The sequence below is a fragment of the Saprospira grandis DSM 2844 genome (genome assembly GCF_000275825.1).
In the GTDB taxonomy this organism is placed as follows: domain Bacteria; phylum Bacteroidota; class Bacteroidia; order Chitinophagales; family Saprospiraceae; genus Saprospira; species Saprospira grandis_A.
The window spans coordinates 2,565,694-2,660,693 of the sequence record NZ_JH719942.1; the positions used below are offsets into that span (position 1 = coordinate 2,565,694).

The following is a 95,000-nucleotide window of genomic DNA, read 5'->3' on the forward strand; positions in this document are numbered from 1 at the left end:
GTTTATTTTTTGGCCATCTAAATTTATTACAGATGAAGCAGCGAGAACTTTTTTTGGCAAAGCAGCAGCAGTATCAAGAAGATACAGCCCTTTATGAAGAAACCTTGGCCCAATATCAAGAACTATGTTCACTTTATCAGGAGCTTCCTGCAGAGGATCCCGATCGCCCAAGCCTAAAGGCGGCTTTGCTCAAGACCAAAGCGGGCCTAAAGGCCTTTAAGCCGCAGCTCAAAATGGATAAGGCCAATTTGGAGCAGCTATTTTTGGCCCTTAAGGAAGAGGATATACCCAAAACTGATTTTTTGGTGAAATTTGCCCAAAACGCTCAAAAAGTTGCGTTAAAGGCACGAAAGCTGCAAGGCAACATTCAAAAGGACCAATGGGAGGAAATCTTATACCTAAATGATCTTTACATCAGCTTTTCTGAAGGTAAAAAGCTCAAAGTTTGCCGTCTAATTGCAGCAGATATTAAGGCTTTAGTAGAGCAGGCAGACAACAAGCCGCCCAGTATATTTTTAGAAGAATTGGCCCAAATTTTTGAGCGTTATGATGCGGTAGAAAAGATTAAGAAGTATAGAGCTAAATCGCGCTTTATTGAGTCTACCATTGCGCCTTATGTCCTTTCCCCAAACCAACTAGAAAGCATTCTGGACCAAGCCCTGGCCAAAGATGACTTTTTGACGGAGGAGGAGTTGGAGGAGAAGGAAAGAGAGAAAGAAATGGCCATAGAGAAATGGACTTCAAAAGTTGAAAACTGGAAAACCCAAAGCATAAAAACTATTTATGAGCTGATGGTCTTAGATACGCTAGAAAAATACCGCGATTTAAAAATTAACGCTATCTATGTATTAGAAGAAATAAAAGAATGGGATAAAGTTAATGATCCAAAAGTGGTTCAGCTAATTTTTGATTACAGCCGTAAATTCCTTCCTAAAGGTCAATTAAGTAATGAAGAGGTCTCCAGCACTATGATTACAGTTATTGGAGAAACGGCTGCCTTTCTAATTGCGCATCCTGAAGCATGGTATGAAAATCACAATAAAGTACTACTACCCAACCTTCACAGAATTATAGCTCTTCTTGCAGAAATAGATGGTGCAAGAGCAAAATTTAACTGCTATGATATTTACTTAGATTGGGTAAGGCAGTCTAATGTTTTTGCAACTGACAATAGCGTCTATAAGCTAGATTGTTTAACTGAAAAATTAATCGCCTATTTCAAAAAAGAAGCGGCAATGGCTGCTTTTGCTCCAGCCTTGGAGGCTGAGCTTAAGCAACTCAAAGCAAGCCTTAAGGGCAGAAATATAATTTTAGCCCGTCATCTTATACGGCCTTATAAAAAGGCTATAGGCAATACTTTTTTCCATAAAGAAAAAAATGGGCTAATCAGTTATATAGAAGCAAATAGGGCTAATGCAACATTGGCTGAAGACTTAGCACTAATTCTCGCTCATAATTTTCAGGAGTACAATATAAAAGAGGCCATAAAAAGCTGTCAACAAGCAGTAGTACAATGGGCCCCTAGCCATACCGAAGATAGCTTAACTCAAAATATTCTACTCTCTAATGATAGTACCCTCTCGCTTACTATCAAATTTCAGTTGAATAAAAACAACGGGCAGTATGCGGCAAAAGCCACAGCTCTAAGCATGAATGTTAGTCAAAAAAGGGGCCTGACTATGAAATCAAAGCCAGTTTTAATGCTCCGCTAGTTGTGGAAGCTGATGGTACTGCTTATCACGAATTTTCTGCAGAGATTAGCTACAAAATAGCTGCGGATCAAAGAACTGTAAATATAGCTGCAGAGGCTGGGGTTGAAATAGGAAGTAGTAAAACAAAAGGTTCCACACATAACATTGGGCGAACAGGCGCTGCAAATTTTGGCCTTGATGGCATACTTGGAGGCGACTATTCTCTTACAGATGAATATGCTACAGAAAAATCTACTACAAATTATAGTTCAGGAAATGTTAGTATAAATGCCTCTGTAGCTAATACAAAGACAGATGGAATACAAAAAGGGTTTTTCAAACTTGTTAAGGGGACTTTACAAACGGTAAAGAAAGGAAATAGCGTAGAAGTACAATGGTTACTGCTTGATCCTATTGGCAACTTTGTGTATCCAAATGGAGAAATATTTGTTAAACAGGTCTTATCCAATAACGCGGATCAGTTGATTAAAGAAATTCCACTCCATAAAAAATAAAAACTAGCTATTCAAAGCCCCAAACTCCCGTTTGGGGCTTTGCTCTTTCAATAAAAGATGGAGAAGCAATACCACTTCTAAACGGTTTTGCAGGCGGCGAAGCCGCCGCAGGCTGAGGGGCTGTAGCAGGGCCGCCGAAGGCGGCAGACCGAGGCGGCTTTGCCGCCGCAGGGCCGAGCAGACCTGCGAGCTGCGCAATGGCCCGACCCGCCCAAAGGGCGGGGCAGCCCCCAAAAAAAGCCCCCTTAGCACAGCAGGCAAGAGGGCAAAATAAGCGATTAGTGATGGGGCCTTAGACATTTTCGAGAATGAGGAAAATGAGCCAGATAATAATGAGGAGGGCACCAATAAAGCCAAAAATAGAGGCGAGTACACCGATATCGAGGAGGCTAAAGAGGGCGCCCAAAACGATAAGCAAGAGGCCAAGAAGGAGAAGGTTTTTCATGGGAATATTGAGCTGTGTTTGCTCGGGGGCCTGTTCGCTATTTAGTTTTTTGAGCAAAAAGGCCTTCTTTTGGGCTTTGCTAAGGCCTTTCATTTCTTTGCGGTACTTTTTGCGGAGTTTGCGGAGTTTTTGGCGTTTTTGTTTTTTAGTGAGTTTTTTGCCTTTTCCCTGGCCTTGGCCTAGTACGGTTTCCTGATGGAAATGGCCCATATCTATGGCTGAAGAGGCGGCTTGTAGTTGCTTGTTGGGGATAAAACTAAAGAGGGCAAAAAGCAGGGGGAGCATCCAGTAGTACTTCATAATCATAATTTAGCAGTGAAGAGATATAAAGAAATGTAAAATACAAGGAAGTTTGGAAAATGGAAATCGGGACCTTAAAAAGGTTGGCCCACGGCCAGCACCCAATTGAGGCGGCCCCAATTCCAGTAGACGGGTAGGCCATCTGAGCCATAACGTTGAATTTGGTCATTTTCGTCGGTAATATCAAAGCCGGCTGGATTTCGGACCTGCATGGCTAAATCTAGGCGGAGGATAAAAAAGCTCATATCTAGGCGGATACCGACGCCTGCGTCTAGGGCCAGTTCTTGCCAAAAGTCCCAACTGATGGCGCCGTTTTCTTCTGGGCTATAGGGGTAGCCAGCAAAATCTCTTTCGATGCCTTTCATCAGCCAGACATTTCCGGCATCGGCGAAGATAGCGCCGCCAATCCAGGAATTGAGCATAAAGCGGAACTCCGTATTCATTTCTAGGCGAATATCGCCGAGTTGGAACTCTGCGCCGGGTTCGGCTCGGATGCGGCCGGGGCCGAGGTAGCGCATATTCCAGCCGCGCATACTACTTGGGCCACCTAGGTAAAACTGTCGGCTAAAGGGGATGCGGCTAGAATTGGCATAGGGCAGGGCTGCGCCCAGCATAAGTCGGCTAGCTAGGCTATACTTTTTGGCGATGCGCCAATTGTGGCCGAGGTCCAGATCGACCTTACTATATTGGGTGTAGGGGATACCAAAAAACTGAATATTGTTATTGCCATTGATTTGGTCGAGCAGCCAGACGCTAGAGCCCGTTATTTCTAGCAGGGCCCTAAAGTAGCCCAATTGATTTTTGGCGATGCGGATATTGCTTCGGCTATATTGGAAATTGCTAGCGGGAATAAAATAGCGTTCTTGCAGGGAGAGCCAGAGGCCGAGGTTACTTTCGGCTAGGCGTTCGCTAAAGGTGGCATCTAGTTGGGGTTCTAGGGTGAGGTTGATTTGCAGGGGCGACCAGCTAAAGCTTTGGTGCTTGCCTTTTTGCCAATTGTAGGAAAAGCTGGCATCAAAAGAGCTGATGCGGAAATCGCTGGCTTGTTGGAGATAATTATAATTGAGGTTAATCTTGCTATTGGGCTTATCTACGCCTAGGGTCCAGTTTCTGAAGCCCAGCATACGGGGAAACTTCAGCTCGAAGCCCGTGTTAATATCGAGTAGATTGACCCAGCTCAGGAAGCCCTCCGTGGCATTGAGTACACTATCTCGGTTTCGAATTTGGAAATCGATACCACTTTCTACATTAAAGGAAAAAGATTCTCCACCTTTGAATATATTTCGGTTTCGGGCCGATAGATTGACTGCTGCGCCTAGGTTATTACTACCCGTATTAACCTCGGTATCTATACCCAATTGTAGTTTTGGGGCTTTTTGCATAAAAACATAGGCATCTAATTCGTTGGCTTGGCCAGATTTGGAGGGCACATATTCTAGGCGAGGAAAATTAAAGACATTGAGGTCAGAGATGCGGTCGATACTCTCCTTACCGGCGTCAAAATTATAGATGCTTCCGTTGGTCAATTGGACATTTCTGGAAATGGCCGCATCCTTAATAATAAAGTTTTGTTTTTTGCGCTTAGCAATTTCCTTGGCCGCCTTGGCGGTATCGGTTTGGATACTTTTGGCGGGTTTGCGCAAGATAGTATGGATATGAATATCGGTGGGGCTAATTTCTTGGACCTCCTGATAGGATTTGCGAATAAAGCGTTGGCGGTAGGGGTGGAGACTCAGCTTATAGATTTTGCCATTGAGGGGGTTTTCGGCATAAAACTGCTGTTTGATTCGGTTTTGGTAGAAAGATTTCTTGCTTTCTTTTTTGGGGAAGCTAATTTTGATTTCGCTCCTAGATACTTGGCTAATCTTGCCCCATGCTGCATTTTTGGGGGCTTTTTCTTTGAGGCTAAGGCGGAGCAGGTAGGGGAATTTACCGCCGGCTAGAACCAAAATGCTTCTATTCTTTTGCTTAGAAATACGAGCCAGCAGATTTTCCTCTCCCTGTCCAAAGAGCGTCCAATAATTTAGACTATCGCCCTCATGCAGTTCGCTGCGGTAGAGTTGGCGGTGGCCTTTATTGGGGGGGCGAAGCACCACATAACTACTATCCATTTGGTAGCGGCGGCTACTTTTATGGATTTCTAGCCGGGGTTCATCAAGGACAATAAAGACATTGTGGATACTATACTGTTGGTGCAGGCTACTATCGCTGGGGGGGAAGACATTGACATAAATATTGGCCCGAGGACTTTTAGAGGGGCGGCCCTTAAAATCAAGCGTATCGGCATTGACGGTATCGGCTTCAAAGGCGATATAGTTCCAGTTGAACTCCTGATAGCCTTGATTTCGGATTTCGTAGGTGAGTCGGGTTTTTTCCTCTAAAAAGGCCGATTTGGCTAGCGGGTTTCCGGCTTTGATTTTAGACTTATACTTAGTTTGTTGGAGGATTTTGTGGATTTGCGGATCTGGGGATTCAAAAATGACGGTATCAATAATAAGCGGGCGGCCAGTACTATAATAATAATTGACCTTTGCCTTATAGCGGTTATATTCTACCTGATAGCCCACCTTAGCATCTAGGTAACCTTTTTGGATGAGGTAATTTTGCATAGAGAGGGCGGCATATTTGGCCTCTGCGGAATCAAATATACTGGGGGCTTCGCCCACCTTATTGCGCAAAAACTTTCGCCAGCGATTATCTTTAAAATAGCTAGAGTCTGCGGTTTGGACAAAATTGAGGGAATCGGGGCGGATGCCCCCTTTTTTCCATTGGCCATTTTCGTCTAGATGCCGATAATTTCGGTCATAAACGTACTTGATGCGTTTTTCCTTGGCTCGGTTATGAATCCAGAGAAAGGGGTAGCTAAGAAGGATCTTCCGATTGGGTTTTTGGCGCAGGGTATAGAATAGATCGTAAGCAAAAAGCTCTTGCTGTTCGGCAGAAAGCTCATAGCTTTGTTGGGGGACCAGAATAGAGTCGGCACAGAGCAGCGCGCCATCGGCTCGTTCTTTATTCTTTTTTTTGTTTAGCTTGATGGTATTACTGACCAAGAGTTGCTCTTCATAGACTCTTCTTTTTTTGTGCTTGGGGTTAGAGTGGGCAGGGAGGTACTTGCGGTTTTGGCAGCTATGTTGGCCCAATGCAAGCAGCAAGAGCAGGGGGAAGAGCAGGCCGAGGGGCCAAGAGCGAAGAAAGGGAGCCATATTTTGGGTAGATTGCGGCGTTTTTTTTTGTAGATTGTGGCCTTTGCTTTGGGCGGGCTAAAGATACATCTTTTGTTGCACTCCTTTAGCTGTTTAGCGGCCCGAAGGGCCGAACGGCCTAGCGATGCGGCGGGGTGGCCCGCAGGGCCAGACCAAAGTTTTTGAGCGAAGCGAAAAAACTGCAGGGCCGAGCAAGCCTGCGAGCCCCAAAGCGTAGCGCCGCAGCTTTGCTGCGGAGGCCCCAAAAAAATAAAAATATATGAAACGAATCAGTAAAAATGAGCTGAAGGCGATTAAGAGCTTGCAGCAGAAAAAACAGCGCGATTTGCAAGGGCGTTTTGTGGTAGAAGGAGAAAAAATTGTGCGAGAATTGCTTTTGCAAGAGCACTTTGAGGTAGAGGCCTTGATGGGCATTGAGGAATATTGGGCTGAACTTCCCTTTGAGGATTGGGCGCAGGAACCCGAGCAATATGGATTGAGCGGCAAGGAACTGGAGCGGATGTCGGGCCTCAAGCAAGCCAATAAGGTGCTGGCCGTGGTGGCCAAAAGAGAAACGCCCCCAATTGAGGGCCTGGAACAAGGGCTGTCTTTGGTCTTGGACCGCCTGCAAAATCCAGGAAATTTGGGGACCATCATCCGTATGGCCGATTGGTTTGGGGTGAAAAATATTTTTTGTAGCCCCGATTGTGTAGACCTGTACAACCCCAAGGTGATTCAGGCGAGTATGGGAAGCTTTTTGCGGGTGAATGTACATGATGTAGATTTGAATCAATTATTTGAGGATTGGGCCGACTTGCCCCGCTATGGCGCACTTTTGTCAGGCGAAAATGTCTATGATACCCCCTTGAAAAAAGGCGCCTTCCTATTGATTGGAAATGAGAGCCAAGGTTTATCGGAGGAACTGCAGGCGCAATTGACTACCGCACTGAGTATCCCTAAATTTGGCGGGGCCGAATCCCTAAATGCCGCCGTAGCCACCGGAATCTTATTAGGAGAATTTGCTGTTCGCCAGCTTTAATGGAAAAGAAAAATGGAACCGATATTTACGAATGAGGCCGTTGTTTTGGGCCTGCTGATTGTCGTTTTAGGGGCAGTCTTTTTTACCGAAAAACTAGAAAGCAAGGGCTGGAAACGCTTTTATACTTTTGTGCCCTCTTTGTTGCTCTGCTATTTTATTCCAGCCCTTTTGCATTATCCGCTGGGCCTAATTGCTCCGCATTATTTTGAGCAGGAGCCCCTAGAGGCCGTACTAAAAGCAGCAGAAATTGCCCCTCCAGAGGGTTGGGGGAGCTGGACCTATGAGGCCGTGAAAACTTGGCTGGAGGAAAAAACCAATTTGGAAGAATCGGCCTATATGGCCACAGCTAAGCATTCCAATTTGTACTTTATGGCTTCCCGATATCTCTTGCCCGTTAGTTTGATTTTGCTTTGCCTGAGCATTGATATTAAGGGCCTGATCAACTTGGGTCCCAAGGCCTTAATTATGTTTTTTGCAGCTAGTGTAGGAATCATTTTGGGCGGACCAGCGGCCTTACTACTCACTAGTTATATTGCCCCGGGATTGGTCGATATGAGCCCCGATGAACTCTGGCGAGGATTGTCTACAGTGGCAGGGAGCTGGATTGGCGGCGGCGCCAACCAAACAGCGATGAAAGAGGTCTTTGAGGTGCCCGATAATATTTTTGCCGCCATGATTGTGGTCGATGTAATTGTGGCTAACATTTGGATGGGCTTTTTGCTCTATGGCGTCAAGATTTCAGATAAGGTAGACCGCTGGCTCAATGCCGATTCTTCGGCCATCAAAGAATTGGAAGAGCGGGTGAGCGATTACCGAATGAGTGTGGCCCAAATGCCCAGTACCTACAGCCTATTTATTATGGCAGCCGTGGGTTTTGGCGGCCTGGCCTTGGCGCATGCCGGAGCCGATTGGATCGTTCCGCTATTAACCCCTTTTGAGGAAACACTCAATGAAATTGGCCTGAGCTCTTTACTTTCGGCCTTCTTCTGGCTGATCGTTTTGGCCACCACTTACGGCCTCGTTCTCTCCTTTACGCCCGCCAGAAAACTAGAGGGCTTGGGCGCTAGCCGCTGGGGATCCTTGTTCATTTATATTTTGGTGGCCACCATCGGCATGAAAATGAACCTAGGCGAAGTGGTTAAAAATCTCGGCCTTTTTGCCATCGGCATTTGCTGGATGCTCGTGCATGTGGGCGTTTTGCTTTTGGTCGCCAAACTCATCCGAGCGCCCTTTTTCTTTGTGGCCGTGGGCAGCCAAGCCAATGTTGGGGGCGCCGCTTCTGCACCCGTTGTGGCCTCCGCTTTTAGTCCAGCCTTGGCGCCAGTAGGCGTACTAATGGCCGTTTTGGGCTATGCCTTAGGCACCTATGGAGCCATTATTTGTGCCCTGATGATGAAGGCCATTGCCAGCTGATAAGTTAAACGCTTAATGAATGAATCCCTCTTTAGTATAATGGCTAGAGAGGGATTTTTTTGGGGCCTCCGCTGCGGCCTGCGGCCTTGCGGCGCTACGTTTCGGGGCTCGCAGGTCTGCTCGGCCCTTCGGCAGCAAGCTGCTTCGGTCTGCGGCTTCGCCGCCCCCCTGCACATCGCTAGGCCATGGCAGAACAGCCCGCTCAGGGCATTTTTGCCTCCCCAAAATAGCAGTAAGAACATCAGTCGATTATAAAAGTAGAAAAGCCTAAACGTTAAAACTCGAGAAAAAGCAAGGGAAAAAGCGGATAAAAAATATACAAAATAGGCAAATGTTGCGTTCTGAAGTTAAGCCAAAGTCAAGCCAGTGCTATCAAAACCTTAAGGCTAAACCGCCTAAACTGTTAAGGTTTTTATAAGCCTAGATTGAATGTCCGCTGAAATTTTGGGCCTATGCCCAAATATCAACTACTTTTGGCCAGAATTACAAAAGAAAAGTACAGAATCAGCCTTGGAAAACTGATTTTATTTTAAAATCAAAAGCAACTTAAATGAGCTCCCCTTTACGATTAGTTTTTCGGTACTTTGCCGTTATGCTTCTCAGCCTGTTTTGCCTGCCTCAACTCTATGCCTCGCATGGAGTAGCGGTAGACTTAACCTATGAATGCGTTGACCCCGCCGTGGGCCAATATCAATTTACTTTGGTCTATTACCGAGATTGCGACGGAATTACCCCCTCGGCTACCTCTCTTTCTGTTACCGGAGGAAATGGCTGTGGCGTAACTACCAATATTACCCTCTCGCAGGTCTCCGTAACAGACCAATCACAACTCTGCGACCCTTCTACTTCTAGCTGTAATGGCGGTAGCCAACCCGGGGTAGAACAGTATGTCTATCAAGGGGTAGCCACAATCGGCACCGGTTGCTCTAACCTAGTAGTCAGCTTTAGCGAATGCTGCCGAACCTCAGCCATCACTAACCTGAGTAGTACCGGAACCACTTATGTAGAAACGGTCATTAACTCGAATCACCCTCAATGGGGCGCACCTTGTAATAGTAGCCCCCAGTTTGGTCGGATTCCCGTACTCTATACCTGTGCCGGACAGCCCGCTTTCTATAGCCATGACGCCCAAGATCCCGATGGAGACTCTTTGGTGTTTTCTATTTCTGAACCCCTAGATGGGGCCTCTAGTAGTATTACCTATAGCGCTGGATTTACCGCCACTGAGCCTTTTTGTACCAATAATACCTTTACCCTAGATCCTAGTACCGGGCAAATCGCCTTTACGCCCTGTGCCAACCAATCACAGTATGCTGTAGTTGGTTTCACCATTCAAGAGTACCGCAATGGCGTGCTCATCAATACTAGCCGAAGAGAGGTGGTTATTGTGGTCCTCAATAACTGTACAAATACTTCTTCTCAAGTAGATAGCTTTACCGTAAACCAAGGCGTTTTAGATACTACAGGACTAGTAACCGCCATCAATGTTTGTGGCGGTAACCAATTGGACCTCTGCCTCAATGTTTCGGACCCCGATATTATTGACTCTTTGTCTATTAGCTCTAATATTGGGAACATTATCCCCGGAGCTACTTATACCGTCACTTATCCTACCGCCAACTTTAATGAGGCTATTGTCTGCTTTACAATCCCTACGGATAGTGTAGCTACAGGATCCTATACCTTTGTCACCTTTATAGAAGATAATGCCTGCCCCATTTCAGCACAGCAGGCCATCTCTTATAGACTGGACCTAGAAAACCTTCAGCTAGAGTTAAGCAAAGAGTTTATTTGCCCCAATAGCATAGATACAATTCAACTAGAAGCGCTGGGCTTTGGTGGTGCCGCAGCTCCAGGAACCTACTCTTGGTCGCCAGCCGCCCTCTTCGATAACCCCAATGTGCATAATCCTACTGCCTATATATTAGATACTGTAGATTTAATTTGTACTTACACAGACGGCTCTTGTGTTCAACATGATACCGTAGATGTAAGCGCTCCTTTCCCCGCAGTAATCAACCCTATTCCAGATGTAACGATTTGTAACGGAAACTCGGCTCAGGTCTTTGCTTCTGTACAACCCGGCCCTGGACCACAAAGCTTTACACTTAGCGGAACGGCAACCATTCAGCCAGACTCTATTCTCGATATTCCAATTAACACTTCAGGAATCGCTCCGGTAGATATTCTCTCTACCTCTATTCAGTCTGTCTGCCTAGATATGACTTGCGGAAACGGTTTTGTCCGTGACCTCAACCTTTTTCTTATTTCTCCTACCGGCTGTATCTTACCCCTAATGAGTGGCCAAGGTGGAATTAACGATAGAGGATTAACTGGAGCTTGTTTTACCCCAGATGCCACACAGGCAATCACGGCTTATAACACGCCCTTTTCTGATATTCCTAATAATACAGACTTTATTCCTGTTGGTGCAAATGGCTTTGGCGGACTCAATGGCTGCGCAGCCAATGGACAATGGGTTTTGCGGATTCAACATAATCTTGCGCCTAGTTTGGGCGGTGTACCTTGTACCGTAACCAACTGGAGCATTACCTTCAATGACCAATCCGCAGCTAGCTTTTATTGGTCACCTAACTATAATATTAGCTGTACAAATTGTGATAGCAGCATCATCTCTCCAACTGTAGATACACAGTATCAGGTGATCGCTCAAAACACATTTGGCTGTAGCGATACAACAAACTTTAATGCCGTAATTGATACCGCTTATCCCGCTCCAATTATTGTTTGTGATTCGGTAACCGCTACAGATGTCTATTTCTCTTGGCAGCCTATTTTTGGCTCAGGAGGATATAGCATTAGCGTTAATGGTGGCCCCGCTTTCACTCAGGCCGTTACCAATACAACCTATTCTGTAGGAGGGCTCACCCCCGGCCAATGTGTAGACTTAACCATTTATGCCCTTTCTGGAGGAAGTTGCACAGATGGACCTTCTACTACGCATTCTTGCTGCGCCTCTGGCTGTATTAACCCCATTACTTCTAGTACCGCTACTAGCTGTAATGGAACTTCCGATGGTTCTGCAACAGTAGCACTCGCTTTTGCTACTCCCCCCATTGTCTATCAATGGGATGCCAATGCCGCATTGCAAACGACTGCAACCGCAACTAACCTAGCCGCAGGAACCTATGCTGTAACTATTTCTGAAGCCACTGGCTGTACCGCTACCGCAAGCGTAACGGTATCAGAACCTACGGTCTTGCAACTGAGCAATACAATCAGTTCAGACTATAATGGCCAAAATATTTCTTGTGTAGGCGCTGCCGATGGAGAATTGACTGCCGCCGCCACCGGAGGAACCTCGCCTTATAGCTATCTCTGGCCCGATGGCCAAACTACAGCTGTAGCTACAGGCTTGGCCGCAGGTACTTATTGTGTAACGGTAACCGATAATAATGGCTGTACCGCTACCGCTTGTGAAACACTTACAGATCCTAGCGCTATTACTGCTACTAGCACAACTACAGATGTGAATTGCTTTGCTGGTGCCGATGGTACGGCAACGGTGACCGCCACCGGAGGAACTGTAGCTGTTGATTATACCTATAGCTGGAGTACAACGCCAACTCAGACTACCGCTACGGCCACAGGCCTTAGCGCTGGAACTTATACTGTGACCATTACAGATGATAATAACTGTAGTATTACAGAAAGTAGTACGGTGATTGAGCCAACAGCAACTGTAACGGCTACGGCTGCAGTCACTTCTAACTATAATGGCCAAGATATTAGTTGCGCAGGCAACTGCGATGGCGAAGCAGAGGTCCTTCCTGTTGGAGGAACTCCCGCCGCAGCCGGTTATCTATATCTCTGGCCTGATGGCCAAACTACGGCCATTGCTACTAACCTCTGTGTAGGCACTTATGCCGTAACAGTTACCGATAGCTTGGGCTGCTCAGCCGTAGCCAGCGTAACGGTAAATGAACCACTGCCGCTTTTGTCTACTATGCAGGCGAGTACAGATGTAAGCTGTAATGCAGGATCTGATGGTGCAGCTACGGTTAGTGCAACAGATGGAACTGCTCCTTATAGCTATAGCTGGAACGATGCTGCAGCACAAACAACAGCAAATGCAACTAACCTAGCTGCAGGGCAATATTTTGTCACTGTTGAAGATGCCAATGGTTGCCAAACCCTAGATTCTGTAGTCATCAATGAACCCACCGCAGTAACAGTCTCTTTGGCCGTTAGCTCTAACTATAATGGTCAAGATGTAAGCTGTAACGGAAGTAGCGATGGAGAAGCTATTGCTACCGCAACTGGAGGCTCAGGCGGATATACCTACCTTTGGGATGCCAATACGGGCAACCAAACAAGCGCTAGCGCTACTTCACTAGCCGCCAATACCGCTTATTGTGTAACGGTCACTGATGTGAATGGCTGTACCGCTACCAATTGTATTACACTGACTGAGCCTACGGCGCTTTCTGCTACTAGCTCAACTACGGATGTAAATTGCTTTGGTGGAGCCGATGGTACTGCAACAGTTGTTGCCTCTGGCGGAACGGTAGCTGTTGATTATAGCTATAGCTGGAGTACAACGCCAACTCAGACTACCGCTACTGCCTCTGGCCTTAGTGCTGGAACTTATACAGTGAGCATTACAGATAATAATGGCTGTAATATTACAGAAACAGTCACTATAGTAGAACCCGCCGCTGCGCTAAGCTTAACCGCAGGAGTAATCTCTAACTATAATGGCCAAGATATTAGCTGTGCAGGCAACTGCGATGGCGAAGTAGAGGCCCTACCTACAGGTGGAACTCCTGCCGCAGCCGGTTATCTATATCTCTGGCCTGATGGCCAAACTACGGCCATCGCTACTAACCTCTGTGTAGGCACTTATGCCGTAACAGTTACCGATAGCTTGGGCTGCTCTGCCGTAGCTACCGTAACGGTAAATGAACCACTGCCGCTTTTGTCTACTATGCAGGCGAGTACAGATGTAAGCTGTAATGCAGGATCTGATGGTGCAGCTACGGTTAGTGCAACAGATGGTACTGCTCCTTATAGCTATAGCTGGAACGATGCTGCAGCACAAACAACAGCAAGCGCAACTAACCTAGCTGCAGGGCAATATTTTGTCACTGTTGAAGATGCCAATGGTTGCCAAACCCTAGACTCTGTAGTCATCAATGAACCCACTGCAGTAACAGTCTCTTTGGCCGTTAGCTCTAACTATAATGGTCAAGATGTAAGCTGTAACGGAAGTAGCGATGGAGAAGCTATTGCTACCGCAACTGGAGGCTCAGGCGGATATACCTACCTTTGGGATGCCAATACGGGCAACCAAACAAGCGCTAGCGCTACTTCACTAGCCGCCAATACCGCTTATTGTGTAACGGTCACTGATGTGAATGGCTGTACCGCTACCAATTGTATTACACTGACTGAGCCTACGGCGCTTTCTGCTACTAGCTCAACTACGGATGTAAATTGCTTTGCTGGTGCCGATGGTACCGTAATCGTTGTTGCCTCTGGCGGAACGGTAGCTGTTGATTATAGCTATAGCTGGAGTACAAGCCCCACGCAAACTACCGCTACCGCTACTGGCCTTAGCGCTGGAACTTACACGGTAACGATTACAGATGATAATGGCTGTAATATTATAGAAACAGCTACGGTAGGAGAACCTGCTACCGCTGTTAGTGCAACTACAAGTACAACCGATGCACTCTGCTTTGGTAGTGCAGATGGAACCGTAACGGTTCTTCCAACAGGGGGGACTGGACCTTATACTTATCTCTGGGATGCCGCTGCAGGAAGCCAAACTACGGCTACCGCAACAGGCTTAGTCACTGGAAATTATTGTGTGACAGTAACTGATGCACAAGGCTGTACCTTTAGTATCTGCGAAACTGTAGCAGATGGTATTGCCATTCAGCTAGCGGCAACAACTAACCCAGCTCTTTGCTTTGGTAGTGCTGACGGTAGCGCAACGATAACGGCAACTGGAGGCGCTGCAGGATATACTTACTTCTGGTCTGCCATGGGACAAACCACTGCTACGGCTACTGGCCTAGTTGCTGGCCAACATACCGTGACGGTAACTGATGCCAACGGCTGCGCTGTAGATACTACAGTAACCGTTAACCAACCAACTGCATTAACTACTCCTATCTTTAATAGCAGTACAATTAGCTGTAATGGGCTGACTGATGGAACAGCTACAGTAAGCACCTCTGGCGGAACCGCTCCTTATACTTACCTTTGGGAGAATGGCCAGACAACTGCAACGGCTACTGCCTTGGCAGCAGGGATGGAGTCCGTAACGATTACCGATGCCAATGGCTGCTTTATTATTGATAGTGTCAATATTGTAGAGCCAACAGCTGTAGTCTCTACACTAGTTACCGACTCTATTAGCTGTTACGGTCTTAATGATGGACAAATTACCGCAACAACAACAGGTGGACAGCCTCCTTATACCTATAACTGGTCTAATGGGCAGTCTGGCTTCCAAATTAGTAATTTGCTTACTGGTCCTTATGATGTGACCGTGACCGATGCCAATGGTTGTTCTGTTACTCTTAGCACTTTTGTTGGCGAACCTGCTTCGGCTGTAGTGGTCAATATCATTAACCCAGTTAATCCTATTTGTGCTGGAGATAGTGATGGTGAAATGACCGCCGACGCTTTGGGGGGCACACCCAACTATACCTTTATTTGGTCTGATGGACAAACTACAGCTACTGCTGATGGTCTAGCGCCAGGTACATATGCCGTAACGGCAACGGATGCTAGAGGATGTACTTCTTCGGCTTCTGCAAGCATTACAGCACCTTCAGCAATTGTGCTTAACGTGCAACAATACTCGAACTTTAATGGTGCAGCAATTAGCTGCCCTGGTGCAGCAGATGGAGCGGCTCAGGTCACCGCTAGTGGTGGAGTTGCGCCTTATACTTATGCCTGGTCTGGCGCCCAAGCCCAAAATGGCACAATTGCTAGCAACTTGGCGGCAGGGACTTATGCCGTAACGGTAACGGATGCTGCTGGCTGTACAGCTATTGATAGCATCAGCTTGGCGGATCCAGTACCTTTGGATGCGACGATCCAACAAGTGAATGTATTCTGTGCTAATGATTGCGATGGCCAAATTATCGCTACAGCGGTATCGGGAACCGGTACTTTGGGCGTAAATGGCTATGAATATCGCATTTTAGGTCCTGGTCAAACAGGCAATGTATTTAGCAGCAATAATAACTTTACGGGGCTCTGCGCAGGAACCTACACGGTAGAGGTCCGAGATGGAAACAACTGTGTATTGCCGATTTCAGTAACGATTACGGAGCCTACAGCCATTCAGTTGAGCCTAAGCGATACGGATGTATCTTGTGCAGGCGGAAGCGATGGAACGGCTAGCGTAAGCGCTAGTGGTGGAACGCCTCCTTATAGCTACAACTGGGGTAATGGCATGACAGGAACCACAATTACAGGCCTAATGGCGGGTACTTATGAGCTGACCGTCACCGATGCGAATGGTTGCGATATGGTGTCTACTACAGAAGTAGAAGAGCCCGCAGTCCTAACGGCTAGTATGAGCGCCAATGCGCCTAGCTGTAATGGAAGTACAGATGGTAATGCTACCGTAAGCGTACAAGGTGGAACAATGCCTTATACTTACTTCTGGTCAGATGGCCAAGGAACAGCAACAGCAGTAGGGCTATCGGCAGGAACGCATAGCGTGACGATCACCGATGCCAATGCCTGTGAGCTAGTAGAAAGTATTGTGATTGGCGAGCCAAGCTTGTTGAGCACAACAATTACCACCAATACAGCAGCCTGTGCTGGAGCAAATAGCGGTAGCGCTACGGCAGTTCCCACAGGTGGAACAGCCCCTTATACTTACCTTTGGTCTGATGGACAAACTACGGCCACGGCAATGAACCTAGCGCCAGGGGCTTACTCTGTGGTGGTAGTGGATAGCCAAGGTTGTTCTGTAACAGAACAAGTCTTGCTACAAAACCCCGATCCTGTCGTATTGAGTTTTGTGTCGAGCAGCAACCCTAGTTGTAATGGCGATCAAAATGGAACGGCTACGGTAGTAGCTAGTGGAGGGAATGCCCCTTACAGCTATCTCTGGCCCAATGGCGAGACTACAGCGACGGCAACTAGCCTAGGCGCTGGAGTAAATACAGTAACGGCGACAGATGCCAATGGCTGTAGCACGACATTGGATGTCAATATGGTAGAACCTGCGGCCCTAGTGGTCGATACGATTCGGATGACAGCGGTGAACTGTAAAGGGGGAGCCGATGGAACGGCCACGGTCTTCTTGAGTGGCGGAACCTTACCATACAGCTTTGCTTGGTCCAACGGAATGACTGGCCAAAGTATTAGCGGTTTGGCCGCAGGGACTTATGTGGTCAGCGTAACGGATGCGAATGGTTGTGTGACCAACAGTCAGATTATAGTGAGTGAACCCGCTAGTGAGCTAGTGGCGACCCTAAATACTGCAGATGCGCTTTGCTTTGGTGGAGCCTCTGGTCAAATTACCGCTATTGTGAGCGGTGGAACGCCAAATAGCAATGGCGATTACACTTATGCTTGGTCGAATGGAGCGAGCAGTGATGTGAACTCGAACTTGAGTGTTGGTAGCTATAGCGTGACGATTACAGATGCCAACGGCTGTTTTTTGGTCCGTACGGCAACAGTAAATGAAAGCTCAGGAATTAGTAGCCAAATTGTGAATGTAACAGATGCAAGCTGTACAGGCAGCGCAGATGGAAGCGCTCAGGTGACGGCTTCTGGCGGAACAGGAACCTTGAGTTATCAGTGGTCAGATCCTTTGGGTCAGACGACGAATGTAGCGACTGGCCTTTCTGCGGGCACTTATTATGTGAGTGTAACAGACCTGAATGGTTGTACGCAAGTAGATACGGCAGTAGTAGAAGAGGCTTTGGCCTTGAGTGTTACGGTAGCGATTGATGATGTAGATTGCTATGGGGCCTCTACGGGTGCGATTAGCATTACGAACTCGAATGAGCCTTTGCAGGCGAGTTACTGGAGCAATGGTGTTGTGGGCACGAGCATTACGGCCCTAGCTGCTGGCCAATATGGCGTGGTGGTCCAATCGATTAGTGGTTGTGTGGATAGCTTTAGCTATCTAGTGGGTCAGCCTGCGGAACTAGAGTTGAGTTTGAACCAAGTTCGAGCGGTAGATTGCTACAACAATAGTACAGGCGCTTTGGGCTCTACGGTAGCTGGTGGAACTTCGCCTTACAATTATCTATGGTCCAATGGTGCGCTAACGCCTAGTTTGGATAGCATAGCAGCAGGCAACTATACCCTTAATGTAGAAGATGCCAATGGATGTAAGGTAGATACGAGCATTAGCTTGGCGAATCCGACGGAAGTAGGTATTGGCAACCTCAGTATTACAGGCGCGGCCTGTGTGGGCGATGCGAACGGAAGCATTCAGTTGGATGGAACGGGCGGATCGACGCTATTGGGTAGCTATACTTATAGTCTAGATAGCTTGACGTTTCAGGGCGGTAACCTTTTTGTGGGCTTGGAAGCGGGGATTTATCCTTTGTATGTCCAAGATAACAATGGTTGTCTTTTTGATACTTTGGTGACGGTAGAAGCGGCAGATCCCTTCTTTATGACGAGCTTTGGTCCGGCTTTAGATTCGGGCGAAGTGGAGTATGTGCTAGAGTATGGCGATACTTTGACGCTTTTTGCGGATTTGAATGATACGACTGCGGCAAGCTGGTGGTGGACCGAGATTAACGCTGGGGCATTGGTGGATAGTAGTTTGGAGACTTCATTGACGCCTTATGAGTCGGGGATTTATCAGTTTACGGCCATGAATGCTTCTGGCTGTATGGAGGATAGCACGATTGTGGTGAAGATGGAGAAGCCTAGAAATGCAGCTGCACCTACGGCCTTTACGCCGAATAGTGACGGGAATAATGACCGTTTCTTTGTTCAGGGCGATGAGAAGGTGGAACAGGTGTTGGTGTTTAGAGTGTATGACCGCTGGGGCGAGTTGGTGTATGAAGGTTTGGACCTTGATCCTAATGATCCTCAACAGGGTTGGGATGGTAGCTTTAAGGGCAAGCCAATGAATTCTGGGGCTTATGCTTGGTATGCTGAAGTGCTCTATATTGATGGAGAGACGGCAGTGATTAACGGGGCGGTGAATTTGCTTCGTTAGTGCTGAGTTGATGATGTAGTGAAGGGCTGTCGGGTTTTCCCGACAGCCCTTTTTTTATGGGGATGCGCCCCGGAGGGGGGGATCGTAATGCTGGGCGCTTTGGCCGTAGGCCAAAGGAGCCCAGCCCCCAGGCGGGGGCGGGGCAGGGGAGGGCTAGGCCTGAAATGGAATATATTGAGGGTTAGATTAGCTCAAGTGCAGAGCATGTGGTGGCCGCCGCCAGCCGCCGGCCGGGCGCGCTTGGCGCGAGCCTGCGAAGCTTGAAGGCGCGAAGCGGCTTGTAGCTGAGCAGTGGGGGGGGGCCTAGGGGCCTGAAGGGGTGGCCGCAGGCCAGACCGAGCCGCTGAAAGCGGTGAAGGGCCGAGCAGGCTTGCGAGCCCCGAAAGGGCCCGGCCGCCGAAGGCGGCAGGCCCCAAAAAAAAGAGACCCTTAAAAAGAGTCTCTTAGCTAAAAAAAAAATAGTAGAATGAGCTGTTTAGAGCTGCCCTAAAAAGGTACGGAAAGGATCATCGCTGATGGGGGCAAAATCGCTATCCATAGGATCTTTGACCTTATCAACTTTAGCGCTGTTGGTCGCAATTTGGGCTAAAATCGGTTGTTTGGCTTTAACTTCAGCAACAACTTTGTCTAGCTCCTGAAGCTCAGCCTCGTCTTTAGCTTCGGCCAAAGCGGCTTGGGCATTGGCAATATAAGCGCTAAGATTGACGGAGTTGATGACCTTAAGTCCTGATTGTACAGACTGAATGAGGGCATCTGTCACGATTGTAGAACGAATATCGGCTAGTGGTTGCTCTAGCTCGGCAATCACAGGATCAATGCGTTTAATCAAAGCTTGGCCATTTTCGATGAGGGCCGCCAAACGCAAAGCCATGCTATTATCTTCTAAAACGGTATCTGAACTAGCTGAGGCTACTGCTTCAGCTCCTGCCGCGGCCTCTTCTAGGCTGTCGACAAAATAGGCCTGCAGCTTACATTTTTTAAGCAAACTCTTATTCAGTGCCTTAAGCACCGCAGGTTTTTGGCCCTTGCCCAGCTCTGCCAATAACTGAAGGTTGCCCTCCGCATCTAAACGGCATTGGCCCGCAACAAAAGAAGCCGACTTCTTTTGTTCCTTGATGTATTTTTTCCAAGCAGAAGGAACCCCCTCTCCAATATACATTAGGGGCGACTTCTCTTCTCCAAAGTCAAATTCTGTGTCATAGAAAAACTTGAGCGGGCTACTTAGGTCGCCCTTAACAGCTTGCTTGAGTAGCTTAATATTAAAATCTGTTCCTTTCTCTTTTAAGAAATCTGGACTTTTAAACTTCGCTTTCATAATCAGTTGATTTTAAGTGGGATGAGGCATTAAAATTTGGCGTACTCAGCCTTTAAGGTTTCTAGCTCCTGGGCCGTAAGCGGTTCCATATCAATGGTTTTGCTCGTTAGCTTTGAAAACTTATCACTGAAGAACTTTTGCATATCTTCAATGAAGGGGTATTCCACCAACCATTCGCCCTTGCTGATGTCAAACTCTTTGGCGGGAAAAGGAACGTCTTTTTTCTGAAATGGAATATGAGCATGCATGCTAGCCGCCCGCTCTACATTCAAAATAACGAGTTCATTGCCTTTTTCTGGATATTGTAGCTTGGCCTCGGCGGGGATGCCGATCGTATCCAAAATAGCCTTGATGATAGCTGTCGCGCCAATCGCAAATTCTAAGTAGCCCTTAAAGCTCAAGCCACCTTTTAATTCAGCATCAAAGGCAAAATTAGTCGCTGCAGCAATGTTGCCTTTATTCAAACTAACTGCCGCCTCTCCTCCAATTGCCGCCTCTGCAGCCAAAACCGCTCTAGCCGATGCCTTGACAATTTTTAAGATAGCCACATAGATGCCCAAAAAGGCTTTGGCCTCTGCCGTAGCCGAAGCCCCAATATTTCCACTAACAACTTTCTCTATTGCCGGATCAAAGAAGTTGTGTAGGGTCAATGCGCCTCCTACCTCAAAAGCTGCCTTGAAGGCCGCCCCCAACTCTAAGCCTGCATCTACAAAGCCCAGATCAAAGAGCGGAACATCTAAACTAACCTCATAGTCGGGAGTCGATATTTTATACTTTAATAGGTCTCCTGTAGAAATCGTAGGCTGCTGTCCCTCTTCTGTAGGCTCGCCATTGGCTTTCTTAATCAAGTATTTTCCGGCAGCAGCCCCAAAGTTTTCATAGGCCCAATTGGCCAAGCCAAAGGTCTTGCGAATCCAGTCAATCTGATCAGGTACTTCAGTGGCTTCTACACCCTTAATAACAGCTTGGGCCCCCTCCGGATCAGCTTCCTTAAAGGCATCTTTTAAGGGCTCTATATATAAAATGTCAAATTTCTCTAAGCTGGCCTTAACCGAATCATCCGCCTGCCCCTTATTGCGTAGGGCTTTCACTTTGTCATCCAACTTTTCCTGAAATTGGTCACACTTACTAAGGCTGCCATTAGGCTGATGCGCTTCCCCATACAAAAGAGCCAAACCAAAAGAATCCTTTAATGGCCCTAGGTTGTCTTTGGTTAGCTTCTTTAAAGAACCCTTGGTGGCCGAACGACTAAAAAATCCCTCGCTATGATGATAGTTCTCTGCCGCATCTTTAAACTGCGCAGTCAGTAGATCAATATCACTCTGTTGAAGGTATCTGTAGTCTATGGCTTTCAAACTGCTCAAAAATTGCTTGAGGTAGTTGGTCGCCATGATGAGCGCCTTCTTTTTATCCAAATTCTCCTCAACCGCTACCATTTTTTCAAGCGTCTTGAGTAGCTGTGTGGTATTGGCCGCAACAAAAACTTTATCTTCCTTGATTTCTCGCTCTACCATCTTACGATAAAGGCTGTACGTCATAAAGGGCGACTTTACCGTATTGAGCTTATCCCCTAGTTCTTCTTCTACATAAGACTGAATAAATGACTCCTTAGACCGAATGTCATTCTCTAACTCCTTGGCCTTTTGTAAGACTCTGGCAAATTCAGCCCCAGGATCAGGCGCCTGACTCAGCCTTTCTGCAGGGTTTCCTGCTAAGTAGCCCTCTAAGGTCTGTAGCTGTTGCTGGATGTTTTCTTTTTCTGCCTGGATTTTTTTATCCAAGTATTGCTGACAGTCATTTAAATAAGCTTGCAGCTTGTTCGCCGCAGTCTCAAACTCTTGCAGCTTGGCTTTAAATTCTTTTACTTCTTGGCTCATCTAATTAGTTTTTCTAATTATTAGATAATAATGAGGATAATGTATTTAGGTATTTATTTCGGCTATAGCGGCCTCAATGGCCGGCATGTAGTTTAAGGCCAAGGCCTTCTTCTTCAATTTCTCTAGCTGATCTGCCGAAGGCTGCTCTACAGGATAGTAGTACTTGGCCGCCGCATCTACTTCTAGCACCGGGTAGTGCAAGAGCAATTCTCCCTCAAAAAAAGAAATGCGCATACTGCTCGAACTTCCGCCCTTGACCGGCTGAACGCTTAATAAAATGGCATGCTCCGACTCTACTTCTACACGGTAATAAGCCTCTAAGGGAACTTCCGCCCCATTTTCAAAGAAAAGTAATCCCTCTGGGGTGATCAATAGCATTTCCTTAGACATTTTGTCCAATACTTGCTTGCTCAAAAAGGCAGGCAACTCTAGGAGCTCCTTTTCTGAGGCCGCTATGATTTTAGACATATTGGGTGTCCATAACTGACCAAAAGCTTGCTGCAAAATTGGCGATTGGGCATTGCGCGTAAATTCTGCCTCATATTTTGCCCGAATTTTATCGGCACTGTTGGCCCGCACTTTCTGCAGCTGCTCCGGATATTTTTCTTCTAAATAGGCGGTTGCCTTGGCAAAGCCCTGTTGGTCCGCCCTGATGAGCATCTTAACGGCATTGTTCCGATCCCCGTTTTTAGTATAGACTACCCCCAAATGATAGTAGAGCTCTGCAATTCCCATGCTGCCCGTTTCCTTAACCGCCGCAGTCAAATCCGCCGCAGCTCGATCATATTGCTTGGCCTTGGCAAACAATAAACCTCTGGCTTTAAGTAAGCGACTGGCGGCACCATCTAATTTTAAGGCCTGACTATAGTCCTGCAAAGCCCCCTTGAGGTCTTTCAATTGCTCTTTGGCCTCCGCCCGCATCTCAAAGTATAAAGGCTGCTCTTCTTGCGCAATCAAAGCATCATAATCCGCTACCGCTTTGGCCCATTCCTCGGCCTGTACCAAACGATAGGCCCGCTTTTTTAATATGGTCGTCTTCTCTTTTTCTGTCAATTCTAAAGCCATGGCTTTCTCATAAAGCGCAATGGCCGCCTGATGATCTGGCTCAATCGCCGCCAAATTCAAGATATAAATCACTTCTTCTGGCAAATGCTGATGCAAAAGCGCCAAACTCGCCTTGTAGTCCCCTTTGTAGGCCGAATCTGTTTGATACAACCTTAAGCGAAGCTTCTCGATATTGAGCTGAAACTTTTCTTTCGGAAAGTACTGCTCCAAAAAGGCCAAAGCTTCCGCTGTCGATCTAGATTTCTGATAGAGCTCTACCACCGATACCGCAATCTGCTCTTGCTCGTTTTGTGCCAAGCTCTTGTCCTGCATCGCTTGCTGATAATGCCCTAAGGCTTTTTCATAAGAGAGCTGCTCTAGCTTAAGATCGCCCAAATAAGCATGCGCCTTGGCATGGGCCGAATCTACTTCCAAAATGGCCTCTAAATGGTTTTCAGCCTTAAATTTACTGCCAAAGAGAATTTCATGCTCGGCCAAACTAAATAATACTTCTATGTTCGTAGGCTCTTTTTCCTTGGCCTTAAACAAAAAATACTCATATTTGCCGTTTTTCTGAGCGGCCTTGGCCGCTCTGGCCAAAAGCAAAAAGAAATCGACATCAGTCTCTTCTTCATACTCAAAAGTTAAAGGCGCTCCTTGTTTAACAATAGCCTCAAATTCTTGCTGCTCAAATAGTTGCTCTAAAGCAGCCCTTTTTTCTGCAAAACTCATAGAGTTGTCGTTTAAGGGGGTTATGAAATGGAGGGGAATCTACTAGTTCTAAATTATTCAATGCCGTTTGTGACAAGGCATTTAATTTATTCACTAATAGCCGATTATAAGATAAGCTTTTTTAAGAATCTATTGCCTTTTCTATTTAAGGAGTTTTCTTTGGGGCTGCCCCTCCCTACGGTCGGGTCGGGCTATGTCGCAGCTCGCTGTTCGCTCGGCCCTGCGGCAGCAAAGCTGCCTGGGGCTGGCCCCGAGGGCCACTGCTTTCTATCCCTCAGCCGCTCAGCCATTTTTTTTAGCCGGGCTTTTTTCTTCGGCGGCTTGGCTGCTCGCCCCGAAAATAAGGCAAACACAACATCCTGAAACAGGCCCAAAAAAAGGAGGGCCAAAACCATAGTTTTGACCCTCCTCTCTAGATCAGGGAAGCACTCAAGCCTTAAAATAATGGGCGTTCTCTCTGCCTTGTAGTATCTTAATTAAACGGTTTTGCAGGCCCGAAGGGCCGCAGGCAATAGCCAGATTTAAACGCACTCACTTTTATCCTTTGCAGCAATTTTCTGCTAGTCGGCCCTATTTTTCTCGGCCATAGCGAAGGCTATGCCCTTAAAAAATAGCTGGTCTAGCCAAAAATTCATAGCAAAGGATGGCCAAAGCAGCGCGATCAAATCTGGCTGAGGGATGGATAAGGGTGGCCGAAGGCCAGACCCAGGCGGCAAAGCCGCCGCAGGGCCGAGCAGACCTGCGAGCCCTGACACAGCCCGACCCGACCGTAGGGAGGGGCAGCCCCAAAACTCAATTAGTATTGAATAATGACCCCAATAGAAGGCACCGTTACCGAGCTGGTATTGTCTATGCTCCTGAGCAAATAAGCAGCATCGGGCTGTCCCTCATTGATGATACTAATGGGCTGATCGCCATCATCGCCCTGCTCTAAAATGAGGCGAGGCTGACTGGCCGCCTGAGCGGGGAAGTTCTGCAAATCAAAGTAGAGTTGTAGGCTCCATTTGGGAAAATACCATTTATAATCTACCCGAAAATCAACCCCATAAAATAAATTGGTCCGCTCGCTATTGAGTTGGCTATAATCTCTAAGTCCCTCATTAAAGCTGTTCCAGTTTTGGACCAAAGCAGAGAGGCTGTCATTATAAGGCGTATAGGGCAGGCCCGTTTGCATGCGGATATTTAAACCCAATTGTAACTCCTGATTAACCAGCGTCTTCGTAATGGCTGGTTTTCCCTTGGCTTCCCGCTTTTCATTGCGGGCCTTGCGGATCTTTTGGTTCATCATCGGAATCGTTTTGCCCAAGGCCGCATTCACAATATGACGGCTATCCCAAGAAGAAACCACATAATCTCCCGCCTGATTTTTAAACTCAGAGCGGCCCAAAGTATAGGCCAAAATGCCATAAAAGCCTTTGTAGAGACGTTGTTGAAACAAGAATTCTAGTCCATAACTACGGCCCTCTCCACGATCATCTAGGGGCGCAGCGCCCACTACACCAAAATCAGCCCCAAAGTTGGCCAAGGCAATCTGTTCATTGAGCAAAAAGGGGTAATTGTTATACTTCTTATAATAGGCCTCTACCGAAATCTTACTGGCCGTTTTGCTCAAATAACTAAAACCGGCCACCAACTGCTGATTGCGAATAAATTTTAGGCGATCCTGATTGGCCAAACTCCCATCATTGTTTCTAAAACCAAGAGCCGTATAGGCCGGCAGCTGATAGAAAATGCCCGCATTGGCATTAAAGCTAATCTGGGGCGTAATAGCATAAGAAAGGGCCAAACGAGGCGAAAACTGCTCTAGGGGATTGGCCATTAGCTCCGAATAACTATTGCCATCCAAGCGCATCCCCACCGAAAGGTTGAGGCGGTCTTGCAAAAACCGCTTGCTAATTTGGCCAAAAGCCGCATACTTATGAAAAAAGAGCTCCGTCTGATAACTCACGAGCTGAGGCGAGCCGCCCACCAAGGCTTGCAAATTGCTGCGGTTAAAATAACGAACATATTGGTAGCCCAAACCATAACTCAGTTTATAGTCGCCCTTCAAGCGCAGACTATGCTCTAAACGCAATTTGTTCTCACTCTCCTGAGAGTTGTAATCAAAGGTTCTGGGCAGACTCTCGTCATTATCTTCATGCTTGAAAATATCGTTGTTGAGCATATTTCTACTCAAAACAAAGGTATAATAGCCATTCTTCTGAAACTTCTTATAGACCGCGCCAATGGCATAGTTCCATTGGTTGTTCACCGGAATATTATCCAGTTGATAACGCTGCTCTGGGGTTTCATTAGCATCCAAATTGAGCTTAAAACGATCAATGGCGCCCAAGCCAGTCACATAAAATAGGTCCTTATTGGGCAGCTTATATTGCCATTTAAACTGAAAATCATTGTAGGTGGGCAAAAAAGAAAGCCCAATGGCATCAAATAAAAATTGGAGATAAGACTGACGAGCAGAAAGCAATAAGCTGTGGTTCTTGTTCTTGTCTAAAGGTCCCTCTAAGGCCAGGGAAACATCTGTGGCGCCCACGCTAGCGGTCAAACCCAAACGGTCGTCTCGGGCATTCTTTTGCCTAAAATTAAAGACCGAGCTCAAACTATTGCCTCGGTTGGCCGGAAAAGCCCCACTAAAAAAGTCCACCTCCGAAATTAAATCCACATTGAGCAAACCCTGTGGCCCACCCGAGGCCCCCTGCGTAGCATAATGGTTAATATTCGGCACCTCAATATCATCCAAAAAGAAGCGGTTCTCATTGGGCGCTCCCCCCCGAATAATCAGGTCGTTGCGAAAAGAGTTGGTGGTGGTCACCCCTGGCAAAATCCGAATCACCTTAGAAATATCTCGGTTTCCGCCCGGATTGCGCTGAATCTCCGCCGTTCCAATGGTCTGTAAGGAGGTCGGACTCTCCGCCTTCTGCTTAAAGGGAGAGGCCTTAACCACTACTTCTTCTACGGCTTCACTTTCTTCTTCTAAAAAAAAGTCGATATTAGCAGGCCGTGAGTTGGTCAGCTGAATTTCAGATTTGGTCTGGCTCTGATACCCCAAATAACTTACGGTAAGCGTATAAAAGCCAGGCTCCAAATTGGCAATTTCATACTCCCCGTCTATATTACTGATACCGCCAAGGCCCAAACTAGGGATACCCACACTAGCCCCCATAATGGGCTGGCTGTTTTTGGCATCTAAAATTCGGCCCTTAATCAAGCCATTTTGCCCCCAAATAGGCAGGTAGGATAGGATGAAAACCATCCAAATACCTCCTAATAATATATTTTTTAGTGCGTTCATGTTCTTTTTATACAGTTTTAGCGTTCAATATGCAGCGGAAACACAACATTTTTTAATTTGTTTAATTTTGTGGAATATTTACCGCTTGATTCTTCCACAAAAATATTTTTACAGTATGATGAAATACGATCAGTTGATCCGTTTACTGCCTTATTTGGCCGCATTCGAAGAGGAGGGACCCAAACCAGATTGGACCGCCAAGGATTTTGCCTACTGGATTCTAGAGCAGGATATTGAGGTAGATAATATAACCGAATTAGCGCCCGCTATGCCCCTACAAGGCGATTTAGCCGCCCAAATTACTCAGTTAGTTACCCTTAATTATAAATACCTTCGCTTTTACCTCAAGAAAAAGTTTAAAGATGAGCCCATCTCTACCATAGATGAGTTTGGTTTTCTGGCCGCTCTTTTAGTCAATGGAACCATGCAAAAAAAACAACTCATCGATAAAAATACCATGGAGTTTAGCTCGGGTATGGAAATTATCCGCCGCCTGAAAAGAGGACAGTTCATCAGCAGCCAGCCCGACCCCAGCGATGGCCGGGCAAAATTGGTTTCTCTAAGCCCCAAAGGAGAACACCTCATTATGCAGCTTTTGCCACAAATGGGACAGCTCGGAAAATTGGCCATTGCCCCCCTCAGCAAAAAAGAGCAACAGCAGCTGCACTACCTGCTCCAAAAACTAAATGTCTATCATAACCCCATCTTTTACCAAGCCCATCAAGAGGATATGCAAACTATTTTAGCCGAAAAATTAGGGGAGTAGTCTTTTTTGGGGCTGCCCCGCCCTGCGGGCGGGTCGGGCTGTGTCAGGGCTCGCAGGTCTGCTCGGCCCTTCGCTTTTTCGCTTTGCTCAAAAGCTCGGTCTGGCCTGCGGCCCCCCTTATCCATCCCTCAGCCAAGGCGCTGCGCGCCTTTCTAGACGCAAAAAAATAAAATTTCTTTAGGCTGAAAATGAGGGAGTTGCCGTTTTTGCTTCAAAAAATCTAGTTTTTTTTATAGAAAAGTTTGGACAAACCGAATACCCGCCCTATATTTGCAATCGCAAGGACGGAACGATATCGTTCTGATTACGCAGGAGGTTTGGCAGAGTGGTCGAATGCGTCGGTCTTGAAAACCGAAGACCCTTCACGGGGTCCGGGGGTTCGAATCCCTCAACCTCCGCTACAAAAGCCTGATGGTTAACCATCAGGCTTTATTTTTTTGGGCCAAAATTTCTTTCTTTCTCAAAAGAATATTATTTTTGCCCGCTGCCGAAAGGCAAGTACGAAATTTTATTAATTATTCATTTTTCACTCATCCAGGTAAGATGTACGCAATCGTAGAAATTAAAGGACAACAGTTTAAGGTGAGCGAGGGTCAAGAGATCTTTGTTCATCGTCTGGATGCTAAAGAGGGCGATCAAGTTACTTTTGACAAAGTACTCCTCCTAGCAAAAGACGACACTTACCAAGTTGGTCAGCCTACCCTAGAGGCTAAAGTTAACACCACAGTATTAGAGCACCTAAAAGGTGACAAGGTAATCGTTTTCAAAAAGAAGCGCCGTAAGGGCTACCGCAAGAAAAACGGTCACCGTCAGTCTTTCACAAAAATTAAGATTGACAGCATTGCATAGGCTTATAGCTATGCGAAGTTCATTATTTGTTAAATTAGTACGCTAAACATATAAAGTCATGGCACACAAGAAAGGTGTAGGTAGTACGGACAACGGACGGGATAGTAATAGTAAACGACTCGGTGTAAAGAAATACGGCGGTCAACTCGTTCGCTCTGGAAACATTATCATTCGTCAGCGTGGTACAAAATTCCACCCCGGCGAAAATATGGGTAAAGGTAGAGACTTTACTCTTTATGCGCTCTGCGACGGTATCGTAGAATTCAAGAAAGGCTATAAAAATCGCACTTTCGTGAATATCATTCCCGCAGAAGTAGAAGTGGTTTCTTAGGAAATTTCACATCAATGATATAAAAAAGCTTTCTCTTACCCTTGGGTTGGAGAAAGCTTTTTTTATTTTGAGGAGCGAAGCCCCTTTTTTGCCCTTTAGGCTGCAGTGCGACGACCAAAGGGAGTAACCGATAGGGCTGGTGCAATTGGCCTAGCGATGTGTAGGGGTGGCCGAAGGCCAGACCTAGGCGGCAAAGCCGCCGCAGGGCCGAGCGAACAGCGAGCCCCGAAACGACAACAAGCCCTTTAGGGCGCAGTTCGACGACCAAAGGGAGTAACCGCCTGCCGAAGGCAGGAGGCCCCAAAAAAAATAGTGAGGCCCCAAATTATCATTCATTCAAAAAATCCCCTTAAAATATGATAGCTCGACACACATTTAGTCAGGAAGATATAGCTGGCCGCCTAGCCAATATTCGGCGTTATGAGCCCGTACTAGATTATTATGGGCAGCAGCTCAAGGTAGAGGCCGCCTTGCTCAAAGCTATTGTGGCGGTAGAGTCTTCAGGCAATGCTCGAGCAGGAGCAGGCCGTTATAGTGGGGCCAAGGGCCTGATGCAAATTACTCGACAGACCTGGATAGCTACGATTAAGCAATATCCAGATTTGCGCTACAGAAATACCAAATTGAGCGAGTATTTGGACCGAGATAAAAATGATGTTTGGGCCGATGCTTCTTTAAATACCTTGATCGGCACCCTAGCCCTCATTCTAAAGGCTCGTAGCCTGAGCCGAATGACAGGCCTGGCCGTTTCAGCCAATGACCCCAAGGATGCCCCTATGTTGCTCACCGCCTACAATGCTGGCGAATATACCGTGATGAAGGCCTTTAAGCGCGCTCAAGCCGCTGCTAGCTCCAACCCACAAATGGACTTTTTGGAGCGAGCACATTTGCAGGGCGCTATTCAAGATGTGGTGACCCGCTTTAATCTGAGCTGGGATACCACCGCTAAGTATAAAGAAATTAGCCAGTATGCTAGCAAGGTCTTTAGCTTTTTAGACGTTTTTCGGGGAACAACTAGCCCAACTAACAACACAGGAGGCAACAACAATACAACAAGCCCTCAAGAAGAGGAGCCCACGCCCACGCCTACACCCACGCCTACACCACAAGCGAGCACTCAATATTATTCGGTGGTCTCCGGAGATACAGGTTATGGCATTGCTCGAAAACTAGGGATTCCCTTTAGCAAGTTATCAGCGGCCAACCCTGGCGTGAACTGGGCGCGTTTGTCTTTGGGCCAAAAGTTAAAAGTAGGAGAGGGGCAGCCCCCTAAAGAAACGCCCGTTCGTCCAGAACCACCCAAAACGCCCAAAATTTATAGGGTGCAAAGAGGCGATAGCCTAGGCGTTTTGGCCCGCAAATTTAATGTGAGCGTAGCGCAAATAAAGGCCTTAAATAAGGACCAACTACAACGTTGGGGCAAGGTAGAAGGCTTCTTTGTAGGGGCCAAAATTAAAATCCCCCAATAAATCAATTTAGCATAAAGAGCCCCCAATCTGAAAAGATTGGGGGCTCTTTTTTTAACTGAGTTCATTGGGCAAGGGACTTTCATAGAGTTCTATGACCCGACCTTTATCGTCTTTGCGGCGACTTTTCTTGACCCATTGCCGCTCTTTCTGCATCTTTTTCGCATAGGCCTTGGGCTGAATAATCACTCCTCTGTATTCACAAATAGCCTTGATAAACTCGGCTCCAATAAAAATCAATTGGGCCGAATAATAAACCCAAAGCAAAATGATAATGAGCGAGCCCGTGGCCCCATAGGCACTCACAATACTCGTGTGGCTGAGGTAGTAGCCCATCAGCAATTGACCCAACCAAAACAAAATAGCCGAAAAAATGGAGCCCCACCAGATGTAGCGCCAACGAAGACGGGCCGCAGGCAAAATTTTATACATCAACATAAAGAAAATCGCAATGATGAGAATAGATACCCCCAAATTGATAAAAACTAAAAAATTGGAGGTAAAATAGCTCACCGCCGGCGCCAATTGATCCGGCAAATGACTAGCCACCCAATCCTGATGCCCTTTGATATAGGTGCTGAGCCCCAAAATCAGTCCGTTGAGCAAGATGGAAAGGACCAACAAGCCCCCAATGCTGAGAATCATCCCAAAAGATAAAATCCGATTGATGATCATTTGCACAATCTGCATCTTTCGAGCCACTTCCCTTACCCCAAAAATAGTGTTTAGGGCCTCTTGTAAGGCATAGAATATATGAGTAGATAAAAAGATCAGAAAGCCCAAACCCAAAATGGTCGCTAACCAATTGGTGCTCGGACTGCCAATGTTTTTTACCGCATTCTGAATCTGCTCAGCCGCGGCCTCCCCCACAAACTCAACAATGGTGTCGTAAATACGCCCCTCTACCGCCGCTTCACCCAAAAAGAAACCCACCAAACCAATAATGATAATCAAAATGGCAGGCAAAGAAAAAATGGTATAATAGGCCAAGGCCGCCCCCATCCGCTGCACTCGGTCTTGTCCATAGCTATTTATAGTGGCCTGAATAACCAAATAAATCGGACGAAGATAGAGCCGGAAAATGTTTCTGAAAATGTGTAACATGCTTAGCTGATTTTCCTCAAAATAGGGAGATTAGTAGACATAAAAAAAGCAGATTGCCAATTAGACAATCTGCCTGCTGTAGGTATAAGTTCATCTTATCAAACGAGCGTAAGCCTTGGAAAATTTCACTCATATAGGGTAGTGTGTGGTCTACCTACAGCTTCAAAAGTATCAGTCAGAGATGATAAATTTTATTAGTAAATATAAAAGCTTAATTCATAAAAAAGGCATCTTGAACGAGGTTTTTAGTGCTGAAAACAGAAGATTTTTTATTAAACCGTATGATTTTAGTCTAAATAAACCTCCATTCATCTAAAAAAAATGCTAAAAACTGCATTTTATTCGGCCCAAGGGTCGGCCTGCAAAAATGGATCAGCCCATTCAGCTTTATTCACATAGCTCGTATCGGTCAAGGCATGCAAAAAGGTAATGATGTCCTGTTTCTCTTGGGCCGTCAAATGCGGCAACTCCGGCGCAGTGCTCAGCTCATTGGCCACATTTGGCCCCCTACTGCCCGAGGTATGATCAGTATAATGGTCCAAAACTTCTTCTAAGGTAGCAAAACGACCATCATGCATATAAGGAGCCGTAAGGCCCACATTCCGCAAACTCACTTCTCTAAATCGACCATTGTCCACGACCGAACCCGTAACATCTCCCAATCCATTATCACTAAATTCTATAAAGCTGCTCACCGAGTCAATGGCATTGTTAGAAAAACTATTGCGGGCAAAAATAGCCGCATCCCGAGTAAAACTATGACAATGCGCACATTCTGCATCCTTGGTGCTGGCACTGCCCAAAGCATCTCCCAAAAAGAGGAGCTTCCCCCTTTGGGCCGCTTCACTCATATACTCAAAGGGCACCCACTCGTCTCGGTCATATTCAGAATCTGCCGAGTTAAGCGTACGTAGAAATTGAGCAAGGGCCTTGGCCGCCAATTCTTTGCTCATCTCATCAATATGCTCAATCCCAAAGGCCTGACGAAACATCCGAGGATAATGCTCATGCCCTTTCAAACGCTGCATGACATCCTCCCAATTACTCATCATTTCTAAAGGATGCTCTACGGGCGAAAGCACCTGCTCCTCTAAGCTGGCAAATTTGCCGTCCCAGTTAAAGTTGTGCTGGCTGTTTTGTTTCCAGTTATAACCCACATTGATTAAGGACATGCTGTTTCTGGTCCCCACAGCACCACCAACCCCTATACCCACAGGGTTCCCATCGGTAAAGGCCCGATCCTGATGATGACAGCTGGCACAAGAAATACTGCTGTCTATAGAGAGTTTGCGCTCGTAAAATAAATATCGACCTAGTTTAACCCCCGCTTCTGTCGCTCTATTGTCACTGGGCTCTTCCATAGCAGGTAAGCCGTTAATCTCAGGGTAGTCATAGGCTACTGGGTTATACGGAATGCTATCCAAGCTCCCCACTGTAGGAGAAACCGGACCAATGTCATCGGGCTTGGGGTCGCAGGCTGTTTCCAAAAGTAACAAGCTGCCCAAGCCTAAGCTCAAGTAAAGAAGGGATTTCTTAAACATAGTTTATTGCAATTCTAGGGCCTGGCCCATATTCGTAATAACGGTTTTTACAATGGCGTATTCCGCAGTGCTAGGGTCACCAGAATGACTGACGTTGTTGTCCGCAATCGGAATCTCTTGCCCCACTTTGTAAAATACCTCTTTTATATCAATCGTAAAATTTAAGCTGGTCGCTTGCTCCAAATTGAATTGTTTACTGAAATTCTTTTGCTGATACATGCCATCTACCCCAGAATGATAAAGAAAATTAACATCTCCACCCGCAGCAGTAGGCAAACTATCTATCTTGCCTTCCGTACGCGTAAAAATATAACTGTCCCAAGCCGTCCAGTAATTTCCAGCATCCCCCAAAGCTACCGCACTGCTAAAGTCCGCCGGATCCATGGCATTCAAATCAGGCGATACCCCCAAGCCAAAACGAATGGCCGTAAAATTACCCGTCTCCGCCAAACTATAACTCAAATCAACCCCAGCCTCAGCATCCGCTAAGTCTACCAAGCTATTAAAATTAACGTAAGCAGAACTATCTACCAATACCCAATCGCCATTTTCTTTCTGCACTTCTATATAAGAAAGAAAAAAATTAAATACTTGCAACTGAAAATTTTCTCCATTCGGAGCCGAAACATCCGTAAACATCGGCAAGGCCTGCCCATCAAATTGCGCCTTGAAGTTTAAAGTCAAGTTTTTTGTCTCCTCCACCGGAGGATCTACAGGGTCTTTTTTACAAGATGCGGCCCAACCCACTAAAGCCAAAATTAAAAATGCTGATAAATAACGCATAAGTCAAAATTAAGTGAATAAACAAGTCTGATTCTATTATTTTGGGGCCTCCTGCCTACGGCAGGCGCTACGTTTCGGGGCTCGCTGTTCGCTCGGCCCTTCGCCGCTTGCAGCGGCTCGGTCTGGCCTTCGGCCACCCCTGCACATCGCTAGGCCGCTCAACAAAACGGCTTTGCGCTTGGCTCTCCACACTAGCCCCCCAATCTCTTATTATAAGATAAAGAAACTAGACCAATTAGTCTGTAGCAGCAGTTACCTATACCCCAATAGCAGCATAAAAGTACAGTTTTGTAATATGCCCAAGGGCCAAGCCAACAACTTCAACCAAAAGCTAGGGGCAGTCGCCAAAAGTTCACTATCTTTCGCCCAAAGATTAAACGAGGATTATGCTAAAAGGATTGGCGAACTTTCCGCTTTACCAAAATTTATTGAGGGCTAAGGCCCAAAAACAAAAGGGCTTCGCCCTGCTTATCGACCCCGATAAACTTAAGACGACGGAATTGAACGAAACGATTGAACGAGCGGTTTGGGCTGGTGTAGATTATTTCTTTGTAGGAGGGAGCTTGCTGCTCAATGATGCCCTAGAAGAGGTGGTGGCCCTACTCAAAAGCCAAACGGATATTCCCGTTTTCCTTTTTCCCGGCTCCCTGCGCCAAATTAGCCATAGTGCCGATGCCCTACTGCTGCTTTCTCTCATTTCTGGCCGCAACCCAGACCTGCTAATTGGCCAACATGTAGAAGCTGCTGCCTATTTGCGCAAAAGCCCTCTAGAAATTTTACCCACGGGCTATATGCTCATTGATGGCGGAAAACCCACTTCGGTTTCTTATATTAGTAATACCCAACCTATTCCCGCCAATAAAGAAGATATTGCCATCTGTACCGCCCTAGCGGGCCAACTTCTAGGCCTCAAACTGATTTATATGGATGCCGGCTCTGGAGCCCTTCAGCCCATTTCTAGCCAAATGATTGAGGCTGTTGCTTCTGCCATAGAGCTGCCGCTCATTGTGGGCGGGGGCATCCGCACAGCCGAAAAAGTAGCCCAAAATATTCAAGCAGGAGCCGATCTGGTAGTCGTGGGCAATGCCCTAGAAAAAGCACCCCAACTCATGGCCGAAATGGTGGCCGCCTGCCATTAAATATGGACCAATTTTTAGAATTTAGATCTAACGCCTTTTATGCAAGGAACTGTAATTAAATCTACCGGTAGCTGGTATCGTGTCCAAACGCCCGACCATAAAGTTTATGATTGTCGAATCAAAGGAAAGTTTAGGCTCAAGGGCTATAAACTGACCAACCCCGTCGCCGTAGGCGATGAGGTCCTCTTTGAGCAAGAAAAAGGCCTAGAAACAGGCATGATTCACAAGATTTTGCCCCGCCAAAATTATGTGCTCCGCCGCTCTACCCGCCAAAAACACCACCAACACCTCATTGCCTGCAATCTGGACCAAGCCCTTTTGGTGGTCACGCTCCGAGAACCCAATGTAAAGCTAGGCTTTATTGATCGCTTTTTGCTCACCACCGAAGCCTATTCTATTCCCACTTATATTATTCTCAATAAGGCGGACCTTTATGATGAGGATGACCTTGAAATGTATGAGGGCCTCAAAATTCTCTATGGCCGAGCTAGCTATCAAACTCGCTTGGTTTCTGCCCAAACAGGAGAGGGCTTAGAGGAACTTAAGTTGTTGCTCAAGGATAAGCGCAGCCTCTTTTCGGGCCATTCTGGAGTGGGCAAGTCTTCTTTGATTAACGCCTTGGTGCCTGGCTTTGGCCTACGCACCAATGAAGTTTCAGATTATAGCCAAAAGGGAATGCACACCACTACTTTTGCCGAGCTATTTACTTTGCCTCAAGGAGGCGAAATTATTGATACTCCAGGCATCAAGGAGCTGGGCTTTCTCAATTTGGAGCCCCAAGATGTGGCCCATAATTTTCCCGAAATTTTTGAGGCTTCTAAAAATTGTAAGTATAATAATTGCTTGCATATCAATGAGCCGCACTGTGCCGTAAAAGCAGGTCTAGAAACAGGCGAAATACATGAGCTGCGCTACCAAAGCTATTTGTCAATTATGGAGGAAATCCAAGAACAAAACCATTGGGAGCGACATTTATAAATTGGGCCAGTTAGGCGGCGAAGCCGCCCCGGCCTAGCGATGTGCAGCAGTGGCCGCAGGCCAGACCAAGCAGGCGAAGCCTGCGAAGGGCCGAGCGAAGAGCGAGCTGCGAAACGTAGCGCCGCAGCTTTGCTGCGGAGGCCCCAAAAAAATATAAAAAAGAAGAAAAGAACATGAAAAACCAACCCCTAGTTAATAGAGTGGCGCAAAGTAGCCTCATCAACTTTAATTTGGAAGATTATTATCCGCGGGCCGAAATTTTGGTCTTTGATATCAAAGATTATCTCTTTAAAGGCTTAATTTTGAGGGAGAAAGATTTTCGACAGGCGCTCAAAGAGATAGATTGGAGCCAATATGCGGGCAAAAATTTGCGAGTATATTGTTCTGCGGATGCGATTGTGCCCACTTGGGCCTATCAGTTGGTGGTCAGTTTGGCGGCGCCTTATGCTTTGGCGGTTCGTTTTGGGAGCCAAGAAGAATTTTTGGCGGGGCATTATCAGGCTGTTTTGGGCCAACTAGATTTGGCCGATTTTGCGGGCAAGCCCGTGGTGATTAAAGGTTGTAGTGACAAGCCCGTGCCGGTGGCGGCCTATATGGAAATCACGCGGATTTTGCAGCCAGTGGCCAAAAGCATTATGTTTGGAGAAGCCTGTTCGACGGTTCCGATTTATAAGCAAAAAAAGAAAAAGTAAGATGAAAACGCTATCCTCCTTATTGGTTTACAGCTTGGGCACCACTGCCTTTTTGGCCTTTTTGGTCCTGACCTCTTATACGGACCCCAAGGATGAGCCCGAGGCGGCTCCTCAGGCTCCTCGTTTGGAGCATGTGCAGCAGGTGCAGATGCCTAAGATTCCTGATTCGCTTAGTTTTGCTGGGGAGGCGGTGCCTATTCAGGATATGGATATGCGGGAGCGTTTTGACCGGGAGCAATTGTCGATTTGTTTTCGACATTCGGCCACTATTCATAGTATGAAATTGGCCAATCGTTATTTTCCGATGATGGAGGAGGTGCTCAAAAAAAATGGGGTACCTGATGACTTCAAGTATTTGGCGGTTACGGAAAGTAATTTGCTAAATGCGACCTCGCCAGCTGGGGCCAAGGGAATTTGGCAGTTTATGCCTGCTACGGCTCGTATGTATGGTTTGGAGGTGAATAAGGAGGTAGATGAGCGCCTAAATTTTTATTTGGTAACCGAGGCGGCCTGTAAGTTGCTCAAGCGCCTAAAAAACAAATTTGGCAGTTGGACCTTGGCGGCGGCAGCCTACAATTGTGGTGAGGGCAGAGTGCAAGAGCGGCAGCGAGCGCAGGGAGGAACGGCTTATTATGAGTTGGAATTGCCTGCGGAAACGATGCGTTATTTGCCTCGTATTTTTGCCACCAAATGTATTTTGGGTGATCCAGAGAGTTATGGGTTTTACTATGAGCAGGAAGATCTTTATCCCGCCTTTCCCGATTATCGTTTGGTGACGGTTAATGGACCAACTAATTGGGCTTCTTTTTGCAAGGAGCAGGGCCTGAGTTATCGGACCCTCAAATTGCATAACCCTTGGATTCTCAGAAGCAAATTGACCAATGCCAAGCGAAAAAGCTATACGGTTCGTTTGCCCAAGGGGTAGGGGAGGAGCCTAAGCAAAGAGAGCGCAGTTATCCATTTAGATAACTGCGCTCTTTTTATTTTGGTCTAAAAGAACATAGCTTAGGCTCTAGCTGCCGAGCAACTAGAGCCTGAGATATAAAGCAAAAAGGGGGGTAGACTTAATCGTCTAGGCCTTCATTGCCAAAGTCTACTGCGGGAGCAGCTACTTCTTTAACCTTAGGAGCTACCATAAGGCGGCCGCGGTAAAAACCACACTCGCCACAAACGTGGTGAGGCAATTTAGGAGCGCCACAGTTTTGGCAGTCGATTACGTTAGGAGCCTCGATTTTATAGTGGGTACGACGCTTACGCTTACGTTGTTTTGATATTCTACTCTTAGGATGTGCCATTTCTACAGAATTTTATAAAGTACTATTTTTTCAATAATAAATGTGAAGGGTTATTCTAAGTCTAAATCTTTGAGAGCATCCCAGACAGAAGAATTTGGAGTTTCGTCTTCCTCCTCTTCTTCTTCAGGCAGTTGGCTGTATTGGTCTAGCAAATCCAAAATTTCAGGAGGGCAACCCTCATTGGGGTGGACCTTTCGAATTGGAACAGCGAGTACCAAGAACTCATAGAGTGTATTGGCCAAATCTAGCTGACTGGCGCCATGTTGCAGATAAATTAGCTCGGGCTCAGGGAACTCAGGCAATTCATGCACAAACTTAACAATCATTTGCTCATTTAGCGCAATGGGCAAGTCAAAATCTTGTCCACAAAGGTCGCATTGGGCCGGAACATGGCCAGAAAGCTGAAAGTCAAGCTGCATAAACTGCTGCTTTTTGAGCATTTGCAGTTTAACTACGACTTGGGCCTGGTCTAGAGGGGCATCCTCAAAGGCACTTAAGAACTTTTCATTGAGCTCATAATCAAATTGATGTTGACCATCGGCCAAACTTAGAAAGTTGATTGTGTAGGCTCTAAGATGTTTCATGTCTCCGCTTTTTTTGGAAACGCCTGCAAAAATAGGCAATTTTCAATAAAATAATAATTTTTACAGCCTAGATATTAAAAAACAGTCTTTTAGGCTGCTGCAGACCCTCAAAAGGAAAAAAGGGGCAAGAAGTTCCCATTTTTTAGAAGGGGATATCATCTATACTGCCGTTGTCATTATTCATTTTAGAGGACAGGGGGCTGGGTTCGCCGCCTAAGTTGGAGGGGAGCTGGAAATTGCCGCCGGCTTGTTGCAGGCCATTAAAGTCTTGGTCTTCTAAATTAGAGAAGAGGGCATATTGGCCATCCCAGCGTAGGCGGACGGTTTCTAGCGAACCATTACGGTGTTTGGCGATGATAAGTTCGCCAATATTTTGAAGGGAGTTGCCTTCTTCATCTTCTAGGATATCGTAGTATTCTGGGCGATAAATAAAGGTAACGATATCGGCATCTTGTTCGATGGCACCAGATTCCCGAAGGTCGGAAAGCATAGGGCGTTTGGAGCCGCCACGGGTTTCTACGGCACGGCTTAGTTGCGAGAGGGCGATCACGGGCACATTGAGTTCTTTGGCCAGGGCCTTGAGTCCACGAGAGATGGTAGAGATCTCTTGTTCTCGGTTTCCGTTTTTATCGCCACCGCCTGCGGTCATCAGTTGGAGGTAATCAATAACAACGAGTTGGATATCGTGTTGCATTTTGAGGCGGCGGCATTTGGCGCGCAGTTCAAAGATGCTAATGCCTGGGGTATCATCAATAAAGATGGGCATTTTGCCCAATTGGTCCACTTGTGCATAGAGTTGTTGCCACTCATAATCTTCGAGTTGGCCCTTGCGGAGCTTTTCGGAAGAGATTTGGGTCTGCATAGAGATAATCCGATTGACCAGCTGTACGCTAGACATCTCTAAGGAGAAAAAGGCGACCCCCGAGCTAAACTGTGCGGCTGCATTTTTGGCCACGGCTAGGGTGAAACTGGTTTTACCCATACCTGGACGGGCGGCGACGATGACCAAATCACTGGGTTGCCAGCCGGAGGTCACTCGATCGAGGGCGGTAAAGCCAGAAGGCACTCCGGTCAGTCCATCTTCTTTTTCCGATAGCTCTTCAAATTGTTTGATGGCCATATTGACCAGGGTGCTCATGCCCATAGAGCCTCGGCTGAGGTTTTGTTCGGTAATGCCAAAGAGGCCTTGTTCGGCCTTATCGAGAAGGTCAAAAACATCGGCGGTATCTTCATAGGCCTCATTGATGGTTTCTGTAGACACGCGGATGAGTTCTCTTTGGATGAACTTTTGGGAAATGATGCGGGCGTGATATTCTACGTTGGCGGAAGAGGCTACGCGGTTGGTTAGTTCTACCAATTGGTAGGGGCCGCCTACGGCCTCTAGTTTGCCCATTTTGCGGAGCTCTTCGGTAACGGTCAGCAAATCGACGGGGTTACTATCTTCAAAGAGTTTGCAGATAGCCTTATAAATATGTTGGTGGCGTTCGACATAGAAGCTTTCGGGAGAAAGGATATCGATGACGATGGCCAGGGCATCTTTATCGAGCATCAGTGCGCCCAAGACGGCCTCTTCGAGGGCGGGGGCTTGGGGTTGCACTTTGCCAAAGGCGTTATTGCTTTGGGCTTGCTTGAAGCTCTTGAGATTTTTCTTTTGGTCAGTTTTATTAAAATTCATAGCAGGCGAGTCTTTCAAATAATTGTATATCAATTAGATGAGGTCTTAATTGGTGGTGCTTGTCTGATTTGCGGAGGGCAAATTTGCTAAGAAAAAAAGGGAATAAAAAATTTGTTCTTTGGAACTCCTTTTTTGGGGCCCATAAAATGGGCTTTTGGGGCTTTTCTGGCCAATATTTTTTTTGGAGGGGACAGGCGGCGGAGCCGCCGCAGGCTGAGGGATGGACAGCAGTGGCCCAGAGGGCCAGACCCAGCAGGCGTAGCCTGCGCAGGGCCGAGCGAATAGCGAGCTGCGAAACAGCCCGACCCGAGCGCAGCGAGTGGGCAGCCCCAAATTATTCTTCTTCTTCTAGAATTAGAATTTCTTCAGCGATGGGGCCATACACTTTTTCTTTTTGGGCATTGTAGAGGCTGAGTTGAATTTGGTGTGGGCCTGGGGGGAGGTTTTGGAGGCTATGGGCTTGCCAGTTTTGGATCCACCAGCTTCGTTTTTGGTCGAGCTCGAGCAGGACCTGATAATTTTGGGGGCCAATTTTGCAATTATAGCGATAAAAATCGACAATTACATTTTGGCTTTCTTGGGGGCTAAATTGGCCAAGCGGGCTAGCGTAGGCTATTTGGGCTTGGCGGTTGGGGATGCTTTTTCGGACCGATTGATTGAGGGTTTCTATATCTCGGCAAACGAAGGCTTGGGGGGCGCGAATCACTTGGCCGTTTGGGGCCGAGAGGAAGGCCTTGAAAAGCTGGGGGCCGTCGGGGATCTTGATTTGGAAATTGCGGTCATTTTGGGCGGCATGCAGGCTATCGTTGAGGACCAAATGCAGATGCAGCCCCAGAGGAATATACTTTTGCCCTCTTTTTCGCAGGCTATCAACGGCTTGGCCCAATAAAAGGTTCTGGACAATCATGCTAAGGCGGCCATTTTGGTAATTGAAGCCACGCATCTGGATACTACTGTCTTGATCTAGGGCCAAAGCGGGCAGGGGCAAAAGCTTAACTTTTGATAAGTCTTGTTTTTTTGTAGAACTTTGGCAGCTTAGAAGGAAAAAAGAAAAGAGAAAGAGAAAAAATGCTAATTTTACGCGCATAAACCTATAATTTTGGGGCCCCCTTCTTTTGGGGCAGATTATTTTAAAGCATTTAAGCCAAAGAGTTAAGCCCTTTAGGAGTACTTAGTTTAGTTAAAAAATAACTATATTTAACGCTAAATAATTATTCCGGCGCAAGTAGCCTTGACTGCGCCAAAAGAAAGCAAAAACTCTGAAGCATTAACATTGTACAAAATTATCAGTCAGATGAAAATTTTAAAACCTATACTCCTTTTTTGCATCCTCGCAAGCTGGGGGCAACTGCAGGCGCAGGACGTTCACTTTAGTATGTTCGACATGTCGCCAGTGAACCTCAACCCTGCCTATACGGGCTTCTACGAGGGGACCTTCCGGGTGGGAGGGATCTACCGTAGCCAATGGCAAGGGTTAGGCACCAACAGTTTGCTTCCCCAGGGCGCCACAGGCAATGCCTACCCCACTTCTTTTTCGGGCTACAAAACGCCCTCGGCCTTTATTGATGCCCCAATTATTGGGATCAAAGGCAAAGATAAATTTGGTGCGCCCAAACATTGGTTTGGTGTGGGAATTAACTTCTATAACGACCAAGTTTCTTATTTGTCGACCCTAAAAGCAGAATTGGCCCTAGCTTTTCATGCTGGACTTGGCGCTAGAGGCAATACCCGCCTCTCTTTTGGCTTCAAAGGAGGCATCATACAACAGTCGGTTGGCGATGCTAGCGATTATACTTTTGAAAATGATATTACTGGCGGTACTGCCGAAACTTTTTCTAGCGGAACCGCTAGCGGAATGGATTTCTCGGCCGGTTTGATGCTCTCTCATGTGGCTGCTGGCTGGAATATCGAGGCAGGTGTAGCTTATAACCACCTCAACTCGCCCGAATTGACCATCACCAACGATGTCTATAAGTTGCCTTCTAATATTATTGGTAGTGTTCGCTCAAATATTAGCCTAACGCGCAAACTGTCTGTTCGCCCTATGGCTTTTGTTCAGTATATGGATAAAGCCTTTGAGGCCAACTTGCAGGCCCTTGCCGCTATCCACTTCAATGACACTAAGGACTTTAATCTATTGGCAGGTGCTGGTTACCGCCTTTCTGATGCTACCTTCGCTCGCCTCGGCCTAGAATACCGCGGCCTTTCTTTTGGCGTAGCCTATGACTTTAACCTCTCGGGCTTGTCTAATAGCAACTACAGCGGTGACAATCTCCGGGGCCAAGGCTTCGAATTGGGCCTTACTTATATTGCCAAAATTTACAGAACTCCTGTGGTCAAAGAAATTCTCTTTAACCCTCGTTTCTAATGCTGTTCTGCTGTTTTGGGGCCTCCGCAGCAAAGCTGCGGCGCTACGCTTCGGGGCTCGCTATTCGCTCGGCCCTTCGGCGCTAAAGCGCCTCGGTCTGGCCCAAAGGGCCACCCGCTCCGCATCGCTAGGCCGCTCTACCAAAAACTCCACCCAAGGAAACTCTCCGGCCCCCAAAACAAACAGCCCGCATATTTTAAACAAGCATCTCCCTTAAAATTTAGAAAAATAGCAATGAAAAACTATTTCCTATCGGCCTTGCTAGTTTTACTAGCCATGCCATTCGTCTGGGGACAACCTGTGGGCAATAACCAACCCACAGAAAAACTAGAAGAAATCGCTTCTAGTAACCTCGAACGCTACGATACTTGGAACGCCTTGGATTACTTCAAACAGGTCCGCGAACGCAAACCCAATGATGTAAAGGCCAACTATGATGTAGCTTATACTTATTTCCTTCTTCGCGATTATACTTCTGCCGAAAAAGAATTTCAGCAGCTGATCGAACTCGATAAGGAAAACTTTATGCCTATGGCGGGCTGGTATTATGCCCAAAGCCTAAAATTAGCCGGCAAATACAGCGATTGTATCCCCGCCTTTGAAAGCTTCAAAAGCAAATACAATGGCGAAGATGCCGACCGCATGAAAACTTTGGCCGATGTGGAAATCGCAGGAGCCAAATGGGCCCAAACTATGACTTCGCCCAAAGAAGAACTCATTATTAAGCCTCTAGATAAAACAGTAAACTCTCCACTTATGGAGAATTACGCTTACCCTATTGGCCGTAATAAAATTGTCTTCTCTGCCCTCCGTGGCGATAGTATTATCGTTTTGGAAGATGCCGAAGAAGAAGCCAAGTTTGCCCGCATCTTTGTGGCCGAAAAAGCAGAAGATGGCGAAAAATGGGAGAAAGTAGAGCCGTTTAGCGCTTCTACACTTGCCGCTGAAGGCTTTCATGTGGTAAACCCAACCTTTAATAAGGATATGAACCGCTTTTTCTTCGCTAAAGCTCAGTTGGTGGGTAACCTACTCGAAAATAGCAAAATTTATGGCGCAGGCTATGACGGTACTAATGTTACTGAGCCTACTGCCCTTGATTTTAATGATGGAGAATATAGCTGCAAAAACCCCGCAGTCGGTATGCTAGATGGCCAAGAAGTACTTTTCTTTGCTTCTAATATGCCCGGCGGTAAAGGTGGTTTCGATATCTGGTATGCAGAAATCAATGCCGACGGAACTACTCGCACCCCCCTCAACCTAGAAGCCGTAAATACAGTAGGTGACGAAAGCCACCCCTTCTTCGATGAGCGCGATAATCGTCTCTATTTTGCTTCTAATGGCCACCCCGGTATGGGCGGTATCGACCTTTTCCAAACAGAGCGCAATGAAGCTGGCGCTTGGTCTGCTGTAGAAAATATGGGACCTGGCTTTAATACTAGCGTAGACGAATTTGGCTTCATCGTGACTCGTGAAGGCCGCGATGATTGCTTTGGCTACCTGATCTCTAACCGTGAGGGAAGTAGCGGAGCCGTACAAAGCCAAACTTCTACCGATGATATCTTCTCTATCTTGATGCCCGAACGTTGTGATGTTGATCTAATCGTTAATGTAAACGATGATAAAACAGGAGAAGAAGTAGTAGGCGCTACCGTGAAAATTGTAGACAAAGAAACTGGTGAAGTAGTTGCCGAACAAACCAATACCGAAGATAACAAATTTGTATTTCCGCTAGAACAAGGTAAAGAGTATGAAGTAGTGGCTAGCAAAGAAGGCTGGGAAACTGGCTCTAGCACTTCTGCTGATACTCGCCGCCCCGCTCTAGAAAATCGCTTTGGTAGCGTTTCTGGCCCTATGGAATGGGAAGAAACCACCACCTTGAAAGAAGCTGGCTTGATGGTGCAAACCTTTGACCGCAACAGCAATGCTCCTTTGAATGGCGTAACCGTAATGGTTTATGATGGCGATAAGTTGGTAGACGAAAAAACAATGACTGATGGCAATCAGTTTAGCTTTATTTTGGACAACAACAAAGAGTACAAAATCAAAGCTCGTCTAGAAGGCTATATCGGCGATTTTAAGACCGTAAAAGCAACAGAGGCTAAAGAGATGCACAAATTGTATTTGGCTCCTCCTCCCTTGTTTGTCAATGTATTGTTTGACTTTAACAAGTCGAATATCCGTACTGGCGCAGCCGATACCTTGGACCGCATTGCTGAAGTGATGACTGACTATCCTGAAATGGTGGTGGAAGTACGTGGTTTTACCGATGCCATTGGTGCTAATAGCTACAACGACCGTCTTTCTAAGCGTCGTTCTAAAGCGGCTATTGACTACCTAGTAGAAAAAGGCATTGCTGTTGAGCGCTTGATTGCTAAAGGTTTTGGTGAAGCCGAGCCTGTTGCTCCCAACGAAAACGAAGATGGTAGTGATAACCCTGAAGGTCGTCAGCTCAACCGTCGTGTAGAGTTCAAGATTATTGAAGGTAATGTTGGCGCTGTAGAAACAGAAAAAAAAAACTAACTGAATCGGCTGCTCCTATTCAAGAGAATAAGCGGCCAAAGACAACAGTAAAGTTTATCGAGCCAGAACTGAAGCTGGGAGAACTCAAATATGGAGCAGTTAAGGAAGCGACTATTGAATTTGTCAATACTGGGACCGAAGACTTGAAGATTGAGTTTGTGCAAGGTGGATGTAGCTGTACGGAGCCTACTTCATGGAGCCGCAAAGCCATTGCCCCGGGCCAAAAAGGCTATGTCAAAATTAAGTTTGACTCTTCTAAGGCCGATATTAAAAAAGGCTACGAATCTGCTGTAGAAATTTATGGTAATGTAGAAGGTGATCTTTTGCTATACTATCTTAGTGCGGATATTGTAAAATAGCTTTTTCAGTTAGCCGAAACCCCTAAACGACTATTTTGCGTTTAGGGGTTTTTTTTATGTTTAGGGCCTAGTTGTTTTGCGTCTTGCAGGCCCAAAGGGCCGCAGGCCTAGCGATGCGGAGGGGTGGCCCATAGGGCCAGACCGAAGGCGAAACGAAGTGTAGCCTGAAGGGCCGAGCAGACCTGCGAGCCCCAAAGCGTAGCGCCTGCTGAAGGCAGGAGGCCCCAAAAGAAAAAAACTATGAATCAAATTGTATTACTTTTTGCAATTTTAGTTGTAGGTAGCTTGCAGGCACAAGTAGATGCCTATCGTTATTTGGGCCTAAAGCTGGCCCCGCAAGAGGTAACAAATATTCGTCTGAAGGAGACTTATGTCATCAATAAATCTAAAGGGGCTAAATTTAAGGAGAGGTATTTATTTTCGAGAGAAGAGTATAATGAGCAAGGGAAGCGCTCCCTCAATTTGTTTTTTAAGCCAGATGCTAGTTTAGAGTCGAAAATTGTGGCCTTTTATCCTGATTCGACCAAAGAAATTAACATCTTTCAGCAAAAAGGGGAGGTAGTAGATAGTGCTGTTTTTCTTTTTCATCCTGATGGACGAAGGAAGATGGAAGTTTGGTATTGGGGAGATAATTGCAGTACAGACAGTTTGTTGTTTTCTTATAATGCCCGCAAACAATTATCTAAGGTGTTTAGGCGCTATGATTGGGATGAAAAATGGGATACGCTTTTTTACAAGGCCGATGGCAGCTTGGATAAGGCCATTTTTTATAGCAAGGCCGATGGGTTACAAAAGCAAGTAGACTTTTTATTTTCTCCAGATTCTTTTTTGTTAAAAACGGCTAGTCGCAACCGCGACCGTTTAATTATAGAAGAAGAATACTTTTTTTATGATAAAAAGGGCCGTTTGGATTATACCACCACCCGTTATTTTCCAGATGGAGAAGAAAAGCCCGAAACGCCTCGTTTGACCAGCCATTATAGCTATTGGCGAAATGGGGAGTTGAAGCGGCTAAAAAAGGTATTATCGTCTAAGAATAAAAAGCGAATTTCGGTTTCTGTCTTAAAATATAATCGTTCTGGCCGTTTAATTTATCAGCGAGACCGAAATAAGTCGGCGGGGATAGATAGTAAAATTATTATAGAATATAGAGCTCGGCCCAAGGGCTGGACGTCTCGGCAGGGCTCAAATTTTTGGTAGCAGATGAAGAAATTATGGATTCTATTGCTGTTTGTTTTCTTTGCAGGCAAAGAGCTAGCTGCTTGTAGTTATGCCTATCAGTATAGTTTATTTTTATTGGGCAGTAGCTCGGGCGAGCTCATTTGGTTAGAGCTAGAGCTAGAGCGCTATGTGAGTGGGGGAGCGGGCAGTTTGCCCAATTTTCGGCCTATGGGGCGGACTAAAAGCCTGGGGCAGACTCGTTGGAAGGGGCAGTTAAAATTGAAAAAGGGGCAAGAAATTGACCAATTAGTACAGTATAAGCATATTGCTTGGGTAGATTTGGCCGATGAAGATTATCAGGAGTATCTGGCGCCTCATTTTGCCAAGGCTCAAGGCTTGGCCGAGGAGCTGCCCTTTTTTCGGCCTGCCCAACTACTAGAAGAGGCTATTTGTGACTATGACCGCAGTTGTGGCCAAATGCAGCTGAAGGCGGATAGTTTGGCCCTTTGGGCCGCCTTGCCTGGCCAGAAGGGAGCCAAAGCCCATTTTCCGGGGCCCGTCTTGAGCAAGTTTGAAAACCTCACTCGACTCAATTATAGCGAAATGGGCAAACTGGCGGCAGAAGAGCGCCTCAACTTTTTTCAGGCCTGGAAACCCTTCTCTGTTCGGCATTATCGCTTGGCGGGCCAAGAGATTTATGTTTATAGCTTAGGTTGGGGCTTGGCCAAGGGCTATAAACCGCGGCCCTCTGCGGCTTGGTTGCCCTGGGGGCGGCCCCTAAAAGATTATATTCGAGGAAATAAAGTAATGATGCATGGGCAGCGTTTCGACTTCTTCCAAATTTTGTAAATTTGCAAATCAAAAAATTAAACGAGATCAATTTATTTAAAATGTTAGGAGTCAAGCGTATTTTATTGTGTTGTGGCCTAGGCCTATTATTGAGCTGCTCATCGGAAAAGCCAAAGATAAATGTAGGTGCCATTGCCGAGGAGACGGATAGCTTATATACGGCCTTGCAAAGCGAGCTGGCTTTTTATCGAGAGAGGGCCGATAGCTTATATCCCGCCCTTTTAGATAAAGAGGCCGAGCTAGATAAGCAGTATCTAAAGATTAAAAATCTTTTGGCCCAAGCCGATCGGCAAAAAAATAATGAGCGCAAATTGGCCAGCCAAGTAGAGGCCCTGCAAGAAGAACTCAAAAAACTGAGGGCTTTTGTAGATGAACAAACCCTAGATTTGGCCGAATTGCGCCGGCAGAATGCCCAACTAGTAGAGGAACGCAGCGAATACCGCAAACTCTATGAGCAAGAACAAGATCTAAAAGACTCCCTGGCCCAAAAAGCCGCCAACCTAAAAGAAACCACCGAAGAACTCAATAAACAACTAGATAAAGGCGCTGTCCTCCGGATCTCTAATTTAGAGTTTATTGCCGCCAAATTGAGCAAAGGAGGAGATACAAAGGCCACCAACCGCCGAAAACGAGCAGAGTTTTTTCAGGCTTGCTTCAAAATAGTGAAAAATGAGGTGGTGGTTCCTGGCCCCAATAAGTTTTATATGCAAATTATAGATCCCAATGGCCACATTATTGTCGAAGAAAAAATGGGCGGCGGCTATTTCTCCGATGCAGAAGGACATAAAGTGCCTTATACTATTGTAAAAAGCTTTGAGTATTATCCCGATAAAGAGGACCTTTGTATTAGCTGGAGCCCCGCAGTAGGCAGCAAATGGACCTTTGAAAAAGGCGACTATAGCCTGCAACTCTATAATAGAGGCCTTAAGGTGGGCTTCCAAAAATTATCGCTCCGCTAATGCAATTGCACGCCCTAATAACTGCCTGCCAGCAAATTTTGAACAAGCAAAGAAGCAGCCTTTGCTACCATAATTTGGCCCACACAAAAGGCGTAGTAGCCGCTGTAGGAGCCCTAGATATCGCTGCCGAAATCTTAGTTCCAGCCGCCTATATCCATGATTTAGGCTATGAACAATCGGCCCAAGGACATGAGGCAATAGCTATAGCTTGGGCCGAAAAACAGCTGCCCAAATGGGAGTTTAAGCAAAAACAAATTCAAGAAATTTGTCTAGCCATTGAAGCTACCCAATTGGGCCAACAACCAAAGACAAATTTAGGCGCCTACCTCAAAGATGCCGATATCTCCTATAGCTTGAGTAGCCATTTTTGGAGCCGTGGAGACTTGCTCCGAACAGAATGGCAACTAGAAAACCAAAGGCAATATAGCCATACAGCCTGGCTGCAACTGCAATATCATTTTCTAGAACAACTGTTGTTTTTTAGCCCCTGGGGGCAGCTTTATTTAGAACCACTGCGGCGCTATTATCTTCAGCAAATTGCTGAACGGCTGCAAAAAATGAACATATGAATTATCCCCAATCTATTTTTTTATTGCTCTGGGCCTGCCTCTGTGCCAATAGCCTGATGGCCCAAACAAAGGAGGATAAGGAGGAAGAACCCCCCAAACGCTATTATATAATCGATATGACGGTGGCCTCTATGAAAAAAGCTGCCGAATCCTCTAAAAGCGGCTACCGAAAAAGCCCCTGGAAAACAATAGAGCATAACTGCGAAATCGAATTGCCCTTTGAGCTAGATAATGCCTTTTTGGGCGTGCCCAAACAATCACAAGCTAGTCTGCTCAATCTGGTCAAAGGAGGGGTCAAAATCTCTAATCAGGTGATCCAACCCATCGAAAGACAACTGATGACCTCAGACTATTTTCGCCCCGGAATTAGTAAGGAGCTCTTTGAATGCCTAACGGGCTGCACCCTGGCCGAAAAAGATTTTCAACAAAGCCATTTTCTCTATATCGAGGACCTGAGCCGAGATATCGCCTACGCCCGTAGCGAACTCTATGGCGAAAGCTCTTTCGACTCCCCCTTGCCTTACCCTACGCCCTGGGGCAATTATAAATGCCGCATGATTAGAACCAAGGCCGACCTCGATAGCGTGATGAACCACCCCGAAGAAATTGGCCTGACCTATAGCTTGCGTGGTGGACACGTCTTTAGCGACCTCTTTGCCCTGCGCCCCGATGAAGAAAGCGGAGAAACTAATCTGGAAATCTTGGGCCGTCAAGAGTTTGGCCAGCTGGTCCTCAATAGTGTCAACCAACTCAAAGGCATTTTACCCATCCGCCAAAAAACAGGGGAGTACCTCAGTGTACCCATTTTTTCTATTAGCTTCGGCAATTATTTTGAAGATGGTATCGTGGGCAAGGTCTCCAGATTCAATAGCGCTCAAGAAGAGGTTTTTGGCAAACAAAATAGCCTGGGTAAAGGCTTTACCGAACTGGGCCAATGGGTCTGCCGCCGCCTACTCGATAAAAAGGTGGGCCGCCGCATCTTAGTCGATGTAGCCGATATGAGCCTAGAGGGCCGCCTCTGGTTCTATGGCTACCTCAAAGAAGAACGCTTCCGAAAAGATACCATCCCCGCCCTAGCCCTCAATGTAGGCATCAGCGGCCTTTCCTATAAAGATAATGCCTATAGCGGAAGCGACGAACCCGTCAAAAATCAACAGTCGTTTTTCAATAATCGCCAAGCCAATTTGTGCCGCCAAGATATTAAGGCGATCGTCAAATCAAAGGGCTTAGTCGGTATCTCGCTAGATAGAGACCGCCTGATGGGCAAGGCCTTCCAAACCCGATACAATTCTACTATGCCCGGCTCGGCCAACCGAAGAGCCGTAGCCGTAGAGGCCATTGTGGCCAATATTTGCCGCTTCATTTATGTGGCCCAATCCATTGATGCCTGGGAAATGCTCAGCATCTCTTCCTCTTTCGATATGTACGCCCGCCCCCTAGAGGTCTATGATAGCTCCGATGATATGGAGCAACTCTATCGCGACCTAATCAACTTTTTTGAACATCCCCATGATATCGAAGGCCTCTATACCGCTGAAGATATCCAAACGTTTATGTATAGTTTTTCTGCCGAGGAGTTGGTAGATCGCATTATGTATAAAAATGCCCTGAATTTTATGTACAAAAATTTGCCTGAAGTAGATCTAGAGGAAAAAAAAAGTAATTAAGGGATTTTGGGGCCCGCGGCCGGCTAGGCTTTGCCTAGGTCGGCCGCCGCTATGCTGCGGGGCTCGCAGGTCTGCTCGGCCCTTCGTTTTTTTCGCTGCGCTCAAAAAACTCGGTCTGGCCTTCGGCCACCCACTCCGCAGCGCTGGGCCCGCCCGCCGCAAAACTTCTCGGCTTCGCAAAAAAAAAAGAACAGATAAACTTTTGAAAATCAATATAAAAGATAAACCTAGCTCCAGAAATGTCATTTTTTAGCTGGAAAAAGTTTGGCAAAACCAAAAAGCTGTTTTATATTTGCAACGCACTCAAAGGAATGCAATGTTAAGTTGAATGGGGGATTAGCTCAGCTGGCTAGAGCGCTTGCATGGCATGCAAGAGGTCATCGGTTCGACTCCGATATTCTCCACAAAGAGACCAACAGTTTTGTTGGTCTCTTTTTTTTTTGCTTTTTATCTAAAATTGGGCGCTTTATAGCAGAAAATCAGTAACTTAGTTAAGTGACTAAGACTAAAGTTATGGATAAAAAGCGGACAAAAAAAAACCTCTATCTACTTTCTAGCTGGATTCTTCGGGCCCTTAGGAAAGAGAAGAAAACTCGGCCAATTAGCCAGCGCCTAGAGTTTAATTGCCGGCCCAGCCTGATTAAAGCCTTGGCCCATAAGCAAAAAATGAAAAAAAAGAGCCTCTAAAAGCCCGCTATAGCGGGCTTTTTCCGTTAGAGCCAAAGACAAAAGCCAAGGGCGGGCCGGCCTAGCGATGCGGCGGGCTGGCCCAAAGGGCCAGACCAAGGCGCCGAAGGCGACGAAGGGCCGAGCAGACCTGCGAGCCCCAAAGCGACAACAAGGTCTTTAGACCGCAGTTCGACGACCAAAGGGAGTAACCGCCTGCCGTAGGCAGGAGGCCCCAAAAAAATAATAGTCACTTAATAGAAAACTTGTACCTTAGCAATTCTAAGTAAAATCAAACCTTTTGACCAGTATGCGAGAGCAGATTAGCTTGTTTATCCTGATTTGTTGTAGCCTGTTTGCCCTAAATCTGCAGGCCCAAATTCCTCCTATTGTGCCTCCTGTTATTGACCCCGGCCAAGTAGATCCTGGCGGCAATGGCGGAATCATTGAGGCGCCAAAAGTAGACCCCAAGGCTAGCGAAATAAATGCCGAGGAAAAAAAAGTAAAAGACCAAATAGAAGAAGAGCGAAAAGAACAACGCAAGGAAGAAGAAGAAAAAGATATTTTGGCCCGCAAACGCCAAGAAGAACTGCCCGAACCCAAAATTTGGGGGCAGCAGTTTTTTAGAGATCAAAGTATTAAACTCTTTGACCGCTCCAAAAACCAGAGAGCCATTGAAAGCTATCGTATTGCCTCTGGCGACGAAATTGAAGTGACCGTTTGGGGCGCCGTAGATTTTAGCAAAAGTGTAAGCGTAAATGACAATGGTTATATAGACCTCTCTATTCCAGACCTCTTGGTTCCTCGGCTCTATATTAAGGGCATGAAATTTAGTGATGTGCGGGATGCGATTTATCAGCGGCTTTCTCGGCACATGAATATGAAAGGTTCTAATTATGATGTGCAGCTAAATTACTCTAGGAGTATTACGGTCAATATTACGGGAGAGGTATTTAGCCCAGGAAGCTATACTATTCCCGCTACCAACACCGCCTTTAATGCCCTAGTAGCTTCTGGCGGCCCCTCTCAGATTGGTAGTGTGCGCCGGATCAAAGTAATTAGTAGTGATCATCCGACTAGGCAGCTGGATGTCTATAAGTTTGCAAAGAACCCCAATGTTTCTGAGGAGTTTTTCTTAGATAATAACGACTATATTTTTGTGCCTTTGGCCGAAAAAGTAGTGGAGGTTCGAGGATCTGTTAAGCGCCCTTTTTACTACGAACTGCTAGAGGGAGAGCAACTGTTAGAAGCCCTAGCCTTTGCGGGAGGCGTAAAAGCAGATGCCTATTTGCGGAATATTCAGATTAAGCGTTATGCCAATGACGAAGAGCGAATTATTGATGTGAATTTGGCCCAAATTATAGCCAATGAAGAGAACTTCCCTTTGATGACAGGGGACATTATTGATCTTTCGCCCATTTCTGAGGCCTACTCTAATTATGTGACGGTAGAAGGGGCCGTAAAGCTGCCTGGAGAATATGAACTAGGCGCGGGGACTCGTATCCTGGAAGTCTTGCAGAAGTCGGGCATTATGCTTTCTGCCGTTAAAGAAAAAATTTATGTGCGTCGCTTACGCCCCGATTTCTCTATTGAATACATTGATGTGAGCATTGATAGCATTTTGGCCGGCCAAGAAACCGCCAATATCGCTTTGCGGGCCCTCGATAAAATTGAGGTGAAATTCAAATCGGAATTTGTAGATGAATACAGGGTGCAAATTTATGGGGCCGTGCGCAAATCAGGCGCCTACGCCCATAGTGATAGCCTCACTTTAGCCGATCTGCTTTATCTGGCCAATGGCATCGAAAAAGAAGCAGCTAACTCTATTCTAGAAATCTCTAGATTGGTTCCTCAAGCTGACGGAAGCTCTAAGGTAGAGCTGATGAGCTATGATATCAATGAAGATTTAGAGGTGCTTGGGGCCGAAGGCCTGACCCTAGAACCCCGAGACCAAATATTTGTGCGCCTAGCCAAAAATTATAAGCTTCCCCAAAATGTAAGCATCCAAGGGGAAATTGCCTACCCCGGCGCCTATACCTTGCAAGATAATGGCGAACGCATTGCCGACCTCTTGGCTAGGGCAGGGGGAACCACCACTCTGGCTTTTCTAGAAGGCGCTCGCCTGATCCGCCAAGGCGAAGGCTTTGTGGTCCTCGACCTCAAAGATGTGGTGACTAACCCAGATTCTCGATTTAACTATATTTTGCGCCCAGGCGACCAACTCTCTATTCCTGTGGTTAAAGATTTGGTGGCCATCGCTGGCCGGATTAACCACCCCGAGGTGAAAAACAAATCGGAAATTGCCGAAATCGAACTGAAATTGAAGTTGCTGAAAACCGAGAATAAGATCGAAAGAGAAGAAATTCAGGCCGAAGAAGCCATTAGCCGAAAAATTAAGCCCGACCGCATCAATGTGCCTTTTCATAAAGGCAAACGAGCCAATTATTACCTCAAAGAATATGCTGGGGGAATTGACCGAGCCAATGGTGGCCGCAAACGCCTAGTCTATGTTCGCTACCCCTCTGGTGCCGTAAAGAAAACACGGAACTATTTTTTCTTTAAATGCTACCCCAAAGTGACTAAAGGCGCTATGGTTTATGTAGACACCAAAACAAAAACCGATAAACAAAATATTCCCAAGAAGAAACGACAGCCCATCGAATGGAACCGCATCATCCAAAATGGGGTAGCCATTACTTCTTCTACCTTGACCCTCTTGCTCGCTATTCGAGCCCTAAACAACTAAGTGACTATGGATTTTTCTCAGTTGCTGACGGCTGAAAATATACAGAAACAACTCAAGCGCTATGCACTGCTTTGGCTAAAATGGTCTTGGCTGGTGCTGATTCTTATGGCCGCCTTGGGCTATTATCTCTATCAGTCTAAAGCAAAACTCCCTACCCGATATGTCGCCCGCCTCTCTTTTAGCATGAATGAAGGAGGCGGAGCCGACCAAGGCTATCTGCAGCAGGTGCTAGGCGGAGGCCTCTTTGGAGGCCTAGGCGGAAGCGCTGAATTGGCCTCCGGAAATATGGGGCGCTTGCAAGAGTTGCTCAGCACCCGCCGCCTTTTGCAAATGGCCCTCTTTGAAGAGGTTGAAATGATGTATCCTGAAGGCCCTAAGAAGGACTTTATGATCCATCATTACCTAGAGCTACAAGCTATGCGGAAACAATGGGCAGAAGAGGAGCGAGCGCTGGCAAATGTTTATTTTAAACATAAAAAATTTGAGACCTTTAGTCGCCAAGAAAATGTAGTCTTACAAGCGGCTGTGGGCCGCATCCAACAACAACTAACCCAAGAACTTAGCCCCTCCGAAATTCTGAATATTCGCTTTGTGAGCAATTCAGAGGTCCTCTCTCATGATTTTATTAACCTGCTCTATAATAAACTTAATACCTATTATAGTAACCAATCGGTAGAAAAACAACGCCGAATCTTTGAGGCCGCCCGAAATCGTAGAGATTCGCTAGAACAGGAAATGGACCAGGCGGAAGGCGATTATATTAAATACCTCAACCAACATAATGCTACCGCTCAAGGCCGCTATGCCGAAAGTATCCGCACGCAGTATTTGGCCCGAAAACTCTCCGGCGAAATGGAGGGCTATTTTCTCGCCATCAAAAATGTAGAAACCGCCAAGTTGGCCCTAGAACAACAAACCCCTTTGCTGCAGGTCATCGACCGACCGCTTTACCCACTCTATGCCGAACGCCCCAACCCCCGCCTGTTCCTATTTATTGGCCTCTTTTTAGGCTTTTTCTTAGGGACGTCCGCCATTCTAGGTATACAAGGAGCCAAAGATCTAATGAAGTTTCTAAAGGCCCAGCAAGCCACCAAAAAAGAACCGCAAACCGAAGATGATGCCTAAGCTTTTTTATCAAGAGACTGGCCAAGAAAATGGCCCCATCTTGCTTTATTTACACGGCTTTTGTGAAGACCACCGCATTTTTACCCCCTTCCAAGAACAGCTGGGCCAAAAGTATCGGCAGCTGCTGCCCGACCTCCCCGGCTTTGGCCAATCAACAGGAGCAGCAGAGGATCTCGGCCAATTGGCCGAGATCCTCTGGCAATGGCTAGATGATTTGAAGGTAGAAAAAATTAGCCTTTTGGGCCATTCTATGGGCGGCTATCTGGCCCTGGCGATGCTCGAAAAACGCCCTCAAGCTATTGAAAGACTCTGCCTGCTGCATAGCCACCCCTTTGCCGACCCCCCAGCCAAACAAGCCAAACGAAAAAAATCAGCCGCCTTTATTGAGAAATATGGGGTAGCCACTTACCTCCAACAACTGATTCCCCAACTTTTTCCCGCAGAAGTCCGTAAAACAAAATTGGTCCAAACCTTTTTGAAAGAACAAAGCGGACATAGCGCCCAAGGCGTGCTGGCCGCCCTCAAAGCGATGTGGTCTCGACCCGATCGCTCTGCCATTTTGGCCCAATATGAAGGCCCCGTACTGGCCGTGATTGGCGAACTAGACGAGGTGGTTCCCCCCGCCTTTTCTGCCGCCCAAGCCCAAGAACAACTCTCCCCAAATTGGCAGTGCAAAACAATTCCGAATATTGGCCATATGGGCTTTTTAGAAGCAGCCAACCAACTGAACGAAATTTTTAACCATTTTTTTTAGCTCCACACACCTCTTTTTTGCTTCCCAACATCTATTAAGGTGTTTGCAGCAATTTTAATTATGTTTTCATTTTGACAGAATGAATCATCTGACTACTCAGATGTGTTGTGTGTGAGCCCTAGGTTTTTGGTCCTAGGGCCTTTTTTTTGCCTATGCCTAAATACTTCCGCCTTACCGATTTTATTAGGATTCTAATCACTAATATTTTACCTAGCCTACTGGCTTTAGCTATCCCTATTTCACTACTCTACTGGAACTGGCGCTGGACACTAGCCTATTCCATTAGCTCAATTTTTATTCTGGGCCAAATTGGAGAATGGCGACAACTACTGGCCTACGAACCCCCAGCCTGGCTGCATCTGGCCCTTTTTTCCGCCTTTGTCGGCTGGGGGTTTATGCTCTATTATGTCCCCCTCTCGCCTTGGTGGAGCAGCAGCCTGATCGCCGCCGCTGTACTGGCAAGTAGCTATGGCCTCGATTGGATAAAAGCCCAACCCCAACGCTATTTCTATTATTTGAAAAGCCCAAAGGTCAATTGGGAACTCTGGCTAGATAAGGAACTCAAAGAGGAGGATTGGCAAGAAATCATTAGCGGCCTGCGAGAGAAAAAATGGTCGAACCCTATTTGGGAACTAGAAGAACGCTTTTTACAAAAAGATGATCTGCCCAATCCCCTCAATAGGGCGCTCTGGCAAGATGCAAAACAGTTTTTTGAGCAGGAGGAAAACGGGACGATCTCTCTCGATGGCTATTATGCTCTCCCCACTTATCTGCATTTTTTCCTCCAAACCCCCTATTTTATTGACGGCCTCTGTGCCAGTATTCAGGCCCCAACAGACAACCAACTTTTCGAGAGCCTGATCGCCAAATGCAATGATTTACTGGCCCAAACCCTAGCCGAAGAACCCCCAAATCAAAGCAGTCGACTGAGCTCTTACCTCGATCCTCAAGCGCTTTATCGCTATTTTGATAGCTGGCCCCAATTAAGTCCGAATACCCCCAAACTAACCCTACTCCTAGAAGATTTTAAGGCCCAATTACTGCTGCTGGCTATCCAATATCAAGCAATTCAGGAGGAGGAGGATTAGGGGCCTCCGCAGCAAAGCTGCGGCGCTACGCTTCAGGGCTCGCAGCTCTGCTCGGCCCTGCGGCCTGACGGCCTTGGTCTGCGGCTTCGCCGCCCCCTTTCGCATCGCTAGGCCGTTTGGCCTTCGGCCATAGGGCCAAAGCAGTAGGCCTAGACTGAAAAAAGCAGGAGGAGCGGCTGAGGGATGGATAGTGGTGCGGCGAAGCCGCAGACCCAGGGGCTGAAGCGAAGCGAAAGCCCCGCAGGGCCGAGCAGACCTGCGAGCCACGACAGAGCCCGACCCGCCCGCAGGGCGGGGCAGCCCCAAAAAAACTACTTAAATATCAGAATTAGTCCGAGGACAATGAGCAAGCCATACACCAGCTTATTGAAAAGGGCGGGATTAGACAATTTGCTATTGAAAAAGCGGCCCAAAATTACCCCTGAAATAATTGGGATCAGGGCAAAGCCCGCCATTTGTAGAATATCGCTAGTATAGCGGCCCATATAGCCGTGTCCAGAAACAACAGCCAGCCCCAAAAGCAAATAATAGCCCTGCAAAGTGACCCTAAAAACAGCGGGGCGCCAGGCTCTAAAATTGCCATAGAGCACCCCGGCTGGGCCAGCCACATTGTAGGCTGCGCCAAACAATCCCCCAAAAAAGCCAAAGAGGTAACCCCATTTTCGGCCAGAAGGGCCTTTGGGTTCGCCTACTTCCTCGGCCAATTGATAACTCTGATACAACTTATAGATGGCAAAGGCCATAATGAGAAGGCCGAGCAGCTTGCGCATCCAGATAGCGGGCAAAAATTGAGCAACAGAAAGGCCCAAAGGGGCCGCAATCAAAGCCCCGATTAAAAGGGGGAAGAGCTCTCGCCAATCCATTGTTTTATAATCTTGAATAATAATATAGGCACTACCGCCCAAGGCCAAAATGGCCACCAAGGGCACCGCCTGATCTAGGCCCAATAATAAGGTTAGCAAAGACATATTGACCATCCCCTCGCCAAAACCAAAAGTAGATTTGACCAAAGAAGCAAGAAAAATAACGCCCATGACCCCAATAAAAATTAACATAACTACTTGTTTGCTGAACTTTAGCTAGACCCTATTCTTGGGCCAAAAGGAGGGGGGCAAGGAGAGTAGAATAATCGTCTTAGCGAAGTTCAAATCAGAAAATATGGGGCAAAAGTACGCTTTTATTGCCCGCCAAACAAAAGGCGTTTGCAAGCTCCCCAAAAAGCCATTATCTTATGCCCCTTAACTCAAAGCGCTACTTTTATGATCGAACGTATTGCAAAACTGCTAAATATCCATGCTCAGGCTGTATCTAGAGTCATTGAGCTCTTTGAATCTGGGGCAACCATCCCTTTTATTGCTCGTTATCGGAAAGAGGCCAGTGGGGGCCTTAATGAGGTAGACCTCATGGCGATTAAAGACGAATGGGAAAAACAACAGGAAATTGAAAAGCGGCAGGCTTTTATCCTAGAAAAGATTGAGGAGCAGGGCAAGCTAACAGATGAGCTGGCCAAGAAAATTAAAAACTGCTTTGAGCTGCATCTGCTTGAAGATCTTTATTTACCTTATAAGAAAAAGCGAAAAACCAGAGCCGATAAGGCCCGTGAGTTTGGTCTAGCGCCCTTGTCGGAATTACTTTTGGCCCAAAAAGACTTTGATCTAGATGCCATTGTAGAGCCCTTACTCTCTGAAGAAGTTTTAGACGAAGAGGATGCTTTAGAAGGGGCCAGAGATATCATTGCCGAGCGCATCAACCAAGATGAAACAGCTAGGGCCACCGTTCGTCAGCATTATCAGAAGCGGGCTCGATTTAAGGCAGAAGTGGTAGCGGGCAAAGAAGAAGAGGCCCAAAAATATAAAAATTACTTTGAGCTAGACCGTCCGCTCAAGCAACTGCAAGCGCATCAGATATTGGCTGTTTTGCGGGCCGAAAAAGAGGGCCTGCTCAAGGTCCAATTGGCCCCCAATGAAGATTATGTACTCAATGATCTTTGTGGGCAGTTTATCCGAAGAAGTTGCCCCGATCGTTGGGCCGAGCAACTAGATATGGCCATAGAAGATGCCTATAAACGGCTGATGAAGCCTTCTATTAGCAATGAGTTTGTTAAGCAAGCCAAGGCGCAGGCTGATTTGGCCTCGATACAGATTTTTGCCGATAACCTCCGCCAATTGCTGTTGGCCTCTCCCTTGGGCAACAAAAGAATGATGGCCATTGACCCTGGCTATGCCAGCGGTTGTAAGCTGGTTTGTTTGTCGGCTACTGGCGAACTACTTGAAGACACCGTTATTTATCCCACACCGCCTCGCAACCGTAAGTTTCAGGCAACCGATACGGTTTTGGACCTAATCGAAAAGCATCGGATAGAAGCGATTGCGATTGGCAATGGAACGGCGGGGCGAGAAACGGAGCAGTTTATTCGCGAACTTCCCTTTGAGGGAATAGCCCCAACCATTTTCTTGGTTAATGAAAGTGGGGCCTCTATTTATTCGGCCTCTGAAATTGCTCGTCAGGAATTTCCCGATAAAGACATTACGGTTCGGGGGGCGGTTTCTATTGGGCGCCGTTTGATGGACCCCTTGGCCGAGTTGGTAAAAATTGACCCTAAATCTATTGGGGTGGGGCAGTACCAACATGATGTGGACCAAAAACAGCTGCAAAATAAATTGGGGGCGGTGGTTGAAAGCTGTGTAAATGCGGTTGGGGTGGACCTCAATACCGCCAGCGAATACCTCCTCACTTATGTTTCGGGTTTGGGGCCTGCCTTGGCCCGCAACATTGTCGATTATCGCCGATCGAAGGGGGCTTTTAAGAGCCGGCAAGAACTGCGTTCGGTTAAGCGTTTGGGCGAAAAAGCCTTTGAGCAGGCTGCGGGCTTCTTGCGCATTCGGAAAGGGATTCACCCATTGGATAATACGGGCGTGCATCCAGAGGCCTATCCAATTGTAGAGCAGATGGCCAAGGACCTCAATGCCAGCATTGCGGATCTTATTGCGGATAAGAGTTTGCGTAAAAAAATTCAGCTCAAAGATTATGTAAAGGGTGAAATTGGGCTCCCTTCTTTGCATGATATTATGAAAGAGTTGGAGAAACCGGGCCGTGATCCTCGTCCGCCCCGTCAAGTTTTCCAGTTTGCGGATGTACATCAGATAGAGGACCTTAAAGAGGGGATGAAGTTGCCGGGCATTGTGACTAATATTACGGCCTTTGGGGCTTTTGTTGATCTTGGCATTAAGGAAAATGGGCTCTTGCATAAGTCTCAGATGAGCCATGAAAGAGTAGATGATCCTGCTCGCTTTGTCAAATTGGGCCAAGAGCTAGAAGTGACTATTGTGGGCTTAGAGCTAGGCCGCAAACGGATCCAGCTCTCAATAATAGAGTAGGCTTGGCCCAGCGCTGCGCAGCCGTGGCCCGCAGGGCCAGACCCAAGCCGCCGAAGGCGGCTGCAGGGCCGAGCAGACCTGCGAGCGGCGCAGCATAGCGGCGGCCGACCTAGGCGAAGCCTAGCCGGCCGCGGGCCCCAAATCCTAATTATGCTAGCTGTAGATCAAATAAAAATGCCATTCCCCGAGAAGAGGAATGGCATTTTTTTGTGCTAGACCAAAGGTTTAGTACATTTTGATCAGCTCTTTAGTTTGTTGGAAATCGGGAGCAGCGATTTGGATAAGGTACAGGCCAGCGGGCCAATCTTGAGCGGGGAGTTGAATCAACTGATGACCGATTTGAGTTTGGGCATCTTGTTCATAAATCAATTGGCCGATAGCATCAAAAACGCGGATTTGCAGATCGCGTTCTTGGCTAGACAGGATATCGATTTGGGCGTTACCGCTAGCGGGATTGGGGAAAATGCGAATATTTTCCTCTGTTGTTTCGCCATAGAGGCGAGCGACCACCGTGGGGCTATAGCTGAAGCTACCGTCATTATTGACTAGGCGAAGGCGGTAGTAATAATTGACATTAGGCAATACCTCATAGTCATTTAATTGGTAGTCTTGAATTAATTGACTACTGCCTTGGGCCGAAACCTGAGCCAAAAAGTTAAATTGGTTGTTATCTAAGCTGCGTTCTATTTCAAAATGGGAGAGCTCATCCTCTTCTTCGGTGTTCCAATCAACTTGGATATAGTTATTTTCGATAGGGTGAGCCTCTAGGTCCAACAATTGATTTTGGGCCAAAAGGATATCGGCAGCGGCTACTCCAAACTGAGAGAAGCCATTGAAGCCTGTACGTTCTAGAGAGACGGGGCTGCCGCCACAATCATCAGCGGTACCGGCAACGGCATTGTCTTTAGTGACTAGCCAAACGGTTTTGGAGAGGAAATTATCATCTTGAGGCCAAACTCTTACGGCATAATTGCCAGAGCCAGAGCCCGTAAAATCATCAAAGACCCATTGGCCATGATCTAGGCCGCCCCAGTAGTCAATTTGGTAGCCGCTACATTCTAGTTGGCCGCCAAAGCTATTGTCTAGGCCCGTTTGGAAATATCCCGTGATGACATCATAATCATTGGCGCCAGAAAAATCGAGATGAATATATTGCATTCCTCTTTGGGCGCCGGCTGCGGCGGGTTCTAGGCCCAAGACATAGCCATAGGTTCCGCCAGCGGCAGAAATAGCTCGGCGGAGTTTTCCTTGTACATAGCCATTATCAAAGCTAGACATATTTCCGTTGGTATTTACGGTGTTGTCTAGCATATTGGCTAGGCCAGCTGTGGGGTTCATTAGGCCAAAAACGGCGGGATAAGCGGCGCCATTTGTGGGTAGGGCAGAGGGATCAGCGGTGATGATTCTATTGGCTGTGGCCGCGCCAGGGCCGCTAAAATCTACGGTATTGCGTACATCGGCTACATTTCCTGTTCCATTGAGCCAAATCACGCCTTGGTCATTGGCCAATTGAAGGTCATAAAAAGAGCCATCATCTACGCCAGTGGCTGCCTGTCCACCCCGAACGGCATAACTACCGCTAATGAACTGCGTTTGTCCAGCATTGACATCATCATTGATGAGTTTGGTCGTTCCGGTCCCTCTTTGCTGAAAGAGGTTATCGGAGTACATATTCCCCTGTACTTCTAGGTAGCCGTCATGCTCCATCAGGGCGGTTGCGCCCATCTGATGCACATCTCCCATGACATAAACATTGGCTCCTGCTTGGACCTTAATCAGGGCGCCATCATTGTAGAGCTCGTTATTGTGCTGTGCCCAGCTACTTAGAGTAAGTAGTAGAAAGCTACTGCTAAGCAGCCATTTTTTGTAGTTGTTTAAGGCCATAAATGTATACTTTTATTGAAATTGTTTTGTAGAAACGAACTAGTTCGATTTTTTGTTTTGTGTTCAAGGCTTGGGGGCTATAATAATACGTAAAGATTAGCGGTAAGGCTTCTTTGGACCTGCGGCAACTTGTAGTTTTGCCGATATATTCAGGTCCTGCTCTTGGTCCAAAAAGGCATTTTCATCTGATTTTCCCCAATAGTTGGGACCAATAACAATTGGCGCAGGCTCATCCGAACAAGGCGAAAAAAGGGCCAATTGATAGCGCTTACAGTCTATAAAGTTATTTTCTTCTACCAAAGTCTTGCCTTTATTGGCATATTGGCAAGAAAGCTTGAGGTTTGTCGAATTACCCTTAAATTGATTTTGTCGAATATTCAGGCTAGATCGCCGACTCATTTTCTGCAACTTGATGGCCACTCCCTCAAATTGCTCAAATTCATTGTTGCGGATGTTAATCAAACCGCCGCCTAGCATCCAAATCACTAGGCCAGAATGCCGACCATAGCTTGTAAACTTTTTGAGCTGGTTGTTCTCAAAATCAGTGCTGCCCCCCAACATAATCGAGTTGCAGTTTTCTATTTCGTTGCCCATCACTTTGGCCATGCTGCTATTGCGCACATTCAAGGCGCGGTCGCAATTTCTAATCTCAGAGTCTATGAGTTGAATCTTTGCTTGCCGCTCAGACTGAATGGCCGTATAACAGTCCTCTATTTTACAGTTTCTAATGCTCAAATGACAACCTTCGGTCCGCAAAAGCTGGGCGGGAGCTTCACCAATACCCAAAAACTCACAATACTCAAATTGTGTGCTCCGAACTTGGCCCTCTTCAAAATGCAGGCAGCTATGGTAGAAGCGCAAACCGTTCCAAGGTGCATTGTTATGCCCCAAAAAACGAATGGGCTTGCGCTTGCTGCCTATGGCCGAAAGTCCGCCTTTGACTAAGATTTGGGTTTCATGCGCAAATTGCAACTCTACGCCCGCCTCAATACGCAAACAGGCCCCCTCTGCAATGAGTAGGTTTTGCGTAATGATATAAGGACTATTGGCCCGTAACCATTCGGTATCCTCCAAAATAGACCCTTCTATATAGGTGGTGGCCCCCAAACTAATAGGCAGTAAAAAAAATAGTAAAAATATCTTGTTCGACATAAGCAATGACTAATTAGGGTTGGACAAAACAGCCTAAATATAAAGAACTTAGCTCAAACTATCCTATCAAAATAAAATCCTTTTATAGCAGGAGCAAATCCTTTTAAGTAGTTTTTCTTTTTTTTTGGGGCTGCCCCGCCCTGTGGGCGGGTCGGGCTGTCTCGCAGCTCGCTGTTCGCTCGGCCCTGCGGCGGCTATGCCGCCTTGGTCTGGCCCTTTGGGCCCCTGCTGCCCATCCCTCAGCCGAGGGCAATTTCTTCGCTTTGGCTGCTTTAGCATAAAAAAAGGCCCAAAGTCAAAGCTTTGGACCATTTAGTTGGTGATTAGCGGCATAAACTGCCTAGGCATTAAAAAAAACGGCCAAGAGCAATTGGCCTAGCAATGTGGCGGGGTGGCCGAAGGCGCTTGCGCCGCAGGGCCGAGCAAGCCTGCGAGCCCCAAAGCGACAAGAAGGTCTTTAGACCGCAGTTCGACGACCAAAGGGAGTAACCGCCTGCCGTAGGCAGGAGGCCCCAAAACTAATTAACGAAAATTCCAGCGGAGGCCCAGATAAAACTCACGGCCATGCAAAGGGCTATAGGCATAGGCGGCATCAAAGTAATCGCCAAATCCAGCTTGTGCATTGGGATCATTGAAGCCAGAGAGGGGAGAAATAGCCTGGCGGTAATCAAAGAGATTTTGAGCGCCTAGATAAATGGCTAGTTTTTGTTTGGGCAATTGTTTGGTGATTTGCAAATTATGGATGCTAAAAGGGGTAGAACTCGTACTTCTAGATGCTGCCAGAGGATCTCCATTTTCATCTAAATCATAGACCTCGGGTAATTGCATTTTGCCTGTAAGGTTGGCGGTATAGGCCATAAGCAAATTCCAGGGCTTATACTCATAATTGACCGTAAGGACGCCAGAAAAAACGGGACTAAACTCTAGCGGATTCTGTTCTTTAACCCCCTGTTCATTGCTACGATATTCAAAGGCATTTTGGTAAGTTGCACCCAAATTGATTTGGAGGCCAGAGGGGAGGCCATAATTAAAGTTAAGGGCTAGTCCACGACTTTGCGCATAGCCATCGAGGTTTTCATAAATAATCGTATTGGCTTGATCATAATTGGGGATGATCGCATTGGTAAAATGAGTATAAAAAGCATCTAGGTCAATGCTCCCTTGTCCTTGGCCCAAATTAAAAATGTGTTGAATATTAAGCGTACCGCTGACGGCCTGTTCGGGCTCTAATTTTTCGGCAAGGACCAACTGACGATTTCCTGTAACAAAGGCATGATCCTCGGCAAAAAGATTGACCAAACGAAAACCCGTTCCCGTATTCAGGCGAATTTTCCAATTGGGTTGAGGCTCATATTTTACACTAATTCTGGGCGAAGGGATGAGGCCATGCGCCTCATAATAATCTAGTCGTAGACCAGAGAGGAGGGTCAATTTTTCGCCTTTGGGTTTCCATTCGTGCTGTGCCCAAACTCCAGGGATAAATTGCTCGTCTGCCTGAGGCGTCACCGAGCTGTTATCATCATAGTATTGATATCTGGCCGTAAGTCCAGTAGTTAGGCTATGTTTTGGGCCCAAATTGGGCATATAAATAGCATTGAGGTAGGCAATACTTTGGTCGGCCAAATAGCCATCTGCCCCATAGTAGCTATCCTGATGATGTTTACTAAAGCTATAATCGAGTCGGATAGGGGCAAGAAGTTCATAGCTGCCCATGAGCTCAAAGCGTTGGGTATAAATACTCTCGCCATAAATAGAGTCATTTCCTCGAATCTCTTGGTAAGCGCGGTCTTTTGTATATTCTTCTACACCATTTCTGCGGTCTTCATAATAGTACTTAGCAAAGAGGCTCGCCTTTTTGTTTTTAGGGCGATCGAAAGTAAATTTTCCGAAGACCGAAAGTCTATCCATGCCAATATTGTCCCCAAAGCCATCCTGATTAGCATCTTCAAAATGGTTGAGGTAAGCATGTTGGAGGCCAATAGTTGTATTGAGCTTGCCAATTTTTTGAGAGAAGGCCAAATTGGAAAAGGCCTCGGCATGGGTGGTTCCCATAAGGTCCAAAGAGATGCTTGGCTGCTTGCTCGGGTCTTTGGTAATAATGTTGATGACCCCAGCCATGGCCTCCGAGCCATAAAGCGTTGAGTTTGGCCCCTTAATGACCTCAATGCGGTCAATCATATTTTTAGGAATGCCATTCAGCCCATAAACCGAGGCCAAATTGCCATAGGCTGGAGTACCATCTATGAGGACGGCAGCATAGGGGCCAGGTAATCCATTGATACTAATTGAATTGGTGAAGCATACCCCACAAGCAACCACTTCTTGTACGCCATTGATGAGCTTTAGGGATTGCATAAGATTAGTTGGAGCTACTGTATTATCTAGATATTCGGCTCTATATACTTGAATTTTTACCGGAGAGTTTTTGACAAAATTTTCTTTGAGTTGGCCGGATACCACCACTTCTTCTAAACCCAAAATATCCTCTTTCAAAATAATACTATCCAGCTCGAGAGTTTCATTCTCTCTGAGCTCAACCATCAGCCTCTGCGATTGATAACCAATGGCCTGAATTTGCAACTCAAAGCTTCCCGCAGCTAACTCACTGAGCGCAAAGTAACCCGAGTCATCACTTGAGCTACCTTTTTGCTGCTCAAGAAGACCAATACCCGCAAAGGGGATTGGCCGCCCTTTTTGGTCCAATAAATAACCTTGAAGACTAGCCGTCTGAGCCGAAACTCCAAGGCTGTAGAGGGCAAAAAGTAAAACTAAGTACTGCTTTGCAGCTGACATATTGATTGTTTTTAGTGCAGTCTAAAAATAATTTTCTTACATTTCAATACAAAGCTATACTAAAATAGTTTTACCTACAAATTAATTTAGATTAATCTAAAAATTAGACCGAGGCATAAAAAAGCCCGCTTGAAAAAGCGGGCTTTTTTGTTTTGGGCCAAATAATAAATAAGGCTTAGCCTAGGCGCTTAGACAAACGAATTTGCGCACGTTCGGCCTCAGAACGGTCCATTCCAATTTGATCAGCAAACTGATAGACTTCTTCGCGAGACATATTGCCAGAGGCATGAATCGCATTTTCAATGGTATACTCTTGGCCCAATTTGATGAGGTCATCGCGCTTTTTCTCCTCAAAGCTCATCATTTCGGCATATTCGTAGAGCTTGTCTTTCTCCGATTGGTCAAAGTCCTTATCAGAAAGGGCTACAGCTACCGTGATCATGAAAATATTTTCGCGACCCTCAGCAGATACCTCTTCCAATTCTACTCTAGATAGAGGCGCTTCACGCATTACCTGAGCAAAACTGCCAGTATCATCATCCAAAAAGCTCTGGAAGAACTCTTTTTCTTCAGCAGCAATTTGGCCATCAGCTTTGGCCATTTCAATGAGCATTCGAGCCAAGGTTTTTTTGTCGTAGGCAGTAGATAGAGGCGTTGCTTTTAGACGCTTTTCAAATTCTGACAAACGACGAGCAATTTTCCAGCTTCTGCTGTCCTCATCATAGTAAAAATTAAAGGCTACACGCTCAAAAGCTTTTACTACAGCGGCCTTTTTCTCGGCAGCCGAAAAGCTATTGTGAGAGGTGTTGGCACGCACTACTTCATTACCCGCCATAGAGGCAATGTTACCCGCCATGCCGCCACCAACAGCGCCACGAACCATACGCATCAAAGAAGAACGCATACGGCTCATGACCGTACGGCGGACCATGTTTTTCACCTTGCTACTGGTGTCTTTTGAGTCAATACGAATGTTGCCCTTTCCTTCAAAGACCTCGCCTTCTACTTGGAATTTGCAAACCATCGTGCTATTTTCAGCCGTTTCTTCTAGAATAATCGGCTTGATTAAGTCATAAGTAATTTCCATCTGCTTTTAATACTTTTAGTTGGGTGGCGAACTAATTTTAGTTCAGTAAAAAATGTGGATGTAGGTTTTGTACGCAACAAGTTTAATAAAAAAACTTGAGATTTTGCCCAGACTCTTCTCCTTTTCTTTTCTCAGGCCTTCAGGATGTTTTTTTTGGGGCTGCCCCAGCCTGCGGCTGGGTCGGGCTGTGTCGCAGCTCGCAGGTCTGCTCGGCCCTTCAGCGCCAAAGCGCTTCGGTCTGGCCCTTCGGGCCACTGCTATCCATCCCTCAGCCGAGGCGCTGCGCGCCTTCGAGGCCGCTTAAAAAGGCATCGCTTCGCTATTTTGGTCAATTGGCTTGGGCCGTCTGAGGGCCAGGGCTTTGTGCTCTGCCCTAAAAGCCCTATTATATAAGCCTTATCCCTTTAGTTTACCCACTTAATTGATGGAGCTTATGAATCAGCGTTCTTTGGCTACGGCCTTGCTTTTTATGCTACTGCCTTTGGGCCTTTGGGCCATGGCAGCGCCACCACCGGTAGAGTATCCTAGTACAATTACAGGCATTTTAGCCTTTGTCTTTAGTTTGTTAGGTCTATTTCTCTCTATTAGTTTGACGCCTTGGTATTGGTTTTTGGGCGGCCTCTTGTCTATTGTTTTTAGTTTTTGGACCCGCTACTTGGCCGATACAGATAAAACAATGCGCTTTTGGTTGGGCTGGCATGGGCTCTGGCAGCTCATTTTAGGCAGCGCCATTTTAACTGATCCTAGTTGGCTGCTCACTGGCCTAACTGCTGGCTTAAGCCTTGGTTTTTTGGCCTTGGCAATTTTGCAGGCGCTGGTCGGTTGCCTTTTCTTATTTTGGGCTGTTCGGAATTATTTTGGCTGGGATTAGGGCCAAAAAGAAAGTCCAGTTGCAAAAAGCAACTGGACTTTTCTGGTCCATGGCGCCCTACAGGCGGCTTTAGCCGCCGCAGGCTGAGGGATGGACAGCAGGGCCGCCGCAGGCGGCAGACCCAGGCGGCAAAGCCGCCGCAGGGCCGAGCAGACTTGCGAGCTGCGACACAGCCCGACCCGCCCGCAGGGCGGGGCAGCCCCAAATCCTTATGCTAATAAGCTTTGGCAAAAAGCACTCTAGCTTTGGCAGGAGCGCCAGTGAGCACACATTTGGGCTCGGTAACTTCCTCGGCGCCAGTGGGAGTTTCTAGTGGAATACAGCGGCTAGTGGCGCCAGTGAGTTCCTTAATTTTGAGCTCGGTTTCGGTGGTCCCATCCCAGTAGGCATAGGCAAAACCGCCTTTGTTTTTGATTACATCGACAAACTCCTCCCAGTTATTAACGACATGCGTACCAGCATCTAGGCGGGCTTTGGCCTGATTGAAAAGGTTCGTTTGGATCTCCTCGAGTAGGTTTTTGATATTTTCGGCTAGGCCTTCTAGGGGGTAGCTCATTTTTTCTTTGGTATCGCGGCGGGCCACTTCAATTTGGCCATTGGCGAGGTCGCGTTTACCGAGAGCGAGGCGGAGGGGAATACCGTGCATCTCATGTTCGGCAAACTTAAAGCCGGGGCGGCGTTTGCGGTCGTTGTCATACTTCACGCTAATGCCAAGTGCTTTGAGTTCGTCCATAATTTGGGCGACAACGGCATCAATTTCCTCATTGGGTTTGGGAATGGGAATGATGACCACCTGAGTGGGGGCGATGCGGGGAGGAAGGACCAGGCCTTCATCATCGGAATGCGTCATAATGAGGGCACCCATTAGGCGGGTAGACACCCCCCAAGAGGTGGCCCAAACGTATTCTTCCTTATTTTTTTCGTTGAGGTATTTCACATCAAAGGCCTTGGCAAAATTTTGACCTAAGAAGTGAGAAGTACCTGCTTGTAGGGCCTTGCCATCTTGCATAAGGGCCTCGATAGTGTAGGTATCCTCGGCGCCAGCAAAGCGTTCGTAGGCTGTTTTTTCGCCTTTATATACGGGCATAGCGAGAATTTCCTCGGCAAAATTGGCGTAGACCTCAAGCATTTGGCGGGCTTCGGCTACGGCTTCTTCTTGGCTAGCGTGGGCGGTATGTCCCTCTTGCCAGAGGAACTCGGCGGTACGGAGGAAAAAGCGGGTGCGCATTTCCCAGCGCATCACATTGGCCCATTGGTTAATGAGAAGGGGAAGATCGCGATAAGAAGAAATCCAGTCGCGGTAAGTATCCCAGATAATGGTTTCGGAAGTGGGGCGGATAATGAGCTCCTCTTCTAGTTTGGCATCGGGGTCTACCACAACGCCTTGGCCATTGGGGTCATTCATGAGGCGGTGGTGAGTCACCACGGCGCATTCCTTGGCAAAGCCCTCTACATGTTCGGCTTCTTTAGACAAAAAGCTTTTGGGGATGAGGAGTGGGAAATAGGCATTTTGGTGGCCTGTTTCTTTAAATCTGCGGTCCAAATCGTCGCGCATTTTTTCCCAAACAGCATAGCCATAAGGTTTAATAACCATACAGCCGCGCACCTTAGAGTTGGCGGCTAGATTGGCCTTTTTAACAATGTCTAAGTACCACTGAGAGTAGTCTTCTTGTTGGGCGGTAATCTCCTTTGCCATTGGTATATTGGTATATTTTTTGGTCCATTAATGAAAAGTGGACCTGAACAATAAAAGCTTAAATTAATGGAGCTTTTGGCGGCCATAACGTTAAAGTTTAGGCAAGCGGCTGCTTTTCAAAACTTAAGCTTTAAAAAAGCTGTATATTCATTAGGCGGCCAAAAGGCCCACAAAGTTAAAAAAAGGACTAAAAGTACAGTTGAAAATACCGAAATATCTATGAAAAATCACGCACTCCCTATTTTCTTGGCTTTCTTTGCCACCTTTCTGCTGGGGCCTCAGGCTTGGGGCCAACACGATGATATTTACTTTGATGGCGAAGAGGAAACTGCGGCTCAGCAGCAAAATTATCAGCAGCCGCCCAGCAATTATGATGAGAATAGCTATGATCGTCCAGAGCAAGAGTATGTAGATGCTCGTTACGATAATGCTTATGCGGCCCGTATTCGCCGTTTTCATCGTCCTGCTCGGGGCTTTAATTATTATAGTAACTACTATGTAGATAGTTATTGGTACAACCCATACCATCCAGGGATGAATATCTATTCCTATAATAGCTATCGTCCTCGTCGTTGGAGACGTTGGAACTACAGTTATGGTTGGGGCTACAATTCCTACTACAACTCTTATGATCCTTGGTCTAACCCTTACAATAGTTGGGGACATAACCCCTACAATAATTGGGGTTGGGGACATAACCCCTACAGAAGAGCTTATAATCAGGGCTATTGGAATGGCTACCATAATGGTGGTGGAAACAATTGGTACTATGAAAGTTCTGCTCCCAATGCAGCCAATTATGTAACGACTCGTTATAGCCGAGGCAGTGATCCTAATATTCAGAGAAGTCGCAGCCGTGGAGTAAATGGTTATGACACGCATCAGCGGCAGCTAAATCCTTCTGCTTTGCACGCTAGTGGAAATACGGGTAACTTGAATGCAGGCCGCAGCCGTGGTTCGGAGAATAACAATAATTATAATAGTGGCCGCAATAATAGCAGCAGCAACAATGGCGACTTGAATGCAGGCCGCAGCCGTGGGACAGAGAATAACAATAGTTATAATAGTGGCCGAAATAACAGCAGCAGCAACAATGGCGATTTGAACGCAGGCCGCAGCCGAGGTTCGGAGAATAACAATAATTATAATAGTGGCCGAAATAACAGCAGCAGCAACAATGGAAATATTAACAGCGGTCGCAGTAGAACGAACCGCAGTAACAACTCGACGAGAAATAATGGCAGCGTGAATAACCGCAGCCGGAACAACAACCGCAGTCGTTCCTACAACAATTCTTCTCGCTCTTCTTCTCCTTCTCGTTCATCGGGAAGAAGCAGTAGCCGAAGCAATAGTTCTTCTTCTAAATCTAAGTCTAAGTCTTCAGGAAAGAGCAGAGGACGTTAGTTGGGCTAGTTAAGCGTGTAGAAAAGCCAGTTTCCTTTTGGGGAGCTGGCTTTTTTGCGTTTAGAAAGCGAGCGCAGCGAGCTTTGGCCTAGCGATGTGGAAGGGTGGCCGAAGGCCAGACCGAGGCAGCAAAGCTGGCGAAGGGCCGAGCAGAGCTGCGAGCCCTGAAACGACAACAAGGCCTTTAGGCCGCAGTTCGACGACCAAAGGGAGTAACCGCCGACGAGCGAAGCGAGGCGGAGGCCCAAAAATACAATAAAAAAAGCCCTTCTACTGATGGAGCAGAAGGGCTTAATTATTTAGGTTAGAAGTCGTTTATTTCTTCTCCTTCACCATTTTTTCGGCGAGTTCGAGTGCTTTATAAGCGTTTACTACACCGCCTTTTTTACAAAGGTCTGTAAACTTAACGAGTTCAGAAGTGCCTGGTTTGTTCACCTCATAATCGATAGGTACAACAGATTTTTCTAGGCATTCTTTGAGTTCTTGGCCAGAAAGTTCGGGATAGTAGGCTTTGACCAAAGCGGCAACACCAGCCACAACGGGGGCGGCCATACTGGTACCACTGAGGGCCTCGTATTCTCCTTCGGGAACAGTAGAGTAGATATCTACGCCGGGGGCAAAAATGTCTACGGTGCTAGCGCCATAGTTAGAGAAAACGGCGGGAGCATCGGCGGCGCCTTTCCAAGAAAGGGCACCAACTTCGATCCAGTTATTGGCTTCTTTGGGGCCACGTTTGTAAGGATCTTTTCCTTTTTGGTAGAAAGGAGTAGGGAAATTATACTCTACATCTGTATTTTTGTTGTCATTACCAGCGGCATGTACTAATAAGACGCCTTTTTTGGCGGCATATTTTACGGCTTTATCAACAATTTTCTTGTTGTAAGAGTAAGCCTTACCAAAGCTCATATTGATAATATCGGCGCCATTGTCTACGGCATAGCGGATAGCATTGGCTACATCTTTATCGCGTTCATCTCCGTTAGGGACGGTGCGGATCGACATGATTTCTACATTGTCGGCAACGCCCATCATACCAAGATCATTTGTACGAACGGCGGCAATGATACCGGCAACATGGGTACCGTGTTGGGCATCGGGGCCATAAACATCGCTATTTCCGTAGCGGCGTTCCGATTGTTTTTTGTAGTTGTCGCCAACAGTGGGGCGGGGGTCAAAATCCTCATTGAGGAAATAATCTACATTCATGCTGAAGTAGTTCACGGCCCCTTCTAGTTGTTCTTTCATGACTTTGCTAGGCACTTGAGCCAAAGAGGGAGCCATCATGGCCGCGGCTTGCTTGAGGTCATCGCTAGCATTTTCGGGAATTTTCTCTAGGTCTTTGGCTGTAAAGTCGTCGGTACCTAGTTCTTTTTCCACCAACTTGAAAGCGTCGAGGATCATGTCATATTGAGATTTGCGTTGCTTCATCTCTTTACGGCGAGTTTCGTACTCTTCTTTGATTTTTTCAAAGAAAGCCTTCTCCTTTTTGTTGAGTTTTTTCTTGGCTTTGAGTTCGCGATAGAGGCGAGTGAGTTCCAAGTTTTCATAATTGACATTTTTGCCATCGGCACCACCAATGAAGTTCCAGCCATGGATATCATCCACATAGCCGTTTTTGTCATCATCGATGCCATTGCCAGCAATCTCGTCGGGGTTTACCCACATGACCTCCTTGAGGTCTTCATGTTCGGGATCTACACCAGAGTCAATAACGGCCACCAAGACTTTTTTCTTGGGTTTTTTGTCCTTGAGGAGCTCTTTATATGCTTTTTCGGTGCTTACTCCATGTACTTTATCTGCTGTAAGGTCCAAGTTGAACCAATTTTCGGGAGCTTTTTCTGCTGGGGCTTGTGCCTGTAGGCTAAGAGAAAGGGCCAAAAAGCCAATTCCTGCCACTTTAGATTTCCAATTCCAAGTCATTAGAATATAATTATAATTTAAGGTAGATAATATCTTGCGATCAATAAGAATACGCTTTTTTGTCTTGATTTATTCCTTGGGTTTTTGCTTATCCGACAAAAGACCGCCCTAAACCGACAGTTTAGGGCGGTCTTTATACTAATGCCAAAGCAGCTTTACCATTCAATCAAGGCAGAGGCCCAGGTAAATCCACTACCAAAGGCGGCCAAACAAACCAAGTCGCCTTCTTTAATTTTGCCTTCTTCCCAAGCTTCGCAAAGCGCAATTGGAATAGAAGCCGCAGTGGTATTTCCGTATTTCTGAATATTATTGTAGATCTTATCATCGCTTAGGCCCATGCGTTTTTGTACAAACTGAGCAATGCGCAAATTCGCCTGATGCGGAATCAACATATCAATTTCGTCTACCCCTCTTTGGTTGGCCTGTAGGGCTTCCATGATCACTTCAGGAAAACGAACTACGGCATTCTTAAAGACAAAAGGGCCATCCATATTGGGGTATATGTGTCCTCGCTCCAACATCTCTGGCGTAATGAGCATAGAGTCCCAAGCACTATCTGTATGGAAGTCTTCGGTATCTCCCGTGAAAATTCCTCCATGTGCACCCGGATTGATGTAGGCCAAACGCTCGGCATGCTCTCCCTGTGCATGCAAATGCGTAGACAAAATGCCTTGCCCCTCTTTGGTCGTCGGCTGCAAAACAACAGCTCCAGCACCATCGCCAAAAATAACAGTCACATTACGGCCTCTAGTGCTAAAATCTAAGCCCGCAGAATGCGTCTCAGAACCCACCACCAAAATATTCTTATACATGCCCGTCTTGATAAACTGATCGGCTACCGATAAGCTATATACAAAACCAGAACATTGGTTGCGAATGTCTAAGGCGCCAATATGACTCTTAATGCCCAATTCGCGCTGCAATAATACTCCACAACCCGGGAAGTAATAATCCGGACTCAAGGTCGCAAAAACAATAAAGTCAATATCGTCTTTGGTGATCCCCGCCCGCTCAATCGCAATCTCTGCAGCCTTTACCGCCTGTGTGGTGGTGTTCTCCTTATAACGATCTACATAACGGCGCTCCTTAATTCCAGTGCGCTCCTGAATCCACTCATCACTGGTCTCCATCACCTCTGTCAGGTCGTTGTTGCTGATTACATTCTTGGGAACATAATGCCCAATTCCAGCTATTTTACTGCGTACTTGCGTCATAGTTTTTCTTTTTTTGTAGAATTTTGAAAAGCTCTGGGCGGCAAAAATAAGTTTTTTCTCCTTTTTGCTAAGATAAATTAAACGCTAATTTAATATATAGTTTAAGATCAGCCAGATGAAGCCAATAGATTTTTACTCTAGCCCCCTCCCCAATACAAAAAAAGCGATTTAGCCCAATCGCTAAATCGCTTTCTATATCGTCCAAAAAGACTTATGCCTCTTCTACTTCCGGAAGCTGACATTCCTCCTCCGGCTTACGGCCACATACCGTGCATTCCCCAATCTGATTCTTCAATAAAGGGTTGTTCTGTGCACATGTCCCCCGAAAATCTTCTCCCACAAAAATTTTGCGGATGTTAATTAGCAAAAAAGCAAGAATAAGTGCCCCAAATGCTACGGCTATGGTCAATAAATTGCTCATCATAAGCGCTATGTTTTTATAAATGATGTCCCTATAAACTAACGCAAAACTAAGCATTTTTTAGATAAAAGTCGGCTTTTTAGATTTCCTTAATCTTCCGCCTCATCATCCCAATCAAAGTCGTCATCATCGTCATCGTCATCGTCATCGTCATCGTCATCATCATCATCATCGTCGTCATCATCATCATCGTCGTCATCGTCATCCTCATCCCAATCAAAATCCTCTTCTTCCGCTTCTTCTTCCGCCGCCATTTCAACAACTTCCTCTACCACAGTTTCTTCTACAACCACCTCTTCCTGAGGAGCTTCTACTTCAGCAACTTCTTCTAGCGGTTTTTCTTCTTCCTGACCCCCTATTTGGGCCGTAGAAAACTGCACTTTGGTCAATCCTCGCTTGAAAAATTTGGCTCTTTCTTCCTTAGAACGTTGCGATACTAATTTTTTCATTTCCTTTAGTTTTTTTCGTAAAAAGCAACTGCTGTTGCCCAAGTTTGTTTGTCAAACAAATTAGGAAAAAAAAATGGCTTATCTATTTTATCTGCTGATAAATCTACCTAGAGCTTTAGATTCTATAACTCCTCCTTATTTTAACCAAATTTATGTTGGTTGTCTTGTTTTTTTAGGGGCTGCCCCTGCGGCCTTTCAGGCCTTGGGTCGGGCTGTGTCAGGGCTCGCAGGTCTGCTCGGCCCTGCAGTTTTTTCGCTACGCTCAAAAACTTGGGTCTGCGGCTGCGCCGCCCCCTTTTCCATCCCTCATCCGCTCATCATTGGCCCTTCGCTTTGGCTTTTTTCTTCGGCCCTCTTGTTCAGCTTTAAAGGCAAGAAAAGGCCTTTTAGCCATTTTTTTAGCCCAAACTCCTTAATTTTATCATTATTTTGACTAAAAACTGAAAAACTATTTACTTTTTGCGTATAAAATAACTAACTTGTCTTATCTCTTAGATGTTGAGCAGCATAAAGGTATGGGCCTTTTACAATTTTATTCGCCCTTTTTCCTCATCGCTGCTCTTTAGACTGAAGTCTTATGATTGTACGTTTTGGTTTGAGCCTGCAAGAGCAAATTTTTCCGCTCTGGGAAGAAGGCATCGATTATAGTTGTGGCCCACAACAACTCATTGAGTTCCTAGAGGAACAGTTGGGCATTGGTTATCCCGATAATAAGGCCTTTTTGCGCGTAGAGCAATATCGGCAACTCCTCGCTCTGTATCTAGAAAAAAATAAAGAGGCCTTTTTTGCCGCCTCTTTCTCCGCAGACCCACTCGCTACAGCCCAAGCCCTGCTCGATCGCCGAGATGAACTCTATCTCTCTAGCTGGGATTTTGCTATCCGAACCCAAATGCCTAGCCGCTTGCGTACGCTGGCCGAATTAGAACGCCTGCTCCAACGCCAAGAGGAAATTCAATTGGCCCCCGCCTTTGCCGAACGCTTCCGCCAGGTTTTTTCCTATATCGAAAAGGGCCGAAAACAACCCATTTCTAAGTTGTTGCTGCAAGAAGCCGAAGCACTCTGGCCCCCTTACTGGCAGCGCTTCTTTGAACTGATGAAGCAGGAGGATGTAGTCATTGAAAATTTAGACCAACCCCAACCCCTCGCCAATAAACAGTTGGGCCAATTGCAAGCCCGCCTGCTCGGCCAAGAGATTCCTAAAGCCAATACGGAAAAAGCCGATGGCTCTATTTTGGTCCTCAAAGCAGAAAGCGAAGCCTATGCCGCAGCCTATTTGGCCAAGCTTTTTGCCCAAATGCCCAACCTAAAACCACTTTGCCTGCTCTCTAATAAAAATAGAGCGCTAGATAATGCATTGGTCCAAGAAGGCTTGCCCTCTTTTGGGGTAGAATCAGCCTCTCTAGCCCGACCCAGCCTGCAAATCCTCAAGCTCATTAGCTCCTTTCTCTGGCAACCCCTCAACCCTTATCGCTTACTGGAGTTTTTATCACTACCTAACATTCCTCTGCATAAGGGCCTAGCGGTTAAATTAGCCGAGTCTATTTCTGCAAAACCAGGCCTCTTTAGTGCACTCTGGTTTCGCAAAAAAGAGGAGTTTGTACAAGATATGAAGGCCCAAATCGAAAGAGCAGGCCCCCGAATTGCCAAAAAATTAGAAGCAGAATTGGCCCAAGCCGAAAAAGATTATAGCTTCTGGTTCGAACGCCGCCGCTATGACTCCCGCCAATTATTACCCGTCCGAGAATTAGTCGAAATCTTTGATTATCTCCGCCTTTGGGCCCTCAAACTAGTCGATGAGCAAAAGAAACAATTAGATAAGATTGATAAAAAACTTAATAAATCAGATCTAGAAGAAGCTAAGGAACAACAACTGGAACGCCAAAGAGAAGAAGTTTTGGCCGCCCAAAAACCCATCCTCCGCCTCTATGAACAAGCTGGCCGCCTCTTGCTTTTACTCCAAAGTTTGGCCAAAAAGGAACAAGGAGTGGGCTACCTACAACTCGAACGCCTAGTCAAACAGGTAAATCAAGCCGTGGCCATCCCTTTCCGCCCTAGCGAATTGGGCCATGCCCCCTTTGTCTATGAACCCGCCGCAATTGTGGGCGATAGCCCTCAGCTGCTTTGGTGGAATTTTGTCGACCCACAGCGAAATATTGGCTTTGAACGCTGGTATAAGCAAGAAAGGGCTTATCTAGAAAAAAGAGCAATTGAACTGGAGACCTTGAGCCAAATTAACCTGCGCAATATCTGGCAGCGCATCCGCCCAATCTTATACTGTAGAGAACAACTCATTTTGGTCCTTCCCCACAAAGTAGAAGGCCGAGAACAACATCCGCACCCGCTCTGGGGCGATATGCAGGCCCTTTTTGGCGATTTACTCGATAGCTTTAGTATTCAACTGGAAGAGGCCAAAAGCTCTAGCTATTTTCAACAGTATTTTGAGCTGGCCCAAGAAGAAAAATTGCGGCCTAGCCCATTAAAATCTCCCTCGCCCTATATCCGTTTGGGCCAACAAGAAGGAGGCGCTGGCCTGCTCAGCGAACGAAAAAATGAGTCCTTTAGCTCTTTAGATAAACTCTTTTACTATCCTTACCAATGGGTGTTCCGCTACCTGATTGGCCTGAATAAGTCTTCTATTTTGCAGGTCTCTAGCGAAAACCGCCTAAAAGGTAATTTATCGCATGTGCTTTTTGAACGCCTCTTTGATTTGATGGTGGAAGAGCCCAAAACTTGGAGCAAAACAGAATTAGAAACTTGGATTGATAAAACCTTACCCACAATTATTGAACGAGAAGGGGCCGTTTTGCTAATGTATGGCAAAGAAGCCGACCGCATTAGTTTTATCAATAAAATGAAGTTTTCTGCCTGGACGCTCATTTCGGCTATTCAGCGAAATGGCTGGAGCGTGAAAGCCTCTGAAATGGCCGTAGAAGGTGAACTTTGTGGCCAAAAAATTAAAGGCATTGCCGATTTGGTCCTTTATCGAGAACGAAATGGTCAAGCGGAAACTGCTGTTTTGGACCTCAAGTGGAAGGGCAAGAGTTTTTATCGCCAAAGTCTACAAAATAATGATGATTTGCAACTGGTGGTCTACGCTAAGTTCCTTTCTGAACAAGAAGAACAATGGGCCCATAGTGGTTACTATATAATTAGTGAGGGAATTATTTTGTCTCGAAATAACCAAGCCTTTGCCGAAGCCGAAGCGGTTTCTCCCGAAATTGATGCAGTGCAGCAACAAAGCAAAACTTGGCAGGAGATGGAGAATACTTACCTCTGGAGAATGCAGCAGTTGCAGGAGGGAGAGGTTGAACTTCGCAATGAACATACGCAATCGGCCCTAGAAGAAATTTTAGAATCAGAGGGTTTGCTAGACCTTTTAGAAATGCGTCAAGCCTCGGCCAAATATGATATTTATAGAGTGTTGGTCCAACCCATGGCCTAAGTAAAAATGAAGTTCTATTTTGGCGCCTCCATTTGAAGAAGGCGCCTTTTTTTTGCAATTTTGTTTGCCGCCAAGCGTATTTTGGCCCAGCGCTGCGGAGCGGGTGGCCGAAGGCCAGACCGAGCTGGCTTCGCCAGCGAAGGGCCGAACAGACCTGTGAGCCCCGCAGCATAGCGGCGGCCGACCTAGCCGAAGGCTAGCCGGCCGCGGGCCCCAAAAAAAACAGAAGAATTATGCAAAAATGGATATGGATTTGGGCCTTGGCCCTTTGTTTTTCCTGCCAAACAGAAGGTCCAAAAAAAGAAACTATTGCCAGCCAAAAAGCAGAAAGCGATAGCTTGTCGCCTGCCGCCAGAGCCTTAAAAAGCAATCGGGCAAAATCCTTTGAGGCCTACTGCTTTTTTGAAGGAGACGAGCCAGAAAACCAGCTGGATAGCTTGGCTGCTGCCGCTTGGTGGGCCAAAATGCAGCAGGAAGAGGGCTGGCATCAGGCCAAAAATTTATTGCAAGAAAAAGGTGGTGGCCCTTTGGGGGCCGAGTGGAGTGCGAATACAGATTTGTATGTTTTGCTCCGTTTTCCAGCAGACTATAATGGTGATTTCCGCTTGAGTTATGGCAGCCTAGAGCAAGATTTTAAGGGGGAACCCTATCGACAGGCGGAGGGGCTTTTGCTTTTCCGTTTGCCAGAGGAAATTTGGGCGATGAAAGCCAGCCAACAGCCTCGGCCCAAGGATTATCCGCTTCTTTTTTCTGAAGAAGAAATGCAAGCGCATGCCGAGGATCCCGCTATTTTTCAGGCAGCCAACTTTTTGCCGATACGTATATATTATAAGGGGGAGCTATTCCGTAGTTTCTACCTGCGCTTTGCTTATGGCGACTAGCCAATTGCGTAAATGTTCGCCTTGGCCTTTTCGCTTTTTGGCTTTGTAGTACCATTTTGCGGTAACGGCCAGATGGCTGGCGCCTCGGATGCAATAAAAAGAGTAGGGGAGGCCCTTCTGCTTCAGGCTTTGGGCAAAAGAGGCCGAAGCTCGAAAATCGACCAAGCCATCTCGGTTGCCATGTAATAAAAGGGCGGGGAAATCGTCTTGGGCATCGATTAAATAAATGGGATTCGCCAATTTGAAATTAACAGATTGCTTGCTTCCTGCATATTGCCGAAGCGGCATACTTGGCTCCATTTGGTTGAGGTCTAGAGCGCCGGCAATAGAAAAAAATCCGTTAATATTTGCGCTGCTCAGACCCAAATTGCTTAGCCGTTCTTGGTCGTAGGCGAAAAGAGCGGCTAGGTTTCCTCCCGCAGAGCTTCCGCCAATAATCCATTGGCTTTTGGGGAGCGAAATGCCCCAATGTTTGCTGGCGGCTAAAATAGCCTGGTCAATATCGAGCTGTAAATCTTCTTGGCAATAATCGGGGGCCAAACGATAGGCTGGCATCACCAAACGATAGCCCAAATCGGTAAATAGTTGGGCCAGATGCTGATGCTGCTCGGGCTTGCCTGTTCGCCAAGCGCCACCATGTACATAAAAAATAATGGGGGCTTGTTTTGCGCCACCCAAAGGCTCGTAGAGCCAAAGATATTGCCGCTCTTCTGGACCATATTGGATGCGTTGCCGCTCTGCTTGGGCAGGCGCCTGCCGATTGAGCCGAAAAGCGTGAACGGGATAAGCGAGTACCTCCCAAATGCTGCCCGAGGTTTTGTTCTGGGCCCAGCTGCTGGCCGAAAAGGCCAAAAAAAAGAGCAAAAAGTAAAGTTTCAGTTTCATTGAATAACTGTTTAGTTTTTACTTTTTGCTCTACAAAGAAAGCACCAAAAATAGTGGGGAAATCAATCTTCAAAGCGAAGTTGATAGGGCCGTTGCATTTGGGCGGCCAGCTCGCCTAAAGAGAAGGCCCCAAAGAAGCGGTAAAACTCTTTGCCCTCAAAAAAAACGAGGAGCAGCGGAACCGAAAAGGCGTTGTGCTGGGCGGCTCGCTCGGGCTGGGCCATACAATCAATGACCTCTAGTTCCATTTTGGGATAATGCTCGGCCACAAACTCCGAAAGCTTGGGCAAAAGGGCATGGCAAACCCCACATTGGGGTTGTGTGAAATAGAGAAACTTATCCATGTATTAAAAATTAAAAAGGGCTGACTCTGAGAAGAGTCAGCCCTTTTTTGAGTCAAAAGACCATCAAATTTAGTTCTGATGGGCCAAAAAAGCACTCAAAATTCGGTTAAACTCATTAGGACGCTCCATCATTGGGGCATGTCCACATTTGTCGATGTAATATAGCTGAGATTTCTCAATTCCTTTGTGAAAATCCTCACCAACAAAAGGAGGCGTAATGCGGTCTTGCTTTCCCCAAACGAGCAAAGTAGGCACCTTAATATTGTGAAGGCGATTTTCCACATTGTCACGAATTGCAGAGCGAGCACAAGCGACAACGCGGATGGCTTTTTCGTTATTATTGACAATTTCAAAAAGGCTGTCTACCAATTCTTTGCTAGCTGTAGCGGGGTCGTAGAAGGTATATTCTGCTTTGCGCTCAATAAAGGTGTAGCTTTTCCGCTTGGGAAAGGTATTGCCCAAAGTGTTCTCAAAAAGTCCAGAACTCCCCGTCAAAATAAGGCTTTTTAGGCGGTCTTGCTCTTCTAGAGCCATAAAGAGGCTGACATGTCCGCCCAAAGAATTACCTAAAACGTGCATTTTTTCTGTCTCGCCCTTGGCTTCTAAAAAATCTACCACATAATTCTTAAGATAGCCCACAGAAAGCTCTCTTAGTGGCGCCTCATAGATAGGTAGTACAGGGACCAAAATGCGGTAATCCTTACGAAAATGTTCGATAATACTACCGAAGTTACTAAGGGCCCCAAAAAGACCATGCAAAAGCAGAAGAGTTTCCCCTTGCCCTTCTTCTATATATTGGAACTTTCCTAGCTCCTTGACTTTGTAGTCCATAACTGAGAAATTCTTATTTTACTGATAATCAATCAAAAAGGCCCTAGAGGGGCCTTAATTGGCCTCAAAAATACATCTTTTAGATTAGTTATGGACGGCAAACCCCTATTTTATATTAAAAAACTTTGATTTCTTTTACCTTGGCGAAAGAGTACAAGCCTAAAAAAAGGCTATTTTTGCCCATCCTTTTATAGACCAAAATTGATCTCATGCAGCTTGCTCAAATTTATACTACTTTTTTATCGGCTAAGGGCCTTTGTATTGATAGTCGCCAAGTTCAACAGGGCGACTTATTTTTTGCCTTGGGTCAAAAAGATGAAAATGGCCAACACAAAGGCAATGATTTTGCTGAAATGGCCCTGCAAAAAGGAGCCTTGGCCGCTATTATCAATGCCCCGCAACTAAAAGCCAAATATGCAGAGGATGAACGCTATATTTTGGTCGAAGATGTGGAACTTTGCCTACAGCAATTGGCCCAATATCACCGAAAACAAATCGATATTCCAGTAATTGCCGTGGTGGGCTCTAATGGCAAAACCACTTGCCGACAATTACTTTATTTGCTGCTCTCTCAAAATTATGATTGTTGGGCCACCCCCGGCAATTTGAATAATCATTTGGGCCTCCCCCTTTCTGTGCTCCAAATTAAAGATGAACATGAGTTGGCCATCCTAGAAATTGGGGCCAACCACCTAGGCGAAACCGCCGCCCTCTGCGAAATTGCCGCCCCTACTCATGGCCTGATTACTAACCATGGTAAGGACCATCTAGGCGAATATGGCTCGCTGGAAAATATCCAGAAAGCAAACCATGAACTCTATGATTATTTGGCCAAAACAGAGGGCCAAGCTTTTGTCTATGGCCAAGATGCCATAATGATGAAGGCCGCAAAAAAACTAAAAAATCCCATTTTTTATGGCCGACCAAAGGACCATACTCAAGCAAAAGTGCTCCAAACTCCCGATCTTAAACTACAACTCCAATTAGGCAAGAGAAAGCTGCCCGTAAAAATGAATCTCTTTGGCGAGTTCTGGACGCCCAGCATTTTAGCCGCCGCCACAATTGCCGACTATTTTGCCCTGCCCGCCGCCGTCATTAAACAAGCGCTGGAAAGTTACGCTCCAAAATCGCTCCGCTCCGAACGCCGAAACTGGAATAATCAAGCCGTTTTACTCGATTGCTATAATGCCAACCCCAGCAGTATGCAGGCCTTTTTGCAGGCCGCTCTGGCCGAGAAATCTGCCCCCAAAGTCTTTGTCCTTGGCGAAATGCTGGAACTAGGCGACTTTAGCCAAAGCGAACATCAATCCCTTTTAAACCAACTCGCGAACAAAAAAAATATTCAGCTTCTCCTCTTTGGCCCTAGCTTTTTGGGCTTGTCGCTGCCTCCTTTTGCCCAACATTTTGACAACTTGGACCAACTGCAGCAGGCTTTGCCCACTTCCGCCCACGCCATTTATGTTAAGGGCTCTAGGGGCAACCGCCTAGAACAGCTATTTGAGGAAGCAAAGGAATTGAATTAGTATACTGTTTTTTTGGGGCTGCCCCGCCCTACGGGCGGGTCGCTCCCTTCTGGGCTCGCAGGTCTGCTCGGCCCTGCGTTTTTTCGCTGCGCTCAAAAACTTGGTCTGGCCCTTCGGGCCACCCGCCAGGCAGCTCAGCCTGCGGCGGCTTCGCCGCCTGTAGAACGCAGAAAATTGGACCAAAAAAAAAGCGATCCCGATCAGGATCGCTTTTCTTAGTGCATAAAGTTTAGTCTTCCAACTCTAGCTCTTTCTCTTCTTCTTTTTTAGTAAACAAGAGCTTCTCTTGCCCTTTAGGAAGATCCACATAAATGAGGTCGCCAAGCGCAAATTGACTCGCCAATAGGGCCTTAGACAATTCATTGACCAACTCCTTTTGGAGTACCCGCTTCATGGGGCGAGCACCAAAGGCAGGCTCATAACCCAAATCGGCTAGGTAGTCAATGGCCGCTTCAGAAAGCTCAATATCAAAGCCTTGGCCCAACACTCTTTTGCGAATACCTTTCAATAGCAAATAAAGAATCTGCTTGATTTCTTCGCGGTTGAGCATAGTGAACATAACCGTTTCATCAATTCGGTTGAGAAACTCTGGACGAACACGGTCCTTGAGGCGCTCAACTACTTCCAGTTTGGTCGTTTCAATGATCGCTTGGCGTTTGCTAGCCTCTACATCATCTAAACCATCAAAGTTATCTTGGATCACATCGGCCCCCATATTGGTGGTCATGATGATAATCGTATTCTTAAAGTCCGCTACACGGCCTTTGTTATCAGTAAGGCGGCCATCATCTAGGACCTGCAACAAAATATTGAAGGTATCGGGATGGGCTTTCTCAATCTCATCTAGCAAAATAATAGAATAAGGCTTTTGGCGAACGGCATTCGTCAATTGCCCCCCCTCTTCATAGCCTACATAACCAGGAGGTGGACCCACCAGCCGAGAAACAGCATGTTTTTCCATATACTCCGACATATCAAAGCGAGTGATGGCTGCTTCATCATTAAAGAGGAGTTCGGCCAAGGCTTTGGCCAATTCTGTTTTACCTACTCCCGTTGTTCCCATAAAGAGAAAGGAACCAATGGGTTTTTTGGCATCTTGTAGGCCAGCGCGGCTACGGCGAACCGCATCAGAAACGGCTTGTACGGCCTCTCTTTGTCCAATAATTCTTTGGCCAATTTCTTCTTCTAGGCGGAGCAGCTTCTCTCTTTCGCTCTCGAGCATTTTGGCTACGGGAATACCCGTCCAGCGAGCAACAACCTCAGCAATGTCGTTGGCATCTACCTCTCCATCGGTCAGGCGTTTTTCTGGAGAGAGCGTTTCTAGTTGGGCCTCTGCATTGGCCAAGATAGTTTCCTGTTCTTTAATTTTACCATATTCCAGTTCGGCCACTTTGGCGTAATCGCTATTACGGCGGGCTTCTTCCGCTTCTAGGCGGTGTTTTTCAATTTCAGACTTACAAGACTGAATAATATTGATGAGCTCTTTTTCCGATTCCCAGGCGGCTTTTAGGACCGTGAGTTCTTCCGAGATATTGGCAATTTGCTCATTGATGGCATCCAATCGTTTTTGGTCGCCATCTCGTTTTACGGCTTCTCTTTCAATTTCTAGCTGACGACCCTTTCGGTCCAATTCATCTAGTTTTTCGGGCATAGAGTTTAGCTCTAAGCGAAGTTTAGCGGCGGCCTCGTCCATCAAGTCGATCGCTTTATCGGGTAGGGCACGGTCACTAATATAGCGATGAGAAAGTTCTGCCGCGGCGATGAGGGCATCATCTAGAATACGAACTTGGTGGTGGTTTTCGTAGCGTTCTCTGAGTCCACGCAAAATGGCCACTGTTTCTTCCATAGAAGGTTGGTCGATCACAATTTTCTGGAATCGTCTTTCTAGGGCCTTATCAGTTTCAATGTACTTTTGGTACTCATCTAGGGTAGTGGCTCCAACAGCGCGTAGTTCGCCACGGGCAAGGGCTGGCTTAAGGATATTGGCAGCATCCATGGCGCCACCACCACCGCCAGCACCAACCAGCGTATGAATTTCATCAATAAAGAGGATGACGTTATTAGAGGTGGTCACTTCTTTGACCACGGCTTTGAGGCGCTCCTCAAATTCTCCTTTATATTTGGCTCCAGCGACTAGAGCGGCTAGGTCGAGGCCAAAAACGGTTTTATCTTTTAGGTTTTCGGGCACATCATTATTCACGATACGCCAAGCCAAACCTTCAACGATAGCAGTTTTTCCCACACCAGGTTCTCCGATGAGGATGGGGTTATTCTTTTTGCGGCGAGAGAGGATATGGAGCAGGCGGCGGATTTCATCATCGCGGCCAATAATGCGGTCCAATTTTCCGTTGCGGCATTGTTCATTATAGTTTACCCCATATTTGCGGAGGGCATTAAATTCGTTTTCGCCGCTTTCGCTTTTAACGGTGCGGCCTTTGCGCAATTCCTTAATGGCGTCGCCAAGTAGTTTTTCGTTGGCGCCAAGGCTGCGGAGCAGGCGAGTGGTTTTATCGTCTACAGAGAAAATACCGGCCAAAATCATATCGAGGGCTACAAACTCATCGCCAAAATCGCGGGCCAGGTTTTGGGCATTTTGGATAGCTAGGCTGGCCTCTTTAGAGAGGTGGCTGCCCGAGTTGCTTCCATAGACTTTAGGGTAGGCATCCATAATCAGCTCTAGCTTTTGCTTGAGGTCGCTAAGGTTGACGGATAATTTTTTGAGTAGGTAGCCCACCACATTGTCGTCCACTTCTAACATAGCGGCTAATAAATGGGCCAATTGAACGTCTTGTTGTTGGCGGCTGCGCACATATTCCTGTGCTTTGAGTACGGCCTGCCGGGCTTTTTCGGTAAATTTGTCAAACATAATATATAGGGCTTATTGATCTAGTAGATGGAGATTTATACAATTTGTTTTTTCCGTTCAAATGTAAATCCAATTCTTGAAGTTAAGGCAAAATGGCAGTTTTCCAAAGCTTTAGCTGACATTTCGAGTGTTTTCGGTTCCTAATCCGTGACATTTTTTCCGATAGCCAATTTTTGGTCCAAGAGGAGGCGGCGAAGCCGCCGCCAAGGCGCGCAGCGCCTCGGCTGAGGGATGGATAGCAGTGGCCGCAGGCCAGACCGAGCCAGCTTGCTGGCGAAGGGCCGAGCGAATAGCGAGCTGCGACACAGCCCGACCCGCCCGCAGGGCGGGGCAGCCCCAAAAAACAGCAGAAAAAAAGCGAACACTACAATAGCTTGCAGCATTCGCTTGGGGGTTAATTTTTATAATAATCGAGGGCTTCATCGCCCATTTTGGCCATATTTTCAATAAAAAACCGGAGGTCTGCCAGTTGGTCATCGCTCATTCTTTCTTTGGTAAAGATGGGAATTCCGCGCCAATTTTTGCCTGATTGATAGCGGTGGGCGGCATAAATAGAGTATTTGGCTTTGCCTTCAAAGTTGGCGGCTAGTCGTTTAAATGTTTTTTGGCGGTTATCGAGTTTGAATCGGCTATAGCGTTTTTCTTCATGGCAATGCAGGCAGCTGCGTTCATAAACTTTTCGGCCATTGAGAAAGCTATTGCTAGCGGGAGAGACCATTTGGCGGGCGCGTTCGTCTGGTGGGCGGACCAGGTGGGCGGGGTACACCTCTGAGTAATAGCGACGTATAAGGTTTACGGCACGGGCATTACTGCGGTTATTTTTGATAGAATACTCGACCTTTTCCCAATCGGCTTTTTTCATTTTGAGTTCGCCCATTTTCAGTTCTAGGGTCCAGAGATAGGCCAAAATGGCTTCTTTTTCCCAATCTTCCATTTCTCGGCCATCGGCAAAGAGTTGGTTGCAGGCATCCATAGATTTGCGCAGGTCAAAGTGGGCGCCCTTGAGCAGATGGGCATAGGGGCCGTTATAGAGCTTGGCAAAATCATTATTAAAAAAGAAGATGCGGTTAATCATGCCATAAAAACTAGGGCCGGGCAGAAAAGAGAGCTGGTTAGAGTCTACATATTTCAGGCGTTTTTGAGGGTCCAGATTATCTAGGCTAGGTTCTTCCCGAACACTGAGGTGGCAGGAGGCGCAGCTCATGGTTTTACTAAGCAACTCGGTGCTCGTGCCCTCTTTGGTGGTAAACCCCTGCTCAATCAGTTCTTTTCCTTGCCGAATTATCAGTTGGTCTTTGGCCTTGGCCCAATCTTTTGGCTGGTTGGTTTTAATTTTGCCCAATTTGCCCATGACGGTCCAAAGTGGAGTGCTTTCTGTCATCTGAAAATCAGATTGCTCCTCCTTTTTTAGGAGCTTTGGGCTGGTAAAGGCCGTGGCCAAGCCCCAACAAACCCCCAAAATGGAGAGGGCAATTTGCCAAGGTTTGGGACGAATATATAATAGTGGTTTTAGCATATTGCTGGTTTTGCTTGTCTTGGAATATAGTATGTATAACGAACTACTTAAAAAACAAGCGCCAAAGCGCTTCTAGTTCCTTAGGCTAAAAATAGGCCAAAAGCCTACTGCAAAAAACAGTTTAGCCGACCTAATCTAGGGATTAAGTCGGTAGTTTTTTGTCTTAAATTTAGGGGAGTTGGGCGCTTTTACTGGGGCCTTCACAAAATAATAGTTTCGGAAGATATTATAAAACAGGGAACGCACAAAAAAAAGCCAGTACTCCTTAGAGGACTGACTTTTTTCTTTTGGGCCCGCGGCCGCCCTATATATTGGGGCGGCCGCCGCTATGCTGCGCCGCTCGCAGGTCTGCTCGGCCCTGCGTCGCCTTCGGCTCCTGGGTCTGGCCTTTGGCCACGGCTGCGCAGCGCTGGGCCATTGCTCGCTTCGCTCGCTGGCGGCTTCGCCGCCTCTAAATGCCGCCTTGTCCGCCGCCACTGTTTCCACCGCCAGAGCGGTTTTCTAATTGGCTGCGACGTTTGTTTTTTACATTCATTTTACCAAAGTTGTAGCTCATACTAAAGTTAATGACGCGGTTTTCCCATTCGTAAATTCCACTTTGACGGAAGCTGTCTGTACTCCGCTGATAGCGGTAGCTATTGCTATAAATGGGGTTTTGGACCCAAAGAGATAGGCGCAATTTCTTTTTCATGAGCTGTTTATTGACCGATACCCAATGCCAAAAGTTGGGGCGGTTGCTTCCCTGAATATCTCGAACTTGATACCAAACCGAGCCCCCCATAGATATATTTAGCCCAATTTTTTGCAAGCGGATACTGCTAAATATGTTTCCGCTAGCGCCTAAGGTTTGGTAAGAAAGGTCTTGGCCCTCTACTTCTGCATCAAAATGCGATTGGTAGAGGTTGCCGCCCATATTGAGGGTCCACCAAGGGAAAATACTTGTATTAAAGTTGAAGTCTAAACCGTATTGGTAGTTGTAGGCCAGGTTTTGGGGCCGAGAGCGGATCACGCCCGTTAGGCTGTCAATGGTTTGCACTCGGGTAGACTCATTATCATTATAGCTGGCATATAGGCCAACATTTATTCCCGATTTGCCAATGTAGTTGCCGTAGTTCAGTTCTACCTTCTCGGTAAAGGAGGGCTGCAAATAAGGGTTGCCATAATAAAGGTAGCGGGGGTCCTCAAAACTAGGGAAGGGGTTGGTGGACCAAGAACCGGGGCGATCGATCCGACGGCTATAATTAAAAGTCATTTGAGCCGACTTACTCATTTGGTAACCCAAATTAAGGGAAGGAAAGAGCTGAAAGTAGCTCCAGGGATAGCTCTCTTCCGTACTAATCAAACGAGGGTCTACACTGGCTTGCTCTAAACGAAGACCAAACTTCCCACTCCACTTTTTGCCCAACTTTTGGCTGTAGGTCCCATAAAGGGCATGAATCTGTTGGCTGTATTCAAAGATATTGGAGCGGCTACTATCATTGACCAAAGTGGGGCGTTGGGGGACATAATTATAATAGCCAAAATCACTGCGGTCCAATTGGTAGCGATAGTGATAGCCTACTTCTAGTCGCCCTTCTAATTTGGGCAAGGGAAGGGTATAGTCAATGCGGGCCCAAATTTCTCTGCGGCTGTCAAAGTCCTCAATGCGTTGAGAGTCTGGGGCCGCATTAATGGCATCGCCATTGGGCCAATAAGACTGATTGCCGTAGTAGTCAATATCTTGGTCTTGGCTATTTGATATTTGGAAATCAAAGACCAGTTCGTGCTGCTCGCCCATGCCCCCAATTTTATCCAAATTGGGTTTGCCTGTAGAGTCTTTCTCTGGGAAAATAATCGAGTAAACGGCATTGTAGCTCCAGTTGTAGCGTTCTGTATCGCCATCTCTTCCTCGAATCTCTTGGCTGTAGTATACAGAGTCTTGTCCGAAGTTATCATATTGGGTTTGGCCGCCATTTTGGCCAGCACCTCCACCGCCCCGAACTTGCATAGAGAGGGTTTGGGTGGGACTAAAGTAGTAGTCCATGCCTAGACGCCCCCAGAAGTTATCTTTTTGCCGGCGGCTATCGCGGTAGGTATTAAAATAATAACTGCTATCGGGCAATTGATTGAAGCGGTAGGCCTCAGAAAGGGTGTAGGAGCCTCTGCGGCTCCAGCTGGCATTAGAAAAAAGGTTGAGCTTTTCAGATTTGTAGTTTAGGCCAAAACCCGTATTAAACTTATTGAACATAGGACCAATGGGCGCTGAGCGCCAACCTCGGGCATTGGTCCCAATTCGACCGTTGACATTGCCGGTAAAGCCAGAGAGGAGATTGCGTTTCATCACAATGTTAATGATTCCTCCTGCGCCACCATCGGGGGCATCCTTGGCCGAGGGACTCGTAATAATTTCTACGCTTTTGATACTGTTTGCGGGCAGTTGCCGAAGAACGGCAGCTTGGTTTTCTCCAGTGAGGCCCGTGGGTTTACCGTTGATGTATACTTGGACGACCTTACCACGCACTTTGATTTGCTCATCTTGGTCGACTTCAATGCCTGGGGTAGATCGAAGAACCTCGGTGGCGCTTTCGCTGTTGCCAAGTCCACTGTTTTCTACATCAAAGACCTTTTTGTCTAGGCCCAATTTGAGTAGCGATTTATTGGCCGTTACCTGCACGGTCTCTTGGGTGGCAGCATCGGGCTTTAGCAAGACTTTTCCTAGCTGAAGGGTCGGGAGTTCTAGTTTAAGGCTATCTATGCGTTTTTCTTCATAGCCCATAAAATTGAACTTGGCATAGTAGTCTCCATAGGGCAAGTTGGCCAGCCGAAATTTACCATCCATATCGCTAATGCCCCCGGTAATGAGGGAGTCGGAAAGGTTGTAGAGGGATACGGTAGCAAACTCTAAAGGCTTTTTGCTATCGGCATCTATGAGTTGGCCTAAAAGGGTGGTTTGGGCAGGGGGCATAGGCCCCTGTGCCCAGCTCCAGCTACAAACGAGCAGGAGTAAGGAGAGGAGGGTCAATTTCATGTTTTTTGGAATTAAGATCGAGGTTAAATTGATTGTAGGAACTAGCCGAACTATTGTGCTGGACTAGCTTGGAACCGAGGAAGCCACAGTTCTGTTAATTTTTGATTGCTTTTTATGTATAATAAGTTTAGGGTACTGTAGTTACGATCCCTTAACAATCCTTAACCTTTAGATTTCGACTAACTCGACCTTTTGAAAGACTGAACTAGCGGTTTATTTTCTGGTCGGTCCAATTTCTGTTTTTGTAGAATTTCTAATAAAAGGGCTGTTTTTTTACTTTATTTAAGTCTTGCTCTACTCAATCAAAAAATTGAAAAACGATACCTTATGTTGAAAAAGAAAATTGCAAGCTTAGCTTTTGGCCTTTTGGCAGGAGCTAGCTTGTTGGCCCAAACAGGGCCCGATCGCTGGCAACAGGCGGCCAAATACTATATGGAAATTGATATGGATACCAAAAAACATCAGTTCGATGGTAAACAAAAGCTGGTCTATACCAATAATTCGCCCGATACTTTGCGTAAAGTATTTTATCATCTCTACTTTAATGCCTTTCAGCCAGGTAGTATGATGGATGAACGCTCTAGAACGCTGCCCGACCCAGATCCTCGGGTAGGCGACCGCATCGCTCAGCTCAAACCCAAGGAAATGGGTTATCATAAAATCAAAAGCTTGCTGCAAGATGGCAAGAAGGTCAATTACGAAATGGCCGAGACTATTTTGGAGGTAGAACTAGCCAAGCCCATTCTACCCGGCGAAAGCACTACTCTAGAAATGGAGTTTAAGAGCCAGGTGCCCATTCAAATCCGTCGCTCTGGCCGCAATAGTAAAGAGGGTATCGATTATTCTATGTCGCAATGGTACCCCAAACTTTGTGAGTATGACTACCAAGGCTGGCATGCCAACCCCTATATTGGCCGAGAGTTTCATGGCGTTTGGGGCGATTTTGATGTAAAAATTACCCTGCCTGTAGAATATACCGTAGGCGCTACGGGCTATCTCCAAAATCCCAATGAAATGGGGCACGGCTATGAGGATGTGGGCCAAAGAGCCGACCTCAAAGGCAAGAAGCGCCTTAGTTGGCATTTTATCGCCCCCAATGTGCACGATTTTGTCTGGGGCGCCGATCCCGATTATATCCATGATGTGGTCCAATTAGATGATACGACTAAGATTCACTTTCTCTATCAAGATGATGAGGATTATAAAGCCACTTGGAAAGCTGTTCAGCCTAAAATGAAAAAGGCTTTTGAGTATATCGAGAAACGCTTTGGCAATTATCCCTATCGCCAATATTCCTTTATTCAAGGGGGCGATGGTGGAATGGAGTACCCCATGGCTACCCTGATCACCGGAAACCGTGCTCCTTCTAGCCTACAGGGCGTGATGGTCCATGAACTCATGCATACTTGGTATCAGATGCTAATGGGAACCAATGAGGCCCTTTATGCCTGGATGGATGAAGGCTTTACTTCTTATTCTACCAATATTGTTACCGCTTATTTGGATGGCCAATTGAAAAAAGGCGAAAACCCCCATTACTACTCTTATGCAGGCTATAAGCAGTTGGCCAAAAGTGGGGTAGAGGAACCCCTAAGCACACATGCCGACCATTTTATGAGTAATGCGGCTTATGGCGCTGGCTCTTACAATAAAGGAGCTGTTTTTGTCCATCAACTAGAGTACATTGTTGGCGAAAAGGTCCTTCAGGAGGCCATGCTAGATTATTACTATAACTGGCGATTTAAGCACCCCAATCCCAACGACTTTATCCGCATTGTTGAAAAACGCTCGGGCCTAGAGCTAGATTGGTACCGAGAGTATTGGGTCAATAGTACACATACCATTGATTATGCTATTGATAAGGTGGAAAAGAAGGGCAAAAAGACTTTGGTCCAATTGCAACGCCTAGAAAGCAAGGATAAGAAAGCGGGCATTAAGAATGGCCGTATGCCCATGCCTGTAGATTTGGTGGTAACCTATAAAGATGGCAAGGAGGAAAAAACGGCTTGTTTCTATATTCCCTTGGCCATTATGAGAGGGGCCAAAGCCAACGAAAATATGTACCTAGAGTATAATGTGATGCCCGATTGGCGCTGGACGCATACTAGCTATGAGCTAGAGTTGCCCATTAAACAAAAGGATATTTTGAGTATTGAAATTGATCCTTCTAGCCGAATGGCCGATATCAACAGAAAGAATAATACTTATAAGCCTTAATTAGGCCGCTAAGAAGTTTTGCCTTGAGCCACTCTATTTTATGGAGTGGCTTTTTTATTGTTTTGGGGCCCGCGGCCAGCTTTGCTGGCCGCCGCTATGCTGCGCCGCTCGCAGGTCTGCTCGGCCCTGCGTCGCTTTGCTCCTTGGTCTGGCCTTCGGCCACGGCTGCGCAGCGCTGGGCCTGCTCCACTTTTGTTTTTCAGTTGATGCTTTCTGCTTCGGCCTTTTGGCTGCCCCTTTTAAGCGGTAGGCCTCGCTTCGCTCGGCCTGCTTTAATATGTCCCCGCCCACCCACCCCTCTACGGGATTCCTTAGGGGAATCCCTGCGGGGGCGTTTGGCCCATTAAAAAATTCCTGCCTAAATTCTCTCGATGGGGAGAGTTCGTCCTCCGCTTTATTTTTACGGTTTAGCAGGCGGCGAAGCCGCCGCAAAGGGCCGCAGGCCCGCGGCTGAGGGATGGACAGCAGTGGCCGTCAGGCCAGACCAAGCGGGCATAGCCCGCGCAGGGCCGAGCGAACAGCGAGCTGCGAAACAGCCCGACCCGCCCCTAGGGCGGGGCAGCCCCAAAACAACATAAAGAAAAAAGCGTTAAGGATAAAAAGAAGGTGAGGGCTGGCGGTTTTCTTGCAAAATTGTAGCTTTGGCCCAAAATACAGCGAGCACTATGACAAAAGCTTATCCGGCGAAACTACTATTATTTGGAGAGTACAGCATCATGCAGGCGGCTCCGGCCTTGGCCTTGCCCTTTTGGGCCTATCGGGCCAATTGGTCTTGGTCGGCCGCTAAAGAGCGATTAGCTTCGCAGCAGGGTTTGCAGCTCCTATTGGATAGCATGGCGCCCAATTGTTGTTTAGATTTGGAGCGATTGGGGGAAGACTTGCGAGCGGGGATTTGGTTGCAGAGTGATATTCCGCATGGTTATGGTTTGGGGAGTTCGGGTAGTTTGGTGGCCGCAGTATATGAGCGTTATGCCAAGGGAGAAAAGGCGAGGGGGGAGGAATTGATATTGACATTGGCCCAGATAGAAAAGGCCTTTCATGGGCAGAGTTCGGGCATAGACCCTTTGGTTTCTTATTTGAGAAAGGGGTTGTTTTGGGAAGCTGGTCAGAGTGAAATTTTGGGGCAGGAAATTCGTTTGGGGGAGAGTGATCGGGCCCAGTTATTTTTATTGAACACAAAAATTGCGAGGCAAACGGCCCCATTAGTGCAGCATTATTTGCAAGCTTGTGCGCAGGCGGATTTTCCATTGGCAGAGCAAAAAGAACTTGCTCAGGCGCACAGTTTGGCTATTTCTGCCTATTTGGGCCAGGAAGATGAGGTCTTAGGTACCGCATTTAGGGAGATATCGGCCTTACAGCATCGGTTTTTTCAGCGGATGATCCCGGCAGATTTTAAAGAGATTTGGCAAAAAGGTTTGGAGGGAGGCAGTTATTTGCTCAAGCTATGTGGAGCGGGGGGCGGAGGATTTTTGCTGGGTTATAGTCAGGATTGGGCAGCTACGCAGGGGGAGCTATCTGCTTTTGAGTTATTGCCATTGTCTTTAGGGCAGATATAGGAGAAAGCTGGCTGGGGGGGCGTCTAGTGAAAAAGAGAAATCAAGCTTCATTATCTAGTATAAAAAATGTAAATTTGAGCGCCCTCAAAGGGGGCTAAATCATTTATTTCATTTTGCATAACTATACGATCCATGAGTGGAGAAAAAATTAGCATGAAAGAGGGGCAGTTGCAAGTGCCTAATCAACCTATTATTCCTTTTATTGAAGGAGACGGCATTGGTCCTGACATTTGGGCTGCTTCTGTTCGCGTTTTTGATGCTGCTGTAGAGAAAGCTTATGCTGGCGAGCGCAAAATTGAGTGGAAAGAAGTATTGGCTGGTCAGAAAGCCTTTGATGCGACTCAGGAATGGTTGCCACAGGCTACCCTAGATGCTATTGATGAGTATTTGGTAGCGATCAAAGGGCCTTTGACTACCCCTGTAGGTGGAGGAATCCGCTCACTAAATGTGGCTTTGCGTCAGAAGCTTGACCTTTTTGCTTGCGTGCGTCCTGTGCGTTGGTTTCAGGGGGTACCTTCTCCAGTAAAAAAGCCTGAGTTGGTTGATATGACTATTTTCCGTGAGAACACAGAAGATATTTATGCGGGGATTGAATACCTAACTGG

The 95,000-nt window shown here is 46.7% G+C and carries 64 protein-coding genes and 2 tRNA genes (1 of these 66 running past the window's edge); 36 read left to right on the plus strand and 30 right to left on the minus strand.

Annotation, left to right across the window (positions count from 1 at the left end; all coding sequences use genetic code 11):
- Together SAPGRDRAFT_RS23500 and SAPGRDRAFT_RS23900 are read left to right on the plus strand one after the other, a co-directional pair.
- The coding region (locus tag SAPGRDRAFT_RS23500) for a hypothetical protein (RefSeq protein ID WP_002659476.1) at positions 1-1,712 on the plus strand (1,712 nt) is incomplete at its 5' end.
- Positions 1,713-1,714: 2 nt separating this feature from the next.
- The gene (locus SAPGRDRAFT_RS23900; protein ID WP_002659477.1) at positions 1,715-2,206 is read left to right on the plus strand and encodes a hypothetical protein; all 492 of its coding nucleotides are present in this window, start codon (positions 1,715-1,717) and stop codon (positions 2,204-2,206) included.
- A gap of 292 nt (positions 2,207-2,498) precedes the next feature.
- On the opposite strand, the gene SAPGRDRAFT_RS11865 is transcribed toward SAPGRDRAFT_RS23900, so the two are convergent.
- Together SAPGRDRAFT_RS11865 and SAPGRDRAFT_RS11870 are read right to left on the minus strand one after the other, a co-directional pair.
- On the minus strand, positions 2,499-2,951 hold the full coding sequence (locus SAPGRDRAFT_RS11865) for a hypothetical protein (RefSeq protein WP_002659479.1): 453 nt from the start codon (positions 2,949-2,951) through the stop codon (positions 2,499-2,501).
- Positions 2,952-3,025: 74 nt separating this feature from the next.
- On the minus strand, positions 3,026-6,154 hold the full coding sequence (locus SAPGRDRAFT_RS11870) for an outer membrane protein assembly factor (protein ID WP_002659480.1): 3,129 nt from the start codon (positions 6,152-6,154) through the stop codon (positions 3,026-3,028).
- Positions 6,155-6,413: 259 nt separating this feature from the next.
- Between SAPGRDRAFT_RS11870 and SAPGRDRAFT_RS11875 the strand changes: the two genes are divergently transcribed.
- From SAPGRDRAFT_RS11875 to SAPGRDRAFT_RS11885, 3 genes are all read left to right on the plus strand, one after another.
- Complete coding sequence (locus tag SAPGRDRAFT_RS11875; RefSeq protein WP_002659481.1) at positions 6,414-7,172, plus strand: TrmH family RNA methyltransferase; 759 nt, start codon at positions 6,414-6,416, stop codon at positions 7,170-7,172.
- Between the two features lie 12 nt (positions 7,173-7,184).
- Entirely contained in the window at positions 7,185-8,585 is a 1,401-nt protein-coding gene (locus SAPGRDRAFT_RS11880) for a DUF819 family protein (RefSeq protein WP_002659482.1), read from the plus strand.
- Between the two features lie 550 nt (positions 8,586-9,135).
- Positions 9,136-18,765, plus strand: coding sequence for a T9SS type B sorting domain-containing protein (locus tag SAPGRDRAFT_RS11885; RefSeq protein ID WP_002659483.1), 9,630 nt, complete (start codon positions 9,136-9,138; stop codon positions 18,763-18,765).
- Positions 18,766-19,240: 475 nt separating this feature from the next.
- Here the strand turns inward: SAPGRDRAFT_RS11885 and SAPGRDRAFT_RS11890 are convergent, their stop codons facing one another.
- The 4 genes from SAPGRDRAFT_RS11890 to SAPGRDRAFT_RS11910 form a co-directional block, all read right to left on the minus strand.
- Complete coding sequence (locus SAPGRDRAFT_RS11890; RefSeq protein WP_002659484.1) at positions 19,241-20,080, minus strand: hypothetical protein; 840 nt, start codon at positions 20,078-20,080, stop codon at positions 19,241-19,243.
- A 29-nt stretch (positions 20,081-20,109) separates the two neighbouring features.
- Positions 20,110-21,957 (minus strand): hypothetical protein, encoded by a 1,848-nt coding sequence (locus SAPGRDRAFT_RS11895; protein WP_002659485.1) that lies wholly within the window; start codon positions 21,955-21,957, stop codon positions 20,110-20,112.
- A gap of 45 nt (positions 21,958-22,002) precedes the next feature.
- Positions 22,003-23,733 (minus strand): tetratricopeptide repeat protein, encoded by a 1,731-nt coding sequence (locus SAPGRDRAFT_RS11900; protein WP_002659486.1) that lies wholly within the window; start codon positions 23,731-23,733, stop codon positions 22,003-22,005.
- Between the two features lie 796 nt (positions 23,734-24,529).
- Positions 24,530-27,025 carry a TonB-dependent receptor gene (locus SAPGRDRAFT_RS11910; protein ID WP_002659488.1) on the minus strand — a complete coding sequence of 832 codons (2,496 nt, stop codon included), beginning with the start codon at positions 27,023-27,025 and terminating at the stop codon, positions 24,530-24,532.
- Positions 27,026-27,140: 115 nt separating this feature from the next.
- Between SAPGRDRAFT_RS11910 and SAPGRDRAFT_RS11915 the strand changes: the two genes are divergently transcribed.
- The 5 genes from SAPGRDRAFT_RS11915 (at position 27,141) to SAPGRDRAFT_RS11935 (ending at position 30,440) form a co-directional block, all read left to right on the plus strand.
- The gene (locus SAPGRDRAFT_RS11915) at positions 27,141-27,791 is read left to right on the plus strand and encodes a MarR family winged helix-turn-helix transcriptional regulator (protein WP_002659489.1); all 651 of its coding nucleotides are present in this window, start codon (positions 27,141-27,143) and stop codon (positions 27,789-27,791) included.
- A gap of 311 nt (positions 27,792-28,102) precedes the next feature.
- Positions 28,103-28,189 (plus strand) — tRNA-Ser (locus SAPGRDRAFT_RS11920).
- Positions 28,190-28,334: 145 nt separating this feature from the next.
- Complete coding sequence (gene rplU, locus SAPGRDRAFT_RS11925) at positions 28,335-28,640, plus strand: 50S ribosomal protein L21 (protein ID WP_037350839.1); 306 nt, start codon at positions 28,335-28,337, stop codon at positions 28,638-28,640.
- Positions 28,641-28,698: 58 nt separating this feature from the next.
- Positions 28,699-28,971, plus strand: a complete 273-nt coding sequence (gene rpmA / locus SAPGRDRAFT_RS11930; RefSeq protein WP_002659491.1) for a 50S ribosomal protein L27 — start codon at positions 28,699-28,701, stop codon at positions 28,969-28,971.
- A gap of 356 nt (positions 28,972-29,327) precedes the next feature.
- Positions 29,328-30,440, plus strand: coding sequence for a LysM peptidoglycan-binding domain-containing protein (locus SAPGRDRAFT_RS11935; protein ID WP_002659492.1), 1,113 nt, complete (start codon positions 29,328-29,330; stop codon positions 30,438-30,440).
- A gap of 51 nt (positions 30,441-30,491) precedes the next feature.
- On the opposite strand, the gene SAPGRDRAFT_RS11940 is transcribed toward SAPGRDRAFT_RS11935, so the two are convergent.
- From SAPGRDRAFT_RS11940 to SAPGRDRAFT_RS11950, 3 genes are all read right to left on the minus strand, one after another.
- A complete protein-coding gene (locus SAPGRDRAFT_RS11940; protein ID WP_002659493.1) occupies positions 30,492-31,541 on the minus strand; it encodes a YihY/virulence factor BrkB family protein in 1,050 nt (349 codons plus the stop codon).
- Positions 31,542-31,879: 338 nt separating this feature from the next.
- Positions 31,880-33,082 carry a cytochrome-c peroxidase gene (locus tag SAPGRDRAFT_RS11945; RefSeq protein ID WP_002659494.1) on the minus strand — a complete coding sequence of 401 codons (1,203 nt, stop codon included), beginning with the start codon at positions 33,080-33,082 and terminating at the stop codon, positions 31,880-31,882.
- A gap of 3 nt (positions 33,083-33,085) precedes the next feature.
- Entirely contained in the window at positions 33,086-33,865 is a 780-nt protein-coding gene (locus SAPGRDRAFT_RS11950) for an MbnP family protein (protein ID WP_002659495.1), read from the minus strand.
- A gap of 386 nt (positions 33,866-34,251) precedes the next feature.
- Here SAPGRDRAFT_RS11950 and SAPGRDRAFT_RS11955 point away from each other — a divergent pair, with 386 nt between their 5' ends.
- The 4 genes from SAPGRDRAFT_RS11955 to SAPGRDRAFT_RS11970 all read left to right on the plus strand — a co-directional run bounded on the left by SAPGRDRAFT_RS11955 (position 34,252) and on the right by SAPGRDRAFT_RS11970 (position 37,599).
- Entirely contained in the window at positions 34,252-35,004 is a 753-nt protein-coding gene (locus SAPGRDRAFT_RS11955; RefSeq protein ID WP_002659496.1) for a geranylgeranylglyceryl/heptaprenylglyceryl phosphate synthase, read from the plus strand.
- A 39-nt stretch (positions 35,005-35,043) separates the two neighbouring features.
- Complete coding sequence (gene rsgA, locus SAPGRDRAFT_RS11960; protein ID WP_002659497.1) at positions 35,044-35,982, plus strand: ribosome small subunit-dependent GTPase A; 939 nt, start codon at positions 35,044-35,046, stop codon at positions 35,980-35,982.
- 173 nt (positions 35,983-36,155) lie between these two features.
- Positions 36,156-36,674, plus strand: a complete 519-nt coding sequence (locus SAPGRDRAFT_RS11965; RefSeq protein WP_002659498.1) for a DUF2480 family protein — start codon at positions 36,156-36,158, stop codon at positions 36,672-36,674.
- Between the two features lies 1 nt (position 36,675).
- Positions 36,676-37,599, plus strand: coding sequence for a lytic transglycosylase domain-containing protein (locus tag SAPGRDRAFT_RS11970; RefSeq protein WP_002659499.1), 924 nt, complete (start codon positions 36,676-36,678; stop codon positions 37,597-37,599).
- A 139-nt stretch (positions 37,600-37,738) separates the two neighbouring features.
- On the opposite strand, the gene rpmF is transcribed toward SAPGRDRAFT_RS11970, so the two are convergent.
- From rpmF to SAPGRDRAFT_RS11990, 4 genes are all read right to left on the minus strand, one after another.
- Positions 37,739-37,969: a 50S ribosomal protein L32 gene (gene rpmF, locus SAPGRDRAFT_RS11975; RefSeq protein ID WP_002659500.1), complete on the minus strand. Its 231-nt coding sequence runs from the start codon at positions 37,967-37,969 to the stop codon at positions 37,739-37,741.
- A gap of 50 nt (positions 37,970-38,019) precedes the next feature.
- Positions 38,020-38,553 carry a YceD family protein gene (locus SAPGRDRAFT_RS11980; protein ID WP_002659501.1) on the minus strand — a complete coding sequence of 178 codons (534 nt, stop codon included), beginning with the start codon at positions 38,551-38,553 and terminating at the stop codon, positions 38,020-38,022.
- A 142-nt stretch (positions 38,554-38,695) separates the two neighbouring features.
- The gene (gene dnaB / locus SAPGRDRAFT_RS11985; RefSeq protein ID WP_002659502.1) at positions 38,696-40,228 is read right to left on the minus strand and encodes a replicative DNA helicase; all 1,533 of its coding nucleotides are present in this window, start codon (positions 40,226-40,228) and stop codon (positions 38,696-38,698) included.
- Between the two features lie 334 nt (positions 40,229-40,562).
- On the minus strand, positions 40,563-41,315 hold the full coding sequence (locus SAPGRDRAFT_RS11990) for a hypothetical protein (RefSeq protein ID WP_002659503.1): 753 nt from the start codon (positions 41,313-41,315) through the stop codon (positions 40,563-40,565).
- 207 nt (positions 41,316-41,522) lie between these two features.
- Between SAPGRDRAFT_RS11990 and SAPGRDRAFT_RS11995 the strand changes: the two genes are divergently transcribed.
- The 8 genes from SAPGRDRAFT_RS11995 (at position 41,523) to SAPGRDRAFT_RS12030 (ending at position 50,680) form a co-directional block, all read left to right on the plus strand.
- Positions 41,523-42,596: a PorP/SprF family type IX secretion system membrane protein gene (locus SAPGRDRAFT_RS11995; RefSeq protein WP_002659504.1), complete on the plus strand. Its 1,074-nt coding sequence runs from the start codon at positions 41,523-41,525 to the stop codon at positions 42,594-42,596.
- A 234-nt stretch (positions 42,597-42,830) separates the two neighbouring features.
- Positions 42,831-45,116 carry an OmpA family protein gene (locus tag SAPGRDRAFT_RS12000; RefSeq protein ID WP_002659505.1) on the plus strand — a complete coding sequence of 762 codons (2,286 nt, stop codon included), beginning with the start codon at positions 42,831-42,833 and terminating at the stop codon, positions 45,114-45,116.
- 56 nt (positions 45,117-45,172) lie between these two features.
- On the plus strand, positions 45,173-45,475 hold the full coding sequence (locus SAPGRDRAFT_RS22120; protein ID WP_301280507.1) for a DUF1573 domain-containing protein: 303 nt from the start codon (positions 45,173-45,175) through the stop codon (positions 45,473-45,475).
- Between the two features lie 240 nt (positions 45,476-45,715).
- Positions 45,716-46,675, plus strand: coding sequence for a hypothetical protein (locus SAPGRDRAFT_RS12010; RefSeq protein WP_002659506.1), 960 nt, complete (start codon positions 45,716-45,718; stop codon positions 46,673-46,675).
- A gap of 3 nt (positions 46,676-46,678) precedes the next feature.
- Positions 46,679-47,485: a hypothetical protein gene (locus tag SAPGRDRAFT_RS12015; protein WP_002659507.1), complete on the plus strand. Its 807-nt coding sequence runs from the start codon at positions 46,679-46,681 to the stop codon at positions 47,483-47,485.
- Positions 47,486-47,487: 2 nt separating this feature from the next.
- Positions 47,488-48,444 (plus strand): hypothetical protein, encoded by a 957-nt coding sequence (locus SAPGRDRAFT_RS12020; protein ID WP_037350178.1) that lies wholly within the window; start codon positions 47,488-47,490, stop codon positions 48,442-48,444.
- Positions 48,444-49,013: a hypothetical protein gene (locus tag SAPGRDRAFT_RS12025; protein WP_002659509.1), complete on the plus strand. Its 570-nt coding sequence runs from the start codon at positions 48,444-48,446 to the stop codon at positions 49,011-49,013. The genes SAPGRDRAFT_RS12020 and SAPGRDRAFT_RS12025 overlap by 1 nt, the downstream gene beginning before the upstream one ends.
- Entirely contained in the window at positions 49,010-50,680 is a 1,671-nt protein-coding gene (locus SAPGRDRAFT_RS12030) for a hypothetical protein (RefSeq protein ID WP_002659510.1), read from the plus strand. The genes SAPGRDRAFT_RS12025 and SAPGRDRAFT_RS12030 overlap by 4 nt, the downstream gene beginning before the upstream one ends.
- 49 nt (positions 50,681-50,729) lie before the next feature.
- Here SAPGRDRAFT_RS12030 and SAPGRDRAFT_RS12035 read toward each other — a convergent pair whose 3' ends face one another.
- Positions 50,730-50,951, minus strand: coding sequence for a hypothetical protein (locus tag SAPGRDRAFT_RS12035; RefSeq protein WP_156001906.1), 222 nt, complete (start codon positions 50,949-50,951; stop codon positions 50,730-50,732).
- Between the two features lie 59 nt (positions 50,952-51,010).
- Between SAPGRDRAFT_RS12035 and SAPGRDRAFT_RS12040 the strand changes: the two genes are divergently transcribed.
- From SAPGRDRAFT_RS12040 to SAPGRDRAFT_RS12060, 5 genes are all read left to right on the plus strand, one after another.
- Positions 51,011-51,084, plus strand: a tRNA-Ala gene (locus SAPGRDRAFT_RS12040).
- A 572-nt stretch (positions 51,085-51,656) separates the two neighbouring features.
- Positions 51,657-54,092, plus strand: a complete 2,436-nt coding sequence (locus SAPGRDRAFT_RS12045) for an SLBB domain-containing protein (RefSeq protein WP_002659512.1) — start codon at positions 51,657-51,659, stop codon at positions 54,090-54,092.
- A 6-nt stretch (positions 54,093-54,098) separates the two neighbouring features.
- Positions 54,099-55,217, plus strand: a complete 1,119-nt coding sequence (locus SAPGRDRAFT_RS12050) for a hypothetical protein (RefSeq protein WP_002659513.1) — start codon at positions 54,099-54,101, stop codon at positions 55,215-55,217.
- Positions 55,207-55,971 carry an alpha/beta fold hydrolase gene (locus SAPGRDRAFT_RS12055; protein WP_002659514.1) on the plus strand — a complete coding sequence of 255 codons (765 nt, stop codon included), beginning with the start codon at positions 55,207-55,209 and terminating at the stop codon, positions 55,969-55,971. Before SAPGRDRAFT_RS12050 ends, SAPGRDRAFT_RS12055 begins: the two co-directional genes overlap by 11 nt.
- A gap of 152 nt (positions 55,972-56,123) precedes the next feature.
- Positions 56,124-57,059 (plus strand): hypothetical protein, encoded by a 936-nt coding sequence (locus SAPGRDRAFT_RS12060; protein WP_002659515.1) that lies wholly within the window; start codon positions 56,124-56,126, stop codon positions 57,057-57,059.
- Between the two features lie 311 nt (positions 57,060-57,370).
- Here SAPGRDRAFT_RS12060 and SAPGRDRAFT_RS12065 read toward each other — a convergent pair whose 3' ends face one another.
- The gene (locus tag SAPGRDRAFT_RS12065) at positions 57,371-58,114 is read right to left on the minus strand and encodes a sulfite exporter TauE/SafE family protein (RefSeq protein WP_002659516.1); all 744 of its coding nucleotides are present in this window, start codon (positions 58,112-58,114) and stop codon (positions 57,371-57,373) included.
- 204 nt (positions 58,115-58,318) lie between these two features.
- Here SAPGRDRAFT_RS12065 and SAPGRDRAFT_RS12070 point away from each other — a divergent pair, with 204 nt between their 5' ends.
- Complete coding sequence (locus SAPGRDRAFT_RS12070; RefSeq protein WP_002659517.1) at positions 58,319-60,436, plus strand: Tex family protein; 2,118 nt, start codon at positions 58,319-58,321, stop codon at positions 60,434-60,436.
- Positions 60,437-60,661: 225 nt separating this feature from the next.
- Here SAPGRDRAFT_RS12070 and SAPGRDRAFT_RS12075 read toward each other — a convergent pair whose 3' ends face one another.
- The 4 genes from SAPGRDRAFT_RS12075 to SAPGRDRAFT_RS12095 all read right to left on the minus strand — a co-directional run bounded on the left by SAPGRDRAFT_RS12075 (position 60,662) and on the right by SAPGRDRAFT_RS12095 (position 67,352).
- Positions 60,662-62,320, minus strand: a complete 1,659-nt coding sequence (locus SAPGRDRAFT_RS12075) for a T9SS type A sorting domain-containing protein (RefSeq protein WP_002659518.1) — start codon at positions 62,318-62,320, stop codon at positions 60,662-60,664.
- Positions 62,321-62,416: 96 nt separating this feature from the next.
- Entirely contained in the window at positions 62,417-63,472 is a 1,056-nt protein-coding gene (locus SAPGRDRAFT_RS12080) for a right-handed parallel beta-helix repeat-containing protein (protein ID WP_037350180.1), read from the minus strand.
- 522 nt (positions 63,473-63,994) lie between these two features.
- Positions 63,995-66,265, minus strand: a complete 2,271-nt coding sequence (locus SAPGRDRAFT_RS12090) for a TonB-dependent receptor (RefSeq protein ID WP_002659519.1) — start codon at positions 66,263-66,265, stop codon at positions 63,995-63,997.
- Between the two features lie 175 nt (positions 66,266-66,440).
- Entirely contained in the window at positions 66,441-67,352 is a 912-nt protein-coding gene (locus SAPGRDRAFT_RS12095) for a TerB family tellurite resistance protein (protein ID WP_002659520.1), read from the minus strand.
- Between the two features lie 433 nt (positions 67,353-67,785).
- Here SAPGRDRAFT_RS12095 and SAPGRDRAFT_RS12100 point away from each other — a divergent pair, with 433 nt between their 5' ends.
- A complete protein-coding gene (locus tag SAPGRDRAFT_RS12100) occupies positions 67,786-68,223 on the plus strand; it encodes a hypothetical protein (protein WP_002659521.1) in 438 nt (145 codons plus the stop codon).
- A gap of 214 nt (positions 68,224-68,437) precedes the next feature.
- Here the strand turns inward: SAPGRDRAFT_RS12100 and proS are convergent, their stop codons facing one another.
- Complete coding sequence (gene proS, locus SAPGRDRAFT_RS12105; protein ID WP_002659522.1) at positions 68,438-69,919, minus strand: proline--tRNA ligase; 1,482 nt, start codon at positions 69,917-69,919, stop codon at positions 68,438-68,440.
- A 219-nt stretch (positions 69,920-70,138) separates the two neighbouring features.
- Here proS and SAPGRDRAFT_RS12110 point away from each other — a divergent pair, with 219 nt between their 5' ends.
- Positions 70,139-71,323, plus strand: coding sequence for a serine/threonine protein kinase (locus tag SAPGRDRAFT_RS12110; RefSeq protein WP_253271321.1), 1,185 nt, complete (start codon positions 70,139-70,141; stop codon positions 71,321-71,323).
- A gap of 315 nt (positions 71,324-71,638) precedes the next feature.
- Here the strand turns inward: SAPGRDRAFT_RS12110 and SAPGRDRAFT_RS12115 are convergent, their stop codons facing one another.
- The 4 genes from SAPGRDRAFT_RS12115 to SAPGRDRAFT_RS22950 form a co-directional block, all read right to left on the minus strand.
- On the minus strand, positions 71,639-73,243 hold the full coding sequence (locus SAPGRDRAFT_RS12115) for a S8 family peptidase (RefSeq protein WP_002659524.1): 1,605 nt from the start codon (positions 73,241-73,243) through the stop codon (positions 71,639-71,641).
- A 155-nt stretch (positions 73,244-73,398) separates the two neighbouring features.
- Positions 73,399-74,457, minus strand: a complete 1,059-nt coding sequence (locus SAPGRDRAFT_RS12120) for a 3-oxoacyl-ACP synthase III family protein (protein WP_002659525.1) — start codon at positions 74,455-74,457, stop codon at positions 73,399-73,401.
- Between the two features lie 211 nt (positions 74,458-74,668).
- The gene (locus SAPGRDRAFT_RS12125) at positions 74,669-74,881 is read right to left on the minus strand and encodes a hypothetical protein (RefSeq protein ID WP_002659526.1); all 213 of its coding nucleotides are present in this window, start codon (positions 74,879-74,881) and stop codon (positions 74,669-74,671) included.
- Positions 74,882-74,967: 86 nt separating this feature from the next.
- Complete coding sequence (locus SAPGRDRAFT_RS22950; protein ID WP_002659527.1) at positions 74,968-75,327, minus strand: hypothetical protein; 360 nt, start codon at positions 75,325-75,327, stop codon at positions 74,968-74,970.
- A 577-nt stretch (positions 75,328-75,904) separates the two neighbouring features.
- On the opposite strand from SAPGRDRAFT_RS22950, the gene SAPGRDRAFT_RS12140 reads away from it, so the two are divergent.
- A complete protein-coding gene (locus SAPGRDRAFT_RS12140; RefSeq protein WP_002659528.1) occupies positions 75,905-78,769 on the plus strand; it encodes a PD-(D/E)XK nuclease family protein in 2,865 nt (954 codons plus the stop codon).
- A 233-nt stretch (positions 78,770-79,002) separates the two neighbouring features.
- Positions 79,003-79,650: a hypothetical protein gene (locus SAPGRDRAFT_RS12145; protein WP_002659529.1), complete on the plus strand. Its 648-nt coding sequence runs from the start codon at positions 79,003-79,005 to the stop codon at positions 79,648-79,650.
- On the opposite strand, the gene SAPGRDRAFT_RS12150 is transcribed toward SAPGRDRAFT_RS12145, so the two are convergent.
- From SAPGRDRAFT_RS12150 to SAPGRDRAFT_RS12160, 3 genes are all read right to left on the minus strand, one after another.
- Positions 79,609-80,535, minus strand: coding sequence for an alpha/beta hydrolase (locus SAPGRDRAFT_RS12150; protein WP_002659530.1), 927 nt, complete (start codon positions 80,533-80,535; stop codon positions 79,609-79,611). The two genes, SAPGRDRAFT_RS12145 and SAPGRDRAFT_RS12150, sit on opposite strands and share 42 nt — an antisense overlap.
- Before the next feature lie 62 nt (positions 80,536-80,597).
- Positions 80,598-80,879, minus strand: coding sequence for a thioredoxin family protein (locus tag SAPGRDRAFT_RS12155; RefSeq protein ID WP_002659531.1), 282 nt, complete (start codon positions 80,877-80,879; stop codon positions 80,598-80,600).
- A gap of 69 nt (positions 80,880-80,948) precedes the next feature.
- The gene (locus tag SAPGRDRAFT_RS12160) at positions 80,949-81,710 is read right to left on the minus strand and encodes an alpha/beta fold hydrolase (protein WP_002659532.1); all 762 of its coding nucleotides are present in this window, start codon (positions 81,708-81,710) and stop codon (positions 80,949-80,951) included.
- A gap of 209 nt (positions 81,711-81,919) precedes the next feature.
- Between SAPGRDRAFT_RS12160 and SAPGRDRAFT_RS12165 the strand changes: the two genes are divergently transcribed.
- Complete coding sequence (locus SAPGRDRAFT_RS12165; RefSeq protein WP_002659533.1) at positions 81,920-83,233, plus strand: UDP-N-acetylmuramoyl-tripeptide--D-alanyl-D-alanine ligase; 1,314 nt, start codon at positions 81,920-81,922, stop codon at positions 83,231-83,233.
- Positions 83,234-83,462: 229 nt separating this feature from the next.
- Here the strand turns inward: SAPGRDRAFT_RS12165 and SAPGRDRAFT_RS12175 are convergent, their stop codons facing one another.
- The 3 genes from SAPGRDRAFT_RS12175 to SAPGRDRAFT_RS12190 form a co-directional block, all read right to left on the minus strand.
- Entirely contained in the window at positions 83,463-86,099 is a 2,637-nt protein-coding gene (locus SAPGRDRAFT_RS12175) for an ATP-dependent Clp protease ATP-binding subunit (RefSeq protein ID WP_002659534.1), read from the minus strand.
- A 394-nt stretch (positions 86,100-86,493) separates the two neighbouring features.
- Positions 86,494-87,615 (minus strand): hypothetical protein, encoded by a 1,122-nt coding sequence (locus SAPGRDRAFT_RS12185; protein ID WP_002659536.1) that lies wholly within the window; start codon positions 87,613-87,615, stop codon positions 86,494-86,496.
- Positions 87,616-88,066: 451 nt separating this feature from the next.
- Entirely contained in the window at positions 88,067-90,622 is a 2,556-nt protein-coding gene (locus tag SAPGRDRAFT_RS12190) for a TonB-dependent receptor domain-containing protein (RefSeq protein ID WP_002659537.1), read from the minus strand.
- A gap of 327 nt (positions 90,623-90,949) precedes the next feature.
- On the opposite strand from SAPGRDRAFT_RS12190, the gene SAPGRDRAFT_RS12195 reads away from it, so the two are divergent.
- From SAPGRDRAFT_RS12195 to icd, 3 genes are all read left to right on the plus strand, one after another.
- Positions 90,950-92,839 (plus strand): M1 family metallopeptidase, encoded by a 1,890-nt coding sequence (locus tag SAPGRDRAFT_RS12195; RefSeq protein ID WP_002659538.1) that lies wholly within the window; start codon positions 90,950-90,952, stop codon positions 92,837-92,839.
- Between the two features lie 665 nt (positions 92,840-93,504).
- On the plus strand, positions 93,505-94,395 hold the full coding sequence (locus SAPGRDRAFT_RS12210; RefSeq protein ID WP_002659539.1) for a GHMP family kinase ATP-binding protein: 891 nt from the start codon (positions 93,505-93,507) through the stop codon (positions 94,393-94,395).
- Between the two features lie 132 nt (positions 94,396-94,527).
- Positions 94,528-95,000, plus strand: partial view of an NADP-dependent isocitrate dehydrogenase gene (icd, locus tag SAPGRDRAFT_RS12215; RefSeq protein WP_071530154.1) — the 5' end (the start) only. 748 nt of this gene lie beyond the right edge of the window; only the first 473 of its 1,221 coding nucleotides appear in the window; it begins with the start codon at positions 94,528-94,530; its stop codon lies beyond the right edge, outside the window.

Bases quoted from the DNA above. Each gene is read 5' to 3' on its own strand.
- SAPGRDRAFT_RS11865 (WP_002659479.1), bottom strand. From the start codon at position 2,951: ATGAAGTACTACTGGATGCTCCCCCTGCTTTTTGCCCTCTTTAGTTTT.
- SAPGRDRAFT_RS11870 (WP_002659480.1), bottom strand. From the start codon at position 6,154: ATGGCTCCCTTTCTTCGCTCTTGGCCCCTCGGCCTGCTCTTCCCCCTG.
- SAPGRDRAFT_RS11875 (WP_002659481.1), top strand. From the start codon at position 6,414: ATGAAACGAATCAGTAAAAATGAGCTGAAGGCGATTAAGAGCTTGCAG.
- SAPGRDRAFT_RS11880 (WP_002659482.1), top strand. From the start codon at position 7,185: ATGGAACCGATATTTACGAATGAGGCCGTTGTTTTGGGCCTGCTGATT.
- SAPGRDRAFT_RS11885 (WP_002659483.1), top strand. From the start codon at position 9,136: ATGAGCTCCCCTTTACGATTAGTTTTTCGGTACTTTGCCGTTATGCTT.
- SAPGRDRAFT_RS11890 (WP_002659484.1), bottom strand. From the start codon at position 20,080: ATGAAAGCGAAGTTTAAAAGTCCAGATTTCTTAAAAGAGAAAGGAACA.
- SAPGRDRAFT_RS11895 (WP_002659485.1), bottom strand. From the start codon at position 21,957: ATGAGCCAAGAAGTAAAAGAATTTAAAGCCAAGCTGCAAGAGTTTGAG.
- SAPGRDRAFT_RS11900 (WP_002659486.1), bottom strand. From the start codon at position 23,733: ATGAGTTTTGCAGAAAAAAGGGCTGCTTTAGAGCAACTATTTGAGCAG.
- SAPGRDRAFT_RS11910 (WP_002659488.1), bottom strand. From the start codon at position 27,025: ATGAACGCACTAAAAAATATATTATTAGGAGGTATTTGGATGGTTTTC.
- SAPGRDRAFT_RS11915 (WP_002659489.1), top strand. From the start codon at position 27,141: ATGATGAAATACGATCAGTTGATCCGTTTACTGCCTTATTTGGCCGCA.
- rplU (WP_037350839.1), top strand. From the start codon at position 28,335: ATGTACGCAATCGTAGAAATTAAAGGACAACAGTTTAAGGTGAGCGAG.
- rpmA (WP_002659491.1), top strand. From the start codon at position 28,699: ATGGCACACAAGAAAGGTGTAGGTAGTACGGACAACGGACGGGATAGT.
- SAPGRDRAFT_RS11935 (WP_002659492.1), top strand. From the start codon at position 29,328: ATGATAGCTCGACACACATTTAGTCAGGAAGATATAGCTGGCCGCCTA.
- SAPGRDRAFT_RS11940 (WP_002659493.1), bottom strand. From the start codon at position 31,541: ATGTTACACATTTTCAGAAACATTTTCCGGCTCTATCTTCGTCCGATT.
- SAPGRDRAFT_RS11945 (WP_002659494.1), bottom strand. From the start codon at position 33,082: ATGTTTAAGAAATCCCTTCTTTACTTGAGCTTAGGCTTGGGCAGCTTG.
- SAPGRDRAFT_RS11950 (WP_002659495.1), bottom strand. From the start codon at position 33,865: ATGCGTTATTTATCAGCATTTTTAATTTTGGCTTTAGTGGGTTGGGCC.
- SAPGRDRAFT_RS11955 (WP_002659496.1), top strand. From the start codon at position 34,252: ATGCTAAAAGGATTGGCGAACTTTCCGCTTTACCAAAATTTATTGAGG.
- rsgA (WP_002659497.1), top strand. From the start codon at position 35,044: ATGCAAGGAACTGTAATTAAATCTACCGGTAGCTGGTATCGTGTCCAA.
- SAPGRDRAFT_RS11965 (WP_002659498.1), top strand. From the start codon at position 36,156: ATGAAAAACCAACCCCTAGTTAATAGAGTGGCGCAAAGTAGCCTCATC.
- SAPGRDRAFT_RS11970 (WP_002659499.1), top strand. From the start codon at position 36,676: ATGAAAACGCTATCCTCCTTATTGGTTTACAGCTTGGGCACCACTGCC.
- rpmF (WP_002659500.1), bottom strand. From the start codon at position 37,969: ATGGCACATCCTAAGAGTAGAATATCAAAACAACGTAAGCGTAAGCGT.
- SAPGRDRAFT_RS11980 (WP_002659501.1), bottom strand. From the start codon at position 38,553: ATGAAACATCTTAGAGCCTACACAATCAACTTTCTAAGTTTGGCCGAT.
- dnaB (WP_002659502.1), bottom strand. From the start codon at position 40,228: ATGAATTTTAATAAAACTGACCAAAAGAAAAATCTCAAGAGCTTCAAG.
- SAPGRDRAFT_RS11990 (WP_002659503.1), bottom strand. From the start codon at position 41,315: ATGCGCGTAAAATTAGCATTTTTTCTCTTTCTCTTTTCTTTTTTCCTT.
- SAPGRDRAFT_RS11995 (WP_002659504.1), top strand. From the start codon at position 41,523: ATGAAAATTTTAAAACCTATACTCCTTTTTTGCATCCTCGCAAGCTGG.
- SAPGRDRAFT_RS12000 (WP_002659505.1), top strand. From the start codon at position 42,831: ATGAAAAACTATTTCCTATCGGCCTTGCTAGTTTTACTAGCCATGCCA.
- SAPGRDRAFT_RS12010 (WP_002659506.1), top strand. From the start codon at position 45,716: ATGAATCAAATTGTATTACTTTTTGCAATTTTAGTTGTAGGTAGCTTG.
- SAPGRDRAFT_RS12015 (WP_002659507.1), top strand. From the start codon at position 46,679: ATGAAGAAATTATGGATTCTATTGCTGTTTGTTTTCTTTGCAGGCAAA.
- SAPGRDRAFT_RS12025 (WP_002659509.1), top strand. From the start codon at position 48,444: ATGCAATTGCACGCCCTAATAACTGCCTGCCAGCAAATTTTGAACAAG.
- SAPGRDRAFT_RS12030 (WP_002659510.1), top strand. From the start codon at position 49,010: ATGAATTATCCCCAATCTATTTTTTTATTGCTCTGGGCCTGCCTCTGT.
- SAPGRDRAFT_RS12045 (WP_002659512.1), top strand. From the start codon at position 51,657: ATGCGAGAGCAGATTAGCTTGTTTATCCTGATTTGTTGTAGCCTGTTT.
- SAPGRDRAFT_RS12050 (WP_002659513.1), top strand. From the start codon at position 54,099: ATGGATTTTTCTCAGTTGCTGACGGCTGAAAATATACAGAAACAACTC.
- SAPGRDRAFT_RS12055 (WP_002659514.1), top strand. From the start codon at position 55,207: ATGATGCCTAAGCTTTTTTATCAAGAGACTGGCCAAGAAAATGGCCCC.
- SAPGRDRAFT_RS12060 (WP_002659515.1), top strand. From the start codon at position 56,124: ATGCCTAAATACTTCCGCCTTACCGATTTTATTAGGATTCTAATCACT.
- SAPGRDRAFT_RS12065 (WP_002659516.1), bottom strand. From the start codon at position 58,114: ATGTTAATTTTTATTGGGGTCATGGGCGTTATTTTTCTTGCTTCTTTG.
- SAPGRDRAFT_RS12070 (WP_002659517.1), top strand. From the start codon at position 58,319: ATGATCGAACGTATTGCAAAACTGCTAAATATCCATGCTCAGGCTGTA.
- SAPGRDRAFT_RS12075 (WP_002659518.1), bottom strand. From the start codon at position 62,320: ATGGCCTTAAACAACTACAAAAAATGGCTGCTTAGCAGTAGCTTTCTA.
- SAPGRDRAFT_RS12080 (WP_037350180.1), bottom strand. From the start codon at position 63,472: ATGTCGAACAAGATATTTTTACTATTTTTTTTACTGCCTATTAGTTTG.
- SAPGRDRAFT_RS12090 (WP_002659519.1), bottom strand. From the start codon at position 66,265: ATGTCAGCTGCAAAGCAGTACTTAGTTTTACTTTTTGCCCTCTACAGC.
- SAPGRDRAFT_RS12095 (WP_002659520.1), bottom strand. From the start codon at position 67,352: ATGGAAATTACTTATGACTTAATCAAGCCGATTATTCTAGAAGAAACG.
- SAPGRDRAFT_RS12100 (WP_002659521.1), top strand. From the start codon at position 67,786: ATGAATCAGCGTTCTTTGGCTACGGCCTTGCTTTTTATGCTACTGCCT.
- proS (WP_002659522.1), bottom strand. From the start codon at position 69,919: ATGGCAAAGGAGATTACCGCCCAACAAGAAGACTACTCTCAGTGGTAC.
- SAPGRDRAFT_RS12110 (WP_253271321.1), top strand. From the start codon at position 70,139: ATGAAAAATCACGCACTCCCTATTTTCTTGGCTTTCTTTGCCACCTTT.
- SAPGRDRAFT_RS12115 (WP_002659524.1), bottom strand. From the start codon at position 73,243: ATGACTTGGAATTGGAAATCTAAAGTGGCAGGAATTGGCTTTTTGGCC.
- SAPGRDRAFT_RS12120 (WP_002659525.1), bottom strand. From the start codon at position 74,457: ATGACGCAAGTACGCAGTAAAATAGCTGGAATTGGGCATTATGTTCCC.
- SAPGRDRAFT_RS12125 (WP_002659526.1), bottom strand. From the start codon at position 74,881: ATGATGAGCAATTTATTGACCATAGCCGTAGCATTTGGGGCACTTATT.
- SAPGRDRAFT_RS22950 (WP_002659527.1), bottom strand. From the start codon at position 75,327: ATGAAAAAATTAGTATCGCAACGTTCTAAGGAAGAAAGAGCCAAATTT.
- SAPGRDRAFT_RS12140 (WP_002659528.1), top strand. From the start codon at position 75,905: ATGATTGTACGTTTTGGTTTGAGCCTGCAAGAGCAAATTTTTCCGCTC.
- SAPGRDRAFT_RS12145 (WP_002659529.1), top strand. From the start codon at position 79,003: ATGCAAAAATGGATATGGATTTGGGCCTTGGCCCTTTGTTTTTCCTGC.
- SAPGRDRAFT_RS12150 (WP_002659530.1), bottom strand. From the start codon at position 80,535: ATGAAACTGAAACTTTACTTTTTGCTCTTTTTTTTGGCCTTTTCGGCC.
- SAPGRDRAFT_RS12155 (WP_002659531.1), bottom strand. From the start codon at position 80,879: ATGGATAAGTTTCTCTATTTCACACAACCCCAATGTGGGGTTTGCCAT.
- SAPGRDRAFT_RS12160 (WP_002659532.1), bottom strand. From the start codon at position 81,710: ATGGACTACAAAGTCAAGGAGCTAGGAAAGTTCCAATATATAGAAGAA.
- SAPGRDRAFT_RS12165 (WP_002659533.1), top strand. From the start codon at position 81,920: ATGCAGCTTGCTCAAATTTATACTACTTTTTTATCGGCTAAGGGCCTT.
- SAPGRDRAFT_RS12175 (WP_002659534.1), bottom strand. From the start codon at position 86,099: ATGTTTGACAAATTTACCGAAAAAGCCCGGCAGGCCGTACTCAAAGCA.
- SAPGRDRAFT_RS12185 (WP_002659536.1), bottom strand. From the start codon at position 87,615: ATGCTAAAACCACTATTATATATTCGTCCCAAACCTTGGCAAATTGCC.
- SAPGRDRAFT_RS12190 (WP_002659537.1), bottom strand. From the start codon at position 90,622: ATGAAATTGACCCTCCTCTCCTTACTCCTGCTCGTTTGTAGCTGGAGC.
- SAPGRDRAFT_RS12195 (WP_002659538.1), top strand. From the start codon at position 90,950: ATGTTGAAAAAGAAAATTGCAAGCTTAGCTTTTGGCCTTTTGGCAGGA.
- SAPGRDRAFT_RS12210 (WP_002659539.1), top strand. From the start codon at position 93,505: ATGACAAAAGCTTATCCGGCGAAACTACTATTATTTGGAGAGTACAGC.